The 115,343-nt window shown below is 71.8% G+C and carries 80 protein-coding genes, 1 tRNA gene and 1 pseudogene (1 of these 82 running past the window's edge); 33 read left to right on the top strand and 49 right to left on the bottom strand.

All coding sequences use genetic code 11. The features are described from left to right. Nucleotides 1-316 carry part of the coding region annotated (locus ACIPK3_RS25580) for an ALF repeat-containing protein (RefSeq protein WP_402573193.1) on the bottom strand (this coding region is incomplete at its 3' end). The annotated region extends 232 nt beyond the left edge of the window, so 316 of the 548 annotated nt are shown. Between the two features lie 282 nt (nt 317-598). Between ACIPK3_RS25580 and ACIPK3_RS25575 the strand changes: the two genes are divergently transcribed. Further along, on the top strand, nt 599-853 hold the full coding sequence (locus ACIPK3_RS25575; protein ID WP_402573191.1) for a hexameric tyrosine-coordinated heme protein: 255 nt from the start codon (nt 599-601) through the stop codon (nt 851-853). Between the two features lie 58 nt (nt 854-911). Here ACIPK3_RS25575 and ACIPK3_RS25570 read toward each other — a convergent pair whose 3' ends face one another. Then, nucleotides 912-1,322, bottom strand: a complete 411-nt coding sequence (locus ACIPK3_RS25570) for a hypothetical protein (RefSeq protein ID WP_402573189.1) — start codon at nt 1,320-1,322, stop codon at nt 912-914. A gap of 322 nt (nt 1,323-1,644) precedes the next feature. Between ACIPK3_RS25570 and ACIPK3_RS25565 the strand changes: the two genes are divergently transcribed. After that, a complete protein-coding gene (locus tag ACIPK3_RS25565; RefSeq protein ID WP_402573187.1) occupies nt 1,645-2,031 on the top strand; it encodes a nuclear transport factor 2 family protein in 387 nt (128 codons plus the stop codon). 63 nt (nt 2,032-2,094) lie between these two features. Here the strand turns inward: ACIPK3_RS25565 and mgrA are convergent, their stop codons facing one another. Beyond that, entirely contained in the window at nt 2,095-3,087 is a 993-nt protein-coding gene (mgrA, locus tag ACIPK3_RS25560; protein WP_402573186.1) for an L-glyceraldehyde 3-phosphate reductase, read from the bottom strand. A 110-nt stretch (nt 3,088-3,197) separates the two neighbouring features. Here mgrA and ACIPK3_RS25555 point away from each other — a divergent pair, with 110 nt between their 5' ends. Together ACIPK3_RS25555 and ACIPK3_RS25550 are read left to right on the top strand one after the other, a co-directional pair. After that, nucleotides 3,198-4,079 (top strand): LysR substrate-binding domain-containing protein, encoded by an 882-nt coding sequence (locus ACIPK3_RS25555; RefSeq protein WP_402573184.1) that lies wholly within the window; start codon nt 3,198-3,200, stop codon nt 4,077-4,079. A gap of 14 nt (nt 4,080-4,093) precedes the next feature. Then, entirely contained in the window at nt 4,094-4,609 is a 516-nt protein-coding gene (locus ACIPK3_RS25550) for a DUF664 domain-containing protein (RefSeq protein WP_402573182.1), read from the top strand. Here the strand turns inward: ACIPK3_RS25550 and ACIPK3_RS25545 are convergent. Next, the gene (locus ACIPK3_RS25545) at nt 4,591-5,670 is read right to left on the bottom strand and encodes an adenosine deaminase (protein WP_402573180.1); all 1,080 of its coding nucleotides are present in this window, start codon (nt 5,668-5,670) and stop codon (nt 4,591-4,593) included. The genes ACIPK3_RS25550 and ACIPK3_RS25545 overlap by 19 nt on opposite strands. 96 nt (nt 5,671-5,766) lie before the next feature. Beyond that, nucleotides 5,767-6,159, bottom strand: coding sequence for a VOC family protein (locus tag ACIPK3_RS25540; protein WP_402573178.1), 393 nt, complete (start codon nt 6,157-6,159; stop codon nt 5,767-5,769). A gap of 376 nt (nt 6,160-6,535) precedes the next feature. Between ACIPK3_RS25540 and ACIPK3_RS25535 the strand changes: the two genes are divergently transcribed. The 3 genes from ACIPK3_RS25535 to ACIPK3_RS25525 are packed head-to-tail and all read left to right on the top strand — an operon-like array spanning nt 6,536 to nt 18,671. After that, complete coding sequence (locus tag ACIPK3_RS25535; protein ID WP_402573176.1) at nt 6,536-7,939, top strand: MFS transporter; 1,404 nt, start codon at nt 6,536-6,538, stop codon at nt 7,937-7,939. Further along, nucleotides 7,936-11,268 (top strand): type I polyketide synthase, encoded by a 3,333-nt coding sequence (locus ACIPK3_RS25530; protein WP_402573174.1) that lies wholly within the window; start codon nt 7,936-7,938, stop codon nt 11,266-11,268. Before ACIPK3_RS25535 ends, ACIPK3_RS25530 begins: the two co-directional genes overlap by 4 nt. Beyond that, nucleotides 11,265-18,671, top strand: a complete 7,407-nt coding sequence (locus ACIPK3_RS25525; RefSeq protein ID WP_402573172.1) for a MupA/Atu3671 family FMN-dependent luciferase-like monooxygenase — start codon at nt 11,265-11,267, stop codon at nt 18,669-18,671. Before ACIPK3_RS25530 ends, ACIPK3_RS25525 begins: the two co-directional genes overlap by 4 nt. A gap of 232 nt (nt 18,672-18,903) precedes the next feature. Here the strand turns inward: ACIPK3_RS25525 and ACIPK3_RS25520 are convergent, their stop codons facing one another. Next, nucleotides 18,904-19,263 (bottom strand): DoxX family protein, encoded by a 360-nt coding sequence (locus ACIPK3_RS25520; RefSeq protein WP_402573171.1) that lies wholly within the window; start codon nt 19,261-19,263, stop codon nt 18,904-18,906. A 110-nt stretch (nt 19,264-19,373) separates the two neighbouring features. Further along, nucleotides 19,374-19,868, bottom strand: coding sequence for a cupin domain-containing protein (locus ACIPK3_RS25515; protein ID WP_402573169.1), 495 nt, complete (start codon nt 19,866-19,868; stop codon nt 19,374-19,376). Between the two features lie 81 nt (nt 19,869-19,949). Here ACIPK3_RS25515 and ACIPK3_RS25510 point away from each other — a divergent pair, with 81 nt between their 5' ends. Further along, on the top strand, nt 19,950-20,801 hold the full coding sequence (locus ACIPK3_RS25510) for a LysR family transcriptional regulator (RefSeq protein WP_402573167.1): 852 nt from the start codon (nt 19,950-19,952) through the stop codon (nt 20,799-20,801). A 318-nt stretch (nt 20,802-21,119) separates the two neighbouring features. Continuing rightward, nucleotides 21,120-21,659: an RICIN domain-containing protein gene (locus tag ACIPK3_RS25505; protein ID WP_402573165.1), complete on the top strand. Its 540-nt coding sequence runs from the start codon at nt 21,120-21,122 to the stop codon at nt 21,657-21,659. Between the two features lie 264 nt (nt 21,660-21,923). Here ACIPK3_RS25505 and ACIPK3_RS25500 read toward each other — a convergent pair. From ACIPK3_RS25500 to ACIPK3_RS25490, 3 genes are all read right to left on the bottom strand, one after another. After that, a tRNA-Met gene (locus ACIPK3_RS25500) sits at nt 21,924-21,997 on the bottom strand. Nucleotides 21,998-22,258: 261 nt separating this feature from the next. Beyond that, entirely contained in the window at nt 22,259-22,597 is a 339-nt protein-coding gene (locus ACIPK3_RS25495; RefSeq protein WP_402573164.1) for a thioredoxin family protein, read from the bottom strand. Between the two features lie 322 nt (nt 22,598-22,919). Further along, entirely contained in the window at nt 22,920-24,059 is a 1,140-nt protein-coding gene (locus ACIPK3_RS25490; RefSeq protein WP_402573162.1) for a PucR family transcriptional regulator, read from the bottom strand. A gap of 87 nt (nt 24,060-24,146) precedes the next feature. On the opposite strand from ACIPK3_RS25490, the gene ACIPK3_RS25485 reads away from it, so the two are divergent. Both ACIPK3_RS25485 and ACIPK3_RS25480 read left to right on the top strand, forming a co-directional pair. Beyond that, nucleotides 24,147-25,202, top strand: a complete 1,056-nt coding sequence (locus ACIPK3_RS25485) for a ferredoxin reductase (protein WP_402573160.1) — start codon at nt 24,147-24,149, stop codon at nt 25,200-25,202. 7 nt (nt 25,203-25,209) lie between these two features. After that, on the top strand, nt 25,210-26,328 hold the full coding sequence (locus ACIPK3_RS25480) for a fatty acid desaturase family protein (RefSeq protein WP_402573158.1): 1,119 nt from the start codon (nt 25,210-25,212) through the stop codon (nt 26,326-26,328). Nucleotides 26,329-26,750: 422 nt separating this feature from the next. On the opposite strand, the gene ACIPK3_RS25475 is transcribed toward ACIPK3_RS25480, so the two are convergent. From ACIPK3_RS25475 to ACIPK3_RS25445, 7 genes are all read right to left on the bottom strand, one after another. Then, nucleotides 26,751-26,981, bottom strand: a complete 231-nt coding sequence (locus tag ACIPK3_RS25475) for a hypothetical protein (protein ID WP_402573323.1) — start codon at nt 26,979-26,981, stop codon at nt 26,751-26,753. A gap of 310 nt (nt 26,982-27,291) precedes the next feature. After that, on the bottom strand, nt 27,292-28,218 hold the full coding sequence (locus ACIPK3_RS25470; RefSeq protein WP_402573157.1) for a hypothetical protein: 927 nt from the start codon (nt 28,216-28,218) through the stop codon (nt 27,292-27,294). 123 nt (nt 28,219-28,341) lie between these two features. Then, nucleotides 28,342-28,563, bottom strand: coding sequence for a hypothetical protein (locus ACIPK3_RS25465; RefSeq protein WP_402573155.1), 222 nt, complete (start codon nt 28,561-28,563; stop codon nt 28,342-28,344). 253 nt (nt 28,564-28,816) lie between these two features. After that, nucleotides 28,817-29,719: an aldo/keto reductase gene (locus ACIPK3_RS25460; RefSeq protein ID WP_402573153.1), complete on the bottom strand. Its 903-nt coding sequence runs from the start codon at nt 29,717-29,719 to the stop codon at nt 28,817-28,819. Between the two features lie 42 nt (nt 29,720-29,761). Next, nucleotides 29,762-31,114, bottom strand: coding sequence for a phospholipase (locus ACIPK3_RS25455; RefSeq protein WP_402573152.1), 1,353 nt, complete (start codon nt 31,112-31,114; stop codon nt 29,762-29,764). A 140-nt stretch (nt 31,115-31,254) separates the two neighbouring features. Continuing rightward, a complete protein-coding gene (locus tag ACIPK3_RS25450) occupies nt 31,255-32,448 on the bottom strand; it encodes an RNA polymerase sigma factor (protein ID WP_402573150.1) in 1,194 nt (397 codons plus the stop codon). Further along, nucleotides 32,448-32,798 (bottom strand): YciI family protein, encoded by a 351-nt coding sequence (locus ACIPK3_RS25445; RefSeq protein ID WP_402573148.1) that lies wholly within the window; start codon nt 32,796-32,798, stop codon nt 32,448-32,450. Before ACIPK3_RS25445 ends, ACIPK3_RS25450 begins: the two co-directional genes overlap by 1 nt. A gap of 123 nt (nt 32,799-32,921) precedes the next feature. On the opposite strand from ACIPK3_RS25445, the gene ACIPK3_RS25440 reads away from it, so the two are divergent. Further along, entirely contained in the window at nt 32,922-33,995 is a 1,074-nt protein-coding gene (locus ACIPK3_RS25440; RefSeq protein WP_402573147.1) for an acyl-CoA dehydrogenase family protein, read from the top strand. Nucleotides 33,996-34,047: 52 nt separating this feature from the next. Here the strand turns inward: ACIPK3_RS25440 and ACIPK3_RS25435 are convergent, their stop codons facing one another. Next, on the bottom strand, nt 34,048-34,218 hold the full coding sequence (locus tag ACIPK3_RS25435) for a hypothetical protein (RefSeq protein WP_402573145.1): 171 nt from the start codon (nt 34,216-34,218) through the stop codon (nt 34,048-34,050). Between the two features lie 167 nt (nt 34,219-34,385). Here ACIPK3_RS25435 and ACIPK3_RS25430 point away from each other — a divergent pair, with 167 nt between their 5' ends. After that, complete coding sequence (locus ACIPK3_RS25430) at nt 34,386-35,921, top strand: SDR family oxidoreductase (protein ID WP_402573143.1); 1,536 nt, start codon at nt 34,386-34,388, stop codon at nt 35,919-35,921. Between the two features lie 84 nt (nt 35,922-36,005). Further along, nucleotides 36,006-37,379 (top strand): cryptochrome/photolyase family protein, encoded by a 1,374-nt coding sequence (locus ACIPK3_RS25425; protein WP_402573141.1) that lies wholly within the window; start codon nt 36,006-36,008, stop codon nt 37,377-37,379. A 24-nt stretch (nt 37,380-37,403) separates the two neighbouring features. Here ACIPK3_RS25425 and ACIPK3_RS25420 read toward each other — a convergent pair whose 3' ends face one another. Beyond that, on the bottom strand, nt 37,404-38,399 hold the full coding sequence (locus tag ACIPK3_RS25420; RefSeq protein WP_402573139.1) for a MerR family transcriptional regulator: 996 nt from the start codon (nt 38,397-38,399) through the stop codon (nt 37,404-37,406). A 97-nt stretch (nt 38,400-38,496) separates the two neighbouring features. Here ACIPK3_RS25420 and ACIPK3_RS25415 point away from each other — a divergent pair, with 97 nt between their 5' ends. Continuing rightward, the gene (locus tag ACIPK3_RS25415; RefSeq protein WP_402573138.1) at nt 38,497-39,189 is read left to right on the top strand and encodes a sigma-70 family RNA polymerase sigma factor; all 693 of its coding nucleotides are present in this window, start codon (nt 38,497-38,499) and stop codon (nt 39,187-39,189) included. Between the two features lie 65 nt (nt 39,190-39,254). Beyond that, nucleotides 39,255-39,692: an SPW repeat protein gene (locus ACIPK3_RS25410; RefSeq protein WP_402573136.1), complete on the top strand. Its 438-nt coding sequence runs from the start codon at nt 39,255-39,257 to the stop codon at nt 39,690-39,692. Between the two features lie 61 nt (nt 39,693-39,753). On the opposite strand, the gene ACIPK3_RS25405 is transcribed toward ACIPK3_RS25410, so the two are convergent. Then, a complete protein-coding gene (locus ACIPK3_RS25405; RefSeq protein ID WP_402573135.1) occupies nt 39,754-41,211 on the bottom strand; it encodes an APC family permease in 1,458 nt (485 codons plus the stop codon). 268 nt (nt 41,212-41,479) lie between these two features. Here ACIPK3_RS25405 and ACIPK3_RS25400 point away from each other — a divergent pair, with 268 nt between their 5' ends. Together ACIPK3_RS25400 and ACIPK3_RS25395 are read left to right on the top strand one after the other, a co-directional pair. Beyond that, nucleotides 41,480-44,203: a glycosyl hydrolase 2 galactose-binding domain-containing protein gene (locus ACIPK3_RS25400; protein ID WP_402573133.1), complete on the top strand. Its 2,724-nt coding sequence runs from the start codon at nt 41,480-41,482 to the stop codon at nt 44,201-44,203. A gap of 116 nt (nt 44,204-44,319) precedes the next feature. Next, on the top strand, nt 44,320-44,583 hold the full coding sequence (locus tag ACIPK3_RS25395; protein WP_402573132.1) for a GlsB/YeaQ/YmgE family stress response membrane protein: 264 nt from the start codon (nt 44,320-44,322) through the stop codon (nt 44,581-44,583). 87 nt (nt 44,584-44,670) lie between these two features. Here ACIPK3_RS25395 and ACIPK3_RS25390 read toward each other — a convergent pair whose 3' ends face one another. Continuing rightward, nucleotides 44,671-45,447 carry a GNAT family N-acetyltransferase gene (locus ACIPK3_RS25390; RefSeq protein ID WP_402573130.1) on the bottom strand — a complete coding sequence of 259 codons (777 nt, stop codon included), beginning with the start codon at nt 45,445-45,447 and terminating at the stop codon, nt 44,671-44,673. A gap of 64 nt (nt 45,448-45,511) precedes the next feature. After that, nucleotides 45,512-46,150: a chaplin gene (locus tag ACIPK3_RS25385; protein ID WP_402573317.1), complete on the bottom strand. Its 639-nt coding sequence runs from the start codon at nt 46,148-46,150 to the stop codon at nt 45,512-45,514. A gap of 267 nt (nt 46,151-46,417) precedes the next feature. Here ACIPK3_RS25385 and ACIPK3_RS25380 point away from each other — a divergent pair, with 267 nt between their 5' ends. Next, a complete protein-coding gene (locus ACIPK3_RS25380) occupies nt 46,418-48,001 on the top strand; it encodes an alpha/beta fold hydrolase (protein WP_402573129.1) in 1,584 nt (527 codons plus the stop codon). A 64-nt stretch (nt 48,002-48,065) separates the two neighbouring features. Further along, nucleotides 48,066-48,584, top strand: a complete 519-nt coding sequence (locus tag ACIPK3_RS25375) for a DUF4232 domain-containing protein (RefSeq protein ID WP_402573128.1) — start codon at nt 48,066-48,068, stop codon at nt 48,582-48,584. 18 nt (nt 48,585-48,602) lie between these two features. On the opposite strand, the gene asnB is transcribed toward ACIPK3_RS25375, so the two are convergent. The 6 genes from asnB to ACIPK3_RS25345 form a co-directional block, all read right to left on the bottom strand. Beyond that, nucleotides 48,603-50,444 carry an asparagine synthase (glutamine-hydrolyzing) gene (gene asnB / locus ACIPK3_RS25370; protein ID WP_402573126.1) on the bottom strand — a complete coding sequence of 614 codons (1,842 nt, stop codon included), beginning with the start codon at nt 50,442-50,444 and terminating at the stop codon, nt 48,603-48,605. A 264-nt stretch (nt 50,445-50,708) separates the two neighbouring features. Further along, the gene (locus ACIPK3_RS25365; RefSeq protein ID WP_402573125.1) at nt 50,709-51,488 is read right to left on the bottom strand and encodes an alpha/beta fold hydrolase; all 780 of its coding nucleotides are present in this window, start codon (nt 51,486-51,488) and stop codon (nt 50,709-50,711) included. Nucleotides 51,489-51,552: 64 nt separating this feature from the next. Further along, nucleotides 51,553-52,701: an alpha/beta hydrolase gene (locus ACIPK3_RS25360; RefSeq protein ID WP_402573123.1), complete on the bottom strand. Its 1,149-nt coding sequence runs from the start codon at nt 52,699-52,701 to the stop codon at nt 51,553-51,555. Next, on the bottom strand, nt 52,698-55,028 hold the full coding sequence (locus ACIPK3_RS25355) for a thioester reductase domain-containing protein (protein ID WP_402573121.1): 2,331 nt from the start codon (nt 55,026-55,028) through the stop codon (nt 52,698-52,700). The genes ACIPK3_RS25360 and ACIPK3_RS25355 overlap by 4 nt, the downstream gene beginning before the upstream one ends. Before the next feature lie 46 nt (nt 55,029-55,074). After that, nucleotides 55,075-69,204, bottom strand: coding sequence for an SDR family NAD(P)-dependent oxidoreductase (locus tag ACIPK3_RS25350; protein WP_402573120.1), 14,130 nt, complete (start codon nt 69,202-69,204; stop codon nt 55,075-55,077). Between the two features lie 129 nt (nt 69,205-69,333). Beyond that, nucleotides 69,334-71,058 carry a fatty acyl-AMP ligase gene (locus ACIPK3_RS25345; RefSeq protein ID WP_402573119.1) on the bottom strand — a complete coding sequence of 575 codons (1,725 nt, stop codon included), beginning with the start codon at nt 71,056-71,058 and terminating at the stop codon, nt 69,334-69,336. A 533-nt stretch (nt 71,059-71,591) separates the two neighbouring features. Here ACIPK3_RS25345 and ACIPK3_RS25340 point away from each other — a divergent pair. Together ACIPK3_RS25340 and ACIPK3_RS25335 are read left to right on the top strand one after the other, a co-directional pair. Then, nucleotides 71,592-72,686 (top strand): chemotaxis protein, encoded by a 1,095-nt coding sequence (locus ACIPK3_RS25340; protein ID WP_402573117.1) that lies wholly within the window; start codon nt 71,592-71,594, stop codon nt 72,684-72,686. Between the two features lie 103 nt (nt 72,687-72,789). Continuing rightward, the gene (locus ACIPK3_RS25335; RefSeq protein ID WP_402573115.1) at nt 72,790-73,815 is read left to right on the top strand and encodes a Gfo/Idh/MocA family protein; all 1,026 of its coding nucleotides are present in this window, start codon (nt 72,790-72,792) and stop codon (nt 73,813-73,815) included. Here the strand turns inward: ACIPK3_RS25335 and ACIPK3_RS25330 are convergent. Together ACIPK3_RS25330 and ACIPK3_RS25325 are read right to left on the bottom strand one after the other, a co-directional pair. Further along, on the bottom strand, nt 73,805-75,829 hold the full coding sequence (locus ACIPK3_RS25330; protein WP_402573114.1) for a phosphocholine-specific phospholipase C: 2,025 nt from the start codon (nt 75,827-75,829) through the stop codon (nt 73,805-73,807). The genes ACIPK3_RS25335 and ACIPK3_RS25330 overlap by 11 nt on opposite strands. A gap of 133 nt (nt 75,830-75,962) precedes the next feature. Beyond that, nucleotides 75,963-76,376, bottom strand: coding sequence for an SsgA family sporulation/cell division regulator (locus tag ACIPK3_RS25325; protein ID WP_402573113.1), 414 nt, complete (start codon nt 76,374-76,376; stop codon nt 75,963-75,965). A gap of 292 nt (nt 76,377-76,668) precedes the next feature. On the opposite strand from ACIPK3_RS25325, the gene ACIPK3_RS25320 reads away from it, so the two are divergent. Further along, nucleotides 76,669-77,958: a PP2C family protein-serine/threonine phosphatase gene (locus ACIPK3_RS25320; protein WP_402573112.1), complete on the top strand. Its 1,290-nt coding sequence runs from the start codon at nt 76,669-76,671 to the stop codon at nt 77,956-77,958. Between the two features lie 17 nt (nt 77,959-77,975). Here ACIPK3_RS25320 and ACIPK3_RS25315 read toward each other — a convergent pair whose 3' ends face one another. Further along, a complete protein-coding gene (locus tag ACIPK3_RS25315) occupies nt 77,976-79,466 on the bottom strand; it encodes a hypothetical protein (RefSeq protein WP_402573110.1) in 1,491 nt (496 codons plus the stop codon). 274 nt (nt 79,467-79,740) lie between these two features. Here ACIPK3_RS25315 and ACIPK3_RS25310 point away from each other — a divergent pair, with 274 nt between their 5' ends. Together ACIPK3_RS25310 and ACIPK3_RS25305 are read left to right on the top strand one after the other, a co-directional pair. Then, nucleotides 79,741-80,880 carry an aminoglycoside phosphotransferase family protein gene (locus tag ACIPK3_RS25310; protein ID WP_402573108.1) on the top strand — a complete coding sequence of 380 codons (1,140 nt, stop codon included), beginning with the start codon at nt 79,741-79,743 and terminating at the stop codon, nt 80,878-80,880. 202 nt (nt 80,881-81,082) lie between these two features. Next, entirely contained in the window at nt 81,083-83,107 is a 2,025-nt protein-coding gene (locus ACIPK3_RS25305; protein ID WP_402573106.1) for an N-acetylmuramoyl-L-alanine amidase, read from the top strand. On the opposite strand, the gene ACIPK3_RS25300 is transcribed toward ACIPK3_RS25305, so the two are convergent. The 8 genes from ACIPK3_RS25300 to ACIPK3_RS25265 form a co-directional block, all read right to left on the bottom strand. After that, a complete protein-coding gene (locus ACIPK3_RS25300) occupies nt 83,046-83,543 on the bottom strand; it encodes a hypothetical protein (protein WP_402573104.1) in 498 nt (165 codons plus the stop codon). The two genes, ACIPK3_RS25305 and ACIPK3_RS25300, sit on opposite strands and share 62 nt — an antisense overlap. 49 nt (nt 83,544-83,592) lie before the next feature. Continuing rightward, nucleotides 83,593-86,499 (bottom strand): ATP-binding protein, encoded by a 2,907-nt coding sequence (locus ACIPK3_RS25295; RefSeq protein WP_402573102.1) that lies wholly within the window; start codon nt 86,497-86,499, stop codon nt 83,593-83,595. A 144-nt stretch (nt 86,500-86,643) separates the two neighbouring features. Beyond that, nucleotides 86,644-87,546, bottom strand: a complete 903-nt coding sequence (locus ACIPK3_RS25290; protein WP_402573100.1) for a universal stress protein — start codon at nt 87,544-87,546, stop codon at nt 86,644-86,646. Nucleotides 87,547-87,644: 98 nt separating this feature from the next. Beyond that, nucleotides 87,645-87,887 carry a DUF397 domain-containing protein gene (locus ACIPK3_RS25285; protein WP_402573098.1) on the bottom strand — a complete coding sequence of 81 codons (243 nt, stop codon included), beginning with the start codon at nt 87,885-87,887 and terminating at the stop codon, nt 87,645-87,647. 82 nt (nt 87,888-87,969) lie between these two features. Then, on the bottom strand, nt 87,970-89,136 hold the full coding sequence (locus ACIPK3_RS25280; RefSeq protein WP_402573097.1) for a thiolase domain-containing protein: 1,167 nt from the start codon (nt 89,134-89,136) through the stop codon (nt 87,970-87,972). Continuing rightward, on the bottom strand, nt 89,133-90,182 hold the full coding sequence (locus tag ACIPK3_RS25275) for a thiolase domain-containing protein (protein ID WP_402573095.1): 1,050 nt from the start codon (nt 90,180-90,182) through the stop codon (nt 89,133-89,135). Before ACIPK3_RS25275 ends, ACIPK3_RS25280 begins: the two co-directional genes overlap by 4 nt. Then, nucleotides 90,179-91,120, bottom strand: coding sequence for a Zn-ribbon domain-containing OB-fold protein (locus tag ACIPK3_RS25270; RefSeq protein WP_402573093.1), 942 nt, complete (start codon nt 91,118-91,120; stop codon nt 90,179-90,181). Before ACIPK3_RS25270 ends, ACIPK3_RS25275 begins: the two co-directional genes overlap by 4 nt. Nucleotides 91,121-91,145: 25 nt before the next feature. After that, nucleotides 91,146-91,946 carry a crotonase/enoyl-CoA hydratase family protein gene (locus tag ACIPK3_RS25265; RefSeq protein ID WP_402573091.1) on the bottom strand — a complete coding sequence of 267 codons (801 nt, stop codon included), beginning with the start codon at nt 91,944-91,946 and terminating at the stop codon, nt 91,146-91,148. 189 nt (nt 91,947-92,135) lie between these two features. Between ACIPK3_RS25265 and ACIPK3_RS25260 the strand changes: the two genes are divergently transcribed. Both ACIPK3_RS25260 and paaK read left to right on the top strand, forming a co-directional pair. After that, on the top strand, nt 92,136-93,755 hold the full coding sequence (locus ACIPK3_RS25260; protein WP_402573089.1) for an acyl-CoA synthetase: 1,620 nt from the start codon (nt 92,136-92,138) through the stop codon (nt 93,753-93,755). Between the two features lie 142 nt (nt 93,756-93,897). Continuing rightward, complete coding sequence (gene paaK, locus ACIPK3_RS25255) at nt 93,898-95,199, top strand: phenylacetate--CoA ligase PaaK (RefSeq protein ID WP_402573087.1); 1,302 nt, start codon at nt 93,898-93,900, stop codon at nt 95,197-95,199. Nucleotides 95,200-95,211: 12 nt separating this feature from the next. Here the strand turns inward: paaK and ACIPK3_RS25250 are convergent, their stop codons facing one another. Next, on the bottom strand, nt 95,212-95,922 hold the full coding sequence (locus ACIPK3_RS25250) for a class I SAM-dependent methyltransferase (protein ID WP_402573086.1): 711 nt from the start codon (nt 95,920-95,922) through the stop codon (nt 95,212-95,214). Between the two features lie 62 nt (nt 95,923-95,984). After that, nucleotides 95,985-97,487, bottom strand: coding sequence for an acyl-CoA synthetase (locus ACIPK3_RS25245; RefSeq protein WP_402573085.1), 1,503 nt, complete (start codon nt 97,485-97,487; stop codon nt 95,985-95,987). Between the two features lie 107 nt (nt 97,488-97,594). Here ACIPK3_RS25245 and ACIPK3_RS25240 point away from each other — a divergent pair, with 107 nt between their 5' ends. Then, complete coding sequence (locus ACIPK3_RS25240) at nt 97,595-100,015, top strand: penicillin acylase family protein (RefSeq protein WP_402573084.1); 2,421 nt, start codon at nt 97,595-97,597, stop codon at nt 100,013-100,015. 48 nt (nt 100,016-100,063) lie between these two features. Here the strand turns inward: ACIPK3_RS25240 and ACIPK3_RS25235 are convergent, their stop codons facing one another. The 6 genes from ACIPK3_RS25235 to ACIPK3_RS25210 form a co-directional block, all read right to left on the bottom strand. Next, a complete protein-coding gene (locus ACIPK3_RS25235; RefSeq protein WP_402573082.1) occupies nt 100,064-101,614 on the bottom strand; it encodes an acyl-CoA synthetase in 1,551 nt (516 codons plus the stop codon). Next, on the bottom strand, nt 101,611-102,723 hold the full coding sequence (locus ACIPK3_RS25230) for an NAD(P)H-dependent flavin oxidoreductase (protein WP_402573080.1): 1,113 nt from the start codon (nt 102,721-102,723) through the stop codon (nt 101,611-101,613). The genes ACIPK3_RS25235 and ACIPK3_RS25230 overlap by 4 nt, the downstream gene beginning before the upstream one ends. A gap of 54 nt (nt 102,724-102,777) precedes the next feature. Further along, on the bottom strand, nt 102,778-102,936 hold the full coding sequence (locus tag ACIPK3_RS25225; RefSeq protein ID WP_402573079.1) for a hypothetical protein: 159 nt from the start codon (nt 102,934-102,936) through the stop codon (nt 102,778-102,780). Between the two features lie 18 nt (nt 102,937-102,954). Further along, a complete protein-coding gene (locus ACIPK3_RS25220; RefSeq protein ID WP_402573077.1) occupies nt 102,955-104,517 on the bottom strand; it encodes a phytoene desaturase family protein in 1,563 nt (520 codons plus the stop codon). A gap of 60 nt (nt 104,518-104,577) precedes the next feature. Further along, complete coding sequence (locus ACIPK3_RS25215) at nt 104,578-105,375, bottom strand: oxygenase MpaB family protein (RefSeq protein ID WP_402573315.1); 798 nt, start codon at nt 105,373-105,375, stop codon at nt 104,578-104,580. 722 nt (nt 105,376-106,097) lie between these two features. Next, nucleotides 106,098-108,263 (bottom strand): MMPL family transporter, encoded by a 2,166-nt coding sequence (locus ACIPK3_RS25210; protein ID WP_402573075.1) that lies wholly within the window; start codon nt 108,261-108,263, stop codon nt 106,098-106,100. 89 nt (nt 108,264-108,352) lie between these two features. Here ACIPK3_RS25210 and ACIPK3_RS25205 point away from each other — a divergent pair, with 89 nt between their 5' ends. Then, complete coding sequence (locus ACIPK3_RS25205; protein ID WP_402573073.1) at nt 108,353-108,829, top strand: MarR family winged helix-turn-helix transcriptional regulator; 477 nt, start codon at nt 108,353-108,355, stop codon at nt 108,827-108,829. Between the two features lie 158 nt (nt 108,830-108,987). Further along, nucleotides 108,988-109,344, top strand: a complete 357-nt coding sequence (locus ACIPK3_RS25200; RefSeq protein WP_402573071.1) for a PRC-barrel domain containing protein — start codon at nt 108,988-108,990, stop codon at nt 109,342-109,344. Here ACIPK3_RS25200 and ACIPK3_RS25195 read toward each other — a convergent pair. Next, nucleotides 109,341-109,481, bottom strand: a pseudogene (locus ACIPK3_RS25195) (IS481 family transposase); the annotation flags it as partial. The gene ACIPK3_RS25200 and the pseudogene ACIPK3_RS25195 sit on opposite strands and share 4 nt — an antisense overlap. Before the next feature lie 214 nt (nt 109,482-109,695). Between ACIPK3_RS25195 and ACIPK3_RS25190 the strand changes: the two are divergent. Next, nucleotides 109,696-109,851: a hypothetical protein gene (locus ACIPK3_RS25190; RefSeq protein WP_402573069.1), complete on the top strand. Its 156-nt coding sequence runs from the start codon at nt 109,696-109,698 to the stop codon at nt 109,849-109,851. A gap of 811 nt (nt 109,852-110,662) precedes the next feature. On the opposite strand, the gene ACIPK3_RS25185 is transcribed toward ACIPK3_RS25190, so the two are convergent. After that, nucleotides 110,663-113,014 (bottom strand): ATP-binding protein, encoded by a 2,352-nt coding sequence (locus tag ACIPK3_RS25185; RefSeq protein WP_402573067.1) that lies wholly within the window; start codon nt 113,012-113,014, stop codon nt 110,663-110,665. A gap of 30 nt (nt 113,015-113,044) precedes the next feature. Between ACIPK3_RS25185 and kdpB the strand changes: the two genes are divergently transcribed. Both kdpB and ACIPK3_RS25175 read left to right on the top strand, forming a co-directional pair. Next, a complete protein-coding gene (gene kdpB, locus ACIPK3_RS25180; RefSeq protein WP_402573065.1) occupies nt 113,045-114,850 on the top strand; it encodes a potassium-transporting ATPase subunit KdpB in 1,806 nt (601 codons plus the stop codon). A 220-nt stretch (nt 114,851-115,070) separates the two neighbouring features. Next, nucleotides 115,071-115,343, top strand: a 273-nt coding sequence (locus ACIPK3_RS25175; protein ID WP_402573063.1) for a transposase, incomplete at its 3' end; no start/stop codon positions are given.

Genomic DNA, 115,343 nt, shown 5'->3' with positions numbered 1-115,343 from the left:
TGTCATCGTCTCGCAGCCCATGCTGTGTCACCTCCAGGAAGTGGCGCAGCTCGGCGGGGGTCGCGGAACCGTTCAGGAGTTCCCTGATCGCCTCGCTCAGGATGGGACCGTCCCAGTCTTCGTCGATCCGGGCGAGCTCGGCCCGGTCGTCCTCGGCCTGGGCGAGGTAGCGGCCCTCCTTCAGGAAAGCGGCCCGGTCGGCCGGAGTTCCTGCGGGTGGCGCGCGAGGTCGCGGTGAGAGGGGTGCCCCCGAAACACCAGGACCGGCCGCGGTGGCGCCCGACGGACAGCTGGTGGTCGGTTTCGGCGCGGACATAGCGGTCCTGAGCCATCACCGGTGAGGAGCTGCCGACTTTTCGATCGCCGGCCGACACCGCGCTGCGTCCGACCGGCCCAACCGCATTCTCCGCCTCCCCGCTCCAGGCCACCCACGCCGATCACACCAGCTGCTTCTGCCAGCACCCGGCTCCCGTGCCCGTCCCCACGACAGACCTCTGCCACGACCACGGAACCGCCTTCGCCTCGGCTGCGTGCACGCTCGGCCTACTTCGTGCGAGCCCTCTGCGCAGGGACGGCTTCTACGAGGCAGTTTGACGTCATGAGCAGACTTCCAGACGACCTCCTGGTCCTGGTGCCGGGAAATTCGCTGCTGACGGCCACACCTGAGGAGGGACGAGCGCTGGCGTTGACCCTCGCCAGGCACACCGTGCACAACATCCAGCCCGAGCTGGACATTCTGCAAGGCGGACGCCCCAACTACTCGACCGACCCGCAGGCGCTCATGCATGCCGTGCACGTGATCGCGATCGAGTTCGCCACCATCGCGGCCGCCAACAACTACTGGCGTTCCTGACCGGTTCGCCGTGTGCTGCATGCCGTGAAGTGCCAGACCCCGGGAACACCCGAGGCGGTCAGCCGACCGGCATGACGAGCGCCGGGACGGTGCGCTGCATGCGCAGGGCGTCGACGGACTCGGCGAGCAGCTCGTACTCGGTGGTCTCGTCACTGGCGGCGATCCGCACCAGCCGTCCGTCCGCCAGGTCGTCGGCGGCGCGGTCCTGCCGGGCGCCGTCGGCGCACCAGGCGCGCAGCGCGCCTGGCACGTCGGGCACCGTCGCCGCCACCGGGACGAGCGCGGCGGAGGGGAAGCTGGGGTTCCCGGGGAGCGGGTCCAGCCGCTCCGCCATCCAGCACGCCCGGTCACGCAGCCACCACAGCGCCAGCGCCAGGGTGGGCGCGCGATAGGTGCCGAGCGGTACGCCGATGCGCCGCCCCCCGCACACTCCGTACGCGGTGACATGGCACAGGAATTCGTCGTGCACGATCACTCCCGCGGTCACGTTCCTCTTCTGCCGGCCCGGCCTCGTCTTCCGCGCAACTCCTGTGCGGCTCCTGTGCGTTGAAGTGCCCCTGACTTTGAGTATCTTCACTCCTGACACAGTGTCACCACGACTTTCCGGCCACTCTCCTGGCATATTCACCCCGCTTTCTGGCCGGAATGTGGCGCGTGTGCCCGCCCGACCTCGTTACCCGGGGAGTAATCGACCCGTCCGGCGGACCCGGGCATGGTGGTCACACCGGATCGACGCACCCGGAGATCCGGATCCCGACCAGTGACAACACCTCGACGGAGGCTGATTCGCCATGTCCGCACACACCACCGACCGCTTCGAGACCGCCGCCGCCCGCTACTTCGAGGCCTGGAACGCCACCGGGCCCGAGTCCCTGGCCAAGGCGGTCGCCACCGCCTGGACCGCGGACGGCGGCTACACCGACCCGCTCGCCGAAGTGCGCGGTCACGCGCAGATCGCGGCCGTGATCGCCGCGGCGCACGAGCAGTTCCCCGGTTTCGCCTTCCGCCCCCTGGGCGCCGTGGACGGCCACCACGACACGGCCCGCTTCTCCTGGGAACTGGTCAACGAGACGGACGGCTCGGCGCCGGTGGCCGGTTTCGACGTCCTCACCCTGGACGCCGAGGGACGCATCACGCAGGTGCTCGGCTTCCTGGACCGGGTGCCCACGGGACCGTGAACCGGCCGGGCGGCGGGGGCGGTCACCGGTGTGCCACAGCCCGAGGACGGCGACGGCGACGGCTCACGACCTGAGGACGGCGTCGATCCGCGCCAGTTCCTCCGCGTCGAAGTCCAGGTTCCGCGTCGCCGCCACGCTGTCCGCGAGCTGCCGGGGGCTGCTCGCGCCCACCAGGGCGGACGTGACCCGGCCGCCGCGCAGTACCCAGGCCAGGGCCAGCTGGGCGAGGGTCTGGCCGCGGGAGGCGGCGAGGTCGGCAAGGGCGCGGAGCCGTCCGACGAGTTCCGTGGTGACGGCTTCCGAGGTGAGGAACGGGCTGTCACCGGCCGCCCGGGAGTTCTCGGGAATGCCGTCCAGGTAGCGGGCGGTCAGCAGACCCTGCTCCAACGGGGAGTAGGCGATCGAGCCGACCTCCAGTTCGTCGAGCGTGTCGAGCAGCCCCTCGTCCTCGGGGCGGCGGTCGAGCATCGAGTAGCGCGGCTGGTGAATGAGGAGCGGGGTGCCCAGATCGCGGAGGATGCGGGCGGCTTCGCGGGTCTGCTGCGCCGAGTAGTTCGAGAGGCCGACGTAGAGCGCCTTGCCCTGCTGGACGGCGGAGTGCAGGGCGCCCATCGTCTCCTCCAGCGGAGTCTCCGGGTCGGGGCGGTGCGAGTAGAAGACGTCGACGTACTCCAGGCCCATCCGCTTCAGGCTCTGGTCGAGCGACGACAGCAGGTACTTGCGGGAGCCCCACTCGCCGTAGGGACCGGGCCACATCAGATAGCCGGCCTTGGTGGAGATGACCAGCTCGTCGCGGTACGGCGCGAAGTCGGCCCGCAGCGCCTCGCCGAGGGCGGACTCGGCGGCGCCGGGCGGCGGGCCGTAGTTGTTGGCCAGGTCGAAGTGGGTGACGCCGAGGTCGAAGGCGCGGCGCAGGATGGCGCGCTGGGTCTCGACCGGCCGGTCGGGGCCGAAGTTGTGCCACAGGCCGAGCGACAGCGCGGGGAGCTTCAGTCCGCTGCGGCCGGTGCGCCGGTAGGGCATGTCGGCGTAGCGGTCGGGGTGTGCGGTGTACAACGCGACTCCTGGGGGTTGGCGCACGGGACTACCCCTCCTACCCTTCCCCGACCCGGTACAGCGGTCCAACAGGAGAATCCGATGGAATTCAGAGGCTAGGGTTCTCAGTCATGGAACTGCGCCATCTCCAGCACTTCGTCGCGGTCGCCGAGGACCAGCACTTCACACGGGCGGCGGAGCGGCTGATGGTGTCCCAGTCCGGGCTGTCCGCGTCGATCCGGACCCTTGAGCGGGAGCTGCGGGCTCCGCTGTTCGTGCGCACCACCCGACGCGTGACGCTGACGGAGGCGGGGCGGGCCCTGCTGGCCGAGGCGGAGCGGATCCTGGCGCAGGTCAGGGCGGCGCACGAGGCGGTGGCCGCGGTCCAGGGTGTGCTGCGCGGACGGCTGGCCCTGGGCACCGAGCAGTGCATCGCGGGAGTGCAGGTGGCCGGGCTGCTCGCCGCGTTCCGCCGACGGCATCCCGAGGTGGAGATCCGGCTGCGGCAGACGGGCTCCGCCGCGCTGGCCGAGGAGGTCGGGGCGGGCCGGCTCGACCTGGCCTTCGCCTACCGCACCCAGGACGACACGGACCGGCTGTGCTCACTGCCGCTCACGAGCGAGCCGATGACCGTGCTGTGCCATCCGCGGCACCGCCTCGCTTCGACGGGTGCTGCGGTCGGGCCCGAAGACCTCGTCGACGAGGTCTTCGTGGACTTCCACCCCGGCTGGGGCCCGCGCAGCGGCACCGACGCCGCCTTCGCCGCCGCGGGCGTACGCCGTACGGTCGCGCTGGAGGTGAACGACGTGCACAGCCTCCTGGATCTGGTGGAGGAGGACCTGGGGATCGCCGTCGTACCCCGGCACTTCCGGCTCAAACGGCCCACACTGGCGGCCGTACCGCTGAAGGGCGCGGACGATGCGCGGTACGCGACGGTCGTGCTGCTGCCGCCCGAGACCGCGACCAGCCCCGCGGCCCGTGCGCTGATCACGCTGCTCGGGACGGAGTCCTGACCGATGGTGGTCATATGCACGCACGGGACATCCTCATCGACGGCTTCGGCCGCATCCGCGAAGAGGTCCACGCCGCGCTCGACGGCCTCGGACCGGACGACCTGCACGCCCGCCCGGCTCCGGGAGCCAACTCGATCGCCTGGCTGGTCTGGCATCTGACCCGGGTCCAGGACGACCATGTCGCCGACGCCTTCGGTCTCGACCAGGTGTGGCGGGCGGGGGGCTGGGAGCAGCGCTTCGGGCTCGGCCTGCCGCACCGGGACATCGGATACGGACACCGGCCCGAGCAGGTCGCCAAGGTTCGGGTGGACTCGGCGGACCTGCTCACCGGCTACTACGACGCCGTCCACGAACAGACCCTCGGAGTGCTGCGCGACCTGCCCGCGAAGGAGCTGGAGCGCGTCGTGGACGAGCGCTGGGACCCGCCGGTCGGCCTGGGCGTCCGGCTGGTCAGCGTCCTGTCCGACGATCTCCAGCACGTCGGACAGGCCGCCTATCTGCGGGGGCTGCTTCAGAGCGCGGCCGCGTAACCCGGCAGGATCACGTCACGGATGAGGGCGTTGCGCTCGTCGAAGGGGATGAACGCGCTCTTGAGCGCGTTCACGGTGACCGTGCGCAGGTCCTCCACGGTCCAGCCCGCCTCCTCGACGAGGAGGGACATCTCGCGGGTCATCGTCGTACCGGAGACCAGCCGGTTGTCCGTGTTGAGGGTGACCCGGAAGCCCAGGTCCTTCAGGGCCGTGATGGGGTGCTCGGCGATCGACGTGGCACAGCCGGTCTGGAGGTTGGAGGTCGGGCACATCTCCAGGGCGATACGACGGTCGCGGATCCAGCCGGCGAGGCGGCCGAGCTTGCCGGCCGCGAGGTCGGGGATGTCCTCGGTGATGCGCACACCGTGGCCGATGCGCTGGGCGCCGCACACCTGGAGGGCCTGGTGGATGCTGGGCAGGCCGTGCGCCTCACCGGCGTGGATGGTGAACGGCACGTTCTCGCGGCGCAGGTGCTCGAAGGCGGCGAGGTGGTCGGCGGGCGGGAAGCCGTCCTCGGCGCCCGCGATGTCGAAGCCCACGACACCGGCGTCGCGGTAGGTGACGGCGAGCTCGGCGGCCTCACCGACGCGGTCGAACATCCGCATGCCGCACAGCAGGGTGCCGACCCGGACGGGGGTTCCGGCGGCGGCCGCCTTGGCCATGCCGGCGGCGAGTCCCTCCTGGACGGTCTCCACGACCTCGCTGAGCGTGAGCCCGCCCTGGGTGTTCAGCTCGGGGGCGTAGCGCACCTCGGCGTAGACGACGCCGTCGGCGGCGAGGTCGAGCACGTACTCCTCGGCGACGCGCAGCAGACCCTCGCGGTTCTGCATCACGGCGAGGGTGTGCTCGAAGGTCGCTATGTAACGGACCAGGTCGCCGGAGTTCGCGGCCTCGTAGTACCAGGCGGCCAGCTCGTCGGGGTCGGTGGTGGGCAGGGTGTGGCCGACCGCGGCCGCGAGCTCCACGACGGTGGCGGGGCGCAGGCCGCCGTCGAGGTGGTCGTGCAGGACGGCCTTGGGCAGGCGGCGGATCACTTCGGCGTCTACGCGCGTAGCAGTCATGGTGGATCTTTCCTTGGGCGGGGAGCGGGCGGTTCGAAGCGGCGGTCGGAGTCCGGCGGTCGGAGTCCGCGGCAGTGAGGAAGCCGGCGTGGAGCGTCAGCCGGCGGGCTGGAGCAGGTCCCAGCGGTTGCCGTACAGATCCTGGAAGACGGCGACGCTGCCGTACGGCTCGTGGCGGGGCTCTTCCAGGAAGGTCACACCGGCGGCGGTCATCCGGGCGTGGTCGCGGGCGAAGTCGTCGGTGTGCAGGAAGAAGCCGACGCGGCCGCCGGTCTGGTCGCCGACCCGGGTCCGCTGGCCGTCGTTCTTGGCGCGGGCGAGCAGCAGTCCGGTGCCGTGCGCGTCCGTGCCGGGCGCGACGACGACCCAGCGGGAGCCGTCGGGACGGGGCTCGTCCTCGACGAGGCGGAATCCGAGGGCCTCGGTGTAGAAACGGATCGCCTCGTCGTAGTCGTCCACGACAAGGGTGACCAGGGCAACGCGTCTCATGGAGCCTTCCGGGTCGTGCGGTTAGCGGGAGAGGTTATACGTAAAACCCGCCGCGCGCCAGTCATGTCGAGGGCCCCCGTTCCCGTGCCGGGCCAGGACGAAGACGTAGCCCGAAGACGTAGATCGCGACGCCGGAGACGCTGCCGGAGAGGCCGGACTCCCTCGAAGATTTGAGCCACGGGAGCACCGTTAAACCAACAGTCCAGGCTGCCCAGTTTCAGCTGGACAGTTTCACCTGCAGACTGGTGGAAATTCGTTCGAGAGCAAGATATTTTGATGCCGAAATACCTGCCCTGCCGCACCTCTCCGATTCGGACAGCGGCTTTTTCGCGCCCTTTTTCAGGTGTTCTTCCCGCACGTCAGGAGTGGTTGAACGGTGGGACCTTTCCGCCTGCTCGTCTTAGGCAACGGGATCTCCGCATACGGCAGTTACCTCAACATGGTGGCGCTGAATGTCTTCGTGTACCAGCTTACGCACAGCGCATTTGCGGCCGGTATGTTTTTGGCCGTGCGGCTGCTGACCAGTGTGGGCAGCGGATTTGTCAGCGGTCGGCTGGTAACTCGATTCGACCGCAAACGACTCATGGTCGGTTCCGACCTCACCCAGGCGACTGCCCTGCTGGTCCTGCTGTCGCTGCCCGATACCGCGCGGGCGCCCATGCTGTACGTGCTGGCGGTCACCGCCGGCGCCTGTTCCACCCTCTCCCAGGTCGCGCTTCGCAGCAGCGTCCCGGAGATCGTCGGCCCCGACCTGCGGGCCAAGGCGAACGGCCTGCTGGTGACCGGACGGTCCCTGGCCATGATCGCCGGGTTCGCCTCCTCCGGCCTGGTCGTCGCCAAGCTCGGCTACTCCGCCGCGTTCGCCCTCGACGCCGTCACCTTCGCGGTCTCCGCTGTCGTCCTCTTCCTGCTGCCGATCCGCACCCGCGCGGCCGCCGGCCCGCAGAGCGCCGAAGGGCCGGACAGAGCCGCCGAGGAGACCGGCGGCACCCGCTGGGCCTCCCTCGCGCTGCTGCGTGCCGCACCACTGCTCGCGGTGATGATCGCGATCCGGGCGGCCGACGGGCTGGGCTCCTCCTCGCACAACGTGGCCCTGCCGGTGTACTCCAGCGACCTCGACCCTCATCACCCGGCCACCTTCATCAGCCAGTTCTGGGCGACCTGGGCGATCGGCAGCATCGTCGCGCAGCAGGTGTGCGGGCGGTACCTGGGCAAGGGCGAACGCACCTTCGGGGAGCGGGCGTTCGCGCTCGGTTCCTGTGCCATGTCGGCGGCGTTCATCCTGGTCTTCTGCGGACTGCCCACCCCGCTCGCCGTCGGCGTCGCGCTCGTCGCCGGTATGGCGGACGGGTTCACGGAGATCGCCTACGTCACCCGACTGCAGGCCGTACCGGACGATCAGCGCGGCCGTCTCTTCGGGCTGTCCGCATCCTTCGAGAACGGCGGGTTCGGCCTGGGCATGGTGGTGAGCGCGGTGGTGCTGGAGTTCAGCTCGCCCCTCGTCGTCGTGAGCGCGTTCCACGGCGTCGCCATCGTCCTGTGCACCGCCTTCCTGGTAGCCATGACCCGACGGTCCCGGTCGGCACCCGCCGCGGCGGTGACCGGTGATCGGTCGCCCGGTACGGCGGCGGCCGGTGATCCGGTGCCTCGCTCGGCGACGGCCGGTGATCCGGTGCCTGGTACGGCGACGGCCGGTGATGCAGTGCCTGGTACGGCGGCGGCCGAGAGCCGGCGGTTACCCGGACGCGACGTCCACGCGGCGGAAGGCGGTGGCGCGTGACCTCCTCGGCCCACGCGCGGATCGCCGTGATCGGCATGGCTTTCCGCTTCCCCGGCGCGGACGGACCGGACGACTTCTGGCGCGTCATCCGCGACGGCGAGAACCGCATCACCCGCTTCACCGAGCGGCAACTCGCCGCCGCCGGAGTACCCGAGGACACCTACCGGGCACCCGACTTCGTCGGCGCGGGTGGCGTACTCGACGACATCGCCGGATTCGACGCCGAGTTCTTCGGCATCAGCGGCCGGGAGGCGGAGCACACCGACCCGCAGCACCGGCTCTTCCTGGAGTGCGCCCACCACGCGCTGGAGAACTCCGGCTACGGCGGCCAACCGCCCGGCCTGCACGTGGGCGTGTTCGCCAGCACGGGCTACCAGTTGTACTCACTGCACACCTACCTGCTGAGCAACGCCATGCGCGAGGCGGGCGACGACTGGCTGTCGCGGATGCAGGTGATGGTCGGCAACCACCCCGACTTCACCGCCTCCCGCGTGGCGTTCCGGCTCGGGCTGACCGGACCGGCCCTGGGGGTCCAGGTCGGCTGCTCCAGTTCGCTCGCCGGCGTGCACCTCGCCGCACAGTCGCTCCTCGCCGGTGACTGCGACATCGCGCTCGCCGGAGCCACCGCGCTGCATGTGCCCCAAGTGCTCGGCTACCGCCATGTGAAGGGCTCGATCCTCTCCAGGACCGGGATCGTGCGGGCGTTCGACGCGGACGCGGACGGCACGGTCGGCGGCACCGGCGTCGCCGCCGTCGTACTCAAGCCGCTCGACCGGGCCTTGGCCGACGGGGACACGGTCCACGGGGTCATCAGCGGCTGGGGCATCACCAACGACGGTGACGACAAGACGACTTACAGCGCCCCCAGCGCCTCGGGACAGCAGCGCGCGGTGGAACGGGCCCTGGACCGGGCCGGAGTGAGCGCCGACAGCATCGGCTACCTTGAGACACACGGCACCGGCACGTTCAAGGGCGACCCGATCGAGTTCGCCGGGGCGACGGCCGCGTTCCGCCGGGACACCGAGCGGACCGGATACTGCGCGCTCGGCTCCACCAAGGCCAACATCGGTCACCTGGACGTCTGTTCCGGACTCGCAAGCCTCATCAAGGCCATGCTCGTCCTCAAGCACGGCGTCGTCCCGCCGATGGCGAACTTCTCCCGCCCCAACCCCGCTCTCGACCTGGCGGCCAGTCCCTTCTACATCCCTGGCACGGCACGTCCCTGGCCGGCCGGCGACGGCCCGCGCCGGGCCGGAGTGACCTCGCTGGGCGTCGGCGGCACCAATGTCCACCTGATCCTGGAGGAACCGCCCACCCCCGCGCCTCGCGGCCCTCGCGTCGGGCCGCCCGGCGTACTCGCGCTCTCCGGCCGCACCGAGGCCGCGCTCACCGCCAACGCCCGCGCCTTCCGCGACCATCTGCGCCGGCACCCCGGCACCGACCTGGCCGATCTGCTCGCCTCCACCGCCGGACGCAGGAACGGAAGGCACCGGCTGGCCGTCCGTGGCGACACCATCGCGGCGCTCGCCGACGCCCTGGACGATCGGCTTGCCCACCCGCAGGCTCCCGCCGGGCCTGGAACCGGACGGCCGCGCGTCGGCTTCCTGTTCACCGGACAGGGCAGCGCGTACCCCGGGATGGCCGCCCCGCTGTACGAGCGATTCCCGGCGGTCCGCGAGGTGCTGGACGGCTGCGAGCACCTGTACGTCGGCCTGCATGGCGGCTCACTGCTCGACCCGCTGCTTGCCGCGCCCACGGACGGCACCCCGCCGGTGTGGCCCACGGCCACCGCACAACCCGCGCTCTACGCTCTCCAGTGCGCCCTCGTGACGCTGTGGCGGCGGGCGGGTGTCGAACCGGACATCGTCGCCGGGCACAGCGTGGGGGAATACGCGGCGCTGACCGCCGCCGGGGCTCTCACGATCGAGGACGGCCTGCGCCTCACCGCCGAACGCGGCAGGCTCATGGAGCGGCACTGCTCCCCCGGCGCAATGACCGCGGTCCTCACCGACCGGGCCGGTGCCCGCTCGCTGGCGGACGAGATCCCGGGCCTCGAAGTGGCCGTGGTCAACGGCGAACACGCCCATGTGCTCGCGGGACCGCGCACCGCCGTGGACGAACTGGACGCGCTGCTGCGCGAACGAGGACTGACGGGACGGCGGCTGCCCGTCGACCGGGCCTTCCACACCGCGCTGATGGACCCCGTGCTGGCCGGGCTGCGAACCCTCGCCACCGGGATCGCGGCGGGCCCTGTCACCGTGCCCTTCGTCTCCGGCCTCGACGGGCGGAACCGGGCACCGGGCTGGACCCCGGCCCCGGACTACCTGGTACGCCAGGCCCGTGAGCCGGTGCTGTTCGCGTCCGCGCTGCACACGGTCGCCGAGGCCGGCGCCACGGCGCTGGTGGAGATCGGCCCCGGTGGCGCGCTGGCCGGTATCGCCCGGCGTTCGCTGCCCCGGGTGCCCGCGCTGCCGAGCCTGCGGTCCGGCGCCGGCCTCGAACCGCTCTGGGACGCGGCCGCCGAACTCCACCGGGCAGGAGCGGACATCGACTGGCGCGCGTTCGTCGAAGGCAGCGACGGCAGGCGGATCCCGCTGCCGGGCTACCGCTTCCAGCACAAGACCTACTGGACCGGTCCCGCTCCCGTCGTATTCCGGACCATGCAGCCCGTTCACGGGCTCACCGACGCTGATGAAGCCGTCGAAGTCGATGAAGTTGACGAAGTTAATGAAGTTGATGAAGGAGCGGACATGACATCCGAGGCCGAAGCCCTCGAACCGGTACTGCGCCACGTCACCGAGGTGCTTGCCCGGACGCTGGGGCAAGACCCGGCCGCCGTGGCCGAGGACAGCGCCTTCTTCGACCTCGGCGCGGACTCACTGCTGATGATCGGCGTGCTGCGGGAACTGGAGGAGACGCACCAGGTCAGGATGACCATGCGCGAGCTGTTCGAGGACGCGGCCACACCCCGTCTGCTCGCGGAGCTGATCGTCGCGCGCAGAGCGGGCGAGGCCGGCGGAGCGGTCGAGGGGACCGAGGCGACCAAGGCGGCCGAGCCGACCGAGGCGGAGCCGATGCCGGCTGCCACCGGGCCCATGCCGCCCCTTGCCGAGCCGGCGGCGCCCGCGTTCGCGTCCGCGCCAGTGTCCGAGCCGATGCCCGCGGACTCCGCGGACCACGTGACCCGTGCCGAACTCGATGACATCTCCCGTCAGATCAAGCAACTGTCGGAGATCCAGCTGCGGATGATGTCCCAGCTCTTCGAACTCACCCAGCTGCTGTCTCAGCGGGAGGCGGCGCCCGCGCTCAACGGGAGGGCCGCCAAGTGACCCAGGTCTCCGCCTCCATCGACCAGGACCTCGCCGCCCTGGCCGACCTCTCGGCCCGCATCTCCGAGCGGATCGACCGGCATGCCTCGACGTCTGGTTCGGCTTCGACACAGGCCGTGGCCCCGGCCCCGGCCCCGGTTTCGGCCCCGATTTCGGCTCCGGCTCCGGCTCCGGCTCCGGCCAAGGTCCCGGCCCCCGCTCCGAAGTCGGCGTCGACCCCACCCCCGGCCACCCACGGCCCCCGCGTCACCGTGTCCCGGACTTCGAGCATGGTCCGTGGCACGACTGCGGACCGGACCGCCCAGGAGGCCCATCTGGCGGACCTGGTGAGCCGTTACACCGACCGCACCCGCCGCTCCAAGGAGATCGCGGCGCGCCACCGCGGCGTGCTGGCCGACAGTCGCGCGGTGGTCGGATTCCGCAGCGCCACCAAGGAGATGCTCTACCCGCTCGCCGGCCGACGTGCCTCGGGTGCCCGGCTGGAGGACGTGGACGGCAACCGCTACGTCGACATCACCATGGGGTTCGGCGTCCTCCTCTTCGGTCACGAGCCGGAGTTCGTCACCGAGGCGGTCCGCGCGCACCTGTCCCGGGGTATCCGGCTCGGCCCCCGGGCCACCGAGACCGGCGAGGCCGCCGAACTGCTGGCGGAGCTCACCGGCATGGAGCGGGTGGCCTTCGCCGTCTCCGGCACCGAGGCGAACTCCGGAGCCATCCGGCTCGCCCGCGCGGCCACCGGCCGCGACCTCGTCGTCACCTTCCAGGGCGCCTACCACGGCCACGCCGACAACGTCCTCGGCCGCTCCACGGGCTCCGGCACCGACACGGCGACGGTGCCCGTGTCCACGGGTATCCCGCGCGGCGCCGTCCAGGACCTGGTGGTGCTCGGCTACGGCGACCCGGCTGCCCTGCAGACGATCGAACTGCTCGCGGACCGTATCGCCGCGGTCATCGTGGAGCCCGTGCAGAGCCGCCATCCCGCCCTGCGCCCGGCGGAGTTCGTGCGCTCCCTGCGCGAGGTGACCCGACGTCATGGCATCGTGCTGATGTTCGACGAAATGCTCACCGGCTTCCGTCCCGCGCTGCGCGGCGCCCAGGAGCTGTACGGCGTCACCCCCGACCTCGCCACCTACGGCAAGGTCCTCGGTGGCGGCTACCCGGTCGGCGCGATCGCGGGCCGTGCGGACATCATGGACGGCGTCGACGGTGGCCTCTGGCAGTACGGCGACGACAGCTACCCGGCGACCGAGACCACGTTCTTCGGCGGCACCTACCTCCAGCACCCGGTCTCCATGACCGCCGCCAAGGCGGTCCTCACCCACCTCAAGCAACACGGCCCCGGCCTCCAACAGCGTCTGAACGCCCGTACCGACGCCTTCGCGGACACCCTCAACCGGTTCTTCGTGGACGAGGAATTCCCGCTGAGTGTCAGCCACTTCGGGTCCCAGTTCCGCTTCGAGCACCGCGCCGACATGGAGTTGCTGTACCACCACCTGATCCTGCGCGGGGTGCACGTCTGGGAGTGGCGCAACTTCTTCCTCTCGACCGCCCACACCGACGACGACATCGACCACATCGTCAGCGCCGTCAAAGGTTCCCTGCGCGAGCTGCGCGATTCCGGCTTCTTCCCGCGCGCCCGGCCGACCTCTGCCGCCACGGCCCCCAAGCCAGTACCCCGCATAGCCTGGAACGCGACGGCGAGCCGTTCCCGGCCCACCGGCTCCGCCACGACAACCGCTGCCACACCAGCTCCAGCTATACCGGCCCCTGCCACATCGGCCAGTGCCGCACCGGCGGCTACGCCCGTTCCGGCACCCTCCCCCGCGCGGTCGGCCGAGCCCATGCCCGCCCCCGCCCCCGCCCCCGCCCCCGCCCCCGCCCCCGCCCCCGCCCCGGCACGTACCCCGGAGCGTCGCGCCCTCGACTTCAGCGTCTATTTCTTCGGCGACTACCCGTCCGACGCGTCCGGCCACCACAGCGCCTACGAACTCATCATGGAGACGGCCCGGTTCGCCGACGAGCACGGATTCCACGCTCTGTGGATGCCCGAACGGCACTTCCACTCCTTCGGCGGCCTCTTCCCCAACCCCGCGGTCCTCGCCGCCGCGTTGGCTCGCGAGACCCGGCGGATCCGGTTGAACGCCGGGTCGGTGGTGCTGCCGCTGCACGACTCGGTCCGGGTGGCCGAGGAATGGTCGATGGTCGACAGCATCTCGGGCGGCCGGGTCGGCATCGGCTGTGCCAGCGGCTGGCACGCCAACGACTTCGTGTTCTTCCCCGACCGTTTCGGCCGGCACAAGGAGTTGATGTACGAGCAGGTCGAGGAGATACGGCGGCTCTGGCGCGGCGAGCCGCTGCCCCGCGTGACCGGCGACGGGGTGGCCGACGTAAGGCTGTTCCCGAGACCGGTACAGGACACCCCGCCCATGTACACGGCGGTCGTCGGCAACCCCGCGTCGTACGAACTCGCCGCACGCCACGACCTGGGCATCGTCACCAACCTCATGTCCCAGAGCGTCGAGCAGCTCGCCGAGAACATCGCCCGCTACCGCCGCACCCGTGCCGCACATGGCCTCGACCCCGACGCCGGCCGCGTCGCCGTACTGCTGCACACCTACCTCGCCGACGACCACGCCACGGCACGCTCCGAGGCGTACGCACCGCTCGCCCGCTACATGCGCGCGTCCCTCTCCCTCTTCGGCAACGTCACCAACAGCCTCGGCTACAACATCGACCTGGCCGCCCTGAGCGAGGACGACCTCGACACGCTGTTCCGCCGCGCCTACGACCGCTACTGCGACCAGCGCGCCCTCATCGGCACCGTCGACACCGTCGCTCCGGTGGTCGAGGCGGTCACCGCCGCGGGCGCCGACGAGATCGTCTCGCTCGTCGACTTCGGTGTCCCCGCCGACGACCTGCGCGCGAGCCTCGTACACGTCGACGCGCTGCGCCGCAGGCACCGGGAACAGCGGCCTGCGGCTCCCGACACCGGTGCCCCGCTCTCCCCGGGACAACAGCGATTGTGGTTCCTGCGCCGCATGTTCCCGGACCACACCGGCTACAACGAGGTCAAGGCCATCCGCCTGGACGGCCCGCTGGACCCGGCCGTCCTGCGTGCGGCACTGCGCGCGCTGATCACCCGGCACCCCGCCCTGCGCACCGTGTTCCGTGAAGTCGCGGGCGAGCCGCGCCAGTTCGTGCGGGATGCGGCGGAACCCGACTTCGCGGTGCTGGAACGCCCCGACGGAGAAGCCGCGTTGAGCGAGGTGCTGGCCGCCGAGAGCGCCCGCCGCTTCGACCTGGAGAATGGCCCGCTGCTGGTCACCCGGCTGATCCGGTCGGCCGCCGAGCGCCATGTGCTCGTCCTGTCGATGCACCACATCGTCTCGGACGCCGAGTCCGCCACGATCCTCTCCCGCGACCTGTCCGCGCTCTACCGCGCCGAACGCGACGGCACCGCCGCGGACCTCCCCGAACTCACCCGCACCTACGCCGACCACGTCCGCGACCAACTGGCCGCCCAGGAAGGCCCCGAAGCAGCGGCCGACCTCGCTCACTGGCGCAAGGCGTTGGCGGGCGACCTACCGGTCCTCGCCCTGCCGCACGATCGGCCCCGGCCCGCCACGATGACCTCCCGGGGCCGCACGGCAAGCCATCTCCTCGACCCTGAACTGTCCGACGCGATACGTGAGTTCAGCCGACGCGGCCGGGTCACCACCTTCATGACGCTCCTCGCCGGATACGCGGCCGCACTGCACCGCACCACCGGCCAGGACGACATCGTCATCGGCACGCCCGCCTCCCACCGGCCTCCGGACGCGGCCGACGTGATCGGCTTCTACCTCAACACTCTCGCCCTGCGCGTCGACCTCTCCGGCGACCCGGACTTCACCGCCCTGCTGGCCCGAGTCCGCTCCCTCGCCCTCGACGCCTACGACCACGCCGGGGTGCCCTTCGAGACCGTGGTCCGTGAACTGGCCCCACCACGGACGACCGCGCACACCCCCGTCTTCCAGGCGATCGCCGAGTACGAGAAGGGCGAGGCGTTCCGCTTCGACCTGCCCGGCGTGCAGGCCGCCCCGCTCAACCACGGCCCGGACAAGTCCCTCACCGACCTGTGCGTCTACTTCACCGACCTGCCGGCCGGGATCCGCTGCCAACTGGAGTACAGCACCGACCTCTTCGACCCCGGGACGATCGACCGGTTCTTCACCGTCCTCCGGGACGTCCTGCGGGCGGCCGTACGCGACCCCGGGACCCGGCTGTCCGCACTCCACGAAGACCACCTGTACGGCGCGGCGCGCCCCGTCGAGCCGGTCACCGTGGCCGAGCTGGTGGCCCGGAGCGCGACAACCGGCCCTGACCGGCCCGCCGTCACCGCCGACGGCACCACACTGACGTACCGCGAACTGGAACGGCGCGCCGAACGCCTAGCGGCCGTCCTGCGCGCCCGGGGCGCCGCACCCGACAGCCCCGTCGCCGTCCGGCTGCCCCGCTCCCCGGACCTGATCGTCGCCCTGTACGGCGTCCTCAAGGCCGGTCATTCGTACCTGCCGCTCGACCCCGCCCTCGGACGGCCGCGCGCCGAGGCTGCGATCGCGCACAGCGGTGCCCGGACCCTGGTCACCGCCGGTACCGCCGAACCGCTCGACCTGCCCGACGGCACCGTCGTACTGGACCTCACCGACCTGCCCGACACGAGCGCACCCCTCGCCCCGGCCCCCCACCCGGACCCCGAGTCGCCCTGCTACGTCATCCACACCTCCGGCAGCACCGGCACCCCCAAGGGCGTGGTCGTGTCGCACCGGGCCGTGGTGGACCTCTGCCAATGGCACCACCGGCGCTTCGCGTTCACCCCGGCCGACCGCAGCGCCCTCGTGTGCAGCCCGAGCTTCGATGCCTCCGTCCTGGAGATCTGGCCCGCGCTGACCGCCGGTGCCCGCGTCGTCGTACCGGACGACGCGGTACGGCTGGACGCGCTGACCCTGGCCCGCTGGTACACCGCCGAGCGCGTCACCCACTCCATCCTGCCCACCGCCCTCGGCGAGGCCGTCCTGACTCTCGCCCCGGCCGACCAGCCCCCGCTGCGCCACCTGCTCGTGGGCGGTGACGTACTGCGCGTGAGACCACGCCCCGGCACGCCCTACGAGACGGTCAACGTGTACGGCCCCACGGAGACCACCGTGCTGTGCACCACCGAGACCGTGACCCCCGCCGAGCCGGGCACCGACCCCGGGCCCGTGCCGATCGGCCGCCCCGTCGACAACGTACGGCTGCTCGTCCTCGACCAGCACGGCGCCCCCGTACCCGACGGCACCACCGGCGAGCTGTACGTCGGCGGACCCGGCCTCGCCGACGGTTATCTGGGCCGCCCCGAGCTGACCGGGGAACGCTTCGTCCGTCCGGCGGGCGCGGCCGACCGGATGTACCGCACCGGAGATCTGGTGCGCTGGAACGCGGACGGTGCGCTGGAGTTCGCCGGGCGCACCGACGACCAGGTGAAGATCCGCGGCTTCCGCGTCGAACCGGCGGAGGTCGCCGGTGCTCTGCTCGCCCTGCCCTCGGTCCGCGAGGCGATCGTGCTGGGCCGGCGCGACGGCAGAGGAGAGACACGCCTCGTCGCGCATGTCGTACCCGCCGTGCCGACCGGTGACGGCACGGCCGCCCGGCAGGCCTTCGTGGACCGGCTGACCGGTGAACTCGCCGACCGGCTGCCGGAATACCTCGTCCCGCGCGCCTGGTCGGTCCTGACCGGACTGCCGCTGTCCGCGACAGGGAAGGTGGACCGCACGGCCCTGCCCGACCCCGGGCACATCACCGTCCACCCCGGGGCAAGGCTCGGCAAGCAGCCGGGCGGAGCCCACGACGGCCTCCCGGACACCGTGGCCAGGCTCCGCGACCTGTGGGCCGCCGAGTTCGGGGTCCCGGCCGACACCATCGGCGCCGAAGCCGACTTCTTCAACCTCGGCGGGCACTCGATCACCGCGATCCGGCTGATCAACCGGGTCCGCGAGGCCTTCGGCACCGAGTACCCGATGGCCCGGTTCTACGAGGACGCCACCCTGCGGGCCATGGCCGCCCACCTGGCCGGACCCGGGTCCGCGCGGGACACCGGCGAGCGCCGATGGCCGGTCACCCTCCAGCAGCAGGGGTTCATCACCAACCACGGGAACCACCCGGTCCCGGAGGTCTACAACGTCGCCCTGCGGATCACCCTCACCGGCGAACCCGACCTGCCGGCCCTGCGTACCGCGCTCACCGGGCTCGTCGCCCGCCACGACTCGCTGCGCACACGGTTCACCGAGGCGGACGGCGCGTGGTGGCAGGAGACGTACGAGCCCCGGCCCGTCGGGCTGCCGGTTGAGGACTTCACCGCACGCCCGGACGACGCGGAACACGCCATCGCCGAGGCCGCCCGGACACCCTTCGACCTCACCGGCGGCTCGTCCGACCCCGTCTTCCGGCTGCTGCGCACCGGCGAGTCGACCTGGGTGCTGCTGATCGTCATGCACCACGCGACCTGCGACGGTTGGGCCGTCAGCGTGCTTCTGCACGACTTCGCCGCCCTCTACACGGCCGCCGCCACCGGTACCGCGCCGACCCTCACGGAACCCGCGCCGCAGCCCGGTGAGTACGCCCGCCGGCAGCGGGACGACGCGCCCACTCCCGCCGAGCTGCGCGCGAAAGCCGATTACTGGAGCCGCGAACTGGACGGCGCCCCGTTCGTCCACGGACTGCCGCTCGACCGGCCGCGTCCGGAGAAGCTGAGCGGACGGGGAGACGCCGTGGTGTTCACGGTGCCCGCCGACGTGCGCGACGACGTCGAACGGCTGGCCAAGCAGCGCGGCACGACACCGTTCGCGGTCACGGCGGCGGCCCTCGGCACACTGCTGTGCCGGCTCTCCGGGGAGCCGGACGTCATGCTCAGCGTGCCCTACGCCAACCGCCGGGGCCGAGAGACCGAGACGCTGGTGGCATGCACGGCCTCCGCGTACGCGCTGCGGATACGACCCGCCGACGCCCCGGACTTCACCACGCTCATCGACCGGATCACCCGCACCTCGGCGGCGGCCGTCGACCACATCATGCCGCTGTGGCAGCTCTCCGCGCTGCTGCGCGAGGAGCGTGGGATGGACGTGCCCGCCCGCGTCCCCGTCGGCTTCCACTTCCAGAGCTCCCTGCAGGCCGACATCGAACTGCCCGGCCTGGAAGTCGCCGTCGAGGATCTCGCCGTCCCTGCCGCACGAGGAGAGTTCGGCCTCGGTCTCATCCCGGTGGCCGACGTGTACGCCGGGTACGTCGAGTACTCGACCGACCTGTGGGACGGCCCGACGATCGAACGCTGGGCCGGGGACTACGCCGAACTGCTGGCGAAGGAGGTGCGGATGGCGCTACGGGACTGACTCCTCCCCGTTTCCAGCCGCTTCCGGCGGGGCGGGCCGCCCCGCCGACCGCCCTCAGCGACACACCACTGCCACCCCGGCGCAGCGCGACGACATCGGCGTCCACGGACACCGCGACCTTCTCGGGAGGAGGGGTGCCGAGCTCTGGCAAGTGGGTCCGCCAGGACCGGATCGACAGGGCCGTGGGTGGCCGACCCTGTAGTGGCATCCACCGGTCGAGTGCCGTGCTCGATCACAGTCGGGTGGCCGGCCAGATGGCTGCGGCCGCGGCAACGACGAGCCCTGCGTTGAGTGCGATCCGGCGGTCTTCGCCAATCAGATGGACGGCGGTCGCACCGGTCTGCAGGAGTACGAAGCCGACGGCTGCGGCCACGGCCAGCGAGGGAGCGATGCCAGTAAGCGGCGGCAGGATCAGGCCGGTCGCGCCGAGAATCTCGACCGTCCCCAGTGCCCTGAGGGCAGGCAGGGGTATGCGGTCGACCCAGGTCATCATCGGCCGGAGTTGATCGCGGCTGCGGATCACCTTGAGCGTGCCTGCGTAGAGGTAGAAAACGGCGAGCAGTCCGGCGACGATCCAGTAGGCGATGTTCATGGTTTCCGTTCATGGGCCACCGGTTCACGGGACCCGTCTATCGCGTCGATTTCCACAAGAGCCCTGAAGAGCTCTGGTGAAGGCCCGGCGACCGGGCCGTGCCATCGGCATCAGGTGGGGTCGGGGGCGGGCTCGGTCGCGTAGCGGCTCATCGCGTCGATGTTGGCCTGTGGCGTCAGCGGCCGCCCGTCGGCGAGTACTTCCTGGAGGTCCCGGAAGTACTGCACGTACAGGTCGGGGGTGAATGTGCTGAGCATGACGGCGGGTTGGTCGGTCAGGTTGGCGAAGGTGTGCGGGGTACCGGGTGGCACCATCACGAGCGTGCCCGTGACGGCGTCGTGTTCCTCGTCCCCGACTGTGAACCGCACGGTGCCGGACAGGATGTAGAAGCCCTCGTCGTGTCGGGCGTGCCGGTGTTGCGGCGGTCCCTGGGTGTGCGGGGCGAGGACGGACTCGGCGATCGCGAGGCGGTGCCCGGTGTGGCTGCCGTCCTCCAGAACCCGCATGCGCGTGGTACCCAGAACGATCATCTCGCCGCCGCCGGGACCCGTCACCGATACAGCGGGGCGGGTCTGCGGCTCGCTTGTCTTCTCTTCTTCGGTCATGCCCACGAGTTCACCGCCGGGGCTCCAGGGCTGTCCAAGACCTGTCCGGCAGCGCCGATACCTCGTGGGTATTGTTGCAGCGTGGAGCTACGGACCTTGCGCTATTTCGTGGCGGTCGCCGAGGAACTCCACTTCGGCCGGGCCGCCACCCGGCTGCACATGAGTCAGCCGCCGCTGAGCCGGGCGATCAAGCAGTTGGAGGCCGATGTCGGGGCCCTGCTCTTCGCCCGCTCGCCTGCCGGCGTCACGCCCACTCCGGTGGGCGCGGTGCTCCTCGACGAGGCGCGGGCCCTGCTCGACCATGCCGACCGTGTCCGGGTACGCGTGAGCGCGGCAGCCGGTGCCGCGACCATCGCCATCGGCATCCTGGGCGACGGCACCGACCCGGGAGTGGCCAAGCTGGCTGCCGCCTATCGCCGACACCACCCCGGCGTCGAAATCCGCATCCGCGACACCGATCTGACCGACCCGACCTGCGGGCTGCGCGCCGGACTGGTTGACGTCGCGCTGACTCGGGCGCCGTTCGACGAGACTGCCCTGACAGTGCGTGCGCTGCGGACCGATCCGGTCGGCGTGGTCCTGCGCGCCGACGATCCGCTGGCCTGCCGCGACGGGCTGCGGCTGGCCGACCTGTGCGACCGCCGCTGGTTCCAGTTCCCGCAGGGCACCGACCCTGTCTGGCAGTCGTACTGGAACGGCGGCAGGCCGCGCGAGGGCCCAGTGGTGCGCGCCGTCCAGGAATGCCTGCAGGCCGTGCTGTGGAACGGCACGGTCGGTCTGGCCCCACTCGGCCACGACCTGCCCGCGGAGCTCGCCGTGGTGCCGCTGATCGACATGCCACCGAGCCGAGTGGTGGCGGTGTGGAACGAGGGTGACACCAACCCGTTGATCCGATCCTTCATCGAGATCGCGACAACCGCGTACCGCCGCTGAGCACCGGCAAGCGGTGCGGCTGCGGCTCGATCGTCCGGCCGGAATGCGGCGTGGCCGACAGTACGAGGCGGAACTCGTTCGCTACCTGCGTGCATGAGGTGCATTCCAGCTGAACGGTTCAGGCTTCGATCCTGACCGCTCCCGAGTGCCCGCCGGACAGATGAGCGGAGGAATCGGTTCCGCCAACCGGCCGGTCCGCGCGGCGTCTCACGGCCCAAGTGGGCGGTATATAAGCTCAGTTGCGTCGCGAGCTTATGCGATCATGAGCGGCGCTTTCCGGCAGCTCGCCGGACTCTCCCTTTTCGATTGCAGAGGACCATGAAGCCCACCGCTTTCGTCCGTGCCCAGCACGGCCTGCTTGTTCTTGCCGCCTCCCTCGGTCTCGTCTTCGGCCTCTCGGCCGCTCCGGCTCAGGCCACGTCGTCCGTCTACTACGCATCCACCGTGACTGTCCGTGCGAACCACTCCGGCATGTGTCTTGAGGTGGCGGACTGGAGCACGGCGAACGGCGCGGCCGTCCGCCAGTGGCCCTGCACCGGTGGCGCCAACCAGCAATGGCATCGCTACTACTCGCCGGACGCGCCCGTCGGGTCGTACTACTACGTGAACGCCAACAGCGGTAAATGTCTGGAGATCGGCGGCTGGGCGCGCAACAACGGTGCGGCCGCCAACCAGTGGGACTGCCACTACGGCCTCAACCAGCTCTTCTACGGCAACGACATTCTCGCCACGGACTACACGTACGTCCAGAACAAGTGCCTGGAGATAGCCGACTGGAGCACGCAGGCAGGCGCCCCCGCGCGACTGTGGACGTGCCACTACGGCGCCAACCAGTCCTTCAGCATCACGAGCGTGTGAACCCTTGGGTGGGCGCCGGGCACGTACCCGACGCCCGCCCGTTCACGCTGAGGGACAGTCCGCCGCGGTCAGATCGGCTGTGAGGATGCCGTCGGTCGCCGGTCCGAAGGGGCCCAGCCGCGTTTCCCGTGGCTGCAAAGCGCTGCTGAGCGACAGACGCTCTCGAAGCCCACCTACATGGCCAGCACCGTCGGCTGATCATGGGCACTCAACACGGGCCCACACGCAGTGAAGGCCCGGTGGAACCGGGCCTTCACGTCTGAGTAGCGGGGACAGGATTTGAACCTGCGACCTCTGGGTTATGAGCCCAGCGAGCTACCGAGCTGCTCCACCCCGCGTCGGTACGGTGAACAGTACGGCACCGATCCGGATCGGCCCAATCGACGAAATTTCCCCGCGGGCGCGGGGGTGTTCCGAAGGTCGGCGAACTCGTGCGCGAGTCGGCTGTTCCACGATGCCTGAGCTGCCGACCCGACCGCGCTGGACGGGGTCACGTGACCCGTGGGGGTGTCTCGGCCCCAGGGTGTCTCAGGCGGCGCAGCTTCCATGGACGAGACGTGACGGGCGTCGCGGCCACGTGTCGCAGCGGCGGCGGCCGCTCAGAGGTGGTCGTCCAGGAACTTCCGTACCTCGGTGATGGTCATGGGCCCCGTGCCGTGCGCCACCGCCTCTCCCTCCTTCAGGAGGACGCAGGAGGGGGCTCCGGTGATTCCGTATCGCTCGGTTGCGGCCGGACAACGCGTGATGTCGGCGCGGACGGCCGTCAGGCGGCCCGCGTACTCGTCGGCGATGCCACCCACGACGACGTCCATCACCCGGCAGGGCTCGATCGCCTTGGGCCATGTCCCGGTGAAGTACGCGAGGACCGGAACTCCGCTCATCCCGAGGATGAAATCGAACTCCGCATCCTCACGGGGTCGGTGAACCCGCTTCGCCATGGAAACTCCTGACCTCACGTTCCGTCGTTCCACCCCCATCATCCCTCGCGCGGTGCGCGAGGCCGGCCCGGTCGGTCGCCGGAAGGGGGCACGAGGCCGTCGCCGTCGCAGAATCACGTTGGTCCCCTGCGCGAGCGGTCTGGCCCCCCACCCCTGGTGATCCGGCCCGGCCGCCATGCCGGTCACCCAGCTGCAGCCCGGCGCGCATCGTCCACACCGGATCCAGTCGAAACGTATCCGCCACCGTGCTTCTCGGAGACAGCGCCCCGACCGGACTGCTCGCGGACGTCGGCGTGGACGGTCGGAGTGGTCGAAGTACACGTCAGCTGACCCGAAGACCGACCGCCAGTGTCAGTTCAAGGACCCGCTGTGGCGATGCGAGATCCGGAAACAGCTCCCGCAGCTGCGACATCCGGTACCGGACTGTCTGGGGATGGACGAACAACGCCGCCGCCACCTCGTCCCGCCTGCCCTGGTGCAGCAGCCACGCCCGCAATGTCTCCTCCAGCCGCCGTGCGGTCGCGGCGGACAAGGTCCCCAACGGTGCGAGGGCTCGGGCACGCAGGTCCGCGAAGGCGTCCGCGTCAGCGGTCAGCACCAGCTCGGGCAGGTGGTCCTCGGTGTCGCGAATGTCAGCGGAGAGGGAGCGCGCGCGTACGGCTCGCGCGTACGAGGCGGACGCACGAGTCCATGGCCGGGCCGGGCCGACCACGGCGGTGCGGTCGGTCAGCCGCCGCAAGAGGTGTGGTCGGTCGGCATCAGGGACGAGCAGCACACCGGTGGCGTCCGGCAGATCGTCGAGGACGAGGGTGCTCGGGTCGAGCGCGCGGTAGGCGGGCCGGGCCTGGGCGGCGGGCAGCAGGACCGCAGTCAGCGAAACCGGAGGCTGCCACCCGGCCCGTTGCACGGAGGCCCGCAGCACGTCCGGGCTCGCGCCGGCGAGGAGGTCACGGGCCAGGTGTTCCAGGTGGCGCTCGTGGGCCCTGCCCCGGGCAGCCAGTTCGTCGGCGTGGCCCGCGGCGCTCGCCGCGGAGAGCTCGTCGATGTAGGCGAAGGTCAGCTCGGCGAACTTGGCGACCTCGGCGGCGGGCAGACCCGCGGGTACGGCACCCGCTGCCAGGCATCGCCAGGCCACGCGGGCGCCGACGCGGTAGGCGCCGAGCAGGGCGTCCATCGAACGGCCGTCGCGCACCTCGCCGCGGCCCAGCTCGTAGGCCGCGTCACCGGCGTCGCCGCCTGTGGCGTTCCCACTCGCGAGGTCCAGGTAGTGCCCCAGGGCGGTGCGGACGGCTCGGCGGATGGTGCCGCCCATGCGGCCCGAAAGGGCGTTGGCGTAGGGAGGGACCTCGTCGATGATCGCCTGGACGATCTCGTCGGCGGTGGTCTTCAGCGCGGCCCGAAGTGCGGTGACCGTCGTCTCATCCAAGGCCAGTTCGCTGGCCCTCCGGATTGCATGGCTCACGTTTTTGTTCCCTACGAACAATTCGGCCGACCAGATTTACGTCCTGCGGTCAGGACTTTACGCCTTGAGGCACAGCAAGCTGGAGTCATGACGAGTGCAGCCCTCCGCAGCAGGGCGTGGAAACTGCTGGAGATGGTCACGACGCCGCTGTTGCCGTCGGACTACCTCGACCTGGTCAGCCCGCTGCGTGCGGGCGCTGACCTGCGTGGGCGCATCGAGGCCGTGCACCCCGAGACGGGTGACGCCGCGACCGTCGTGATCAGGCCGGGACGGGGCTGGCGCGGCCACACAGCCGGTCAGTACGTGCGGATCGGGGTCGACGTCGACGGGGTGCGCCTGTGGCGTGCCTACTCCATCACCTCGCCGACGAACCGCCGGGACGGCCGCGTCACGATCACCGTGAAGGCGATCCCGGACGGCAAGGTCAGCAACCACCTGGTCCGCAGGGCCAAGCCGGGCACACTGATCCAGCTCGACCAGCCGACCGGTGACTTCGTGCTGCCGCGGGCCAAGCCCGCCAAGGTGCTCTACCTCACGGCAGGCAGCGGCATCACGCCCGTGATGGGCATGCTGCGCGACACCGAGTTCGACGACGTCGTCATGGTCCACTGCGCGCCACAGCCGCAAGACGTGATCTTCCGCAACGAACTGCACGACCTGGTCGCGGACGAGAAGCTGCGGCTCACCGAGGTGCACACCGACACGGACGGCATGCTCGACATCGCCCGTCTCGACGAACTCGTGCCCGACTGGGCCGAGCGCGAGACCTGGGCCTGCGGGCCCGCGGGCCTGCTCGACGCCGCCGAAGCGCACTGGACCGAGTACGGCGTACAAGAGCGCCTGCACACCGAACGTTTCCGCCCCAGCATCGTCGTGGCCGGCGACGGCGGCGAGGTCACGTTCAGCGCCACCGGCAAGACCGTCGACGCGGACGGAGCCACGCCGTTGCTGGACATCGGCGAGGAGGCGGGCGTGCTCATGCCCTCCGGGTGCCGCATGGGCATCTGCTTCGGCTGCATCACGCCGCTCAAGGCGGGCGCCGTCCGCGACCTGCGTACCGGCGAGATCACCGAGGCCGAGCCGGGCGTCCTCATCCAGACCTGCGTGTCCGCCGCGGCGGGCCCCTGCGACATCGAACGGTAGGAGCACCTTGACCGCCATCGACCCCACCGCCCACCTGACCGCGGAGCAGATCGAGGAGCTCGGCCGCGAGCTGGACGCGATCCGCGACGAGGTGATCGCCGGCCGCGGCGAGAAGGACGCCGCCTACATCCGTAAGGTCATCTCGGCGCAGCGCAAGCTCGAGCTGGCCAGCAGGGGCGTGCTGCTGTTCTCGTTCTTCCCGCCGGCGTGGCTGCTCGGCACCGCCGGTCTGTCCGTGGCGAAGATCATGGACAACATGGAGATCGGCCACAACATCCTGCACGGCCAGTGGGACTGGATGCGGGACCCGAAGATCCACTCCACCACCTGGGACTGGGACCACGTCTCGCCGGCCGAACAGTGGAAGCACTCGCACAACGAGCTGCACCACACGTACACCAACGTGATCGGCAAGGACAACGACCTCGGCTACGGCATCATGCGCGTCGACGAGGACCAGAAGTGGCACCCGATCCACCTCGGCCAGCCGCTGTGGAACTTCATCAACGCCTGCTTCTTCGAGTACGGCATCGCAGCGTACGACCTGGAGCTCGGCAAGAACCTGGACAAGCGCCGCCGCAGGAACCCGGAGTTCCGCGCGCGGGCCAAGGCCGTGGGCCGCAAGATCCGCAAGCAGGTGCTCAAGGACTACGTGATCCACCCGCTGCTGTCGGGCCCGTCGTTCCTCACCACGCTCGGCGCCACGTTCACCGCGAACCTGGTCCGCAACATCTGGTCCCACTCGGTGATCATGTGCGGGCACTTCCCCGAGGGCGTGCAGGTCTTCGAGCGCCGGTCGATCGAGGGCGAGACGCGCGGCCAGTGGTACCTGCGCCAGATGATGGGCTCGGCGAACATCAGCGGCAGCAGGGCCATGCATTTCATGACCGGCAACCTGTCGCACCAGATCGAGCACCACCTGTTCCCGGACCTGCCGAGCAACCGGTACGCCGAGGTCGCGGTGAAGGTGCGCGCGCTGTTCGAAAAGTACGAGCTGGAGTACGTCACCGGGCCACTGCCCAAGCAGGTGTTCTCCGCGTGGCACAAGGTCTTCCGGCTCTCGCTGCCGAACAAGAAGCCCAAGGTCAAGACGCCGGACCGCGAACAGCAGCTCGTCGCGGCCTGATTTCCGGTATTGGTTCAGATCGTCCTGCCGTACCGGTGGCACCGCCGGGTTCGGTGAGATCCGTTACGGACGGTGGGCGGCCGCGCCATCAGAAGTGGGGTGCGCACGCGCACTCGGTTTGCCGACGGGCGGGCGGTGAGCCGAAGCAGGGCAGGTGGATCATTGCCATCTCCCGGGTGCAGGGGCGGACGGTGGAGTCGGAAGTGCTGCTCGAAGTCACGACTCCCAGTCTTCGGAGTGGTGTTGCACAGCACCTGTACATGACTTGCTCAGACTCACCGGCCGTCGCCTACGCCTCGAAGTGGAGCTCCGTGTACACCAGGTGGAGGCCGACGTCCACCTGCGTCAGTACCAGCCGACGATAATGCACGCCAAGATCATCACAGTGGACTCGGTGGCCGCTCGCGCCAGTCCGTTCGCCGTCATCGTGCGCACGTACCATCCGGTGCGGCGCCTGAGAAGACCCGCTGCTTCGCCAGCCGTAGCAGCGGTGCGAAGTCGCTTCCGGTCGTCCGGGTGCCGGACGCGTCCGGCGGCGACGGTGTGCCGCCGAGGGTGATGACGCCGGCTTGAGCCATGTCCTTCTCCAATGTCTCGCCGAGAGACTGCTCCGACCCGGAGAAACGTACGGAGTCGGCGGTACGCGCGGCCATGGGAAGACCATCCGGACGGGACGGGGGTAGTCCCGGTGCCGCAGGGTGGGGCCAGCACCAGTTCCATCGTCAACGCGCTCTGCGACGATCTGCGGTGAATTCGCTGCGGCCTCCGCGCCAAGAGCCGCCTCGACCATGCCGAGCTCCGCAGCCCGGGCGAGCACCGGCCGCAGCCGACCGGTAAGCCAGGTCACGGTGCCCCCAGGAGGGGCGCGCAGCCCGGCGGCCACGGCGATGACTGCCAGTTGCGGCGCCGCCTCGCGACCTCGTGGATCAGCCACGACCGGCTGCTCAGCCCCAAGTCTCCGGGTCAGACCCCTGCGGGTGTCCGGGCGTCCTCCGTGGGGGTCGTGGGCGCCGTCGCGGGGCCGCCGTGCCCTTCCGGGGACCCGAACCAGGCCACCGCCACCGCGCCCGACACGGCGAGCACGAACCCGGTGATCGCCGCCCAGGTGAAGCCGGAACGGGAGGCGTCGCCGAGCCACAGCACGCCGATCATGCCCGGCAGGACGGTCTCACCGACGACCAGCGCGGCTGTGGCGCCGTTGACCGAGCCGATCTGCAGGGCGACCGTGTGCAGATACATGCCGCCGATGCCGGCCACCAGGATCGCGTAGAGCGCGGGATCGGAGAGCAGCGCTCGCACGTCGAACGGATCGATGCCGTTCAGCACCCGGACCCCGATGCCGAGGGCACCGAAGCCCAGTCCGGACAGCAGGCCTGCCAGGATCGCGGCACGCCCGCCCAGGAGGCGTACGGCCACGGTGCCGCCCGCTGTCAGAAGCAGGGCGATCCCCAGCAGCCACCAGTGCGTGGAGACCGGGGTGGCGCCGCTGCCTTCCGGGCCCGCCGCCGTCGCCAGCAGCACCAGAGCCGAGCAGACCACGGCGATCGAGGTCCACTCGGCACGGTTCAGCCGGATACCGAGCAGCTTGGTGCTCAGCACCGCCGTGATCACCAAATTGGCGCTGATCACGGTCTGCGACAGGAAGAGCGGCAGGAGGCGCGCCGCCAGTGCGCCGAGCCCGAAGCCGACGAAATCCAGGATGGACCCGACTATGAACTCGCCGGTCATAGCCGCTTTCGCGGTGGACGACAGGCTCGGGCCGCCGTGCTGGGTCACGCTGCCCGCGGCGGCTTCCCGGCGGGCGGACTTCCGTGATCCGACGGCCTGCAGGACGGAGCCGGTGCCGTAACAGATTGATGCTGCCACGGCGGTCAGCAGTCCTACGAGCACCGAAAAGCTCCGTTCATCCATGGGTCAGTGGGTTTTGGTTCCGTTCCCACTGGCAGACGTGCGTTTCGGCGACGAAGTTGCTTCTCACGAGTCAGCTAGTGGTGCCGCTTCGCGCGGTGCAGGTCAGTGCTTGGTGTGGTAGCTGTCCCCCATGGTGGGCGTCATATTGTGCTGGGCCAGCGCGTTGAAGGACCTCCGGTCGCGGTCGGCCCTCTGGCGCCGCGCCTCCTCGATCAGCAACCCGTCCGCGTTCTCCGTCGGCCGGTTGCCGCGCCGAAGCAGGACCCAGACGAGCGTGCCCACCAGGCCCGCGAGCAGGCCGAGAAAACCAGCGATCGTCACCATGGCAAGCCCCCGCAGCAAGTGTGACCCCAGTCGTTCCAATCGATCTCAACCTATCCGTTGTATCCGTAGGAGTTCCACCGAAAACGTTCTGGAGACCGGCCAGTTGGGGGCGAGGTGGCTGGGCAAGGGTGTCCTTCACCAGGTAGTGCTCGCAGTCCGGACCTTGCAGCACTGGAGGACCTGGGGTTGAGCGACGTCCACACGCCCTCGTACGCCGAGTGAGAAGAACGGGTCCCGGCGGCCGCAACCGGGGTCAGCCGTTGCGGCTGTCGTCCAGGCGTTTCAGTTCGTCCGCGGTGAGGCGCAGTGCTCCCGCGGCCACGTTCTCCACGAGGTGGCCGGGGTTGCCTGTGCCGGGGATGGCGAGAACGTGCGGGCCCTGGTGGAGGGTCCAGGCGATACGTACCTGTGCGGGGCTCACGCCGTGGTCCCCGGCCACGGCGAGCACCGCTTCGTCGTGGTCGGAGGTGGCGCCGCGCGGTCCGCTGCTTCCGGCGACGGCGTAGAACGGTACGAAGGCGATCCCCCGTTCGCCGCAGATGCGCAGCATCTCGTCGCCGACGGGGCCGGGCCGGTCGACGGCGAAGCGGTTCTGCACGCATACGACGGGTGCGATCTCCAGGGCCTCCGCAAGCTGGTGCGGCCCGACGCCGGAGATGCCGAGGTGCCTGACCAGTCCCGCGTCGCGCAGTTCCGCGAGGGCGCCGAAGTGCTCGGCGATGGACTCCTGACGGCCGGTCCGGCGAAGGTTGACCACGTCGAGGTGGTCGCGGCCCAGCTGGCGCAGGTTCTCCTCGACCTGCCCGCGCAGCTGGTCGGGCCGGGCCGGGGTGCCCCACTCGCCGTGCTGGTCGCGGTGCGGTCCGACCTTGGTGACGATCACCAGGTCGTCGGAGTAGGGACCGAGCGCGCTGTTGATGAGTTCGTTGGCGGAGCGCAGGGAGGAGAAGTAGAAGGCGGCGGTGTCGATGTGGTTCACACCGAGCTCGACCGCCTTGCGCAGAACGGCGATCGACTGTTCGCGGTCGCTCGGTGCGCCGAGGTGGAAGGCCGCGCTGCCCGTCAGTCGCATCGCGCCGAACCCGACGCGGTTGACGGGCAGTTCACCGAGGTTCCAGACTCCCGCGGCGTCCGCGGTGATCATTTCGGAGGTCATCGGCGGAGTCTCGCACACGTCCGGGAAGCGGACGCGGGCGGCTCACGGATAGGTGTAGGTGTTCAGGTTGGCGACGGCCGAGCCCGGGTTGCCGAGGTCATAGCGGTCCACGGCGAGGAAGTTGGGCTTCTTGCGGGCGGCGGGCTGGCAGAACCGCTGGGCGCGGTCGGCGAGTTTGGTGTTGTCCGACTGGGCGGTGACGCCCATGGTGACGTCACGGAAGTGGTTCATGACGAACAGCGGCCTGAAGGCCGGCTCGGTGTGGGTGAGCGGGATGTCGCCCCAGCGGCTGGTGCAGGTCCAGTCGGAGGTGCCGATGCCCGAACCCATGGACCAGTAGTTCTCGACGGTCCATTCGCGCTGGTACATCACGCCGAAGCTGTCCCGGGTCAGTCCGGCGGCCTCGTCGGCGGAGCGGCTGTGGTCGGTGAAGATCAGAAGCCGCTGGTTCGCGGCGATCAGGTCGGCCACCCTGGGCCAGCCGTTCTGCCGGACGCCGGTGCGGTCGGGGCGGTAGAGGACGTCCGACAGGCCGTTGACACGGGCGAGTTCGGAGCGCAGGACGCTGGGGTCGACGTAGTCCTCCATGAAGACGGTGACCAGTTGGTCCGGGTGGGACTTGAGGAAGTCGACCATCCTCTGCACGTCCACCCAGAGGGCGACCGGTCGGCTGACCAGGGTGCAGCTGTTGTGGCACAGGATGGCGCCGTCCGGCGTCTGGTGTATGTCCAGCATGAACCCGCGCACTCCGTCGGTGAGTTGCTGGTTGATGCCGCGGGTCTGGTTGGGGAAGAAGTTCACGAAGGGCGGGGCGAAGCCGCCGTCGACTCCGTTGGCGTAGGCATTGTGCGCGGTGAGGAAGGTGACCTGGTCGAGGGTGCGCTTGTCCGGGGCTGGCATCGGGCTGGTGGCGGGGGCGACGGGGGTGAGATACCAGGCGGCCAGGGTGCCGGACGTGCCGACGGCCAGCTGATCGGGGTAACCGGCGCCGGGCGGTTGGGGAGCGACCGTCAAGTAGCGTTCTCCGCCGGGGACTTTGAGCGTGTAACGGTCGTCGCCGACGGGCCCGATCTCCCAGGCGGCGTCGGCGCTCGCGCAGGCCACGGTGCGGGCCTGGTCCCCGGCGCGGCCGAGGCAGCTGCCGGGCGTGTCCGTGCTCTCCAGGACGTACGAGGATCCGGCTGCCCGCAGGTTCCACTGCTGGCGGTCCTCGTTGCCCCTGGGCGGGTGCTGTACGACCGCTCCCCCGCTGTCGGCGGCGTTGAAGCCGGTCACGGCGCTCTGCACGTAGTAGGCCCCGGAGGCCGGAGCCGCGGTGGCCGCGTGGGCGGGAGGTGTCACGACCGCGGCGACGAGCGCGGCCGCCGTGGCGAGCAGTGCGTGTGGGGTACGCATGCGGGTGCCTTCCGTTCGGGCAGTTAGTCAGGTGCATGTCACCATGCCCGGTGAACGGGTCCGGGCAACAGAGGTTGACGCACGCCGAAATCCCGAAGTTCGGAACGGAGTTCGGAACGAAGTTCGAAGGGGAATTGAGCTCAGTCCGCGAGGGTCCTGCGGCACCGTTCGAGGTGCTCGCGTTCCGCGGGGCTCACGGCCAGCTCGGCCGCGATCTCGTACTCCCGTACCGCCTCGGCGGTGCGGCCGAGGCGGCGCAGCAGGTCGGCGCGTACCGCGTGCAGCACGTGGTACGCGCCGAGGTCCAGGGCGTCCACCAGACCGAGAGCCTTCCCCGGTCCCTCCACCTCGGCCACCGCGACGGCCCGGTTCAGCTCCACGACCGAGTTCGGGGCGAGCGCCAGGAGCTGGTCGTACAGGCGCAGGATCTGCCGCCAGTCGGTGGCCCCGACGGTCGGCGCGTCGCTGTGCACGGCGTTGACGGCTGCCTGGATCTGGTACGGCCCCGGCCGGTTCCGGCGCAGGCAGCGCCGTACCAGGTCCTGCCCCTCGGCGATCATGTCACGATCCCAGCGGGCCCGGTCCTGCTCGGGCAGCGGCACCAGCACGTCGTCCTCGCCGAACCGGGCCGGGCGGCGCGCCTCGATCAGCAGCATCAGCGCGAGCAGTCCGGTGACCTCGGGCTCGTCCGGCATGAGGCCGTGCAGCAGCCGTCCGAGGCGTACGGCCTCGGCGCACAGGGCGGGATCCCCGGTGTATCCCTCGTTGAAGATCAGGTAGACCACGGCGAGTACGCCGTTCAGCCGGTCGGGCAGGTCGGCGTCACGGGGCAGGCGGTACGGGACGCCCGCGTCGCGGATCTTGGCCTTGGCCCGCACGAGCCGCTGGGCCAGGGTGGGTTCGGGTACCAGGAAGGCGCGCGCGATCTGGGCCGTGTCGAGCCCACCGAGCAGGCGCAGGGTGAGGGCGACCCGGGACTGGAGGGCGAGCGCGGGATGACAGCAGGTGAAGATCAGGCGCAGCCGGTCGTCGCGCACGGGGCCCTCCTCGGCGGGTGCGTCGCGGGCATACAGCCGGGCGGCGTCGGCGTGCCGGGCGTCCCGGGAGGACTCACGGCGCAGCCGGTCGATAGCGCAGTTGCGCGCGGTGGTGATGATCCAGCCGGCCGGGCTCGGCGGCACCCCGCTCTCGGGCCACTTGAGCAGAGCCGTGGTGAAGGCGTCCTGGACCGCTTCCTCGGCGAGGTCGATGTCGCCGAGGAAGCGGACGAGGACGGAGACCGCGCGTCCGTACTCGGTACGGAAGACGGCCTCGACCTCGGCGGCCCGTGGCATCAGTGCGGATCCGCGAAGGGGCGCACCTCGATGGGGAGGGTGGTGGCCACGGCTGCCTTCCTGCCCCACTCCAGCGCCTCGTCCAGGTCGGCGGCCCTGATCAGGCACAGACCGCCCAGATACTCCTTGCCCTCGGCGTACGGCCCGTCGGTGACCAGGATGTCGCTGCCCGAGGGGCGCAGCACGGTGGCGGTCTCCGGGCCGTGCAGACCGCCCGCGAAGACCCAGGCGCCGGCGTCGCGCAGTTCCTGGTTGAAGGCCTCGACGTCGCTCATGATCGCGGCGAGCTCGTCGGGGGCGGGCGGCTGTCCGCCGGCCGGCTGTACCACGCTGAGCAGGTAGTGCTTCATCTCGTCCTCCGGAAACTGGTGAAGACCGCGGGGTATGGGTCCGCGGGGTGCGTGTCACCTCCTACACGAACGGCGGGCCCCCGGATCGACACCGCCGCACCGACCGATCGGGAGAATCCCCGCATGACCATCGCAGCACACCCACTCGTCAGCGCGGCGCGCGGACTCGCGGACGATCTGCTGGCCCCGCTGGCCGGACAGGTCGACCAGGAGGGCGTACCCGTGAGCCATATCGACGCGATCCGGCGTTCCGGGCTGCTCGGGGTGAGCGCGCCGCCGGAGTACGGCGGGGCGGGCGCACCCGACTCCGTCGCCCGGGAGATCATGGAGATCCTGGCGGGCGCGTGCTGCTCCACCTGGTTCGTGCAGACCCAGCACCACACGCCGGTGAAGCTGCTGGCGAGGTCGGAGGCACCGGTGCGCGAACGGCTGCTGCGTCCGCTGGCGACCGGTGAGCTGCTGGCCGGGATCGCCTACGCGCACGTCCGCGCCTTCCCCCGGGTACCCGTGCGGGCCACCGCCGAGCGGAGCGGCTGGCGCTTCGACGGCACCGTGCCCTGGTACACGGGCTGGGGCCTGAACGACGTGATACTGCTGGCGGGCCTCTCCGAACGGGACGACGTGGTGTTCGCCTTCGTCGACGCCCGTGAGCAGCCGGGGCTGCGTCCCTCGCCGCCGATGCGGCTGGCGGCACTCAGCGCCGCCCGGACGGTCTCCCTGGAGCTGGACGGCCTGTGGCTGCCGGAGGAGTCCGTGGTGCTGCGCGTACCGAGGGAGACGTTCGCACGGACCGACATCCCACGCAGCGCCAACGCCTCCCCGGCGGTCTTCGGGCTGGCGACCGCGGCCCTGGGTCTGCTGGAGGGCACCGAGGACGGGGCCGGTGCGGCGCGCCCGCTGCGGGAGCGCCTGGCCGAGGTCCGGCGCCGGGCCTACGCGCTGGCCGACCACCCGGTTCCGCACGAGCACGTCGAGGAACGTCTGGCGGTCAGGACTCAGGCCTACGACATCATGCGCACGATCACCACCGCGGCCGTCGTGGCGGGCGGCGGACGTGCCATGGATCTGCGCAGCCCCGCCCAGCGGCTGGCCCGCGAGGCCATGTTCCTGCTGGTGCAGGGACAGACCGCCCCGGTTCGGCAGGCCCATCTGGCGGCGCTGTCCGGCTCCGGCGAGGGCGACCCGACCCGGGGGTGACCTGCCGACCTGCCTGACCTGCCAGGGAGCTGCGAGAGGCTGCCAGGGCCTGCTAGGCCGCGTCCTCCTCGGCCGGGACCACCACCAGGAACGCGTCGGTCATCAGGTCCATCACGACAGTGGCCGGCTCGCCCGCGGCACGGCGGGCGGCCGCGTACTCCTCGGCCGGCCACGATCCTCGGGGTGATCCGGCCGGAAACCGCTCCAGCACCTTCGCGCTCATGGTGGTGGTCCACCTCCCCTGTCGACGGCCCCCTCGGACCGTGCGGCGTGTGCTGTACCGACTGCCCCGGATCGGTGCGGACATGTACGACGCATCCGTTTGGGCACTCGGGGTGGAAGTGGGAGAGAAGTGAGGGAGGGGACGTCGACGCGGAGGACCGAGGAGCCATGGACCGTGAGAAGGCCGAAGCGGCGCCGCGCTGTCTGGTGACTGGTGCCACGGGATACATCGGCGGCAGGCTGGTGCCGGAGCTGCTGGCGGCCGGCTACCGGGTGCGCTGTCTGGCCCGGTCTCCGGGCAAGCTGCGCGACCACCCGTGGGCGGGAGAGGTGGAGGTGGTACGCGGAGACGTCACCGACGCCGCGTCGGTCGCCGAGGCGCTGCGGGACGTCGATGTCGCCCACTATCTGGTGCACTCCCTCGGCACGGGCCGCCGGTTCGAGGAGACCGACCGGCGCGCGGCCAGGATCTTCGGGGAGTGCGCGCGGGCCGCGGGCGTACGCCGCATCGTCTACCTCGGCGGACTCGCCCCGGCGGGGGTGCCCGAGCACGAGCTGTCGCCGCATCTGCGGTCCCGTGTGGAGGTGGGCCGTGTACTGCTGGCCTCCGGGGTGCCCACGACGGTGCTGCGGGCCGCGGTGATCATCGGATCGGGCTCCGCGTCCTTCGAGATGCTGCGCTACCTGACCGAGCGGCTGCCCGTGATGGTCACCCCGAGCTGGGTGCGCACCCGTATCCAGCCCGTGGCCGTACGGGACGTGCTGCGTTTCCTGGTCGGCAGCGCCCGAATGCCCGACGACGTCAGCCGGACCTTCGACATCGGGGGCCCGGACGTGCTGACCTACCGGGACATGATGCTGCGGTACGCGGAGGTGGCGGGCCTGCCCCGCCGGGTGATCATCCCGGTGCCGGTGCTCACGCCCCGGCTGTCCAGCCTCTGGGTGGGTCTGGTCACGCCGGTCCCGGCGTCCATCGCCCGGCCGCTGACCGAGTCGCTGCGCCACGAGGTGGTCTGCCGCGAGCACGACATCGCACGGTATGTGGCCGACCCGCCGGGGCACCCGGTCGGCTTCGACGAGGCGGTACGGCTGGCGCTGCGGCGCATCCGCGAGGCCGGCGTGACCACCCGCTGGTCGTCCGCAGCGGTGCCCGGCGCCCCCAGCGACCCGCTGCCCACCGACCCCGACTGGGCGGGCGGCAGTCTCTACAGCGACCGGCGTGAGGCGTGGGTGGACGCCCCGTCCGAGGACCTGTGGCGGGTGATCGAGGGGGTCGGCGGCGACAACGGGTGGTATTCGTTCCCGCTCGCCTGGGCGCTACGCGGGTGGCTGGACCGGCTGGTCGGCGGCGTGGGGCTGCGCCGCGGCCGACGGGACGCGCAGCGGCTGCGGGTGGGCGACTCGCTGGACTTCTGGCGGGTGGAGGAGATCGAGCCGGGCAGGCTGCTGCGGCTGCGGGCCGAGATGCGGCTGCCGGGACCGGCCTGGCTGGAGATGCGCGCCGAGCGTGACGGGCGCGGGCGCTGCCGGTACCGGCAGCGTGCCCTGTTCCATCCGCGCGGGCTGCTTGGTCACGTCTACTGGTGGAGCCTGTCGCCGTTCCACGCGCTGGTGTTCGGCGGGATGGCCCGCAACATCGCCCGCGCGGCGGAGCAGGCACCGCCCGTCCTCGTCCCCAGGGAGGAACACTCACCCGCCCGTTGACGCCTGCATCCGCCGACGCCCCGGGGCCGGAAGCACCGCTCAGGAAGCAGTCACCGTCCGCACGATCTCTCCGGAGCCGTCCCCATGAATGTCTCGGTCGTCCTGTTCACCTCGGACCTGCGGCTGCACGACCAACCGGCGCTGCGGGCCGCCCTGGAGGGCGGGCGCCACGTCGTGCCGCTGTTCGTCCGCGACCGGGCGGTGGAGCGGTCCGGGTTCGCGGTGCCCAACCGGCTGGCGTTCCTCGCCGACTGTCTGCGCGATCTGGACGCGGGGCTGCGCGAGCGCGGCGGGCGGCTGATCGTGCGGTCCGGGGACGTGGTGGAGGAGGTGTGCGGGGTGGCCGCCGAGACGGACGCCGACGAGGTGCATCTGGCGGCCGACGTGAGTGCCTACGCGCACCGGCGGGAGGAGGGGCTGCGGCGTGCCCTGGAGGCGGCGGGACGCCGGCTGTTCGTGCACGACACGGTGACCGCGGCGGTCGCGCCCGGCACGGTGGCTCCGGCCGCCTCCGGCCACTTCGCGGTGTTCACGCCGTACTACCGCCAGTGGTCGCGGCAGCCGCTTCGCGAACCGCTCGACGCGCCCCGCGCGGTGCGGGTGCCGGACGGGGTGGGATCCGAGGAACTGCCCGTACGGTCGGCGGTGACCGGCGTGTCCGAGGGGCTGGCCGAGGGCGGCGAGCGGGCGGCCCGCGAGCGGCTCACCGGCTGGCTGCGCGCGGGCGTCGCCGCGTACGAGGACCGGCACGACGACCTGGCGGGCGACGCGACCTCCCGGCTCTCTCCGCACCTGCACTTCGGGGCGCTCTCCCCCGTCGAGGCCGTGCACCGGGCGCGGCGCGCGGGCGGTCCGGGCGGCGAGGCGTTCGTACGGCAGCTCGCGTGGCGCGACTTCCACCGGCAGGTGCTGGCGGCGCGGCCGGAGGCGGCCTCCGCCGACTACCGCACCAAGCACGACCGGTGGCGGACCGAGCGTACGGCGGGCGACGACATCGAGGCGTGGCGCGAGGGCCGGACCGGCTATCCGATCGTCGACGCGGCCATGCGCCAGCTGAGGCACGAGGGGTGGATGCACAACCGGGGCCGGCTGTTGACGGCGAGCTTCCTGGCGAAGACGCTCTACGTGGACTGGCGCGTGGGCGCCCGGCACTTCCTCGACCTGCTGGTGGACGGGGACGTCGCCAACAACCAGCTCAACTGGCAGTGGATGGCGGGCACGGGCACGGACACCCGGCCCAACCGTGTCCTCAACCCGGTCACCCAGGGCAGGCGGCACGATCCGGACGGCGTCTACGTGCGGCGGTGGGTGCCGGAGCTGTCCGGGGTCAGCGGTCCCGCGGTGCACGAGCCGTGGAAGCTCCGGGGTCTGGACCGGGCGGCGCTCGACTACCCGGATCCGATCGTCGAACTGTCCGAGGGGCTGGCCCGGTTCAAGCGGGCCCGCGGGCAGGAGTGAGCGCCGGTCGGCGGTCCCGCCGGATCAGCCGCGGTGGGCTCCGGACAGGATGTCGAGGGCGTCGCGCAGTGCGGTCGGGCGCACCATGCCGTGCGCCGGGCGGCCGGCCCAGCCCGGTCCGCCGAGCAGTACCAGCGGCTGTCGGCGCGCACCCCTGATGCCCCACTCGGTGGCGGCGACGTGCTGGGCCAGCGGCAGGTTCGCGGTCGAGCGGGCCTGCGCCCACAGGACCACCGCGGCCGGGCCCAGTCGCCGTACCGCGGCGGTGAGTGCTTCGACGGGTACGGCGGCCCCGAACATCCGGGTGGGCAGGCCGAGTTCGCCGAGCCCGGCGTTCAGCGCCTCCAGCGGGAGGGTGTGCTGCTCGCCGGGTGCGCAGGCGAGGACCACCGGGCCGGGGGCGGTGGCGTCGGGTGTTCGGGGACGGCGGGTGTGTCCGCGCAGCACGGTGGAGACGTGCCAGGACAGCAGGTGCTCCACCTCGACGTAACGGTCGCCGGACGAGGCCCACTTGCGTCCCACCGCGTGCAGGGCCGGCACCATCACCTCCTGCCAGGCCACGGCGAGGCCGTGAGCGGCGACCGCGTCGGTCAGCCGGTCCTCGACGGCCGCGGCGTCCAGGCGCACGGCGGCGCGGGCCAGACCCCGGCACTCCCGGCGCAGGTCACCGGGTGGCGGCGGTCCGGCCGCACGCGAACGCCCGGCCGGGGCCTCACGGGCCGCGCTGTCCCGGGCCGGGGCGGGCCGGTCTCCCGCCGCCGTCACGAGCGCGGCGCGGGCGGCCTCGGCGGGCGGTACCCCGGAGGAAGTCAGTCGGCACATCGTCTCCAGCGTCGCCACGTCCCGGGGTGTCCAGCGCCGGTGCCGGCCGTCGGCGCGCCGGGCCGGGCCCAGGCCGTAGCGTCGGTCCCAGGTGCGCAGGGTGGTGGGTGAGACACCGAGTCTGCGGGCCAGGGCACCGGTGGTCAGTCCGGCATCCGTGTCCGTGTCCGGCCCGTCCGTGGCCGGGTACGCGCTCATGGGGCGACTATACGACGCACGATCGACGCAGGTTGAGTGCAGTGGAAGCGGGATCCCACGATGGCGGCGGCACAGTCGCACGTGAGGAGCCGCGGAGATGACCACGTACCCGGCCGAGCGGCGGTCCGGCGAGGAGCGGGCCGTCGGGGCGCGTCGCGCCGACGAGGAACTGGCGCGGGCTCTGGTGGCGGGCGCGGACGACTGTCTGACCGCGGTCCATCGCCGCTGGTCCGCACTGGTGTACGCGTTGGCTCTGCGGTCGCTCGGGGACCCGGGGGAGGCCGAGGACGTCACCCAGCAGGTGTTCCTCGGGGTGTGGCGCGGGCGGCACGGCTACCGGCCGGAGCGTGGGCCGCTGGGGGCCTGGATCGTCGGGATCGCCCGCCGCGGGATCGCCGACGCCCTGGCCGCGCGGACCCGGCGCGGGGAGCTGGTCGCCGCCGCCGGGTCGGCGCTGCCGCCCGGTGGCGCCGTGACCGGCCGGCCCGAGGCCGTGCTCGACCGGGTACTGGTCCGCCACGAGCTGGCCAGGCTCCCGGCCTCCCAGCAACGGGTACTGCGCCTCGCCTTCTACGAGGATCTGACCCAGGCTCAGATCGCGGCGCGCACCGGGTGGCCGCTGGGCACGGTCAAGAGTCACGCGCGACGCGGGCTGCACCGGTTGCGGGACCGGTTCGAGCAGGAGTCGGTCACTTTCGACGCACAAACGGTGCGCGAGGCAGGAGTGACGCGTGGCCTCACCCAGAACCACCCCACCTCTACATATAAGAGTGAAATAAGGGCAGAATAGGTTCTAGCGGCGCTCACCGCACCGCACCAGACGCGGTCAGGCCTGCAAGTCAAAGGAGACGAGTTATGGCCAACGTCTCGCACAGAGGTGACATATCCAGCCACCCCGATGCCCCAGAAATGCGGGAACGCTACGCCCGCATGCTCGGCGGACGCGATGTCGCGCTCGTGGACGGACCGGTGTTCCTTCTCGGCCTGTACTGCGCGGCCTCCCCGTGGATCCTCCACTACACGACGAGCCAGCCCGCGCTCGTCACGCACAACCTGATCGTCGGCATCGCGATAGGCCTGCTGGCGCTCGGTTTCACCACGGCCCCGGACCGCATGTACGGCCTGAGCTGGGCCATGTGTGCGATGGGAGTCTGGATGATCATCGCGCCCTGGATCGTCGGCAGGAACCCCGACACCGGCGTCGTACTGAACAACGTCATCATCGGCGCCCTTGCCGTGATCCTGGGGCTGGTGTGTGCCGGTACGGCGGCGAAGCGCACCCCCATGCCATGAGGTGAGGACAGAGGAAAGGAAAACACCGTGGGCCGGTCCGCCCGAGGCGGACCGGCCTTCGTCAGGTGCCGGCCCGTTCCGTGTCCGGCGCCGGGGCGGCGGTGACGTACTCCTCGGCGATCTCCTTCGCGCCGAACGGCCACGCCCTCTCCAGCCTCGCCCAGACGGCGAACGCCAAGCAGCCGAGCGCCAGCCAGGCCAGCGACCACTCGACGGGGTGGTGGCCCGGGGAGTTCCGGTCGGCGTACCCGTAGATGACGCACCAGCCGGCGAAGGCGACGGCGCTCGGCAGCGGGTACAGCCACATGCGGTAGGGACGACGCAGCGTGGGCTGCCGTCTGCGCAGCACCGACAGGGCCACGATCTGGGCCAGCGCCTGCACGATCACCATCACCGTGGTGAGGAGTTGGATCAGCGTGGCGAGGTCGGTGTGCCGGCCGATGAGAAAGCCGACGGCGGTGATCGCCCCCATGGTCGCCAGCCCCAGCGTCGGGAAGCGGTGCCTCGGGTGCAGCCTCTCGTAGAGCCGGAAGAAGACCCGGTCCCGGGCGGCGTCGTACGGCACCCGCGAACCGCCGAGCAGGCCGGTGAACACCGAGGCGAAAGCGGTGATCAGGATGAGTACGGTGACGGTGTCCGCGGCGCCCCTGCCCCAGGTCCGTTCCAGGACCGCCGAGGCCACGGAGGTGGCGGCGATGTCACCGGGGTCGGTCATGCGGTGCCAGTCGACGACACCGAGCGTGCCGATCTGGAGGAGCAGGTAGATGGCCATGATGCCGAGGATGGAGAAGAGGACGGAGCGCGGCAGGATGCGGCCGGGGTCCTTGATCTCGGCGCCCATGTAGGCGGCCGTGTTGTAGCCGAGGTAGTCGTAGATGCCGATGGTCAGGCCCGCGGCGAAACCGGTCCAGAAGTGGTCGCCGGTCAGGTCGAAGGCGTCCGCCGGGTAGGTGAAGGCCAGGTGCGGGCTGAAGTGGCCTGCCGCGGCGGCGATCACCAGGAGCACCGAGCTGATCATCACGGTCCACATCACGGCGGTGATCCGGGCGATGTGTTCGATGCCGCGCCAGAGCAGGATCACGACCAGGGCGATGACGCCGAGCCCGATCAGGTCGCCCGGGGTCCTGCCCAGGCCCGGCGCGAGATAGCCCAGGTACTGGACGAAGCCGACCACGCCCGTGGACATGATCAGCGGGATGAAGAGCATCGCCGTCCAGACGAAGAGGAAGGGCATCAGCCGGCCCGTACGGTACTGGAAGGCCTGGCGCAGATAGACGTAGCTGCCGCCGGAGCCGGGCATCGCAGCGCCCAGTTCGGCCCAGACCAGGCCGTCGCAGAGCGCGAGGACCGCGCCCGCCACGAACCCGAGGACCGCCTGGGGACCGCCGAACGCGGTGACCATCAGCGGAATGGTGACGAACGGACCGATCCCGCACATCTGGCTCATGTTGATGGCGGTGGCCTGGAAGAGACCGACACGGCGGACGAAGCCGCCCGTGGGTGGCGGGCTACCGGACACGGGAACTCCTGACGCGGCGCTGCGGACCGGCAGGGCCAAGAAGGCCTGCTGCGAGATGATTTGCTGGCGGCGTCAAGCATGCGTCAGGGATGCGTGAGAACGGCGCGATCGCCGCCGCCGACGCCGTGGCGTCGGGCCGACCGGGTGAGGACGTGATGCCGCTCGGCGCGGGTGGCTGCGGCTCCGGGCGGTGATTGACATGATCGTCCCGCCGCCCTAGCTTGAGACAGGTTAGTAAAGTTTCCTAACTTTACAGCCTGGAGTTCCCGTGCCTCCTCGCCTCACCTCCGCCGCCGTCGCCCTCGGCCTGCTCGGCGCACTGTCCACCACCGCCTGGGCCGGGTCCCGGCAACCGGCGTACGAACGCGCCCTGTTCAGTGCCCCGACACGCGCCCGGGTCACCTCCGTACCGTCGGCGGCGGGCACCGCGACACCGCTCGCCGGATACGCGATCCAGTCGACGGCGAAGGTGGACGACTCCGCGTCGGACGTCTCCACCCCCGGCTACCCGACCGCCGGCTGGTATCCGGCGGGCCCGCGCTCCACCGTCCTCGCCGCACTGCTCGCCGAGCACGTCCACCCGGACCCGTTCTACTCGACCAACCAGCAGAAGATCCCCAAGGCCGACTTCCAGGTCCCGTGGTGGTACCGCTCCGACTTCGAGGTGGCGGACACCGACGAGCGCACCTCGCTCGACTTCAGCGGTGTGATCTCGGCGGCGGACGTGTATGTCAACGGCCGTCAGGTGGCCCGGGCCTCGGAGGTGTCCGGCGCCTACACCCGGCACGAGCTGGACATCACCTCGCTGGTGAAGCGCGGCACGAACACGGTGGCCTTCCGGATCCAGCCGAACGTGCCGAACAAGAAGCTGACCATGGGCTGGATCGACTGGCTCCAGCCGCCGCCCGACGAGAACATGGGCATCGTCCGTGACGTGGTCGTCCGCCGGGGCGGCCCGCTCACGCTGCGGGACGCCCACGTGACGACCGAGCTGGACGTCCCCTCGCTCGCGTCCGCCGACCTGACGGTGAAGGCACGGGTCCACAATGGCTCGGACCGGGACGTCACGGCCCAGGTCACCGGCAAGGCCGCCGGGACACCCCTCACCAGGTCGGTGCAACTCGCCGCGCACGAGACGAAGACGGTCGCCTTCACCCCCGCCGACACACCCGGCCTGCGCCTCACCACACCCAAGGTGTGGTGGCCCGCGGGCATGGGCGGGCAACCCCTGTACGACCTCGAGCTGTCCGTGTCCGTGGCCGGCACGGTGTCGGACACCGCTCACGAGACCTTCGGCGTCCGCGACGTCCAGGCACCGCTGAACTCCGACGGCGCCCGCCAGTACCGGATCAACGGCCGCAGGCTGCTCATCAAGGGCGGCGGCTGGTCACCGGACGAGTTCCTGCGCTGGGACCGCGGGTACGCCGAGGACCGCCTCAGATACGCGCTCGATCTCGGCCTCAACGCCATCCGCCTGGAAGGCCACATCGAGCCCGACGAGTTCTTCGACCTCGCCGACCGCCTCGGCGTCCTCACGCTGCCCGGCTGGGAGTGCTGCGACAAGTGGGAGGGCCAGGTCAACGGGACCGGCGAGTCCGGCGATCCGTGGACGGACGCCGACTACCCCGTGGCCAAGGCGTCGATGGCGGCCGAGGCCGCGCGGCTGCGCGACCACCCGAGCGTCATCTCCTTCCTCATCGGCAGTGACTTCGCGCCCGACGCGACGATCGAGAAGAACTACCTGGACGCCCTGAAGGCGGCCGACTGGCCGACCCCCGTGGTCGCCGCCGCCTCCGCCAAGTCCTCACCCCAGCTCGGCAGTTCGGGCATGAAGATGACCGGCCCCTACGACTGGGTGCCGCCGGCCTACTGGTACGACAAGCGGGAGGGCGGGGCGGCCGGCTTCAACTCCGAGACCAGCGCGGGTCCCGACATCCCCACCCTCGACACCCTGCGCCGGATGATGACGCCGGCCGAACTGGACACGCTCTGGAAGAACCCGGACCTCAGGCAGTACCACCGCTCCCCGTCGCCGGTGTTCGGCACCCTGAAGATCTACGACGCCGCGCTCGCCGCGCGGTACGGCTCCCCCACCGGTCTCACCGACTACGTGCGCAAGGCGCAGCTCGCGCAGTACGAGAACGTGCGGGCCCAGTACGAGGCGTACGGACGCAACCAGACGGACCCCTCGAAGCCGTCCACCGGGGTGGTCTACTGGATGTTCAACAGCGGCTGGACGTCACTGCACTGGCAGCTGATGGACCGTTATCTGGACCAGGGCGGCGCGTACTTCGGGGCCAAGAAGGCCAATGAACCGGTGCACGTCCAGTACTCGTACGACGACCGGTCGGTCGTCGTGGTCGGCAACCGGCACGCACCCGCCGACGGGCTCACCGTGCGGGCCACACTGTTCAACCCGGACGGCACACAGAAGTACGACAAGACGGTCGACGGCGTGTCGGTGAAGGGCGACGGCGCTCACACCACCGCGCTCACCCTGCCCTCGTCGGTGAGCGGGCTTTCGACGACGTATCTCGCGCGGCTGGTCCTGACGGACTCAACCGGCCGGGAGGTGAGCCGGAACGTGTACTGGCTCTCCGCCGAGGCGGACCGGCTCGACTGGGCGCACACCGACTGGTACTACACGCCGACCACCGGTTACGCCGATCTGAAGGGGCTGGGCTCGATGGCCGACGCCGCGGTCTCGGCGACCGCGTCGACACAGTCGGCGGACGGCGTATCGACCACGACGGTGACCGTGCGCAACACCGGCGGAGAGAAGACCCCGTCCCTGCTGACGGACCTCCATCTGGTCGACGCGCAGGGCAGGCCGGTGCTCCCCGTGCGCTGGTCGGACAACCTCGTCAGCCTGTGGCCGGGCGAGTCGCTGACCCTGACCGCCCGCTACCGGACGACTGATCTGCACGGCTCCGCGCCGAGCGTGCGGGTGTCCGGCTGGAACACGACGGAGCGGACCGTCCCGGCGGGATGACGCGTCGCATGCCTGAGGGCAATGGCATTCCCGTGAGGCGAACAGCAGCGGACTGACTCCGGCTCCCGGGGGCAGATTCCTTAGCAGCGGGAACCTCGAGGGAATGAGGGTCGGAGATGGAGATCTCGGGCATCATCAGTGCCATCGTCATCGGCATAGTCATCGGCGTGCTGGGACGCCTGGTCGTCCCCGGACGGCAGCACATCGGCGTCCTGTGGACCATCGTCGTGGGCATCGTGGCCGCGCTGCTGGGTTCGGCGATCGCCGCCGGGTTCGGCGTGGCCGACACCAAGGGCCCCGACTGGGTCGAGTGGTTCATCCAGATCGGCCTCGCGGCGGTGGGTGTCGCCGCGCTGGACCGCTCGAGGGTGAACCGCTGAGACAGCTGGAAACCTGGGGGGCTTCTGTCGGAAGCCCCCCAGAGCCCCACCGACTCGGTGAAGATCTACAAGGACCCGAGGAACCGACTAGGGCTCGTACGCGTACGGCGTCGTCGTGCTCAGCGGGTGGAAGCCGAGGCCTTCCAGGATGGGGCGGCTCATGGGGCCCGCGTCGACCTGGAGGTAGGGGTAGCCGAGGGAAGCGGCCGTGTGGGCGCGGTGGGTGACCAGGGCTCGATAGAGGCCCCGCCCGCGCCAGGCCTCCACCGTCCCGCCGCCCCAGAGGCCGGCGAACCCGGTGCCGGGTACGAGTTCCATGCGGGCCGCGCTGACCGGCTCGTCGCCGGCCAGCGCGACCACCGCGACGAGCGTGTCCGGGTCGGCGGCGAGCCTGGCCAGCAGCCGGTGCCGCAGCCGGGTTCCGTCCGTGCCGAAGGCGCGCTCGTGCACGTCCACCACGAGGTCGACCCCGGCCGGATCGGTGGCGGACACGATCCGGATCCCCTCGGGCGGCCGTGCGCCACCGGTCAGGCCGGCGGCCTCGGCGACCATCAGCGTCTCCTCGGGCTCCGGAACGAACCCCGCCGCGACGAGCCGCGCCCCGAGGTCGTGCGGACGGTCATGCCCGTACAGCTTCCACTCGAAGGCCCGGCCGAGGCCGGTGAAGTACGCGATCTGGGCGGCGATCGCGCGGTCCGCGTCGGCCTGGTCCAGATCGGACCAGACGACACCGTTCCAGCCGTGCGCGTCGGCGACCTGCCGCACCACGTTCCCTGAGCGCTCGACCCGGGCGCCGGGGCCGTCGGGCCGTGCACCCTCACGCATCTCGCGGTCGTAGCGGGCGAGCACCGAGGCATGATCCATGGGCGTAGTCCAGCATCCCCGGGTGGCCCGGGTAAACGGGATTACCGGCTCGGCGCGGACCCGGTCAGCGCTCCTGCCGCGGGCGGAACCGCCGGTAGAGGGCGGCGCCGGTGGCGACGAACGCCGCGCCCGCGGCAGCGGGTACGGCGAAGTCCGAGCCCGTGTGGGCGAGGGTCGCGGAGGCCGGGGGGCCCATGAGCGTGTGCGCCGCGGGTGGGGTGCGGTGGGTCCGGGGCGGTGCCGGGGGCTGCGGCACGGGGTGGTCGCCGGGGGTGTTCACGGAGGTGTTGCCCGTCGCCGGGTTGCCCACGCCGACCACGTTGACGCTGTTGCCGCTGACGTTCACCGGGATGTCCACCGGGAGCTGGACGGTGTCGCCGGAGAGCACGCCCGGTGAGTCCTTCCCGCCGCCGTCCGCGGTCGCACCGCCGGGCGACACGGCGGCTCCCGCCCCGGTACCACCGCCCTCGTTGGCGCAGGTGTTGCCCGCGGCGGGGTCCAGGAGTCCCGCCACGCTCACGGTGTTGCCGCACACGTTCACCGGGACGTGCACCGGGAGCTGGACTGTGTTGCCGGAGAGCAGTCCGGGCGAGCCGTCCGCGGAGCCGGCCGCGGCGGAGTCGGCGTGCGCCGGCATCGCCACGGCCATCGCGCCGGAGGCGGCCGCGACGGCGATCACGCCGTTCCGCGTGGCCCTTCTCATCGGGGTCATGGGCGTCATAAGTTCCCTGCCTTCCAGACATGGACACGGGCACTCACCCGCGTCGGAGTAAACGCGGGCGCACCATCCGAGTTATGGCTTATCGGCCTTTCAACCCCATCGAGTGGCTGGGCGCGGGCAGAGTACGGCACTTCGTGCGAGGCCGCCCGCCCGGAGGCGGGCCCCGGCGGGCCCGCATATCGTGAGCGAGGACGCTGCCCCCCGACGACATCGCCCCCGGTCCGCAGCTTGACGTCCCTGGAGGCATCGATGCCGGCCAAACTGCCCAGGCGGCCCGCCCTCGGGCGCTGCGCGGGCGCCGGAGCGGTCGCTCTCGCCCTGCTGGGGGCGGGGCTGCCCGCGGCGGCGTCCGGCACTGTCGCGCGGCCCGACCTGTCCCGCTTCTACGACCAGAAGGTCACCTGGTCGCGGTGCACCGGCGACCGGATGCCCAAGGATCTGGAGTGCGGGAAGGTCACGGTCCCGCTCGACTACGCGAAGCCCGGCGCGGGCACCCTCGACGTGGCACTGGCCCGCTACCGGGCGAGCGGGAAGCCGCGCGGCTCCGTGCTGCTCAACTTCGGCGGGCCCGGCGCCCCGGGCATCAGCGGCCTCGCCCACAGCGGCAAGGACTTCATGGGCCTGACCAACGAATACGACGTGGTCACCTTCGATCCGCGCGGCGTCGGCCGGTCCTCGCCCGTCAGCTGCGGCGCCGACGACACGGACGGGACGGCGGCACAGGGCGAGCTGGACGTGAAGGACCCGCGGGCCGCGCTCACCTGGCTGCGGCAGGAGGCCGCCGAGTGCACCGAGCACTCCGGGCCGGTGCTGGCCCACATGGGCACCGTGGACAGCGCCCGGGACATGGATGTCATACGGCAGGCCCTCGGCGACGGGAAGCTCGACTACCTCGGCTTCTCGTACGGCACCAAGCTGGGCGCGGTCTACGCCGCTGAGTTCCCCGGCCGGGTCGGCCGGATGGCGCTGGACGGCGTGGACACGCTGACCGAGTCGATGGCCGAGCAGGGCGTGGCCGGCGCCCAGGGGCAGCAGACGGCGCTGGAGGACTTCCTCGACTGGTGCGTGACCGACGTCGGCTGTCCGTTCGGGCAGGACCGGCGGCAGGCCGGGGACCGGGTGGTGCGGCTGGTGCGGTCGCTGGACGCGAATCCGGTACCCGGGGACCTCGGCGGCACGTTCACCGGGCAGGACCTGGTCCGCGCCATCGGCCAGGCCCTCTACAGCAGGTCCCAGTGGCCCACTCTGGAACGGGCCGTGGCCTCCCTGGTCGACGACGGCAGCACCCGGGGAGCCGAGCACCTCGCCTACGGAACCATGGCCCGGCCGCGCACGAGTGGCACCGGCTCGCTCACCGACGCCGCGGACATCCCGTCCGACAACCTGATGGCGGCGCTGGTCGCGGTCAACTGCGCCGACGACCCGGACCGGCCGACCGACACGCGGATCACCCGGGATCTGCGGCAGTTGCGCGCCCGGTACCAGCAGGCGTCACCGGTGTTCGGTGAGTCCCGGCTCACCGAGGTACTGATGTGCTACGGGCGTCCGAAGGGCACGGACTACATCCGGGACGAGGTGAAGAACCTGGACACGCCGAAGCTGCTGCTGGTGGGGACGCGCGGCGACCCGGCCACGCCGTACCGCTGGACCGTGGAGACGGCCGCGCGGCTCGGGCCGTCGGCCGTGGTGCTCGACAACCGGGGCGAGGGGCACACCGGGTACTCCTCGTCGAAGTGCGTGCACCGCAAGGTCGACGACTTCCTGCTGTACGGCTCCCTGCCGCCGAGCGGCAGCTCCTGCGGTGCGGACCCGAGCGCCGGGTCCACGCCGTGAATCCGCCCGTACGCGATCGAACAGATCGAACAGATCGAACAGAGGGAAACAGAGGGAACCCGTCATGCGCTTTCCTGTCACCCGCTCCTGCGTCACCGCCCTGACGGCCGTGTCGGCCACGGCGGCGTTGCTGGCCGCCGCGCCGCCGAGTGATGCCGCGGCCGGCAGCTGTCCGGAGAAGTCCCTGACGGTCCGGGCGCGGGCCTCGTCTGCCGATCCGTCCGTGGTGCGGATGAGCGTCACCAACCGGGGCCGCAGTGCGTGCACCGTCGACCTCGTGCCCACCGTGGTCTTCCGCGACCTGGACGGCGCGGCCCTGCCGACACCCGACCGACGCGGCGGGACGTACCGCCTCGGCGCCGGCGCGACCGCGCACGCGGCCGTGCGTACGATCGTCGACCCGAAGGACCCCGAGGCCCGCCGGACGGACATGCTGATCGTGGCCGCGGACCCGTCCCACCGGGGCAGCCCCTTCACCGCGCACGGGCTCGGCACGGGTGACACGATCCGCGTGTGGGAGCCGGTGACCACCTGGTGGCAGCCGACGGCAGCGGCCGCCGACCGGGCCCTCGGCAACGGCTGACCGGTCCCGGCTCCTCGGTCAGGTGAACGTGATCCGGGGCGCGTACATGTCCAGCCAGGTCGCCAGGTCGAGGGTGCGTTCCAGGCCGTGCCGGGCCGCCTGGGTGCTCACGGGGGCGTCGCGGTACGCGACCCCGCTGACCTTCTCGTGGTCGACGAGGCCGAAGACCGCGTGGTCGGGGCGGGCGAGGAGGTCCTTCACCTGTTCCTGGAGGGCGAGGCCGTAGCGCGGGTCCTGGGTGGACGGGTAGGGGCTCTTGACCCGGTCGTACACCGAGCGCGGGATGACGTCCGCCGTGGCCTCCCGCAGCAGGCTCTTCTCCCGGCCGTCGAAGGACTTCAGGGACCAGGGAGCGTTGTAGACGTACTCGACGAGCCGGTGGTCGCAGTACGGGACGCGGACCTCCAGGCCGACCGCCATGCTCATCCGGTCCTTGCGGTCGAGCAGGATGCGCACGAACCGGGTCAGGTGGAGGTGGCAGATGCACCGCATCCGGTACTCGAAGTCGCTCTCGCCGTCGAGGCGGCGGACGCCGGAGACGGCCGTACGGTAGCCGTCGGCTATGTAGGTGCCCAGGTCGAGGGTCTTTGCGAGGTCGGGTCGCATGATGTCGGAGTCGTCCCCGAAGTGGCGCCCGGCCATCGCCAGCCAGGGGAAGGTGTCCGCGTTGCGCGCCTCCTCGTCGAAGAACTGGAGGTAGCCGCCGAAGACCTCGTCGGCGGACTCCCCGGACAGTGCGACCGTGGACTGGTCGCGGACGGCCCGGAACAGCAGCAGCAGCGAGGCGTCCATGTCGCCGAAGCCCATCGGCAGGTCCCTGGCGCGGATCACCCTCTGCCGGGCGCCGGGGTCGGCCAGGGTCCCCGCGTCGAGGACGATGTCCTGGTGGTCGGTGCGGGCGAGGCGGGCCACGTCGTGCACGAACGGGGTGTCCGGGGTGCCGCGCAGTTCGTCGGCGACGAAGTTGTCCGTCTGGCCGACGAAGTCGACGGCGAAGCTGCGGACCTTCTCGCCGTCCTCGGCGAGCCGGCGGGCGGCGAGCGCGGTGAGGGCGGAGGAGTCGAGGCCGCCGGAGAGCAGGGTGCAGCGCGGGACGTCGGCCACCAGCTGGCGGCGCACGATGTCGTCCAGGAGGGAGCGGACGGTGGCGACGGTGGTGTCGCGGTCGTCGGTGTGCGGCCGGGTGTCCAGGCGCCAGTAGGCGCGGATGCGCAGGCCCGCCCGGTCGACGGTGACCACGGTGCCGGGTTCGACCTCGCGCATGCCCGACCACACCGCGTGCCCCGGGGTCTTGATCATGGTGAACAGTTCGCGCAGCCCGTCCAGCCGGACCTCGGCCGGGGCCAGCGGGTTGGCCAGGATCGCCTTGGGTTCGGAGCCGAACAGGACGCCGTCGGACGTGGGGTAGCAGTAGAACGGCTTGATACCCATGCGGTCGCGGATCATCACCAGTTTGTCGTGGCGGCCGTCCCAGACGGCGAAGGCGTACATGCCGTTGAGGCGTTCGGCGAGTGTGTCGCCCCATTCGAGGTAGCCGCGCAGCACCACCTCGGTGTCGGAGTCGGTGGTGAACCGGTGGCCGCGGGCCACGAGTTCACGGCGCAGTTCGGTGAAGTTGTAGGTCTCCCCCGAGTAGACGAGCGCGACGGTGCCGTCCGGCGTTCTCGCGGTCATGGGCTGCCGGCCCCCGGGCAGGTCGATGATCGCGAGCCGGCGGTGGCCCAGGGCGGCGGGCCCCTCGGCCCAGGTGCCGCGGTCGTCGGGGCCACGGCAGGCCATGGTCTCGGTCATCGCGTCCAGTACGGCCGCCTCGTCGCGCAGGTCGCGGTCGAAGGAGACCCAGCCGGTGATGCCGCACATGTCCTGCCTCCAGCCTCCGGCCCGCGGACCGGATGTATCCGGCACCTATATGACGAGCGTGCGCCAGACACGGGGCAGGGTCAACGCGGTGACGGGCCGGGCGGCCGCCCCGGCCGCTCCTTTCGGCCGGGTTTTGCCTGCAGGAGGCATACTGGGCTGTACTCTGCCGGGCCGGTCCCGCCGGGAACCGGCCATGAGCAAACACTTCGCCAAACCAAGCCAAGTCGTCCGTCGGTCCGGCCGGACCGACGGACGGCGAAGGGGTCAGACGCGCGCGGTCAGGAACCGGTCCAGGGCCGCGGTCAGCTCGGCCGGCTTCTCCACGGGCAGCTCGTGGCCCGCGTCGATGATCCGCACCTCGGCGTCCGGGTAGGCCTTGGCCATGCGGAGCATCTGCTTCAGCGGCAGCTGGATGTCGTGGTAGCCGTGCACCAGCAGGGTGGGGGTACGGATCTCGCCGACCCGGTCGAGGACGTCGAACGCCCGCATGGCGCCGTACAGCGTCATCACGACCTCGCGCGGGGTGGCGGCGGAGGCACGCACGTACTCCCGGATCCGCTCGCGCGGATACCCGGGGGCGAAGGCCCGCTGGATGTTGGCGGCGACGAACAGCTTGTACGGCACGAGCGTGGACACACCCATGAGCAGGCCCCGGCCCCGGCTGTACGTCATCCGGCTGATCGAGTTGACCAGGACCATCCGCTCGACCCGCTGGGGGTGGGACAGGGCGATGGTCTGCGAGATCATCCCGCCCATCGAATGACCGACCAGGACGAAGCGCTCGATCTTGAGATGGTCGAGCAGGGCGAGGACGTCCCCGGCCAGTTCCGCGACGGTGCGCACCCCGGCGCCGGTGCTCTCGCCGTGCCCGCGCAGGTCGAGCCGGATCACCCGCCGCAGCTCGCCGAAGTGTGCGACCTGGTGGTCCCAGCGGTGCCGGTCGGCGGTCCAGCCGTGCACGAACACCAGCGGCACCGCGTCGCCGTCGCGGGGGCCCTCGTCGTCGTACGCGAGCGTGGCGCCGTCGACTTCGAGCTTCGGCATGAGGGGCCTCCTGGATGCGGTCCTGGTTACTGTCGGGTACGGTATCCGGCCGCGCCCGTCCCCGTCACCGCCGTTCGCCCAGGAATTCGAGGATGTGACCGAACACGTCCAGGGCCGCGCCCCGGCCGAGGAACGTGTCGAGGTGCCCGTAACCGGGGATCTCGGTGTACGACACGTCGAGCTGCGGCTGCCGGTGGGCGAGCACCTCGTGGCAGAGCCGCTGCGAGTCCTGCCACAGCCCGTTCTCGCTGCCCGCCAGCAGCAGCACGGGGGTGTCGATGCGGTCGGCCGCGTCCAGCGCGTTGGGCGGCAGCGCGCGGTAGCGGTGGTCGGTGTCGTGCCAGCGGACGACGCTGCGGGCCAGTTCCATCCGGCGCAGATGCGGCAGGATCCACAGCGGTGCCGGGCCGAGCAGTTCGGCGAGCCGGTCGTGGGTGGCCTCGGCGAGGTTCTCGTGCACGAACAGCGAGGCGCCCGTGCCCCAGGCCGAGTTGTGCAGGATCTGGCAGGTCGGGTCGGGGCAGTCGGCCTTGCGGGAGGCCAGCGCGAACAGGGGCGTGTACTTGGACCACAGGCCCACCTTGCGGATGTCGACCGGGATGTGGTCGATCCGTCCGCGCAGCAGTTCCCCGGCCACCGACATGCGCAGCGAGGTGCGCCCGGCGAGCTTCGGGGTGAGGAACACGCCCTGGGAGACGACTCCGGCGAGGCCGGGCACCAGTCCCGCCGTCATGCTGAGCGACAGCGCGAGCGAGCCGATGCAGTGCGCGACCACGAACAGCGGCCGCTCACCGATGCGTTCGCGGATGTGGGCGACGGCCTCGGGGATGTCGTACAGGGCCACGTCGTCGTAGGTGTACCGGTGGCCGGTCTCGTTGTACGGCAGGCGGCAGCTGCCCCGCCAGTCGAGCAGCCAGGGTTCGTAGCCGTCGTCGAGGAGAACGTCCACCAGGTTGCGGGTCTCGGGCAGCAGGAACATGTCGGACGACGCCGTGTGCCCGTGCAGGAGCAGTACGGCGGGCCGGTCGGCGCCGCCGGCGGGTCCGGCGTCGACCCGGGTGAGGCCGAGGCGTACGCCGTCGCTCGTGCGCAGCGGGATCTCCTCGACGCGGGCGGGGTCGAGCCGGTGGCGCAGCGGGCGCGGGGTGGCGGTGGTGCGGACCCTGCGGAGCCCGGGCCGGGCCGTCCGGGAGGGGGTGGTCTTGAAAATCATCCGTGGTGCTCCGTGAGGTTCGGGGTGCGGCGCAGGTCGAGGAGGTCCGCGGCGGCGCGGGCGAACGGCGCCGCGAGGCCGCGGCCCATCTCCAGGCCGAACCAGGCGAGCCAGGCCAGCTTGGCGGCCCGCTTCTCCTGGCCGGTCAGCCGCGGGTCGACCCGGATGCCGTCGATCTGGTCGCGGACGTAGGAGTCGCCGGGCACCACGACCTCGCCGTGCAGGCTCGCGGCCTCGCCCTCCCGGCCGATCTCCACGCTCAGGGCACGGGTCTGCCGCCACAGGTCCCGGCGGGCGCGGGCGTACTTGCGGCCCTCCAGCCACCAGCGGCCGCCGTCGGCGTCGGTCAGCCGCAGCCGGTAGCGCAGGAGTTGGTGCCGCAGACCGTGCTGCTGCGGGATCCCCTCCTCGGGGCGGATCCAGACGTCGCCGTGGTCCACGGTGAGTGGTCCGGGGTGGATCGCGGCGCACCGCACTTCGCCGGTCACGTCGACGCGGCGCTCCTTGACCAGCTGGTACATGCTCGCGATGGACAGGGTGAGCGCCATCGAGCAGGGTGTGCCGGAAGTGGCGCCCACCGGGGCGACGGTGCCCTCGGTCGTCTCGCTGAACCACAGATGGGGCTGGTCGTCCTTGTGGGGCAGCCGGGCCAGTCCGTCGTCGGCGAGCTTCTCGAAGGTGCGTTGCTGCGCGCGGGCGTCGAAGCGGGCCGCGGGCGGCAGGCCGAGGGCGTGGACCAGGGCGTCTGTGCGCTCGCCGAGGGCCGCGGGCCCGGTCAGCGTGGCCTCCACCAGTTTGAGCGCGGTGGAGCTCTGCAACACCCGGGTCAGAAAGGCCAGTTCGGGTACCGGGTCGGCTTCGAGACGGGCCAGGGTGTCGGTGCGCCACTCGTTCCAGTCCTGGACGCGCACATGCATCCCGCCGAGCGCCATGTCCGCCACCACGTCGTCGAGGGTGTTGGGGACGCCGGTCAGGTTGTAGTCGAAGCCCCAGGCGTCCGGTTCGCAGATCGCGGCGACCGCGACCCGGCTGACCCAGTCGACGGGGGCGGAGTTCAGGCGGTGGAACGCCGGTACGGTGCGGAAGCGGCCGAAGGCCGAGGTCAGTCCGCTGCTGAGGTCGAACGGGTTGTAGGCGCCGGTCTTCGTGTGGCCGCCGATTCCGCCGGGGCGCAGCGCCGTGACCACCAGGCCGTGGTCGCGGGCCCGGCGGAGCGCGACCTCGGCGGCCCACTTGGACTGGTCGTAGCCGGAGACGAGGCGGTCGATGTGGGCGAGCGGGTCGTCCTCGCCCATCGAGGTGATGCCGACCTCGTTGAAGACGGCGATCGAGGAGATGTGGTGCAGCGGCTTGGGGCGTCCGGTCGCCGCGAGTTCGGCGAGGGTGAGCGCGCCGAGGACGTTGCTGCCGCGCAGCGACTGGTAGCCGCGCAGGAAGTCCACGGCGGCCGCCACGCCGACGACGCTGTCGAGTTCGTGGGCGAGGGTGTGCCACAGCTCGTCGGACAGGCCGAGGCGCGGGCGGCGGATGTCGCCGGGCAGTGCGGTCACCCGGCGCCGCACCTCCGCCGACCAGGGCAGCCGGTAGCCGCGCAGCTGCTCCCCGAGCCGGGCGAGGGCCGACTCCTCGTCGTCCGCGCGCACCAGGCAGTACACATGGGCGTCGCTGTGCCGCAGCAGGTCGAGCAGCATGTGGCTGCCGAGGAATCCGGTCGCCCCGGTGAGCAGGATCCGCCGGGGCGGCACGGGCTCGGGTACGTCGGTGAAGGGGAGCCGGTCGGCGAGGGCGAGGTCGGCGAGGATCTGGTCGAGGTCCTCCTGCCGTGCCCGGGTGTGGCCGGCCTGGACGGACGGCGAGGCGGGCGAGGGAGCAGCCGGCGCTGCCGGAGCGGGGGTGAACGCCGGGGCCGTGCCCGAGGCGGGCCCGGCGGTGCCGCCCAGCAGGGGCAGCCAGCGGTGGGCCAGGGCCAGCGGGCGGGCGTCGGCGAAGACCTCGTCCAGGTCGACCTCGATGCCGAACTCCTCCTCCAGCTCCGCGACAAGCTCCACCGCCTGCACGGAGGTACCGCCCGCGTCGAAGAAGTCCGCCTCGACGCCCAGTCGACCCGAGGGCAGGTGACGGCCGGCCGTCGCGGCGATGGCGGCGGCCAGGCCGTCGGCGTCGAGGGCGGTGCGGTCGAAGGCGGGTTCGGCGGTGGTGCCCGCCGCGGTCACCCGGGCCAGCAGCTCGGCCACGCCGAGACCGACGCCGCCCCGCTCGATCGACTCGGCGGTCGCCCGCTGTCCGGCGTACGCCGGGGCGGCGGTGTCATCGTTCACGTCACGCATGGGAGCCCTTCACGTTGTGCACTGTCCTGTCCGTCACTGATGTCGCTCACTGCTCCCAGGACCGGAAGGCCCGCAGCTGCTCGGGCGTGACCACCACGTCCAGCCGTTCGTCGTCCTGGTCGGCGCCGCCGAGCGCGGCCAGCAGCCGCCGGGCGGGTACGTTGCGCGGGGTTCGCTCAGCGGTGAACCGCACCTTGGCACAGCCCAGTTGGTCGGCGCGGTCGGCCAGCCAGCCGAGCAGCCGTTCCTCGACTCCCCGGCCGAGTGCCCGGCAGCTCATCAGCCAGGCCGTCACGTCGAGGCGGCCGTCCTCGGCGCGGACGGCGAGCAGGGCGATCTGGCCGTAGTCGCCGAACCGGTCGCGGGCCGCGGCGGTCCACACCTCGCCCGCCGCCCGCCACCGGGCGAGGTCGCCGCCGTCGGCGGAGCGAGCGCGCAGCGTGAACTGGTTGGTGCGGCGGACGAGTTGCTCGGCGCGCGGCACGTCGTCCTCGCCCAGCGCGCGGATGTCGACCGCCAGTTCAAGCTGGTCAAGGAACTCCGCGAAGCCGGCCTGTTCGCGTGCCGCGTCCCGTTGCCGCTCCTGTGCGTAGAAGCCCGCCCGGAGCGTGTCCTCGGCAGTTGCGGCCAGGGGTACGAGCGGCCACAACCGGGCCAAGAAGTCACCGAGTTCGGCGGCCGGCGGGCAGGTCACCGACAGCACCTGCGGGAGCGTGGCCCGCATCCTGGCGATCTCGGCCGGGTTGTCGTCCAGGAACAGGAAGCTGTCCAGGCCGAGGTTCAGGGCGCGGGCCGCGTCGGCGAGGCGGGTCGGCTTCGGCCCCCAGGCGGCGGACAGCACGCTGAAGTGCTCGGCCTTCAGCAGGCTGTCGGGCCGGTCGAGGACGGCACGGACCGTGGCCTCGTCGTTGTTGCTGACGAGCGCGAGCAGGGCGCCCGCCGCCCGCCACTGGAGCAGCCTGCGGGCGAGTTCGGCACGCGGTCCAGTGAGGTCCACCGCCTCCGGTCCGGCCTCCCCGGCGACCGAGCCCCACAGGGTCTCGTCCCCGTCGACGGCGATGACCTTGGGCGCGGGGCGCCGTACGGCCCGCACGGTCTCGGCCAGGCACAGGGCGACGGCCGCCTGGAACCGGGGCGTGAACGGGAGGTGGGCCAGCCGTTCGGTCCGTACGTCGAAGGGGTCGCCGTCGGGGTGGTGGCGGGTCCAGTCGTCGGGTCGGATGACCGCGATGCCGGGCAGTTCGGCGAGTTCGGCGGCCAGGCCGCGCTCCCACTCCAGGAACCGCTCCTCCGGCTTCGCGGTCGGCGGGAAGCCGACCACCAGGGGTTTGCGGGTCCGTTCGGACAGGGCCTTCAGCGCGGCCGGGTAGGCAGTGCGCAGTTGGGTGAGGAGCGTGTCGTCGACCGGGCCGAACCGTGCCAGGTCACAGGCGCGCAGCAGCACCGCGCCCACCGCCGTGGCCGGGTCGGCGAACACCCCGGCCGGGTCCTGGAGAGCGGCCAGTACCTGGTGGTACGGCGCCTCCTCGACGGTCACACCGTCTTCTTCCAGCGCGGCCCCGCACATGAGTGGGAGGTTGCCGAGGGCGAAGGTGGCGGCGAGGGCGATGCCGGACGACTGAGCGGGCCGCGTCACGGCGGGCTCCGTCACGGCGGGCTCCGCCGCCTGGGGCTTTGCCGCCTCGGGCTCTGCCGTGGTGGCTGCCGGGACGGCCCCCGCGCCCACGCGCACCGGCCCCGACGCGTCCTGGGCCGTGTCCGTGAGGAGCAGCAGGAACTCCTCCCCCAGGCCGGTGACGGCCGCCGCGTCCAGGATGTCGAGGTTGTGGTCGAGGCGGACCGTGCCCGCGTCCGGGGTCAAGGTGACCATCAGGTCGAGGTCGGTGTGGCCGGTCCCGGCAGGCAGCACTTCCAGCCGTTGCAGACCACCGGAGAAGCGGACGAAGTTGAAGTACACCTCCACCAGTGGCGCGTTGGCCCGGTGCAGTCCCTGGCGGGCCAGGGTGGCGAGGACGTCGGAGAACATGGCGCCCTTCGCCAGGATCTTCTCCAGTCGGCCGTCGGTGCGGCGCAGCACCTCCTCGACCGTGTCGGCCGCCCGTGCCTCGGCGGGGAACGGGACGGGCACCCCGAAGAAGCCGACCGCGCCGAAGGCGTCGGCGTGCATCCGGGTGTCCACGGGCACGGCGAGCGCGAACCGCTCGCGCTCCCGCTTCCTGGCCAGCAGCACGGTGAGTGCGCCGAGGCAGAAGGCGGCGGGAGTGACGGCGAGCCGGCTCGCGGCGGCGGAGATCCGCTCCATGAGCCCGTCGGGGAGGGTGAGGGTCACGCTGCCCGCCCGGTAGGAGCGGGTCTCGGGGCGTGGCCGGGTGAGCGTCAGGTCCAGCCGCTCGACCCCGTGGAAGGCCTCGCGCCACTCGGCGCCGGCACCCTGGCCGCCCTGCTGGGCCGAGATGAGCAGGTCGATGTCCCGGTTGGTGACGGTGCCGTCGAGCGGGGTCCCGGACAGCTCGGCGTCGATCTCCCCGGCCACCAGCAGCAGGGACTGGAGGTCGCTGACCGCGTGGTGGGCGCCGAAGAGCAGGACCTGGCCGCGGGGTCCGCCGTCGAGGAGCTGGAACCGCCACAGTGACGGGGTGGTGAGGTCGAAGGACGGCTCCAGCAGGAGGCGCAGCCCTTCGGCCGGGTCCGGGTCGGTGTCGGCCGTCCAGCGCAGCAGCGGCTCGGCCGTCTCCCGGTCGACGCGCAGCTGCCGTGCGCCGTCGGGTCCGGTGGCGATCGCGGTGCGCAGGGCCGCGTGCCGGGCGGCGAGCCGGTCCAGGACGCCGGTGAGGGTCTCGCGGGTGACCGGTTCGGCGAGGCGTACGGCCAGGCCGACACCGTGCGCCGCGTCGGGCATGCCGGGCCGGGCGCTGCGCAGCAGGCGCACGACGTCCCGGGTGGCGGGCCGGAGTTCGGTCTCGGGCACCTGGGCGGTGCGCACCTCCGCCTGGTCGGCCTGGTCGGCGCGGGCGGTGGAGTCGCGTTCGGGCAGGGCCGCGCCGAGGGCGCGGGCGAGACCGCGGATGTCGGCGGCGGAGAACATGTCGGCGGCCGGGAGTTCGACGCCCAGTTCGCGGGCGAAGGCGTTGCGCAGCCGGACCAGCATGAGGGAATCCAGGCCGAGTTCCTTGAGGGCCGTGGTGGCGAACACGTCCACGGCGCCGCCCGAGACCTCGCCGACCCGGGCGCGTACGTACGCCTCCAGCCATTCGGTGCGGTCCTGTTCGGTGACCGCGGCGAAGACCTTGGCGACGAGGTCGTCCGTGTCGCCGCCGCCGGCCGGGAGGCTGATCAGGTCGGCCAGGATCGGGCGGCTCCGGACGGCGTCGGGGTCGAGGCCCAGGAGTTCCCAGTCGAGCGCGATGGGCGCGAGCTGGCGACGGGAGGTGTTCAGTACCCGTTCGAACAGTTCGCCGCCGTCCTGCGGGGAGAAGGCGATCAGGCCGGAGCGGCTGGTCTCGGCGGCGCGGGTGCCGGACTCGGCGACCATGCCGACCCCGGCCCAGGCGCCCCAGTCCAGGCTCAGCGCGCGTCGGCCGGTGTGCGACAGGTGGTGTGCCCAGGCGTCGAGGAAGGCGTTGGCCGCGGAGTACGGGCTCTGTCCGGCCGAGCCGAGCAGTCCGGCCGCGGAGGCGAACAGCACCAGGTTCCGGGCCTCGGGAACGAGTTCGGTGAGCAGGGCGGTGCCGAGCACCTTGGGTGCGAGGACGCGCAGGACGCGCTCGTCGGTCAGGTTGGCCACGGTGGCGTCGTCGAGTACACCGGCGGCGTGCACGACGCTGGTGATGGGTCCGGCCTCGTGCCGTACGGCGTCCAGCGCCGCGGTGAGTCCGGCCCGGTCGGCGACGTCGGCGCGGGGCAGGTGCACGGTGACGCCGCGCTCCTCGATGCCCCGGATCCAGGCGGCGGTGTCCGGGTCGGGTGTGCCGCGGCTCATCAGGGCGAGATGGCGGGCGCCGCGGCGGACCAGTCGTTCGGCGACGACCCGGCCGAGGCCGCCGAGGCCGCCGGTGATCAGGTGGACACCGTCGGTGCCGGCCGGTTCGCCGTCGTCGGGGCGGGTGCGCGCGAGGCGCGGTACGAGACGGCCCGACTCGCGCAGTGCGACGAGCCGTTCGTCGTCGGCGTGCCACAGCTGGGTCCACAGTTCGTCGGCGCCGCCGACCGGCGGCAGGTCGACGAGGGTGGTCGCGAGCTCCGGGTACTCCTGTGCCGCGGCGAGGGCGAAGCCCCAGGCCAGCGCCTGCTCGGGGTGGGTCACCCGGGTGCTGTCGCCGGCGGCCTGGCTGCCGCGCACGACGACGAAGAGGCGCGGGGTGCGGCTCTTGGGGCGCTCGGCGAGGGCCCGTACGAGGTGCAGGGTGCTCAGGCAGGCCAGCCGGGCCGCCGCCTCGGCGGTGTGCCGGTCGCCGATGGCGGGGGCGTCGAGCGCGGAGAGCTGGACCACCCGCTCGGGTGGCCCGTCCGGGTAGGCGTCGTCGAGGAGTTGGGCGAGCTGGGCGGGGTCGGCCGGGTCGAGGACGTATCGTCCGGGTGCCTCGACGGCGAACGTCTCGCCGCGGCGGGCGATCACATGGGGTGCCAGACCGTCGAGCCGGGCGGCCAGTGCGGCGGCCGTGCCGGACTCGTCGGCGAGGATCAGCCAGCCGCCGTCGGCGGGCGGCTCCTCGGCCCGGGGGCGCGGCTGCCAGCGTGTCTCGAACAGGGCGCCGTCCAGTGGTGAGAGCGCGGCGAGCCGGAAGCCCTTTGCCTCCAGGATGAGTTGCTCGTCCTCGTCCCAGAGGGCGAGGTCGAGGGTCGCGGTGTCGCCGTCCACGCCGCGCAGGGCGCAGGTGACCCAGACCGGGGTGGTGCGCAGTCCGGTGAACCGCAGTTGTCCGACCCCGGCCGGGACGAAGGCGCGTCCTTCGGGTGCGTCGGTCGGCAGCGCGGCCGTGTGGAAGGCGGCGTCCAGGACCGCGGGGTGCAGCAGATGGCCGGCGGCGGGCCTGGCGGCGAGCCTGCCGAGCGCGACGGTGTCGCCGCGGTGGGCCTCCTCCAGGCCTCGGAAGGAGGGGCCGTACTCGATGCCGAGGGCGGCGAGCCCGGCGTACACGGAGGGCAGGTCGACCCGTTGGGCGCACCGCTCGCGCAGCGCGGCCGGGCTCTCGGCCGCGTCGGGTTCGGTCCCGGTGGTGACGGCGAGCCGTCCCGTGGCGTGGTGCTCCCAGCGCGCGCCCGCGGCGGCGGAGGCAACGGTGAAGTGCCGGAAGCCGTCCTCGGCGGGCCGCAGCACGATCTGCAGCCGCACGGGCCGGTCGTGGTCCAGGCGCAGCGGCTGGACGAAGGCGATTTCGGCCAGCCGTACCTCGCCGCCGGTCATCTCGGACCCTGCCTCGACGGCGAGATCCAGGAAGGCGGCGCCCGGCAGCCACACCTCGCCGGTGACCTGATGGTCGGTGAGATAGGTGAAGCGGGTGTCGCGCAGGTCGATCTCGCTCTGGAAGATGTCCTTGTCCGGTTCGTCGCTGGCCGCGACGTGGGTGCCGAGCAGCGGGGAGCCGCCGTCCTGGCTGCCGCCGCGGACGGGGGCGAGCCAGTGCCGCTCGCGGGCGAAGGCGTACGTGGGCAGGTCGAGCCTGCGGCCGCCCGGGAACAGCGTCGCCCAGTCGGGCGTGTGCCCGGCACTGTACAACTCGCCTAGCCTGCCCGGCAGTACGTCCTCGCCGTCGCGCTGTCGGCGCAGCGAGCCGACGCCGACGGCGTCGGTTCCGGTCTCGGCTGCCACCGCCTCGATCGATGCGGTCAGGGACGGGTGCGGGCTGAGTTCCACGAAGTAGCGGTAGCCGTCGTCCAGCATCCGGCGGACGGTGTCGGCGAAGCGCACCGGACGGCTGAGGTTCGCGAACCAGTACCCGCCGTCCAGCTGGTCGCCGGGCACGGGTTCGGCGAGCACCGAGGAGTAGAACGGCGTCGGTGTGCGGGTGCCGTGGATCCCGGAGAAGCGGTCGAGGAGTTCGGCGCGCAGCGGTTCCATCAGCGGGGTGTGGGAGGCGAACGGCGTGGACAGGACGCGGGTGGGAACGCCCTGTTCGTCCAGGGCCTGCCGCAGTTCCGTCAGCGCCGCCAGCTCGCCCGAGACGGCCGTGGCGCGGGCGCTGTTGACGGCGCCGACGAACAGGCGCCCCGCGTACGGTTCGAGGAGCCGTGCGACGTCCGGGTGGGGCAGTTCCACGGCGAGCATTCCGCCGTGCCCGACGACGGGGACGACCGCCTGGGCGCGCCCGGTGACCGCGACGACCGCCTCGTCCAGGGTGAGGGCGCCCGCGATGTGGGCGGCGGCGATCTCGCCGAGGCTGTGTCCGACGACGGCGTCCGGGGTGACGCCGAGTTCCCGCCAGGCGGCGGCCAGGGCGGTGTTGACGGCGAAGAGCACCGGCTGGAGGTACTCGGTGCGGTCGAGCGGGGAGAACTCCTCCGGGGCTCGGAGCACGTTGAGCACCGACCAGCCCGCATGCCGCTGAACGGCCTCGTCGATACGCGTGAGTTCGGCGCGGAACGCCTCGGAGTGGTTCATCAGCTCGACGCCCATGCCGGTCCACTGGCCGCCGTGTCCGGCGAACACGAAGGCGACCTTGCCGGTCTGTTCCTCGCGCGGTGCGGTGAGGGGCCGACGGCCGCTCGCCAACGCCTTCAGAGAGGAGCGCAGTTCGTCGCGGTCGCCCGCCACGAACGCGGCACGCCACTCGAAGTGGCTGCGGTGCCGGGCCAGGGTGTGGGCGAGGTCGGGCAGGGGGGTGCCGTCGGTGACGTACCGGGCGAGTCGGGCGGCCTGCCCGCGCAGCGCGGTCTCGCTGCGCGCGGACAGCGTGAACAGGGTTTTGCCCTCGGGGAGTTCGACGGGGGTGCGGGGTGCGGCGGGCGGCGCCTCCTCCACGATCACATGGGCGTTGGTGCCGCTGATGCCGAAGGCGCTGATCCCGGCGCGCCGCACCCGCTGCGCCGTCGCCGGCCAGTCGGTCGCCTCCTGGAGCAGGTGAAGTCCGCTGCCGTCCCACTCGACGTGCCGGCTGGGTGCCTGGGCGTGCAGGGTGCGCGGCAGGGTGCCGTGGCGCAGCGACTGCACCACCTTGATGAGCCCGGCCACGCCCGAAGCCGCCTGTACGTGACCGATGTTGGACTTGAGGGAGCCCAGGTACAGCGGGCGGTCCGCGGGGCGTGAGTCGGCGAAGACCGCGGCGAGCGCGTTCGCCTCGATCGGGTCGCCGAGCGTGGTGCCGGTGCCGTGCGCCTCGACGTGGTCGATGTCGGCCGGTTCGAGGCCGGACAGGTGCAGTGCGCGCCGGATCACCTTTTCCTGCGCGGGTCCGTTGGGGGCGGACAGGCCCTGGCTGCGGCCGTCCTGGTTGACGGCGGTGCCGCGCAGCACGGCCAGCACCTCGTCGCCGTCGCGGCGGGCGTCGTCGAGCCGCTTCAGCACGAGCATGCCGGCGCCCTCGGCCCAGATCGCGCCGTCGGCGTCGTCGGAGAAGGAGCGGCAGCGGCCGGTCGGGGACAGTCCGCGCAGTCGGCTGAACTCCACGAAGGTCTGCGGTGTGACCATCAGGGTCACACCGCCGGCCAGCGCGAGGTCGCACTCACCGGTGCGCAGTGCCTGGGCGGCGAGGTGGGTGGCGACCAGGGAGGAGGAGCAGGCGGTGTCGACGGTCATGGCCGGGCCGTGCAGTCCGAGTGCGTAGGCGAGGCGGCCGGAGGCGACACTCAGCGCGGAGCCGGTGCCCACGTAGCCGTCGAGCTGGTCGAGCCGGGAGCCGGAGAGGTAGTCGCTGCCGAACATGCCGACGTAGACGCCGGTGGTGCTGCCCGCGAGCCGGGCGGGCACGATCCCGGCGCGTTCGAGTGCCTCCCAGGAGGTTTCCAGGAGCAGCCGCTGCTGGGGGTCCATGGCGGCGGCCTCCTTCGGGGTGATTCCGAAGAAGCCGGGGTCGAAGGACTCGATGTCGTCGAGGAAGCCGCCCTCGCGGGCGTAGGTGCGGCCGAGGGCGTCCGGGTCGGGGTCGTAGAGCGACTCCACGTCCCAGCGCCCGGCCGGGAACGGGCCGACGGCGTCGCGGCCTTCCGCGACCAGGCGCCACAGGTCGTCGGGGTCGTTGACGCCGCCGGGCAGCCGGCAGGCCATGGAGATCACGGCGATCGGCTCGTCGGCCGCGGGGGCCGCGGCGCGGGCCGGGGCGGGCGCGGTCCGTGTGCCGGTGCGGCCGGGGTGCGGGGTGACGACGTGGCTCAGCAGGTGGGCGGCCAGGCGGTCGGCGGTGGGGTGGTCGAACAGCAGGGTGGCGGGGAGCCGGGTGCCGAGGCGGCCGCTGATGCGGTTGCGCAGTTCCACGGCGGTCACCGAGTCCATGCCGAGGTCGCGCAGTGGCTGGTCGGGGCGGACGGACTCGGCCGAGCGCAGGCCGAGGGCGCGGGCGGTCTCGTCGCGGACCAGGGCGAGGACGCGTTCGGCGCGCTCCGGCTCGGGCAGCCGGGCCAGTCGGCCGGCGAGGCCGTCACCGGTGTCCGCGGTGCGGGGCGCGGGCAGCAGGGAGCGCCACAGGGCGCCGCCGTCGGTGTGCTCGCGCAGCCGGGGCAGGTCCAGGGACCAGGCGACCAGGTGCGGGGCGCCGCGCCGCAGAGACAGTTCCACGAGGTCGCGGCCCTGGTCGGGGGTGAGGGCGCGGTGGCCGAGGCGGGCCATGCGGTCCAGGTCGGCGTGCGCGACGGCGAGTCCTTCGCCGGCCCATGCGCCGAAGGAGACCGAGACCGCGGGCAGGCCCAGGGCGCGACGGTGGTGGGCCAGTTGGTCGAGGAAGACGTTGGCGGCCGCGTAGTTGCCCTGGCCGGCGTTGCCGACGACTCCGGCGGCCGAGGAGACCAGCAGGAACAGGTCGAGGGGCAGACCGGCGGTGAGCCGGTGCAGATGGGCCGCACCGTGGGCTTTGGGCGCGAGCACCCGGGCCAGTCGCTCGTGCGTCAGCTCGGCGAGTACGCCGTCGTCCAGTACACCGGCGCAGTGCACGACGCCCCGCAGCGGGAGTTCCTCGTCGACGCGGGAGAGCAGCCCGGCCACGGCCGTGGCGTCCGCGATGTCGCACGCCGCGATCTCGGTCTCGGCGCCGAGCGCGGCCAGTTCCGCGGTGATCTCGTCGGCGCGGGGATCGTCGGGACCCTGACGGGAGGTCAGCAGCAGCCGTGGTACGCCGTGTTCGGCGAGGAGGCGGGCGATGTGCCGTCCAACGGCGCCGAGGCCGCCGGTGATCAGGACGGTGCCGTCGGTGGGGACCGGGGCGGGGGTGCCGGCCAGGTCGAGGACCACGGGAGCGACGGTCCCGGCCCGGCGGCGCACCGCCTCGCGCAGCGCGGTGACGTGCAGGACGTGCGGGCGGCCGGGTCCTGCGACGGCGGCGGTGTGGGTCATGTCGTCCGCGAGCACGGTGACCTGAGCGGCGTCGGCGACCGCCTCGGAGCCGGGGGCGGCTCCGGCCGGGGCGGTCACCCGCAGGCCGGGGGCGAGGTGGTGGGCGTCGGCCGCGACCTCGGTGATGACTCCGGCGCAGGCGGCGGGTGCCGCGCCGGGGGCGGGCAGGGCGAGGGCGTGGACCTGGATCCGCACCTGGCCCGCGCCCAGCGGCCGCCGGTCGGCCACGCGCAGGGCGGCCGGGCCGGTGAGGTCGAGCTCGTAGCGGTCGCCCGCCGGGACGCGCACGGTGTCGGCGGGGCGGGCGCGCACCAGCCTCGGGGCGAGCAACGTATCGTCACGGAAGGCGAGTTCGGGTTCGTCGGGCCGGGTCAGGGCGGCGCGCAGGGCGTCCGCCGGGTCGGAGTCGTCCAGGTCGAGCAGGGTGAGACCGAGGTCCGGGTGTTCGGCGCGGGCGCTGCGCACGAGGCCCCACAGCACCGACCGCGCGAAGCCGCTCACCGGGTCGCCGTCGGCTGCCGCGATGGCGCCGCGGGTCACCCAGACGGTTCGGGTGGGCGCCTCGCCGTCGGGCAGGGCGAGCAGCGCGTGCAGTTCGTCCAGCGCCGTGGCCGCCGACTCCTGTGCCACGAGGGCGGGGTCGGCGTTGTGGTCGGGGTGCGGCCAGAGTCGTACGGCGATGTCGGCACCGGTGTCGCGCACTTCGGCATCCGGCACACCCAACGCGGCTGCGAGGGCGCCGACCTGGGGGTCGGCCGGGTCGCCGGTGACGGACCGGACGGTGCCGGGTGCGGTCGCCGGTTCGCCGGGTACGGCGGTCCAGGCGACCTCGTAGAGATGGCGTCCGTTCGCGGAGCCGCCGTCGAGGTCGGCCGGGTCGGCGGCGCGCAGCCGGACGTTCTCCAGCCGTCCGGCCGGGAGGCCGTCGGTGTCCCACAGCGTGATGTCGAGGGTGAGGTCGGTGGCGGACTGCCCGGTGCGCCGCACGGACGCGGTCAGGTCGGTGGCGCCGCCGGGCGGCAGGACACAGCGGCCCACGGCGACCGGGAGAAGGGCCCGGCCGTCGTCCGCGCCGAAGGCGGCGGCCGCTTGCAGGGCCGCGTCCAGCAGAGCGGGGTGGACCGGGTACGGGTCGGCCGTGTCACGGGCGGCGGGCGGCAGTGAGAGGCGGACGAGGAGCGTGTCGTCGCCGGTGCGGACCGCGGACCGGACGCCCTGGAAGGCGGGGCCGTAGCCGAGGCCGAGGGCGCCGAGCCGCTCGTACATGCCCTCGGTCCAGGCCTCTTCGGCCTCTTCGGGCCACACCGGAGGCGGCCCGGCGGGTGCGGGTTCGGGTGCGGCGGCCGTGGCGGTGGCGTGCAGGGTCCAGCCGCCGGTGTCCCGGCCGTGCGGGCGGCTGTGCACGGTGATCTCGGCTGCCGGGCCGACGGTGGTGACGTCCACGGACACTTCGACCGTGGACCTGTCGGGCAGCACGAGGGGGCTGAGCAGCAGCAGACCGGTGAGGTCGGCCTGGGTGTCCGGGAGGGCCGCGGCGAGGGCGGCGCGGCACAGTTCCACGAGGGTGGTGCCGCAGACCACGGTCCGGCCGAACACGGCGTGGTCGGGCAGCCAGTCGGTGGTGGCCGGGGACCACTCGTCGCGGAAGGTCCAGCGGGTCTCGTCGGCGGACTGGAGCTGTATGCCGAGCAACGGGTGTGCGGCGCGGTCGAACAGGCCGGGGCCGCCGCTGCCGGACTCGGGGTCGGTCCAGTGACGCTGTGCGTCCCAGGCGTAGGTGGGCAGGTCGGCGGGGGGCGTGCCGGGGACCAGGCGGCGCCAGTCCAGGTGCCGTCCGTGGACGTGGAGTTCGGCGGCGGCCCGGTCCAGCCGGCCGGGGCCGTCCTCGTCGCGGTGCAGTGAGCCGACGGCGACCAGGTCGTGGCCGGTGTCCTCGCCGATGGTGCGGATGGCGGTGAGCAGGGAGGGGTGGGGGCTGAGTTCGACGAAGTGGCGATAGCCGTCGGCGGCCATGCGGCGCACGGTGGCCGAAAACCGTACGGGCTCGCGGAGGTTGGTGTACCAGTAGTCGGCCTCCAGCTCCTCCGTGACCGGTTCGCCGGTGACCGTCGAGTACCAGGCGACCTGCGCCGGGCAGGCGGTCACGCCGTCGAGTTCGTCGAGGACGGTCACGCGGACCGGTTCGACCAGGGCGCTGTGGGAGGCGTAGTCGACGTCGAGGCGGCGGACGAAGACCTGCCGTGCCGCGAGTTCGGTGAGCAGGGCCTCCAGTGGGGCCACCGCGCCGGAGAGCACCGTGGAGCGGGCGCTGTTCTCCGCGGCGACGAAGACCCCGTCGGGCAGCAGCGGCTCGGCCTCGGCCCGGGGCAGGGCGACGACGGCCATGGCGCCGGTGCCGCGGAGCCCGGTCAGGGCCTGGCTGCGCAGGGCGACCACGGCTGCGGCGTCGTTCAGACTGAGGGCTCCGGCGACACAGGCCGCGGCGGCCTCGCCCTGACTGTGTCCGATCACGGCGTCGGGCCGTACGCCGCGGGCCCGCCACACGGCGGCGAGGGAGACCATCACCGCGAACAGCACGGGCTGGACGACGTCCACCCGGTCCAGGGACGGGGCGTCGGTGTCGCCGCGCAGCACGGAGGCGACGGACCATTCGGTGAAGGGGCGCAGGGCGGCGTCGCAGCGGTCGAGTTCGTCCGCGAACACCGGGTCCCGGTCGAGCAGGTCGCGGGCCATGCCGGTCCACTGGGCGCCCTGGCCGGGGAAGACGAAGGCCACCTTGCCGGTGGGGAGCACCTGTCCGGGGCCGATGGTCCGGTCGGGGTCCTCGTGCCCGTCGGCGAGGGCGCGCAGGGAAGTGAGCAGGTCCTCGCGGCCCGAGGCGTGGATCACGGCCCGCCGGTCGAAGTGGGTGCGGTGGCGGGCGAGGGCGACGGCCACGCCGGGCAGCGGCAGTTCGGGCCGTGCTTCGAGGGCGGCGAGGAGGCGGGCGGCCTGTCCGCGCAGGGCGGGCAGGCCGCGGGCGGAGAGCGGGAACAGGGCTGCGCCGGGCACGTCGGCGGTGCCTTCCGGCTCCTCGGGCTCGTGGGGCGCCTCTTCCAGGACGACGTGGGCGTTGGTGCCGCTGATACCGAAGGCGCTCACCCCGGCCCGCCGCACCCGGCCGGGCTCGTGCGGCCAGGCCTCGGCGGTGCCGCGCACGCGCAGGCCGCTGCCGGTCCAGTCGATGTGCTCGGTGAGGGTGTCGGCGTGCAGGGAGGCCGGGATCCGCTCGTGGCCGAGGGCGAGCACGGTCTTGATGACGCCGCCGATGCCCGCGGCGGCCTGGGTGTGGCCGATGTTGGACTTCAGGGAGCCGATGCCGAGCGGCCGGTCACCGGTCCGGCCCGGCCCGAACACGTTGGCCAGGGCCCGGGCCTCGATCGGGTCGCCGAGCCGGGTGCCGGTGCCGTGTGCCTCGACGTAGTCCAGGTCGTGGGGTTGCAGTCCGGCGGCGTCGAGGGCGGCGCGCAGCACCCGTTCCTGGGCGGGGCCGTTGGGCGCGCTCAGTCCCTGGCTGCGGCCGTCCTGGTTGACGGCGGAGCCCTTGATGACGGCGAGCACCCGGTCGCCGTCGCGGCGGGCGTCGGTGAGCCGCTTGAGCAGGACGAGACCGCAGCCCTCGGCCCACACCACGCCGTCCGCGTCGGTCGAGAACGGGCTGCACCGCCCGGTCGGCGACAGCCCGCGCAGCCTGCTGAACTCGACGTGCCCGCGCGGTGTGACGAGGAGCGTGGCGCCGCCGGCCAGCGCCAGGTCGCACTCGCCGCCCGCCAGGGCCTGTACCGCGAGATGCAGCGCGACCAGTGAGGAGGAGCAGGCGGTGTCCACGGTCACCGCGGGCCCGTGGAGTCCGAGTGTGTAGGCGATGCGCCCGGAGGCGACGCTGGCCGCCGATCCGGTGCCCACGTGGCCGTCGAGCTGGCTCAGCGAGGCCGCGGCGAGGTATCCGCTGTCGTACAGGCCGAGATAGACGCCGGTGGGGCTGCCACTCAGCGTGTCGGGGACGATGCCCGCGCGTTCCAGCGTCTCCCAGGCGGTCTGGAGCAGCAGTCGCTGCTGCGGGTCCATGGCGGCGGCCTCGCGCGGGGAGATGCCGAAGAAGGCCGCGTCGAAACGGTCGACGGAGTCCAGGAAGCCGCCGCGGAGGGTGTAGGCGGTGCCGGTGGCCTCCGGATCGGGGTCGTGGAGCCCGCGGGTGTCCCAGCGTCCCGCCGGTACCTCGCGGACGGCGTCCTCACCCGCGGCGAGCAGTCGCCACAGTCCCTCGGGATCGTCGGCGCCGCCGGGGAAGTGGCAGGCCATGGAGATGATGGCCACGTCGTCGGCCGGGCGCCCCGGGGTCCGTTCCGCCGCGGGGTGCGACAGGGCGGGGGCCGGGGCGGCCGGTCGCAGGATCGCGTCGGCGATGGCCGTGATCGTGGGGTGGTTGAAGACGAGGGAGGGTTCCAGGGTCCGGCCGGTCAGCTCGGACAGCTCGGCGGCCAGCGTCACCAACCGGCGTGACCCGATGCCGTATTCGGCGATCGGCCGGTCCGGGTCGACGGCCGCCCGGTCGGTTCCGGCCGCCTCGGCGACGGCCGAGGCCAGCCAGGCCCGGATGCCCTCGGAGGTCACCGGGGACGGCTCGGGGGACTGGTTCACGGACTCGTTCGCAGGCATCTGGGCGGCTGTCCTCGCGGCAATCGGGGTCAGGGGTTTCGGTTCGGCCGGGGGCACGCGCGGCGGCGTCCGGGCAGGGCCGTCCGCCGCGCGGCGGACCGGCCGGCGGGGGCGTGGTGACGGGCTCGGTCAGCTCTCGGCGGCCTCGGTGACCCTGGCGAGCGTGCCGCCGAGATACGCCGTCCGGGTGGCGTGGCGCTGGATCTTCCCGCTGGACGTCTTGGGGATGGTGCCGGGCATGACCAGTACGACGTCGCGTACCGGCAGGCTGTGCACCTCGCCGATCGTGCTGCGGATCAGGTCGGTGACCTTCTCCGACTCGCCGGCCATGTCGGGGGCCAACTCGGCCACCACGACGGTCTGTTCGCCCTCCGTGCCGAGATCCACGGAGAAGGCGGCGGTGCAGCCGGGGCGCAGCGCCGGGTGGGACAGCTCGGCGGACAGTTCCAGGTCCTGCGGGTAGTGGTTGCGGCCGTCGATGACGATGAGGTCCTTCAGGCGGCCGGTGACGAACAGTTCGCCGTCGTGCAGGAACCCGAGGTCGCCGGTGCGCAGGAAGCGACCCTCGTGACGGGGCAGCGTGGCGCGGAACGTCTCGCGGGTGGCGAGGGCGTTGCGCCAGTAGCCCTTGGCGACACTCGCGCCGGCGACCCATATCTCGCCGGTCTCACCTTCGGGCATCTCCTCCTGCCGTCCGGGGTCGACGACGGCGACGGTCACTCCGGGGCCGGGGCGTCCGCAGCCGACGGCCGCCGCGTCCGCCTCACCGGCGTGCGGTCCCGTCTCGGCGGGTGACAGCAAGGTGGGCGGGGCGTCCACCGCGCCGCCGGTGACCATCAGGGTGGCCTCGGCCAGTCCGTAGCAGGGGTAGAAGGCCTCGCGGCGGAAGCCCGCCTCGCCGAAGGTCTCGGCGAACCGGCGCAACGTGGCCGCGCGTACCGGTTCCGCGCCGTTGAAGGCGACCTTCCACGAGCCGAGGTCGAGGCGGTCGACCAGGTCCTCGGTGGCGTGCTTCAGACAGAGTTCGTAGGCGAAGTTGGGGCCGCCGCTGGTGTGCGGGCGGAACCGGCTGACGGCTTCCAGCCAGCGTGCGGGCCGCTGGAGGAAGTGCAGCGGCGAGAAGAGGGTGCTGGTGGCGCCGAGGTACAGGGTGTTCAGGACCGGGCCCATCAGGCCCATGTCGTGGTAGACCGGCAGCCAGCTGACGATGAGTTCGTTGCCGTACTCGGCGAGGACCTCCGGGGTGTGGCCCATCCGCTCGGTGATGACCCGCTCGTTGTCCAGCAGGTTGCCGTGGGTGACGGCCACTCCGCGCGGGGCGGACGTGGAGCCGGAGGTGTACTGGAGGAACGCGACGGTGTCGGCGGCCAGTTCGGGCTCGCGCCAGCCGGCGGCTGTCTCGTCGGGGATGTCCTCGGTGGCGATCCGGGCGATGCCGTCGAGTTCGGGCAGGTGCTCGGCCATGCTGTCCAGGGCGGCGACGACCTCGCGACCACCGAGGATGACCTTGGCGTCGGCGTCGGCCACGAGCCGCTTCATGCGGGTCAGGGCGCGGTGGTTCTGGGACCGTCCCTGCGGGGGGACACCCGGCACGGCGGCCACTCCGGCCGAGAGGCAGCCCAGGTAGGCGCTGATGAAGTCGAGGCCGGGCGGATGCAGCAGCATGGCGCGGCTGCCGGCGAGTCCGCGTTCCTGGAGCCAGGCGGCGACGGCCCGGGAGCGGACGGCGAGGCGGCCGTAGGTGAGGTGCTGGATCTCTCCGTCGCTGTCGCCGGTGACGAGGTAGCGGTAGGCGGTCCGGTCAGGGTGGATCGAGGCGTGCGTGGTCAGCAGATCGACCAGGGAACGAGCCATAGTGACGAGTCTCACCTGTCTGAATCGATGTGCGGGGAGGCGGTGTTCGAGGGCCACGTCGCATGGGTCCGCACAAGTCGAAGCCGTCCCGGCCCCCTTGCCGGGTTCTTCGACTTGGCACCCTCGCCGTCGGCGCCGCGGGACAGGCGGCGACCAGGAAATCCCCACTTCGGCTTGCTACCGATAAGTAACACTCTAGCAAGGGCTCATTGCCGCAAGTGGACCGCGTGTAAATCCTGGGTGACCAGAACACCGCGCGAGACAGGGCTAGTTGGCGTGAAACCGACCGTGACGCACCGCCCGGCGGACGGCCCGCACCAGGCCCTCCGGACCGGCCACGGATCGCGCGAGCCCGGACCACGAGCCCGGACAGGGCGCACGCACGGCACAGACCGACGACCACGACCCGGGTACGGCACTGCGCGCAGCCCTCACCCTCGGTCGCCCATTTCCGGCCGACCGCGGGCGTCGCGGGAAACCACCGGCCATATACCCCAAATGCCCGATCGCTGAATCGGCCCTATCGTTCTGTTATGGAGCACGCACTCAGTCCCGTGAACCTTGCCGAGCTGCGCCGCCCGCGCCCCTATCCCGCGGTGTCCGTGCTGACGCCGACGCACCGCCGTGAACCAGAGAACGCCCAGGATCCGGTGCGGCTGCGCAATGTCGTGGCGGAGGCGAAGAAGCAGCTGGAGGCGGACCCCGCGGTCACCCGGGAGCGGCGTGCCGACGTCGTCGGACACCTCGACCGGGCGATGGCCGAGGTGGACCTGTCGCACGCCGAGGACGGCCTGGTGATCTTCGCGGCTCCGGGTGAGCACCAGGTGTGGTCACTCGGCCGCGCCGTGCCCGAGCGGGTCCTGCTCGCCGACACCTTCCTCACCCGCAACCTCGTCTCCGCACAGGCCGCCGAGCGGCCTTTCTGGGTGCTGTCGGTCTCGGCCGACCGCGCCACCCTGTGGAACGGCGGCATCGACCGGGTCACCGAGTACCGGGCCGACGCCTTCCCGCTGGTCCGCAGCCACGAGAACTTCGACCCCGAGCGCCGGATGCGGATCGGTGACGTACCGAGCACCTTCCGCGACGAGGACATCCGGCACTTCCTGCGCGAGGCGGACACCGCGCTCGCCGCGATCGTGCGCACGGACCCGAGGCCGCTGTACGTCACCGGCGAGCAGGCCGCGCTGTCGGCGCTGGCCGAGGTCGGTACCGTCACCCGGGGGGCCGTGCACGTCCCGCACGGCGGTCTGGCCGGCGGCACCCCGGACGCCGTGTGGCAGGCGGTGCGGGAGGCGGTCGCCGCGGTGAAGCGCGCGAACACCGACAGGGTGACCCGGGAGCTGGACACCGCCCGGGGGCGCAAGGACTTCGCCGCCGGTGTCGACGAGATCTGGCAGAACGCCCGCGAGGGGCGGGTACGGCTGCTCGCCGTCGAGGAGAACTACCGCACCACCGTCCGTGACGAGGGCGACCATCTGATCCCGGCGATCAGTGGCGACCTCGACGCCCGCGACGACATCGTGGACGAGATCGTCGAGCAGTGCCTGGAGACCGGCGCCGACGTGCGTTTCGTGCCCGACGGCACACTGGGTGACGAGCACGGCATCGCGGGCGTGCTGCGCTACTGAGACTCCCCTGCCCCGCGCCGCCGAGGCCTCCCGAAGCCCGCCGCGCCCGGCGGCGTACGCTACGGCGGTGAGCGCCGGGTGGGCCGGGTGAGAGGAAGTGCGCGTGGGTGACCTGCTGGGGGTGGCCGTACTGGGCGCCGGACACATGGGAGCCGATCACATACGGAGGCTGGACCGCGTGGTGGGCGGCGCCAGGGTGGCCGCCGTGGCCGATCCCGACACCGCGCGCGCCGAGGCGGCGCTGGCCGGTGTGTCAGGAGCCTCGGTGCACACCGATCCGGAGTCCGCGCTGGACGCCCCCGGTGTCGAGGCCGTGCTGATCGCCTCCCCCGGCCCCGCACACGAGGAGGCGCTGCTCGCGGCCTTCGCCCGCGGCCTGCCGGTGCTGTGCGAGAAGCCCATGGTGCCGGACTCCGCCGGAGCGTTGCGCGTCGTGGAGGTGGAGGCCCGGCTCGGGCGACGGCTCGCCCAGATCGGGTTCATGCGCCGCTACGACGCCGAGTACCTGCGGCTCAAGGAGCTGCTGGACGGCGGCACCCTGGGGCGGCCGCTGATGCTGCACTGCGTCCACCGCAATGTCTCCTCACCGCCCGGTTTCACCAGCGCCATGCTGGTCAACAGCTCGGTGTCGCACGAGATCGACGCGGCCCGCTGGCTGCTCGGCCAGGAGCTGACCGCGGTGACCGTGCTGCGCCCGGCGTCCTCGGCGGTCGCCCCCGAGGGCCTGGTGGACCCGCAGTTCGTGCTCTTCGAGACGGACCGGGGCGTTCTGGTGGACGTCGAGGTCTTCGTCAACTGCGGCTTCGGCTACCAGGTCCGCTGCGAGGCCGTGTGCGAGGGGGGCAGCGCCCGGGTCGGCGACGGACACACGATGGTGGTGACCTCGGCGGGCGGCGCGCGTGAGGAGGTCGCCCAGGACTACCTCGTACGGTTCGCCGACGCCTATGACCGCGAGGTGCGGGCCTGGGTCGACGCCACCCGGCGCGGGCGGGTCACGGGGCCGAGCGCCTGGGACGGCTACGCGGCCTCCGTGGTCGCCGAGGCTGGGGTCCGGGCGCTGGAGAGCGGCCGCCGCACCGACGTACGGCTCGCTCCTCGCCCGGATCTGTACGCGCCGCTCAGCCGCTGACGCTCGCCGCGCCGGTCTCCAGGTGCCCGGTGAACCGGCGCGACCAGGTCGCGTCGGAGTCGACGGTCACCGTGAAGTCGTACCAGCCGTCCGTGTAGGCGACCGCGTTGAAGTAGTCCTCGGTCGAGGCGCCCGCGGCGACGGTGTGGGGCCAGGGGCCGTCGCCCCGGTAGTGGTTGGAGGTGATCGTGAACTTCACCGCCGCGGTACCGGAGTTGGTCAGCTTGAAATAGACGGCCAGCTTGCCGGTGCCGGGCTCCACGGCGTAACGCGTGCTCACCTCGGCGGTCTTGCCCGCCTTCGTCGCGTCGCCCTGGAAGCGGCGCAGGAAGCGGTTGGGGCCGGTCATGGTGAAGTCGTACTTCCCGCCGCCGTACCCGGTACCGATGTTGAAGAAGTCGGTGGCGGTGCCGGCCGGGTCGACCGTGTACTGCCAGGGGGTGGTGTCCCGGTAGGCGTTCGGATGGATGGAGAAGTGGGCCGCGCGGGTCGCCGGGCCGCCCTGGTTGGTCATGGTGAACCAGGCGACGATCTTCCCGGCCGACCCGAACTCCAGACGGTCGAGCTGGCCGCCGGGCTGGTAGGGCAGCGCGCGGGCCGGACGGGTGCCGGGTTCCTGTGCGGGCAGCGCGTTGCTGGTCGGCACCGGGTTGGTCAGCGGCCCGCAGGTGCCGATGCCGATGACACTGGTCGCGGGCAGGGAGACCGGGCCGTACGCCGGGCGGGTGAAGTCGAAGACGCCGGTCAGGTCTCCGCTGACCCTGCGCCGCCAGTCGCTGATGTTGGGGCACTTGGCGGGCTTGCCGAGGGCTGTTGTCCAGGTTTCCAGGAAGCGCAGCACCGAAGTGTGCTCGAAGACCTCCGAGGAGACCCAACCGCCGCGGGTCCAGGGCGAGATGACGAGCATCGGGACCCGGAATCCGAAGCCGTACGGCAGACCGTTCAGGAACTCGCCGGCCGTGCCCGCAGGCGGACAGGGCGGCGGGACGTGGTCGAAGAAGCCGTCGTTCTCGTCGTAGTTCAGGAACAGTACCGTCGAGTCGAAGACGTCCTGGTTCGCGGCGAGGGCCTGGTAGACGAGGTTCACGAAGTGGGCGCCGTCGCCGGGCGGGGCGTACGGATGCTCGGAGAAGGCCTGGTTGGCGACCACCCAGGAGACCTGCGGGAGGGTGCCCGCGACGACGTCGGCCCTGATGGCGGCCGCGATGTCGTCCGGGGTCGAGCCGGTGACGGGCGGCACGGAGGACATGCCCCGGTCATGGAGCGGGTCGCCCGCCTTGGCGTCCGTGAACTTCTTGAAGTAGGCGCAGGCGTTGTCGCCGTAGTTGTCGGTCGCGTTCTGGTAGACCTTCCAGGTCACCCCGGCCGCTTGCAGCGCCTCGGCGTAGTTCTGCCAGGTCAGGCCCGACTCGTCGCCGCCGTCGTAGCTGGCGGCGTCGACCTTGCCGCTCCACAGGAAGGTGCGGTTGGGGCCGGTGGCGCTGAGGGCGGAGCAGAAGTAGGCGTCGCAGATCGTGTAGTTGTCGGCGAGCGCGTAGTGGAAGGGGATGTCCGAGCGGTCCAGATAGCCGAGCGTGCGGACGTTGCCGACGCCTTTGACCCAGCTGTCGAGGCGGCCCTTGTTCCACGCGGAGTGCTGCGAGGCCCAGGAGTGCGGGAGGTCTCCGCTGCATTGGGCGAGGGTCTCCCCGTCCTTGCCGCCGGCGGCCGGGGTGTCGCTGAGCTTCCAGGGGTACTGGCGGGTCGTCCCCTTCGGCTGGTTGAAGACCGGGTAGCCGCCGCTGAGCGTGATTCCGCTGCGGTCGTCGAAGCCGCGGACGCCCCGCAGGCGCCCGAAGTAGTGGTCGAAGCTGCGGTTCTCCTGCATGAGGATGACCACGTGCTTCACGTCCGAGATCGTGCCGGTCGCCGCGTTCTGGGCCGCGGCGGCGGTGTGGCTGCCGACCCCCACTGCCATGCCCGCCGCCACTCCGGCGCCGAGCCCTACGAAACCTCTTCGGCTGATCGGTGTCATTCGTCCCGTCCTCGTCGCGGACAGTGCCCTTGCGGCACGCCGCGCGCCAGGGTGCACGCAGTGATGGTCGGGTGCCATACCCGTGCGGTGAGACGAAGGTGAACAGAAGTCAAAACCACCGGCGGGAAAGGCGTCAGACCCCGCCGAACAGGGCACTCAGCCCGCGTTCGACGACCTCCGTCACGTCCTCCTGCCCGGCCGGCACCACGGCGTAGGTGCTCAGCAGGAACTCGTGCAGCGCCGAGGTGTCGAACCGGAGCACGGCGAGCCCGTACGGCGAGTGGAACTCCAGGACCGTACGCGTGCCGTCCCACGGCCAGATGTGCACGTCGCCGTGTCCGGCCGGAGCGTGCAGGCCCTCGTCGAGGAGGCTGCGCGCGAAGGTCCAGGTGACGCAGACGCCGTCCAGGGTCGACCCGGGCGGGAAGTCGAAGTAGACGGCCAGCGGGTCTTCGCAGCTGTAGCGGAGCGTGGCGGGCACCGGGAGCCCGGTGTCCTCGGGAGTGACCAGGTGGGCCCGGGCCGGCTGTTCGATGGTGTTGTCCATACCCATAGGACGCCCGGACGGCTGCTCGCATGCCGCGAAATCCGGACAGAGTTGGTGCGGTTCACCCCCGGTTCGGCCAAGTCGTCCGCGACGGACACGACTTGGCGTTCCGGCTGCTCGCGCCCGGTCTGCCGGGCGGCCGCCCCGGAGGACTCTGACATATTCCACGGGCACCACCGGATCGGGTGTCGCCAAATCCCTTACAGGGCGTCGCGGGCTGTGCGACAGTCGTAACGGTCCTTCCGTGCTTCCGTCCCCCCGGTCGAACCGTCCCCCCGCATCGGAGTGCGTCATGCCGTCCCATCTGTCCGCGGACCGCCCCTTTGCCCAGCCGCCAGGGCGCGGCTCGGTGGAGGCGCTGATCTCGCAGACGCGACGGCTCCGGGGCGAAGTGGACGCCGCGCGCCGCGCCGCACACCGTGACGGCACGCACCCCGAGAACCGGTGGCAACGCGCGCTGTACGACCTGACACTGCACCAGCTCGACGATGTGAAGGGGTACTTGGCACAACTGCGGGACGGCCCTCGGCCCCCGACCGCGGTGCCCCCGCCGACACGCGGTCCGCTGCTGAGCCGGGTCGGCAGTGCCGAGTGGAACCTGCTGACCGGCGAGGCCAGTTGCTCCGGGGAGCTGTACGAGATCCTCGGCCGCGATCCGGCCGCGCCCGCCCCCACCCTGGACGAACTGCCCTCCCTCGCACTGGCCGAGGACCGGCCGGGACTGACTGCCATGGTGACGTCCTGCCTGGTGGACGCCAAGCCGATCGACGGGGAGTTCCGGGTGGCGCGGCCGGACGGGGCCGTACGGACCGTGCACATGATGGGCGAGCCCGTGCTCGACGCCGACGGCGGCACCGCCTCCATGTGGGCCGTGCTCCGGGACGTCAGCGAACTGCGCCTGAGCCGGTGGACGGTGAGCGAGACCCACGACGCTCTACAGGATCACCGACGTCCGCACCCGGGGCCGAGCTCTCTCGATCTGGCGGCCCGCTTCCTGCCGCCCACGACGAGCGCACCACCCGGCGGCGACTGGTACGACGCGCTGGAACTGCCGGATGGTGAAATCCTGTTCGGCGTCGGCGACCTCACCGGGCCCGGCGTGAGCACGGCTTCGGGCACGGCGACCCTGCTGGGCGCCCTGCGCGGCATGGCGATGGCCGGCACCGAACCCGGCCAACTGCTGTGCTGGCTTTACCAGTTACTGGACATCACGGGACCACCGCCCCGGGGCGGCACGGTCTGCTGCCGCTACCGGCCCGCGACCCGAACCCTGCTCTGGGCGCAGGCGGGCCACCCCGCCCCGCTGCTGTTCCGCGACGGGACGGGACGCCTGCTCGACGCACCGGAGCGCGGCACAAGCACCCTGGCGGCCTACGGGCAACACGAAGTCACCCTCGTACCGAATGACGTACTCGTGCTGCACACCGGGACAGCGGAGGCGAGCCGTCTCATCGGCATGGCCGAACGCTTCACCTCCAGCGGCACCGCACACGACGTCGTGCGGGCGGTCGTGGAGGAGTTCGGCACGGCCGAACCTCAGGACGGCGCCTGTGTCCTGGTCGCCAAGGTACCGCCGGGGTGATCCCGCGGTCCGTGCCCCTACGCCGGTGCGCTGTCCGTCCCCCTGCCCTTCTGCTTCGGCATGGCGAGCTCGATCTCCTCCCGCAGTTGGCTGATCTGTGGAGAGGCCGCGTACCCGGCGGTCAGCCGGTACATCTGACGCAGCCGGTCCCAGGTGCGGTGGGAGGAGTTCGAGCCCATCGACACCAGGGCCAGCCGGGCGTACCGGTCCGCCTGTTCGGGGTCGTCCGCGATGAAGCAGGCGGAGGCCATGGAGAGATAGTCGAAGATCTTGGAGCGCTGCCGGCCGTCGATGCGCAGAGCCAGCGCCTTGTCCGCGAAGTGCCGTGCGTGCACGGCCGCCTGCGGGTCGTGCTCCGCCAGGGTGCGATAGGCGAGGGCCTGCATACCGTACAGATCCGCCTCCTTGAACAACTGCATCCAGCTCGGCGGCGGCACGTCGCCCTTGTCGGAGACGAAGAGGTCCTCCGCCTGTCCGAGCGTCCGGCGCATCGCCTGGCCCTTGCCCATGGCCGCCTGTGCCCAGGCCTCGATGGTGTGGAGCATCGCCCGGGTGCGTGGCAGCACCTCCTCGCCCGAACCTGCCCTGGCGAGCTTCATCAGGTCCAGCGCCTCGTCCGGCCGGCCGAGGTGCACCATCTGGCGGGCCGCCCGGGAGAGCGCCTCCCCGGCGCGCGGCCGGTCGCCGCCCTCACGGGCCGCGTGGGCGGCGATGACGAAGTACTTCTGAGCCGTGGGTTCCAGGCCGACGTCGTGCGACATCCAGCCCGCGAGCACGGCGAGGTTGGCCGCGACCCCCCACAGGCGTCGTTGCAGATGCTCGGGGTGGCGATAGGCGAGCATGCCGCCCACCTCGTTGAGCTGACCCACCACCGCCTTGCGTTGCAGTCCGCCACCGCGGGCCGCGTCCCACGCCCGGAACACCTCGACCGAGTGTTCCAGCTCCTCGATCTCCTGCGATCCGATGGGGGCGGCCTCGTAGCGGTCGAACCCGACGGGGTCGGCGTGCAGGGGGTCGTCGAGAGCGGGGGCGTCGGCCTTGAGTGTCGGGTCGTTGTGCAGCCAGTCGTACATGGCGCTGCTGAATGCGGAGCCCGCGGCGAGCACGGCACCCGCGCCCACCAAGCCGCGTCGGTTGAGCATGAGGTCCATTCCCGTGAATTCGGTGAGGGCCGCGGCGGTCCGACCGGGCGTCCACAGGAGGACACCGGGAGATTCCGCACTCCCGCCGTCCGAACGCTTCCCGGTACGCCGTCGCACCAGACCGAGGTCCTCGATGGTCACGACACGGCCGAGACGCTCGGTGAACAGAGCCGCCAGCACCCGCGGCACCGGATCACGCGGGATTTCTCCCAGGTCGATCCACCGCCTTACCCGCGAGGTGTCGGTCGCCAGCTGCGGATGGCCCATGGCCGCCGCCTGCTTGTTGACCATCCTCGCGAGTTCGCCCTTGGACCAGCCGGCCAGGCCGAACAGGTCCGCGAGCCGGGTGTTGGGTTGTCCGCTCACGTCAAGCCCCCAGGTTCTCGGCTGAGTTGACAGTAGCCCGGGGAGACATGCCGGGCGACTATTCGCCACGGTTCGCCAGGGTGCGCCAGATGGTGTGCCACGGGGCGTCGGGTGTCGAGTAGGAACGCGCCACCCCGACCCGGTCGCCACTCGACACGAGGGGCACATTCCCCAGGATGCGTCCGGGCCACCGGGCCGGGATGGCGCGAGACAGCGAGAACTCACAGCAGGCAACAGCAGGCACAGCAGGCACACGAAGGGATGGGTATCTCCCATGTACGCAGCATCGTCCTCCGTGTCCGCCCCGCCCCGGTCGCCGCGCACCCGTCCGGCGGGTGGCGTCCCCTACCTCGACCCCGCCCGTCCGGGGTCCCCCGTGCCGGTCGTGGGCCGGCCGCGACGCGCCGCGGGGCCGGGCACCCAACCGCTCAGCGGGAGAATCGACTTGTCCGGCCCCCAGGGCGCCCAGCTGCGCACCGCGATCGCCTCGGTGAACCGCATCTGTCCGGAGTTCACGCCGGTGCAGGTGCTGCGCCGCAGCGGCCGCTCCGTACTCGTCGTCGGAACGACGGGACGGAGCACCGCCGTGGCGAAATGCCTGCTGGACCACTCCCCCGCCTGGGCCGAGCGGTACAGGCACGAGATAGCCGCATACCGCTCGTTCGTCCGGCACCGGCCACCGGTCCGGGCGCCGAGGCTGATCGCGGCGGACCCGGACAACTGCACCCTGGTGATCGAGCGCATGCCGGGACGCGTGGCGGCCCTCCAGCGGCACCCGGCGGAGGCCCCGCCGCGCGCCGACATCCGGGCGGCGCTCGGCGCGATCTGCCGGCTGAACGCCTGGCGGCCCCCGGCGGGCACCTTCGACGCACCCCTGGACTACGCGGCCCGCATCTCCCGCGACCACGACCTGGGCCTGCTCACCGACCGCGACCTGGGCGACCTCCAGAAGCTGCTGCGCGGAATCGCGCAGGCGGCGGGCCGACAGGGGATGGGCCAGTTCTGCCACGGCGACGCCCTGCTCTCGAACATCCTGCTCTCACCGGCCGGTCCAGTGCTGGTGGACTGGGAGCACGCGGGCTGGTACCTACCGGGGTACGACCTGGCGACCCTGTGGACGGTCCTCGGGGACGACCTGGCGGCCCGGCGGCAGATCAGCCAGATCGCACAGGCGGCGGGACCCGCCGCGCGGGATGCCTTCCTGGTGAACCTGATGCTTGTCCTGACCCGGGAGATCCGGACCTACGAGACAGCCGTGCAGCGCTCGATGCAGGACACGGCCCCGATCCCGCCCGCCGGGGTCCAGCCCGGCACCATGTCGGCGGGCGAGGAGCAGCGGTTACTGCTGAGGCGGCTGCACGACGACTGCCAGATGGCCCGCAAGGCGGTCCGCGCGGCGGTCGGCACACGCTGACGACGGACACGTCGGTCCGCGGTGCGCCCGAGGCATCAGCGCCGGGCGCACCGCGGATCTACGTGTGTACGGCGCCACACCCCTCCGTGACATGGGAATCCTTCTTCCTCCGGGCATGATTGACGGATCATCAGCCTGCCGGTTCCCCTGCCTCGGCCCGGCGGGCACGCTGCGCCACGCCCGCCCGTCGCAGGAGGCCGCCATGCGAGGATCCGTCACCGACCCCACCCCGCCGGCCGGTGGCGGACGCGTCCGCGGCACCGCGGTGGCCGCCTCCGCGGCACTGCTGCTGCCCCTGCTCGGAGCCGCCCCCGCCCCGGATCCCGTGGACACCGGCACACTGCAGCGTGCCTTCGCGGCCGCGGCCGACGCCCACCACGTACCGCCGGACGTCCTGCTCGCCGTGTCCTACCTCCAGTCCCGCTGGAACACACACGGCGGGACACCCAGCGTCCTGGGCGGCTACGGCCCGCTGCACCTGACCGACGCGCGGGCCGCGCTCGGCGCCGCCCGCGAGCATCTGGCGGCGGGCACCGAGGACCCACGCGGCGACAGCGCCCGCCCCGGACCACGTCCCCGCGCCCGGGTTCGGGCCCGTTCCGCGCTCCCGGCCCGCCTGCGGACGCTGCCCCGGGCCGCCCGGCTGACCGGGATCGCCTCCGTCGAGCTGCGCACCGACCCGGCGGCCAACATCGCGGGCGGTGCCGCACTGCTGGCCGAGGCCCAGCACGACCTGGGCGAGCCGCTCAGCCGGAACCCGGCCGACTGGTACGGCGCGGTGGCCCGCTTCTCCGGCGCCGACGACACGGCGACCGCGGCGGCATACGCGAACGACGTGTTCGACGTGCTCCGCACCGGCGAGGAACGGGTCACCGACGAGGGGCAGCGGGTCATCCTCGCCGCCCGGCCGCACCTCACCCCGCGCACCGCGCAGCTGCGGCTCATGGGACTGCGCACGCTGCCCGCCGACGGCACGGAGTGCCCCGGGACGGTGTCCTGTGTATGGGTCCCGGCGCCGTACACCCGGCTGGCGGACGGGGACCACGGCAACCACGACCTCGGCGACCGGCCCGGGACGCAGAGCATCAGGTACATCGTCGTCCATGACACCGAGGGCGCCTGGGACGGTGTCCTCGACCTGGTGCGGGACCCCGCCTATGTGTCGTGGAACTACACGGTCCGCTCCACGGACGGTCTGATCGCCCAGCACGTCAGGGCGAAGGACGTGGCGTGGCACTCGGGCAACTGGTACGTCAACGCCAAGTCCGTCGGCATCGAGCACGAGGGCTTCCTGGCGTCGCCGGACGCCTGGTACACGGAGGCGATGTACCGGTCGTCGGCGCGTCTGGTGCGGTACCTCGCACGGACGTACGGCATCCCGCTGGACCGGCAGCACATCCTCGGCCACGACAACGTGCCCGGCACCACCGCGGCGACGATCCCCGGTATGCACACCGACCCGGGGCCCTACTGGGACTGGCGGCACTACTTCGAGCTCCTCGACCACCCCTTCCGGCGTACCGCGGACGGCGGGGGCGGTCTGGTGACCATCCGGCCGAAGTACGCGTCGAACCGGCCCGGGTACACCGGCTGCGCCGCCCCCGGTGAGCCCTGCCCGGGGCACGGCTCGGGCGAGGTGCGGCTGTACACCGACCACGACGAGCGCTCCGCCCCGGTCCGGGACATCGGGCTGGGCAGGGCCCCGACCACGGGGGTGAACGATCTGTCCTCGCGGGTCTCCACCGGCCAGCAGTACGCGGTCGCGGGCCGCTGGGGCGACTGGACCGCCATCTGGTACCTGGGCCGCGAGGCCTGGTTCCGCGACCCCGGGGACGCGCCGGTGGCGGTGAGCGCGTCCGGCCGGGTGGTCACCCCGAGGGACGGTCTGGCCGGTGTCCCGGTGTACGGCCGGGCGTACCCGGAGAAGGAGGCCTATCCGGCCGGGATGCCGGCCCAGCCGGTGGAGCCGCTGCCGTACACCGTCCCGGCGGGCCAGCGGTATGTCGTGGGTGACGAGGTGCCGGGCGAGTACTACTCCGCGGTCGCCTTCAGCGACGACTCACACAGGGTCGTGAGCGGTACGGACCTGTACTACGAGATCCAGTACGGGCACCGGGTGGCGTTCGTCCGCGCGGCGGATGTCCGCTCGGAGCCGTCGTCCCGGCTCAGCCCTGCTGGAAGAGTTCCGCCGGGAGCGGCTTCAGCAGGGCGTACAGGTCGTCGGTGATGGGGCGGTCCCAGGCGGCGATGGTGACCAGGACGCCGTCGCTGCGGTCGAACTGGACGCAGGAGATACGGCTCTCGGAGAGCTTCAGCCGCCGCACGATGAGCAGGTTGTCGCCCTGGAGCACCGGCATGTCCTCGGTGTCGGCGACGGTCACCTCCTCGTCGTTCTCCAGCGCCAGCAGCAGCTGCGCCACCTCGAAGGGGACCTCTCCCTCGGCGACCTCGCGCGCCGGGGAGCCCTGCGGCAGATTGCCGATGATCATGGCAGGGCCGCGGCCGCCGAACAGGTCGTAGCGCAGGAAGACGCCCTGGCAGCTGCCGTCGGGTGCGGGCAGCAGGCCGGCACCGAGATTGCCGGGCCAGTCGTCCGGGTCCATGGCCAGGACGTCGAAGTCGGGCCCGGCGGGGGTGGCGCTGCGGCGGCGGAGGAACGACATGCGGCCATGGTACGTGCACGGACGCGCCCGGTGAGGTGCGGGAGCCGTCTCAACGGGTGCCCGCGGTCTGACCGAGCGTCGCCGTCAGACCCGAGCTGTCGGTGCCCAGCTTGCGGTAGACCGCCGACAGCAGGCGTACGGCTCCCTGCTCGTCGGTGTGGAGTTCGGCGGCGATCTCCGCGTGGGTTCGGCCGCCGACGGCGAGGTCGGCGGCGGCGCGCTCGCGGGTGGTGAGGGTGTCGGTCTCGGTGCTGTGCAGGCGGCGGGGGCGCAGTCCGGCGGCGGCGAGTTCCTCGCGGGCCGTTTCGGCGAGGCCGTCGGCGCCGCACTGGACGGCGGTGTCGAGGCCGCGGTAGAGCTGTTCGGCGGCTTCTCTGAGCCGGCCGGTGCGGCGCAGTTCGGTGCCCAGGGCGACCAGTGCGCAGGCGAGCTCATAGGCGGCCGGTGAGCGGTCGAGGTGGCGGACGGACTCCTCCAGATACGTGACACGGGAAGGGCCTGAGGCGACCTCCGCGGCCGTGCGCAGCGCCTGTCCGATGGCGGAGGGGGCGCCGAACTGACGTGCGCGGGCGACCGCTTCGAGAGCGGTGTCGAGCGCCCGTCCGGGAGCGACCTGGCTCTCGGCGCGGGCCAGGTGGAGCTGCCAGGGGCACCATGTGGGGTTGCGGATGCCCCGGGGGTCGAGGCGGTGTCCGACGGCGGTGAGTTCGGCGGCCGCCTCCTTGTGGCGACCGCGGGCGAGGAGCAGTTCGCCGTACACGGTCTGGGCGTCCGGGAAGACGACGGCCGACGGGAAGGGCGCGCCGAAGCAGAGGGTGTCGGCGGTCCGCGCGGCCTCCTCGACCCGGCCCCGGGCCAGCAGCACCTCGATGAGGGTGCCCATGGCGTACCAGTGCGCGGGGGTGCCGGGGCCGACGCGTTCGGCGAGCCTGAGTCCCGCGCGGACGAAGTCCTCGGCCTCGGTGAGCCGGCCGCGCCGGTAGCGGACGTAGGCGAGGAGGGTGTAGGCGAAGGAGAGGTGGGCGCCGCGCCAGCCCTGTTTCTCGTAGTCGGCGATTCCGGCGGCGAAGAGTTCTTCCGTGCGGCCCGGCCGGTCGGCGTACATGAAGGCGAGCGACACCAGGACGGGGACCTCGAAGCCCCGGTCGGGCTCCGCCCAGCGCAGGCCGCCGGCCAGGGCGCGCTCGGCGTGCTGGAGGGCGACGGGGGCGGGTTCGCCGCGCAGGACCGCGTCCCAGGTGCGCAGGCCGATGATGTAGCGCTCGGTGAGGTCGCGGCCCGTCAGTCGGTCGGCGAGCCGGGCCAGACGGCGGGAGCGGGAGGGGTGGTCGGGTTCGTCGGCGCGGAAGGCGTCCCACATGAACTGTTCGGCCACCATGCGCATTCTGACCCGGGCGTCGGAGGTCACCCGGATCTCGCGGGCGAGGGTGTCCGACGCCTCGGCGAGACGGTCGCTGTGCGCGAGGACCTGGGAGAGGCGGTAGACGATGTTGTGCCGCATGCCGGGGTCCGCGATGGGCTCCTCGAGGGCGGCGCGCAGATGGTTGACGGTGGTCGCCGGTTCGGTGAGCAGGGAGGCGCTGCCGAGTTCATAGAGGACGGCGGCCCGGTCCTCGAAGGGCGGGGGTTCGCGCAGGGCGCGGGCGAGATAGGTGCGGGCGGCGTCCGGGGCGCCGGCGCGCAGGGTCTCCCCGGCGGCGGCGCGCAGTTGCTGTACGACCCAGTTGTCTCCCTCGGGGTGGGTCTCCAGCAGATGGCGGGCGGCGGCGGAGGCTCCCTGCCCGTCGTCGATCAGACACCAGGCGGCCTGTCCGTGCAGGGCGACCCGGACGGCGGTCGGGATGGCCCGGTAGACGGCGGTGGCGATCAGCGGATGCACGAACTCCAGGGTGCCCGCCGCGTTCACGGTTCCGGCGAGGATGCGCGCTCCGCGCAGCGCGTCGGCGGCGTCGGCGGCCTCCTCGGGGCCGAGTCCGGCGACGGCGGCGGCGAGCCCGGGGTGGGTCTCGGTGCCGAGGACGGCGCAGGCCCAGGCGAAGCGGACGGTGGAGGTGCCGAGGCGTTCGAGCCGGGCGGCCAGCCCGCTGCCCTTGACGGCGGCGCCGAGGTCGCGCAGCAGATGTGCGGCAGGCTCGGTGGGGGTGAGGCCGCGGTCGCGCACCTTGGCGATCAGCTCGGTGCTCTCGAAGGGGTTGCCCGAGGTGACGGCCCAGCACTCGTGGCAGAACGCGTCGTCGGCGTGCCTGCCGAGCGCCTCACGCACCAGCTCGGCGACGGCGGCCGCGCTGAGCGGTTCGAGGCCGAGCGGCCGTCCACCCGCGCGGCCGGGCAGTCCGCGCAAGGACGCGGCGTGGTCGGGGAGTTCGTCGGGCCGGTAGGCGACGACGATCAGCAGCGGGAGGTCCTCGGCGCGGGGTGCGAACGCGGCCAGCCACTGGAGGGACTCGGGGTCGGCCCAGTGGGCGTCGTCGAGGACGAGCACCATGGGGGCACGCCGTACGGCGAGGTGGGTGAGGACCCAGTCCAGGCCGTCGCGCAGGCCCTGCTGGTCGGGCGGGGCGCCGTCGGTGGGGGCACACAGGCCGAGGGCGGGGCCGACGATGTCGTACCAACTGCCCAGCGAGGAGCGCAGACCGGCCTCCGGCACACCCGCGAGCTGGGGTTGCAGCAGCTGGCGGGCGACGTGGAAGGCGACACGCTGTTCCTGGTCGCCGCCCCGGGCCGAGAGCACCGTGCAGCCCCGCGCGGTGGCGCGGCGGCGGACCTCGGCGAGCAGGGTGGTCTTGCCGATGCCGGCCCGGCCCGCGAAGGCGAGCAGCGCCCCGCGCGCGGTGGCGGCCGGTTCGGCGCCGTCCGCGCGCGGCTCGGTCAACTCACTCAACGCCTCGTCCACGGCGGCGAGTTCGCCTTCACGTTCGAACAGCGTCCGCCTGTTCCGAACGGTGCGATGTTCCATCACTACCCCCCGCCACGGCGCCGCGTCCGCGGCGGGAGGCGGACGCACAGCGTGGCTGTCAGGCAGCTCAGAGTACGCCGTACGTGGCCTGGGTGAACCTCCTAGTCGGTTACTGGTCGAACCGGTTCGCAGGAGGTGCGGTTTTCACTTCTCCTCGGCCGACGGGGGCACCACCGCGACCGGACTCGCCGCGTGCAGCAGGACCGCCTGGGTGACCGATCCCGTCATACGGGCCGGTGCGAGGAGACGTCGGCGGTGCCGGCCCACGACGACCAGTTCGGCGTCCCGGGAGGCGGCGACGATGCGGCCGGCCGCGTCGCCGGGGAGGGCGTGGACCTCGGAGAGGACGTCCGGGTTGGCCTTGCGGTGCGGGGCCAGGAGCCCTTCGGCGAGGGCGCGTGTCTCCTCTTCGATGGCGTCCTGGTCGACACCTGGCGGAACGAGTGCGCCGGGTCCGCCGAGGCCCGTCACCGGCCAGGGGTAGGCGGCGATCACCTGGACCCGCGCGCCGAGCAGGGCGGCCTCGTCGAACGCGAAGGCGAGGGCGGCCTCGTCGGGGCCGTCCACGCTCAGTCCTACCACCACCCGGGGCCCGGGCCCGTCCGGCACCTCGCCGTGGACCTCACGGCCGGGCTGCGGCACCACCACGACGGGGCAGTCCGCGTCGCGGGCGGCGGCCATGCCGTTGGAACCGAGGAGCAGGCTGGCGAAGCCGCCGCGCCCGCGCGAGCCCATCACCAACAGCTGCGCCTCGGAACTGAGTTCGGGCAGCAGTACGGCGGGCGGCCCGGCCGGGGCGACGCAGTCGACGGCGAGGTCCCCGGTGTGCCCGGCCAGCCGGTGGCGTACCAGGTCGAGGACCGGATCGTCGTCCGGCTCGCGCGGGCCCGCGATCAGGACTTCGGGCTGCGCCCAGGGAACGTACTGCCGTGCGTGCACCACCCGCAGGGGTGCCGCGTGCCTGCGGGCGGCGTCCACGGCCCAGTCGAGGGCGCGCAGGCTGTCGTCCGAACCGTCGACCGCTGCGATGACGGGCGCAGTGATCATGTTCCCCACCTCCGGTGAATGCGACCTCCCCCCGGCCGGGGGGACTACAGGTCACGTGTCCGGAAAATGCGGCGGAACACCCCTGGCCCCAAGAAGACTCAGGTGAGGTCGAACTCACCTTCTCTGGCTCCACAGACGAAGGCGCCCCATTCCGCGGGGGTGAAGATGAGGGACGGGCTCTCCGGGTGGCCGCTGTTGCGCATCGCGATGAATCCCTCGACAAAGGCGATCTGGACATCCCCCAGCCCACGGCTGCTGGACTGCCACTCTGCCCCGCTCAGGTCCAGCTCGGGCTTGTCCCAGCCCACGAGCGGCTGCTGCTGGATGGTGCTCTCGGCCACGACCGTGCTCCTCCCGACTCGTCGTCCGCGGCCAGCCTAGCGAGCGGCCCCGACCGCCGACAGGGCACGTGATGATGACCTTTCAGGAGTCGGGCGGTTCGGAGCCCACGAGCCACATGGCGAAGAACTGCGAGCCACCGCCGTAGGCGTGCCCGAGCACCCTGCGGGCCCGTGCCACCTGGTGCTCTCCGGCCAGCCCGCGCACCTGGAGCGCGGCCTCGGCGAAGCGGATCATGCCGGAGGCGCCGATCGGGTTGGTGGAGAGCACCCCGCCCGACATGTCGACGGGCAGGTCGCCGTCGAGTTCGGTCACCCCGGACTCGGTGAGCTTCCAGCCCTCGCCCTCCTCGGCGAAGCCGAGGTTCTCCAGCCACATCGGCTCGTACCAGGAGAAGGGCACGTACATCTCGACGGCGTCGATGTCGCGGCGCGGGTCGGCGATGCCGGCCTGCCGGTAGACGTCGGCGGCGCAGTCCTTGCCGGCCTGCGGCGAGACGAAGTCCTTTCCGGCGAACAGCGTGGGTTCGCTGCGCATGGCGCCGCCGAGCATCCAGGCGGGCGGACGCGGCGCGCGGGCGGCTCCGGCTCGGTCGGTGAGGACCATGGCGCAGGCGCCGTCGGAGGACGGGCAGGTCTCGGAGTAGCGGACCGGATCCCACAGCATCGGAGAGGCCTGCACCTTCTCCAGGGTGACGTCGTGTTCGTGCAGATGGGCGTAGGGGTTCTTCAGGGCGTTGCGCCGGTCCTTGTAGGCGACGAGGGAGCCGATCGTGTCGGGGGCTCCGCTGCGCCGCATGTAGGCACGCACGTGCGGGGCGAAGAACCCGCCCGCGCCCGCGAGCAGCGGCTGCTGGAAGGGGATGGGCAGGGACAGGCCCCACATGGCGTTGGACTCGGACTGCTTTTCGAAGGCGAGGGTGAGCACGGTGCGGTGGACGCGGGAGGCGACGAGATTCGCGGCGACGAGCGCGGTGGAACCGCCGACCGAGCCCGCGGTGTGCACGCGCAGCATGGGTTTGCCGACCGCGCCGAGCGCGTCTGCCAGGTACAGCTCGGGCATCATGACGCCCTCGAAGAAGTCGGGCGCCTTGCCGATGACGACGGCGTCGATGTCGGCCCAGGTGAGCTCGGCGTCGTCCAGGGCACGCCGGGCGGCCTCGCGGACCAGCCCGGCGATGGACACGTCCCGGCGGGCCGCCACGTGCTTGGTCTGGCCGATCCCTGTGACGGCCACGGGCTCCTTGCTCATCGTGGATCCCCTTCGAGTACGGCGACGAGGTTCTGCTGGAGGCAGGGGCCGGAGGTGGCGTGGGCGAGCGCCCGGTCGGACGTGCCGCGGTGGATGCGGGCGGCCGCCTCGCCGATGCGGATGAGTCCGGCTGCCATGACCGGGTTGGCGGCGAGGGCCCCGCCGGACGGGTTCACGCGCACGGTGTCGTCCAGCCGCAGTGCCTTGCGCAGCACGATCTCCTGGGAGCTGAAGGGCGCGTGCAGTTCGGCGGTGTCGACGGGCCGCTCGAAGGCGCCGGCCCGTTCGGCGGCCAGCCGCGCGGACGGGGAGTCGGTCAGGTCGCGGACGCCCAGCGAGTGTGCCTCGATACGGTGGTCGATGCCCCGGATCCAGGCGGGCCGTGCGCACAGTTGGCGGGCCCGGTCACCGGCGGCGAGGATCACGGCGGCGGCACCGTCACCGATGGGCGGGCAGTCCCCGGTGCGCAACGGACGTACCAGATAGTTCCCTTGCGGCACCGAACCCCTCAGCTGTGCTTGCGGGTTGGCCTCGGCGTCCGCGCGGCTGCGGGCGCCGACGGCAGCCAGCGCGGGTTCGTCGGTGTCGCCCGCGTCGATGAGGGCCTGTGCCTGAAGAGCGGCCAGGGCCACGGAGTCGGGCCACAGCGGGGCGACGTAGTAGGGGTCGAGCTGCCGGGTGAGGACGTCACGGACCTGCCCCGGCGAGGACTTGCCGTAGGAGTAGACGAGCGCGGTGTCCGCGTCCCCGGTGAGCAGTTTGGTCCATGCCTCGTAGAGCGCCCACGCGCCGTCCATCTCCACGTGCGACTCGGAGATGGGCGGCCAGGCGCCCACGCCGTCGAGGGCGAGGGTGAAGGAGAACGCCCGGCCGGCGAGGTAGTCGCTGGAGCCGGAGCAGGTGAAGCCGATGTCGGAGGTCTTCAACCCGGTCTGTTCCAGAACCTGGTGCAGGACCGGCATGAGCATCTCGACCTCGGAGGACTCCTCGGTGGAGCGCCGGTGTCCGGTCTGCGCGAACGCGACGACCGCGATCTCCCGTGTCACAGCAGCTCCTTGTAGATTTCGTAGTCGGCGTCGGGCTCTCCGGTGGGGCGGTAGTGGTCGGGGTAGCGCGCGCCGTCGCTCCACACCGGTTCGACGCGCAGTCCCATCCGCACCTGGTCGTAGGGGATGCCGCCGATCCGGGCGTGCAGGGCGAGGTCGGCTCCGTCCAGTGCGATGTGCGCGTAGACGTAGGGCACTTCGATGTCGAGGTTCTTCGCCGCGATGTTGACGATGCAGTAGGTGGTGACGGTGCCACGGGGACCCACCTCGACCCGCTCGGCTGTGGCGACGCCGCAGGTGGGACAGGCGCCCCTCGGCGGGACGTACACCTTGCGGCAGGACGGGCAGCGCTCGCCGACGGTCCGCCGCTCCGACAGCGAGTTGATGTAGGCGGTCTGCGCGCGGCCGGGCGAGTAGGTGTAGTCCAGCCGGGCGTGGGCGACGATGCCGGTGACGGCATCCGCGAACTCACCGCTGTGGCCGCCGACTTCGATTGGCTCACCGTCGTACGGCTCGAAGCAGGCGATGTCCGTGATGGCGCCGGTGCGCTCCCCGGCCCAGCGGATCCGCACCCGCATGCCGGTGTGCACGGCGTCGGGTCCGGGGGCGTCGAGGGCGTGCAGCAGGGCGGTGTCGGCGCCGTCGAGGCGGACCAGGGCCCAGGCGAAGGGGGTGTCCAGGGGCTGGCCGCGGCGGGGTTCGTGGTTCCAGGCCCAGGTGGTGACGGTGCCGGTCGGGGCGACCTGGACGAGGTCGCGTATCTCCTCGGCGGTGACCGGGTCGTATTCGACGGGCGGGACCAGGGTACGGCCGTCGCCGGTGCGCACGCCGAGGACGACGCGCTCGCGCAGTCCGGTGAGGAATGCGCTCTGGACCGGTCCGAGCGACCGGGTGAAGGGGAACTCCACGACCAGCGGGGCTTTGAGGACTTCGGGCATGGGCGGCTCGCTCCTTCGGTGCGGGTCAGGCGCGCTTGTAGACGGGGGGTCGTTTCTCCGCGAAGGCGCGCGCGCCTTCCTTGGCGTCCGCGGTGTCGAAGACCGGCCAACCTCGGACGAGTTCGGCGGCGAGGCCGTCGGTCTCGGTCATCTCGGCGGTCTCGTAGACGGAGGCTTTGACGGCTTCGACCGCCAACGGCCCGCAGGCATTGATCTGTTCAGCGATCTCAAGGGCCTTGGCGAGCGCGGCACCGTCGGGAACGACATGACCGACGAGCCCGATGTCCGCGGCCTCGCGGGCGCTGTAGGGGCGGCCGGTGAGCAGCATCTCCAGGGCGTGGGTGCGTGGGATCTGGCGTTGCAGGCGGACGGTGGAGCCGCCGATCGGGAAGAGCCCGCGCCGGACCTCGAAGAGGCCGAAGGTCGCGGACGCGCCGGCCACCCGGATGTCGGTGCCCTGGAGGATCTCCGTCCCGCCCGCGACGCAGTGCCCCTCGACGGCGGCGATCACCGGTTTTCGCGGCCGGTGGTGGCGCAGCATCGCCTTCCAGTGCAGGTCCGGGTCGGCCTTGAGCCGGTCGCGGTAGTGCTCGCCCGCCATGCCCCGGCCGGCCAGGGCCTTGAGGTCCATTCCGGCGCAGAAGGCGTCCCCGGCACCGGTGAGCACGACCGAGCGGACCGTGTCGTCGGCGTCGGCCTCCAGCCAGCCGTCGTACAGGCCCACCAGCATGGACAACGACAGCGCGTTCTTCGCCTCGGGCCTGTTGAGCGTGAGCACCAGTGTGGCGCCCTCGCGTTGCACGGTGAGGTGTTCCGTCCCGCCCATCGACCGTCTCCCCTCCGACTTCCCTACGACAGAACGAGAACAGGTTGCAGTAGGCGGGTGGGCACTTCAAGGGTTTTCTGACAGACAGTCAGATTTCTTGTCGCGGACCCTTCCCAGTTGCCGCGCCCTTTGCTCTGATGACCGGCGAACCGTCACGGATGCCGGGCACGCCGGGGGTCAGGAGGAGCGGTGGAGTACAACCTTGCCGATCTGTTCGAGTCGGTGGTCGACGCGGTCCCGGACCGCGAGGCGTTGGTGTACATCGACCACCCCGGCACGGGCGCGGAGCGCCGGCTGACCTACGCGCAGCTGGACGCCGCCGCGAACCGCATCGCGCACCACCTGGCCGACCAGGGGATACGCCCCGGCGAACATCTCGGTCTGCACCTCTACAACGGCGTCGAGTACCTCCAGACGGCGCTCGGCTGCCTCAAGGCGCGGATCGTCCCGGTCAATGTGAACTACCGCTATGTGGAAGAGGAGTTGGTGTACCTCTACCAGGACGCGGACCTGGTGGCCGTGGTCTTCGACGCCGAGTTCACCGACCGGGTCGCCGCCGCGCTGCCGCGCTGCCCGGAGCTGCGCCATCTGCTGCGCGTCGGGGACCCGGCGCCGGGAGCGGCCGAGGTGCCGGCCGTGGACTTCACCGCGGCCGAGGCGAGCGGTTCGCCCGAGCGCTGCTTCCCGGAGCGCTCCGGAGACGACCAGTTCATCATCTACACCGGCGGGACCACCGGGATGCCCAAGGGAGTGATGTGGCGTCAGGAGGACCTGTTCTTCGCCGGACTGGGCGGCGGGGCGCCGACCGGGGAGCCGGTCGGCCGGCCGGAGGAACTGGCCGAGCGGGTCGCGGCGGGCGGTTCCGGGATCACCTTCTTCCCCACCCCCCCGCTGATGCACGGCACCTCGACCCTCACCGCGTTCATCGGCTTCAACTTCGGGCAACGGGTCGTACTGCACCGCAAGTTCTCTCCGGAGGAGGTGCTGCGGACCATAGAGCGGGAGCGGGTCACCAGCGTGTCGCTGGTGGGTGACGCGATGCTGCGGCCGCTGATCGACGCGCTCGGAGGGCCGATGAAGGGCACGGACTGCTCCGCGCTGTTCAGTGTCTCGTCGTCGGGCGCGATCATGTCGGAGACGGTGCGCAGACAGTTCCGGGAACTGGTCCCGAACGCCATGCTGCTGAACAACTTCGGTTCCTCCGAGTCCGGCTTCAACGGCACGGCCACCGACGACTCCGGCCCCGAGCGCGGCTTCCGCATCCGCGTCAACTCCCGTACCCGTGTGGTCGACCCGGCCACGCACAAGCCGGTCGCCCCGGGCGAGACCGGCCGTGTCGCCCAGTGCGGCCACGTCCCGCTCGGCTACTACAACGACCCGGGGAAGACCGCGGAGACCTTCTTCGAGGAGGACGGCCTGCGCTGGGTGCTGCTGGGCGACATGGCGACCGTCGACACCGATGGCGTCGTCACCGTCCTGGGCCGGGGCTCGCAGTGCATCAACACCGGGGGCGAGAAGGTGTACCCGGAGGAGGTCGAGCAGGCCCTCAAGTCCCACCCCGACGTGTACGACGCGCTGGTGGCCGGGGTGCCGGACGCCCGGTGGGGCAACCATGTCGCGGCGGTGGTGCAGTTGCGCGAGGGCGCGGACCGGTTGTCCCTGACCGACCTCCAGACCCACTGCCGCGCCCACCTGGCCGGCTACAAGATCCCCCGCCAGCTCGTACTCACGAACGCCATCCAGCGCTCACCGAGCGGCAAGGCGGACTACCGCTGGGCCCGCGAGGTGGCGGTGGCGGCGGACCGGTAGAGAGGCTCAGAGTCTCTCCCCAAAGGGAATCCGCATGGACCCTTGCCCCGGGCGGTCCTCGCCTGAATTACTGATCCCGAACGGATCTACCGAATGATCGGTCGATTCGGCAGGACGGGTTCGGCGAGGAAGAGGTGCCCCCATGACGGACGACGCGACACGGCTGCTCGACGCGGGGGAACGGCTCGACGCCGAAGCGCTCAGGGCGCTTCAGCTGGAGCGGCTGCGCACCACCCTGCGGCACGCGTACGACAACGTGCCGTTCTACCGGGAGGCCTTCGCGAAGGCGGGGGTGCGGCCGGAGGACTGCCGTTCCCTGGACGACCTGGCGCGCTTCCCCTTCACCACCAAGGCCGACCTGCGCGAGAACTATCCGTACGGCATGTTCGCCGTGCCCCGCGACCGCGTCCGCCGTATCCACGCCTCCAGCGGCACCACCGGACGCCCCACCGTGGTCGGCTACACGGACAACGACCTGTCCATGTGGGCGGACATGGTGGCGCGCTCCATCCGGGCGGCCGGCGGCCGCCCCGGTGACACGGTCCATGTGGCTTACGGATACGGGCTGTTCACCGGCGGGCTGGGCGCCCACTACGGCGCGGAGCGGCTGGGCTGCACGGTCGTCCCCGCGTCCGGCGGCATGACGGCCCGCCAGGTCCAGCTGATCCAGGACCTCGAACCCGGGATCATCATGGTCACCCCGTCCTACATGCTCACTCTGCTCGACGAATTCGAACGGCAGGGCGTGGACCCCCGCTGCACCTCACTGCGCGTCGGCGTGTTCGGGGCGGAGCCGTGGACGGAGGAGATGCGGCGGGAGATCGAGGAGCGGTTCGCGATCGACGCCGTGGACATCTACGGACTGTCCGAGGTGATCGGTCCGGGGGTGGCCCAGGAGTGCGTGGAGTCGAAGGACGGGCTGCACATCTGGGAGGACCACTTCTACCCGGAGATCGTGGACCCGATCACGGGCGAGGTGCTCCCGGAGGGCGCGGAGGGCGAACTGGTCTTCACCTCGCTCACCAAGGAGGCCATGCCGGTCGTCCGCTACCGCACCCGGGACCTGACCGCGCTGCTGCCGGGCACCGCGCGGGTGTTCCGGCGCATGCGGAAGATCACCGGGCGCAGCGACGACATGGTGATCCTGCGCGGGGTCAACCTGTTCCCGACGCAGATCGAGGAGATCGTGCTGCGCACTCCGGGCGTCGCCCCGCACTTCCAGCTGCGCCTGACCCGCGAGGGCCGTCTGGACGCGCTCACCGTGCGGGCGGAGGCGCGGGCCGACGCGACCCCGGCGGACCGGGAGAGGGCCGCGCGGGACATCGCCGCGGCCGTGAAGGACGGCATCGGCGTGTCCGCCACGGTCGAGATCGTGGATCCGGAGACGCTGGAGCGGTCCGTGGGCAAGATCCGGCGCATCGTGGATCTGCGGCCGCGCGGGTGACGGCGGCGGCGCTCAGGCGCGTTTGCGCACCCGGAAGGCGAACTGCCCGCAGAAGGTGAGCTTGCGCAGGTTCACCAGCGCGGTACGCCGCCGGTTGGTGCGCGCCCAGGTGTCGATCTCGGTGTTGAGCGGCGACTCCTCGCTCCAGTACCTGCCGTAGCGCTGCTTCCCCGACGGATGGTAGGCGCGCATGATCAGGGTCACGCCGTCGAGCGAGGGCCGGATCTCCTCCAGGGCGAGCCCGGCCTCCTCGACCAGCATCCGGAATCCGTACGGCGTGTAGTTCCACAGGCTGTAGGAGTGGTACGGCTCGAACTGGGACGTGCTGCCGATGAACAGCCCGCCCGGCCGCAGCACCCGGCCGACCTCGCGCAGCAGGTCACGCGGCCGGGCGACGTGCTCGAAGACCTGGTGCGAGTAGATCAGCGGTACGCCGTCCGAGCGGAACGGCAGGTTGACGCCGTCGAAGTGCACCACGGGGTCGGCGCCGGGCCGGTGCTGCGAGGCCTCCGGGGAGTACGGGATGTCGACGCCCGTCCAGTGCACGGAGGGGTCGTGTGCGCGGAAGAGCCCGGCCGACGTGCCACGCCCGCAGCCGAGGTCGACCACCCGTTCCGGTGCCCCCGGCGAGCGCATGGCCTCGTCCAGGTAGTAGCGGGAGGTGACCTGGCGCGCGTGGTCGTCGGGGATGCAGTCGCGCATGAGTTCCCACAGGGTCGACATGCCCCGAAGCTACGGAAATGCCCCGCCCCGGGCCAGATGGCACGCCGCGCACGGCGCCACCGTCACCGCGCCTGGCCGAATCGGTCCCGCAGCTCCCGCTTGAGGATCTTGCCGCTGGCGTTGCGCGGCAGCTCCGTCACGAACAGCACCCGCTTCGGTGCCTTGAAGGCGGGCAGGCTCTCCCGCGCGTGGGCGATCAGCTCCGCCTCGGTGACCTCGCCTCGTGGGACGACGACGGCCGTGACGGCCTCGATCCACCGTTCGTCCGGGAGGCCGATCACGGCGGCCTCGGCCACCCGCTCGTGCGTGTACAAAGCGTCCTCGACCTGCCGCGAGGCGATCAGCACACCACCGGAGTTGATGACGTCCTTCACCCGGTCCACGATCGTGAAGTAGCCGTGCGCGTCGCGCACCGCGAGGTCCCCGGAGTGGAACCAGCCGTCCCGGAAGGCGGCGGCGGTCTCCTCCGGCTTGTCCCAGTACCCCTCGCACAACTGCGGTGAGCGGTAGGCGATTTCGCCGGGCGTGCCGTCGGGCACGTCCGCGCCGTCCTCGTCCACCACGCGCGCGTCCACGAAGAGCACGGTGCGCCCGCAGGAGTCCATCCTGCCCTTGTGCTCGTCGGGCCCGAGCACCGTGGCGAGAGGCCCGATCTCGCTCTGCCCGAAGCAGTTGTAGAGGGCGAGCTTCGGCAGCCGCTCCCGCAGCCGCTCCAGGACGGGCACCGGCATGACCGACGCCCCGTAGTACGCCTTGCGCAGCCCGCTGAGATCCCGGCTCGCGAAGTCGGCCCGGTTCGTCAGCCCGATCCACACGGTGGGCGGCGCGAACACGCTGTCCGCCCGCCCGGCCTCGATCAGCTCGAACAGGCTGTCCCCGTCCGGCGCGTCGAGGATGACGTTGGTGGCGCCGACGGCGAGATACGGCAGCAGGAACACGTGCATCTGGGCCGAGTGGTACAGCGGCAGCGCGTGCACGGGCCGGTCACCGGCGCTCAGGTCGAGGGCGGTGATGGCGCTCAGGTACTCGTGCACCAGCGACCGGTGCGTCATCATGGCGCCCTTGGGCAGCGCGGTGGTGCCGGAGGTGTACAGCAGCTGCACCAGGTCCTCGGTGCGCGGTTCGGGACCGTCGTACGCCGGCTGCGCCGGGAGCCGGGCGAGCAGCGAGCCCTCGGCGTCGCGCAGCGGCAACACCCGCACGCCGTCCGGGAGTCGGCCGGCGATGTCCGGATCGGCCAATACGAGCGCGCTGCCCGACTGGCCGACGATGTAGGCGAGGTCGGCGCCGGTCAGGTTCTGGTTCACCGGCACGTGCACCAGGCCCGCGCGGGCGCAGGCGAGGAACGCGATCAGATAGGCGTCGGAGTTGTGGCCGTAGCAGCCCACCCGGTCCCCGGGGACGAGTCCCTGGGCGCGGAGAACGCCCGCGGCCCGGGAGACGGCGTCGTCGAGCTCCCCGTACGTCCACGCACGCTCGCGGTATTCGACCGCGACGCGTGCGGGCGTGCGCCGGCTGCTGCGCCGCAGCACCCCGTCAACCGTGCTGCCGTGTCCCTGCCTCATGGCACATGATCCTCGTTCCGCTTGAGGCACAGGTCAAGAACCGGGGTCGGTGACACACTCCGATGTACGCTCAACCGCCCCTTCCCTCAATGACGTTGGGAGGAACCATGCGCACACGGATGAAACGGCTCGTGGTCACGGCCGTCACGCTGCTCACCGCGGCGGCCTCACTGCCGGCCGCGGCCGCGCAGAGCCGCGAACGACCGGAACACGCGTCCCAGGGCGGATTGTCCGCCGTCATCCGCTACACCGAGTACGGCATTCCGCACATTCTCGCCAAGGACTACGCGAACCTCGGTTTCGGCACCGGCTGGGCCCAGGCCGCCGACCAGATCTGCACCCTGGCCGACGGGTTCGTCACCGTCCGCGGTGAACGTTCACGCTGGTTCGGACCCGACGCGGCCACCGACCAGTCGCTGTCCTCGGCCGGCACGAACCTCTCCAGCGACCTGTACTTCCGTGGGGTGCGGGACGCGGGCACCGTGGAGAGGCTGCTCGCCGGGGCCGCGCCGCTCGGCCCGAGCGACGAGGTGAAGGACCTCATGCGCGGCTTCGCGGCCGGTTACAACGCCTGGCTGAAGCAGCGCCGCATCGAGGATCCGGCCTGCCGGGGCGCCGCGTGGGTGCGGCCGATCACCCCGGTGGACGTGGCCGCGCGCAGCTACGCGCTCGCCGTGCTCGGCGGTGAGGGGCGTGCCGTGGACGGCATCACGGCCGCGCGGCCGCCCGCCGCGACGACGGCCGAGGCCGCCGGCCCCAGCGCCCCCGACCCCGCGCGCACGGCACGCGCCGTTCACGCCCTGCTGTCCCCCGACACCGCCGACATGGGCTCCAACGCGGTCGCCTTCGGCGGCTCCACCACGGCGAACGGCCGCGGGCTGCTGCTCGGGAACCCGCACTATCCGTGGCAGGGCGGCCGCCGGTTCTGGCAGTCGCAGCAGACGATCCCCGGCAGGCTGAACGTCATGGGCGGCTCGCTGCTCGGCTCCGTCACGATCTCCATCGGCCACAACTCCCGTGTGGCGTGGAGCCACACCGTCTCCACCGGCGTGCCGCTCGCTCTGGCGCAGCTCACCCTCGATCCGGCCGACCCGACCGTCTATCTGGTCGACGGCCGCCCGGAGCACATGACCCGGCGGACGGTCACCGTCCCGGTCAGCGGCGCTGCGCCGGTGACCCGCACCCAGTGGTGGACGCGCTACGGGCCGGTGGTCACCTCGCTCGGCACCGGGGTGCCGCTGCCCTGGACGTCCACCACGGCGTACGCGCTGGGCGACCCCAACGCGTCGAATCTGCGCTTCCCCGACACCGGACTCGGCTTCAGCAAGGCCCGCAGCACCGAGGACGTCCTCGGTACGATCCGGCACACACAGGGCCTGCCGTGGGTGAACACGGTCGCCGCCGACTCCGCCGGGCACACGCTGTTCACGCAGGCCCAGGTGCTGCCCCGGGTCACCGACGACCTGACAGGGCGCTGCTCCACCGCCCTCGGCCGGGCCACCTACGCCTCGTCGGGACTCGCGGTCCTGGACGGCTCACGGGGCGACTGCGCGCTGGGCCGTGACCCGGACGCCGTACAGCCGGGCATCTTCGGCCCCTCCAGGATGCCGCTGCTCAGGGACGCCCCGTATGTGGAGAACTCCAACAACAGCGCCTGGCTGGCCAACGCGGACCGTCCGCTGACCGGCTATGAGCGGGTCTTCGGGGACATCGGCACGGCCCGTTCGCTGCGCACCCGGGGCGCGTTGGACGACGTATCGGCGCTGGCCCGGCGGGGCGGCCTGGGCGTGGCCGACCTGGAGCGGCAGGAGTTCGCCAACCGGGTGACCGCGGGACGGCTGATCGCGGGCGACGCGGCGACGGCGTGCGCGGCACTGCCCGGTGGCACGGCGAAGGACAGCTCCGGCCGGGTGGTCGATGTGGGCGAGGCGTGCGGGGTGCTCGAGAAGTGGGACCGTACGGCGGACACCGGCAGCCGGGGCGCGCTGTTCTTCGACCGGTTCTGGCGCAACCTGACCGCGGGGGTGCCGTCGGCGCAGCTGTGGAAGGTGCCGTTCTCCGCGGCCGACCCGGTGCACACCCCGAACACGCTCAACACGTCCGCGCCGGGCTTCGCCACGGCTCTCGCCGACACGGTGGCCGCGCTGCGCGCGGACGGGGTGGCGTTGGACGCGCCGCTGGGTGAGCGCCAGTACGTCGTGCGGAACGGCAGCCGCATTCCGGTTCCGGGCGGCACCGAGTCCCTCGGTGTGTGGAACAAGGTGGAACCGGTGTGGGACCCGGCCCGGGGCGCCTACACGGACGTGGCGTTCGGCTCCAGCTACATCCAGGCCGTGGGCTGGAACGGCGGGGGCTGCCCGGTGGCCCGCACGCTGCTGACGTACTCCCAGTCCTCGGACCCCGGCTCGCCGCACTACAGCGACCAGACGCGTCTGTACTCGAGGGAGCGGTGGGTGACCTCACGCTTCTGCGAGAAGGACATCCTCTCCTCGCCCGCGCTGCGGGTGGTCCGGGTCGCCGGACGCTGACGACCGGGTGTCCCGCCCCCGCACAGCGGGCGGGACACCCGGTCCGCCTCACACGGCCCTGGCCCGTCCTTCCCAGTACGGGTCCCGCAGCCGTCGCTTGTACAGCTTGCCGTTGGGGTCGCGGGGCATCTCGGCGGTGAAGTCGATGCTCCGGGGCCGCTTGTAGCCGGCGAGGCGCTCGGCGCAGTGGGCGAGGAGGGCGGCAGCCAGCTCCGGTCCGGGTCGGTGCCCGGGGGCGGGCTCGACGACGGCCTTGACCTCCTCGCCCCAGTCGTCGTGCGGGATCCCGAACGCGGCGGCGTCGGCGACCGCGGGATGGGAGAGCAGTACGGACTCGATCTCGGCGGGGTAGATGTTGACGCCGCCCGAGATGATCATGTCGATCTTGCGGTCGCGCAGGAAGAGGTAGCCCTCCTCGTCCAGGTAGCCGAGGTCGCCGACGGTGAAGAAGTCGCCGATGCGGCTCTTGCGCGTCTTGGCCTCGTCCTTGTGATAGGAGAACCCGCCGGTGTTCATCTTCAGGTAGACGGTGCCGAGTTCGCCGGGCGGGAGGCGGTTTCCGTCGTCGTCGAAAACGGCGAGTTCGCTGATGGGCCAGGCCTTGCCGACCGTGCCGGGCTTCTTCAGCCAGTCCTCGGCGGTCGCGAAGGCACCGCCGCCCTCGCTGGCCGCGTAGTACTCCTCCACACAGTGGCCCCACCAGTCGATCATGGCGCGTTTCACATGGTCGGGGCAGGGGGCGGCGCCGTGGATGGCGTGCCGCATGGACGAGACGTCGTACGACCGCCTGGTGCTGTCGGGCAGGGCGAGCAGCCGGTGGAACTGGGTGGGGACCATGTGGGTGTGGGTGCACCTGTGGGTGTCGATGAGCCGGAGCATGTCCTCCGGTGTCCACTTGTCCATCAGTACCAGTCGGTGCCCGATGTGCAGGGAGGCGCCCGCGAACTGGAGGACGGCGGTGTGGTAGAGCGGTGAGCAGACCAGGTGCACGTTGTCGTCGAACGGCTTGATGCCGAAGATGCCGAGGAAGCCGCCGAGGTAGGCCTCCTCGGGGAGTTTGCCGGACAGCGGGCGGCGGATGCCGCGCGGGCGGCCGGTGGTGCCCGAGGTGTAGTTCATGACCCAGCCGAGGGTGCGGTCGGCGGGCGCCGACTCGGGCTGCCCGTCGAGGAGTTCGGCGTACGGCCGGAAGCCCGGGACCGCGCCGACGGCGTACCGGTGGTCGGCCGGGAGGTGCGCCTCGTCGGCGGCGTACCGGGCGGCCGCGGCGAAGCGTTCGTGGGCGATGAGCACCTTCGCACCGGAGTCGGACACGATCCAGGCGATCTCCGGGCCGACCAGGTGGTGGTTGACGGGCACGAGGTAGAACCCGGCCTGGCTGGCGGCCAGATACGCGGTGAGGAACTCGACGCCGTTGGGCAGTACGGCCGCGAAGGCGTCGCCGCGTTCCAGGCCCGCGGCGCGCAGACCGTGCACCAGCCGGTTGGTGGCGGCGTGCAGCCGACCGGCGGTCCACTGCTCGCCGTCCGGGGCGACCAGGATCATGCGCTCGGGGTCCCGGGTGGCCTGGGCCCAGAAGCCGACGGGGGGTGTGTTCACGACTGGCCGCTCCTTCCGGCGATGCGGTTGATGCGGTCGACGGCCCGCTCGAAGCCGCGGGTGAGGTCGTCGAAGACGGCCTGCACGCCGCGTTCGGCGTTCATCCGGCCGACGATCTGGCCCACGGGCGTACCGAGCAGCGGTTCGACCTCGTACTTCTGGATGCGGGAGACCGCCTCGGCGACCAGGAGGCCCTGTAGCGGCATGGGCAGGGTGCCGGGGCCGTCCTGGTCGTCCCAGGCGTCGGTCCATTCGGTGCGGAGCTGGCGGGCCGGCTTTCCGGTGAGGGCGCGCGAGCGCACGGTGTCGCCGGATCCGGCGGCGAGCAGCTTGCGGGTCAGCGCGGCTGAGTGGAGGTCGGCCTCCGTGGTGGTCAGCCATACGGAGCCCAGCCACACGCCCTGGGCGCCGAGTGCCAGCGCGGCCGCCACCTGCTGTCCGCTGCCGATGCCGCCTGCCGCCAGCACCGGCAGCGGGGCGACGGCGTCGACGACTTCGGGGGTCAGCACCATCGTGGCGATCTCACCGGTGTGGCCGCCCGCCTCGTAGCCCTGCGCCACCACGATGTCGATGCCCGCCTCCTGGTGCTTGCGGGCGTGCCGGGCGCTGCCCGCGAGCGCGGCGACCAGTACGCCCCGGTCGTGCGCGCGGGCGACGACGTCGGCGGGCGGCGAGCCGAGGGCGTTCGCGAGGAGCCGTATCGGATAACCGAAGGCGACGTCGAGCTGGGTGCGGGCCACCTGCTCCATCCAGCCGGTGATACGCCACCCGGAGGCCTCGCCCTCGGCCAGCCCGGGGACCCCGTACTTGGCGAGGGTGTCCCGCACGAACCTCCGGTGCCCCTCGGGGATCATCGCCTCGACGTCGGCTTCGGTCACACCGTCGACCTTCTTCGCGGGCATGACGACGTCCAGGCCGTAGGGCCGTCCTCCGACGTGTGCCTCGATCCAGTCCAGGTCGCGTTTCAGTTCGTCCGGATCCGTGTAGCGGACCGCGCCGAGCACGCCGAATCCGCCGGCCCGGCTGATGGCCGCGGCGACGGCCGGGAACGGGGTGAAGCCGAAGACGGCGTGCTCTGCTCCCAGTTGCTTGCTCAGCTCCGTCTGCATGGGCGCAGGATGCCGCAGTCGCCCGGCCGACGGAAGAGCTTTTCTGATGCTCCGTCAGATTTCTGTTCCGGCCGACGCGGTGAGCACCGGCCGGCAGAATCCGGAGTCGGGCGGCCCGTGCCAGGTGACCCCGGTGAAGCCATCCGCGCCGTCCGGCCAGTGCCACAGCTGGAAGCTGACCCGCAAGGCGCGAACCGAGGACGTGTCGGACATCTTCCCGCCGATCTTCCCTCAGTCCTGCTCCAGCGCCGCCATCGCCGCGTTGTGCCCGGGCACCCCACTCACCCCGCCCCCGCGCACCGCGCCCGCCCCGCACAGCAGCACGTTGGCGTGGGCGGTCTCCACACCCCAGCGGCCGGTGCCCTCCTGGGCGTGCGGCCAGGCGAGGTCGCGGTGGAAGATGTTGCCGCCGGGCAGCCGCAGATCCCGCTCCAGGTCGAGCGGTGTCTTCGCCTCGATGCAGGGGCGGCCCTCGGCGTCGAGCGCGAGGCAGTCGGCGATCGACTCGGCGAGGTGCGCGTCGAGCTGGGCCAGCGTGGACTTGAGGAGTTCGTCGCGCGCGCCGTCGTTGTCCTTGGCGAAGAGCCGGGCGGGCGTGTGCAGTCCGAACAGGGTGAGTGTCTGGTAGCCGCGTTCGACCAGGCCCCGGCCGAGGATCGTGGGGTCGGTGAGGGAGTGGCAGTAGATCTCGGACGGCGGCGCCGCGGGCAGTTCGCCGGACGCGGCCTGGGCGTGAGCGGCGGCCAGTTGTTGGTAGCCCTCGGCGATGTGGAAGGTGCCGGCGAAGGCCTCGCGCGGGTCGACGGAGCTGTCCCGCAGCCTCGGCAGCCGCTTGAGCAGCATGTTCACCTTGAGCTGAGCACCCTCGGCGGGTGCCGGCGGCGCGTCGCCGGTGAGCGCGGCCAGCTCCTGCGGCGAGGCGTTCACGAGGACGTGCCGGGCGGCGGCGATGCCCTCGCTGTCGGCGGAGCGGTGGGTGACCTCGGCCATCCGTCCGTCGGTCTCGATCCGTACCGCCTCGTGCCCGGTCGCGATCACCGCGCCCGCGGCGCGCGCGGCGGCCGCCAGCGCGTCGGTCAGGGCACCCATGCCACCGACGGGCACGTCCCAGGCTCCGGTGCCGCCGCCGATGATGTGGTAGAGGAAGCAGCGGTTCTGCCGCAGGGACGCGTCATGGGCGTCGGCGAAGGTGCCGATCAGCCCGTCGGTGAGGACGACACCCCGCACCAGGTCGTCGGCGAAGTCCCGCTCGATGGTGACGCCGATGGGCTCCTCGAACAGCGCGCGCCAGGCCTCGTCGTCGCCGACGCGGTGGCGCAGCTCCTCACGGGTGGGCAGCGGCTCGGTCAGGGTCGGGAAGACCCGCTGGGCGACCTGGCCCGTCATGCCGTAGAAGCGCTGCCAGGCGCGGTACTCCTGGTCGCCGCCGGTCAGCCGGGCGAACGCCTCCCGGGTGCGCCGCTCCCCGCCGCCGACGAGCAGGCCGGTCGGCCGCCCGTCCCGTTCGACCGGGGTGTACGACGAGATGGTGCGCCCGCGTACCCGGAACCCGAGGCCCAGGTCCCGCACGATCTTCTTCGGCAGCAGGCTGACCAGGTAGGAGTAGCGCGACAGACGGGCGTCGACACCGGCGAAGGGGCGGGTCGACACGGCCGCGCCACCGGTGTGGTCCAGGCGCTCCAGCACCAGCACGGACTTGCCGGCCCGGGCCAGATAGGCGGCCGCGACCAGGCCGTTGTGGCCGCCGCCGACGATGACGGCGTCGTACGTCCGGGTTCCCTCGTGTGCAGACATGGTTCTTCGTAACACGTGATGATCTACCGCGGCCAGAGGCGTGCCGTGCCCCGTCCCCGCTCAGTGTCCGGCTTTGTACGGCGCCGGGCGCGCGCCGGGGCCGAGCCTGGCCATGGCGCGCAGGATGTGCTTCGGCGGCAGCTGCCAGCGCAGCCGTGCGGGCACGCGGCGCAGCAGGGTGCCCGTGGCCCTCAGCCGCCGGGTGACGACGGCGGCCTCGGGGGCCGGTCTGCCGTACAGGTCGTGGGCATAGGACGGCAGGGAGGCGTACGCGAGTTCCGCTACGCGACGCCAGAGCAGTTCGCGTGCCGGTATCAGCAGGATGTGCGTCGGAGGGCGCAGCAGGAAGTCGTCCACCGCACGCGCCTCGTCCCCGGCGGCGAGCTGCGGTCGCACCTTCTCGAAGTACGCCGCCATCTCCGCCCGGTCGGCGGGTACGGTGCCCGGGTCGAGGCCCACCAGCCGGGCACTGACGCGGTGTTCGGCGATGTACCGGTCGGCCTGCGCGTCGGTGAGGGGGAAGCCGGAGCGGCGTCCGACGTGCAGATAGGAGTCGATCTCCGCGCAGTGCACCCACAGCAGCAGCCCGGGCTCGTCGACGCGGTACCGCTCCCCCGTGTCCGGGTCCGTCGCCCCCAGCATGCCGTGGATCTTCCGCACCCGGGCACCCGCCCGCTCCGCGGCCTCCGTCGTGCCGTACGTCGTCGTGCCGACGAAGCTCGCGGTGCGGAGCAGCCGTCCCCAGGCGTCCCGCCGGAAGTCGGAGTTCTGCATGACGGCCCGCACCGCGCGCGGGTGCAGTGCCTGGAGGTAGAGCGCGCGTATTCCGGCGACCCACATCATCGGGTCGCCGTGCATCTGCCAGGTCACCGATCGCGGGGTGAACAGGCCGGGGTCGCCAGGTCGCTGGTCCGCCGTGGGCGCAGGCACACTCGCAGGTGGGACCACAGCCATTGGTTGTCACCCCTTGTCGCCACTGACCTGCCATTTTGTCCACCAGCGGCGGCTGCGCCGGCGACCGAGTTCTCTTGGCACATCGGTACGCCGACGGCCCCAGCTCACGACGACCTCAGTGCCCACGGGGCCACCCCGAGCACGAGGCACCGCTGCGATCAGTACCTGCCCAGATTGCCAGTGCATCATTCGAAAGGGTAGTCATCCGTCGTGCACGCGTGCATGCAGACCACGCTGCGTTCATGAGCTGCTACGGCGTCCGACAGATCCCTTGGGCATGGGCGCGGGACGCCCCCTCCGCGAGTTTCGCGGTGCTGCTTCCCCGCAGTTGTTGTCCAACCCCGTCGACCGCCGGTCACGCGTTGCCGGATCCCGGCCGGCGAGGATGGCGGCTCTGGCTGCGGCGAGTTGCTGTCGTACATCGTCGGTCAGGTCCACGCCACTGTCAGGCACAGGCGCCCCCTCGCATCCGTACCGCCGGGACAGGTGCTCCCGGAACGGCCATCCTGTGGCAATCGAGTGGGAAGCAAGGACACTGAGGGAGCTGCGCCGCGTCCCGTACCCCGGCGAAGGCTGGGGCGTCCGCTTTGACCGCGGCAAGCGGCAGCTGGTGGCATGAAGAGGTGTCACTGGCCCCGGCTTCGACGGACCGCTGATGAGGAGAGTGAGGACGTCCCTGCCTCGGTCGTCCGCGGCTGCGGAGGTGTGACGTCGTCGGCGGCAACCCGGCGGAGACGGCTCGGCCACCACAGGCTGGCCCCCATGTCTCTGACCAGGGCGGGGACCAGTAGCGAGCGGACCACGACGGTGTCGACCAGGACGCCGAAGGCGACGATGAAGGCGATCTGCGCGAGGAACGCGAGCGGAATGACGATCAACGCGGCGAAGGTGGCAGCCAGCACTACGCCGGCAGAGGTGATGACGCCGCCGGTGGCGATGAGTCCCCGAAGCACGCCCTGTCGCGTGCCATGGCGCAATGTCTCTTCACGCACGCGTGACATCAGGAAGATGTTGTAGTCCACCCCCAGTGCAACCAGGAAGACGAATCCATACAGCGGCACCGAGGCATCGGTGCCGGAGAACCCGAAGCCGTGCTGGAAGACCAGACCGGCGATGCCGAGCGTGGACAGGTAGCTCAACGCGACCGTTGCGACCAGCAGGATTGGCAGCAGCAGGGAACGCAGCAGTACGGTCAGGATCACGAAGATGATCGCGAGCACGACGGGAATGATCACGGTGCGGTCATGCTCGGCGGTCCGCTGGGTGTCGTACTGCTGAGCGGTGTAGCCACCCACCAGTGAGTGCGTGTCGACCGCATGCAGACGGTCGCGCAGCCGCTGGACGGTCTCTTTGGCCGCGTCGCCATCAGGCGCATCCGCCAGGATGGCGTCGATACGTACGCGGCCGTCCACGACCAGAGGCGCGCCGCCCGGCCGACCCGATGCCGATACCGCCTCTGCTCCCGCGACGCCGCGCGTGGCTGCCGCGGTTGCCGTGGCCTGGGCACGCCGGGCTTCGTCGACGATGATGACGACAGGTTGGCCGGAGCCGCGCGGGAAGTGTTCCCCGAGTACTTTCTGCGCGGCGACGGACGGGGCGTCATTGATGAACAGCTCGTCCAGAGGCACGCCTTTGGAGGTCAGGGCGGGGAAGAGTGCCGCCCCTGCCACCAGTACGGCGGACGTGCTCAGCCACAGCCTGCGGGGGTGAGTGTCGACAACATGTGCCACTCGTCGCCAGACGCCGTGGCCGCCGCTCTCCGCGTCGGATGACCGGGGTGTGGCGGGCCAGAAGGCGACTTTCCCTGTGAGGGCGAGCACCGCCGGTAGAAAGGTGAGGGTCGTCAGGACCGCGCACACGATGCCGATTGCTCCGACTGGACCAAGGGCCTGATTGTTCGCCAGGTCGCTGATCAGCAAGGCGAGCAGCCCCAGGGCCACCGTCGCGGCACTGGCGGTGATCGCGCCGAGTGAGCCGCGCAGCGCAGCCCAAGCTGCGGCTGTCCGGCTGCCGGTGTGGGCCAGCTCCTCGCGGAACCGGGCGGTGAGCAGCAGGGCGTAGTCGGTCGCCGCTCCGATGACCAGAATGGACAGGATGCCCTGGACCTGGCCATCCACGCGCACGAGGCCATGCTCCGCAAGGACGTAGACGATGGCGCAGGCGACGCCCAGAGCGAACATGGAACTGATGAGGATCACGAGTGGCAGCAGCACGCTGCGGTAGACCAGCAGCAAAATGATCAGTACCGCGGCAAGGGCCACCGCCAGCAGAATTCCGTCGATGCCGGCGAAGGCATCGGTGAGGTCGGCCTGGGTGGCTGCAGGGCCCGCGATCCGGACTCGCGTGCCGTCGACGCTTGCTGCGGCCCGTTCAACCTGATTCAGGACGCCGGTGAGCTTGTCTCCGAGGTCAGGGCTGAGCGGCACGATCCCTTCCAGCGCCTTTCCGTCGCCCGAACGAAGCACGGGAGACGGCTCGCCCTGAAGGCTCTCCGACGTGGCCAGGGAGCGAAGCGCACGCGTGGCGTCGTCACGTTGCGCAGTGGTGATCCTCCCGCCGCTGTCGGCGGTCCACACCACGATGGCCGGCAGGGTCTCCTGTTGCTTGAACGCCTTTTGTTCGGTGACGACCATGGTGGCCTCGGCGTTCTGTGGCAGGAAAGCGGCCTGATCGTTGGTTGATACCTCTCCGAGCTTGCCTGTGTAGGAGCCGGAGGCTGCGCCCAGGGCGAGCCAGACGAGCACGAGAACGAGGGGTACCAGCCACCGGACCGGTCGACGCAGGGTGTTCATTCGCTCCCCAACTGAGGTGAACGGGTACAGCAACCAAGTTAACTCAAAGGTCAAGTATCTCAATCATTGAGAGATAATACCCTTGAGGTATGCAGTCAGATCGTCAAGGCCCTGACCGACCGGCCAGCGACCTCCAGGGGTACGCAGTGCTCCTGCGCACCCTGAACATGGAGTTCAATCGAATCGCTCACGCATTCGCCCAAGCACACGGCCTGCACGCCACAGACGTACACGCCCTGGCCGCGATCATGGATGCCTCCGTCACGGACGGCGCGCCCATGACGCCTTCCCGCCTGCGGGAACGCCTGAACCTCACGTCGGGCGCCGTGACAGCATGCTTGGACCGGCTGGAGCACGCCGGTCACATCAGCCGCACCCGAGACAGTGCAGACCGGAGGGTCGTGCATCTGCACTACAACCCGAGAGCCCGGATGCTCGCCCGCCAGTACTTCAGTCCCCTGTCCCGCAGTACCGAGGCTGCACGCAGCCGATTCACGCCGGCAGAACTCGAGACGATCGCCGCCTTCCTCAACGCCCTCAACCTCGAACTGGCCTCAGAGCGCTGATCGGGCCGTCTCCTGCACCACGTCCACGGCACCTTCGGCGATGCCCCGCGCAGACCAGCGAGTCTCGCGTTTGCCAGTCCGCTTCACGGAGAGACGGATCCCGCCGAGAAAACCAGGATGCGCGGGCATCCCTCGACGAGCATCAGACGAGGACGAACATGACTGAAAACGTATGGAACTACGCGCCGACGGCGGGCCACACAGCCGACAGCGATCTGGCCGGCTACACGGTAGAAGCGACGGACGGACACATCGGCAAGGTCGACAAGCACTCCAGTGACGTCGGATCGCAGTACATCGTCGTCGACACGGGCGCGTGGATCTTCGGCAAGCAAGTCCTGCTCCCGGCCGTGACGATCACCCTCATCGACCACGAGACGAGGACGATCAGCGTCGCCCGGTCCAAGGACCAGATCAAGAGCGCACCGGAGTTCGACAAGGACAAGCACCTGGGCGACCCCGCCTACCGAGACCAGATCAGTGGCCACTACGGCACCGGCGGCCCTGGGCACTAGGTGTATTGAGCCGCAGCGTTGTTCACACGGGTGATTGGTGGGTGGCCGCCGAGTGCGGTGTGGCAGCGGTGGTGGTTGTAGGGGTGCGGGAATTCTGCCAGGGCGGCGGTGCGTTCGGTGTTGGTGCTGTAGGGCCGCCGCCAGCAGGGCCTTGCGGGCCGGACCCTCGATGATCATTCGGCTCACCTGCGCGTCGCGGTAACGCTCCGCCGGGCCGCCCAGGGCGTCGTCGAGCACCTGCGCCGGCGCGCGCCGAAGGGCCCCCAGGGGCCACGATGGCGCTTGAGGCGTACCGAGAGCACCGAACGGTGTTGCCCAGGCGGGCACTGCCGCCGGTCGGCAGTGCCGCGTATGAGCCTCGCGGAACGCGAACGGCACGGCCGTGTCGCTTCCCTCTCCTTCCTCGACACCGACGACGATGCTCCCGAACCGGGTGCTCCGGTGATCTGCCACACCGCGCACCACGACGCCCCGGGCAGTCCGCTCGTGCCGCCACGGCCAGGCTGACCGAGCTTGTGCATCGGAGCCGACATCGCCCACCGGGTCGGGGAGTGAGCCGTGGACAGCCGTCGCAGGGGCGCGCCGAAGACGGCCGGGTCGGCGAAGTCCATGACCCGGTCCCGGCAGATCTGGGCGAAATGGGGCCGACCATCGCGGAGTCGAAGACCGGACGCAAGTGCCGCCAGACCCCGTCGGTGTCCTGCTGCTCCAGCGCAGGACGGTAGGACCGGACGGCCGTGCTCTGCCCCGCCCGGGTGTCCGTCGACGGGCACTGGCTGAGCTCGCGCCGACTGGTGCGCGAGCGGCGGGTGCGGACGGACTGCTGGTGTCGGTGCGCTGCCTGGACGGCATCTCCCAGCGTCTCCTGTTGAGCGACACCCTGGGGCCGCGTCGAGATCGATCCCGAAGTCCTGGTACGCGATCCGCAGCTGTGGTTCCGCCTGAACGAAGGCGCGCAGAAGGCGGCAGCCGACGGTCTGCTGCTGTGCGGGCAGACCGCGCCGCGCAGCCTCTCCGCCCGCGGGGACCGCGAGACCGCGCGGGCCGTGTTCAAGGTGTCCGGGCTGGACCAGGTTCTGTCGGACGGACCGTGGCTCGTAGGCTGCAGGCACCTCACAGCACGAACGTGAACACCGGAGCGCTCCTTTTGCGGAGCTGGCTTTCGCCACCACGGAGCTGGCTTTCGCCACCACGGATCCGATCCTGGCCGTGCCGCACGAGTGCGGAACGGGACGCGCGCCAGCGCGACCGGTGCGCACCAACCAGATGTGGACATAGGGCGGCGCATTCGCCCACGGGTGGGGCTTCTACGTGCCGGTCAGAGCGGCTCATCGCCCATCCCTTGCCGTTCGCTCGGTTCGGTCGGTCCCGCGCCCACCGCCTGTGCAGCGGAAGGCAGAGACACCACCATGGTGAGGCCGCCGCCGGGAGTGTCCTCCGGGGTGAGAGTGCCGTTCATCGCCTCGGTCAGCCCTCGTGCGAGGGCGAGCCCGAGGCCGAGTCCTGTCGTGTTGTCGGTGTCGCCAACTCGCTGGAAGGGCTCGAAGAGCCGATCCCGGCCGTCGGCCGGCAACCCGGGGCCCCGGTCCACCACCCGCAGTTCCACCCTTCCGGCCAGAGCACTGGCAGTGACCAGCACCTTCTTTCCCACCGGGGTGTGGCGGACGGCATTGCCTACCAGATTGGCCATCACCCGCTCCAGCAGGGGCGGGTCGGCCAGCACCACGGGAATGTCCTCCACGTCCGTCACTTCGGCCTCCGGCACGTCGGCCAGTGCCGTCGGCAGCACCTCCTCCAGGGAGGTGGGACGCAGGCTCAGGGGGAGGACGCCGGCCTCCAGGCGGCTGAGGTCGAGGAGATTCTCGACCAGGCGGTTGAGCTTGGCCATGGACTCGTCGGCGGTGGCGAGGAGTTCGTCGCGGTCCTTCCGCGAGAAGGCGACGTCCCGGCTGCGCAGGGAGGCGACCGCGGCCCATCCCGCGGCGAGCGGTGTCCGCAGGTCATGGCCAACGGCCCGCAGCAGGGCCGTCCGCAGCCGGTCGGCTGCCTTCACGGGTTCCACTTCGGCCGCCGCCTCGGCCAGCCGGGCCCGCTCGACCGCGGAACCCACATGAGCGGCGAACGCGGCCAGCACGCGCCTCTCGGACGACGACAGCGTGCGGCCTCTCAGCACGAGCCAGGAGCCGGGCCCGGCGGGAACGGCCGTTGCCTCGGTGTCGCCGGACGGCTCGTCCAGTAGCTCGGCCGCCTCCATGCCGAAGGTCTCCCGGGTTCGCTCCAGCAGGGCCGGGATGGTCGCCTCGCCGCGCACGATGCTGCCGGCCAGGGATGACATGGTCTCCGCCTCGGCCGTCGCCCGCGCGGAGCGGCGCGACAGGCGCAGGGAGCGGTCGACGACCGCGGCGACTACGGCTGCGACGACCACGAACACCCCCAGGGCGACCAGCGCGTTCGGATCGTTGAGTGTGAACGCGCCGATGGGCGGGATGAACCAGTAGTTGAGCAGCAAGGACGCCGTGACCGACGCGATCACCGCGGAGGCGACCCCGCCTATGCAGGCCACACCCACCACGGTCAGCAGGAAGAGCAGGGCCTCGCTGGTCAGGTTCAGTGTCCCGCGCAGCTGGGCCAGCACGGCGGTGAGGAGGACCGGCAGCACCAGTCCGGCCACCGGACCGGCGATCAGCCGGGCCTTCGACAGCGTGCGCCGCCTTGACTGCAGCAGGGTGCCGCGGCCGGCTCGTTCGTGGGTGACCCGGTGGACGTCGATGTCGCCGGACAGCTCGGTCACAGTCTCCCCGGTGCCGGGTCCGGTGAGGAACCGCGCCAGCCGGCCTCTCCGGCTGGTGCCGAGCACCAGTTGGGTGGCGTTCTCGGCACGGGCGAACTCCACCAGGGCGGTGGCCACGTCGTCGCCGACGACCGAGTGGTAGCTGCCGCCGAGATCCTCCACGAGTCGGCGCTGTCGGGCCAGTGAGGCGTGCGAGACACCAGCGGCCAGGCCGTCGCTGCGTGTCACGTGCACGGCCAGCAGGTCGCCGCCGACGGACCGGTCGGCGATGCGTGCGGCCCGTCGTACCAGCGTGTCGCCCTCCGGGCCGCCGGTCAGCGCGACGACGACGCGCTCACGGGTCTCCCACACCCGTCCGATCCCGTGCTGTGTGCGGTACTCCTGCAGTGCCTCGTCCACCCGGTCGGCCACCCACAGCAGGGCCAGCTGCCGCAGCGCCGTGAGATTGCCCGGCCGGAAGTAGTTCGCAAGGGCTGCGTCGATCTTCTCCGGGGTGTAGATGTTGCCGTGCGCCATCCGCCGTCGCAGCCCTTCGGGTGGCATGTCCACAAGCTCGATCTGCCAGGCCCGCCGTACCACCTCGTCGGGAACGGTCTCGTGCTGCGGCACGCTCGTGATCTTCTCGACCACGTCGTTGAGGGACTCAAGGTGCTGGATGTTCAGCGCGGTGACGACATCGACGCCGGCGTCGAGCAGCGACTCGATGTCCTGCCAGCGTTTGGCGTTGCGCCCGTCTCCTGGAACATTGCTGTGGGCGAACTCGTCGACGATGACGACCTGCGGTCGGCGGGCCAGCACCGCGGCCAGGTCCATCTCCTCGAAGCCGCCGCCGCGATAGGTGCAGCAGGTACGCGGGACGACCTCGAGTCCGTCCAGCATGGCCTCTGTGCGCGGGCGCCCGTGGTGTCCATGCTGCCGGCTGCTCCCGAACAGGCCCCACCGTCACGCTCCCGAAGCGCATCCTGGACAGGCCCGGAGGGAGGTACTCGCCGCCGGGCCCCGAGCGGGCTGTTCGAGCCGGACCAGCTCGTCCGTTCCTTCCCGGAGGCGCTGCGCAAGCTGCATCCGCGCGTCCTGGTGAAGAACCCGGTGCTGTTCGTCGTGTCCGTCGGCGCGGTCCTCACCACACTCTCGGCGTTACTCCACCCTGCCGTCTTCACCTGGGTCATCAGCGCCTGGCTGTGGCTGACGGTCGTCTTCGCCAACCTCGCCGAGGCCGTGGCCGAGGGCCGGGGCAAGGCACAGGCCGAGTCGCTGCGCAGGGCTCGCACGGACACGGTGGCGCTGCGTCTGCTGCACTGGACCTACGGCACCGACCTCTCCTCCGCCCGCACGGAGGCCGTCGCCGCCACCGACCTGAAACCGCTCGACGTCGTGCTCGTCGAGGCAGGCGAGATGATTCCGGCCGACGGCGACGTCGTCGACGGTGTTGCCGCGGTGGACGAGTCGGCGGTCACCGGCGAGTCGGCACCCGTGATCCGGGAAGCGGGCGGCGACCGCAGCGGTGTCACGGGCGGAACGACGGTCCTGTCCGATCAGATCGTCGTACGGGTCAGTGCCCGGCCCGGCCACAGCTTCCTGGACCGCATGATCGACCTGGTGGAAGGCGCCTCAAGGCAGAAGACGCCGAACGAGACAGCTCTGAACATCCTGCTGGCCTCGTTGACCGTCATCTTCCTTCTGGTCGTCGTCACACTGCAGCCGATGGCCGAGTACGCGGATGCCGCGCAGTCGACGACCGTGCTGGTCGCCCTCCTCGTCACACTCATCCCCACCACGATCGGCGCCCTGCTGTCCGCCATCGGCATCGCCGGCATGGACCGGCTGGTGCAGCGCAACGTGCTCGCCATGTCCGGCCGGGCGGTCGAGGCCGCCGGCGACGTCAACACTCTGCTGCTCGACAAGACCGGCACCATCACATTGGGCAACCGCGAGGCAGGCGCTTTCATCCCGCTCCCCGGTATCGACGAGCGGCAGCTGGCCGAGGCGGCCCAGCTCTCCTCGCTGGCCGACGAGACCCCCGAAGGCCGCTCCGTCGTCGTCCTCGCCAAGAACGAGTACGCGCTACGGGCGCCGGCCGAGGGCGAACTGGCCAACGCACGCTGGGTCGCCTTCAGCGCGCGGACCCGGATGAGCGGTGTCGACCTGCGCTGGGAGAACGGCGCCGTGTGCACCATCCGCAAGGGCGCCGCCCAGCAGGTGATCGACTGGTCCCAGATGTACGGCGGCCGGGTGCCACCCGAGGCACGGCTCTATGCCGACGCCGTGGCTGCCTCGGGCGGGACACCGCTGCTCGTGGCGGTGCACGACTGGGACGGGCCACGCGTACTCGGTCTGATCCACCTCAAGGACGTGGTGAAAGAAGGCATCCGTGAGCGCTTCGCCGAACTGCGCCGCATGGGCATCCGTACCGTGATGATCACTGGTGACAACCCGCTCACTGCCCGCGCCATCGCCGAAGAGGCCGGCGTGGACGACTACTTGGCCGAGGCGACCCCGGAGGACAAGCTCGCGCTGATCAAACGGGAACAGGAGGGCGGCAAGCTGGTCGCCATGACCGGCCGGGACCGCCTGCTGTACGCCCTTGGCCTGGTCCTGCGCCAGACGTACATTCCCCTGACGCATCCACCCCGGCCCCCGCTGCCCGTCGTGGCACTCCCGCAGCCACGCGCCCTCATAGTCCTGCTGCACAGGGCGCAGCCCAGCGCACCCTAGTCACACGCACTCCACCATCCCCACATGTCATAGCGCACGCCCTTGCCTTCGGCGTGCCGCCATCGACCGGAGTGTCATACATGCTCACTTTTGGCAGTGGAGTGCACTTGGCTGCCCAGGAGATCCGCCGACCGTACGTGCCGAGCGAGCCCGCCACCGACAATGGCTTTGTGGGACTGTAAGAAGAACGGTGTAACTCCGATCTTGAAAGAGTGCACCTGTGACCAGTGAGAACATAGCCAGGGAGCCCGCGTCGGGGTCTGTCCCCGAGGCGGTGGATGACCGGCTCATCGAGGAGTTCGTGACCCGGGCTCAGTCCGAGGGTCTGCAGCTGACGGGTGAGGGCGGGCTTCTGCAGCAGTTGACGAAGCGGCTGCTGGAGTCGGCTCTCGAGGGCAAGATGACCGATCACCTGGGCTATGACCGGCACGATCCGGCGGGGAAGAACGGCGGCAACTCCCGCAACGGCAAGCGGTCCAAGACCGTCGTCACG

This window comes from Streptomyces sp. NPDC086787, assembly GCF_044745865.1.
Taxonomy (GTDB): domain Bacteria; phylum Actinomycetota; class Actinomycetes; order Streptomycetales; family Streptomycetaceae; genus Streptomyces.
Note: the sequence above shows the minus strand (reverse complement) of the source record. Positions and strands in the feature narration are given on the sequence as shown.

Bases quoted from the DNA above. Each gene is read 5' to 3' on its own strand.
- ACIPK3_RS25575 (WP_402573191.1), top strand. From the start codon at position 599: ATGAGCAGACTTCCAGACGACCTCCTGGTCCTGGTGCCGGGAAATTCG.
- ACIPK3_RS25565 (WP_402573187.1), top strand. From the start codon at position 1,645: ATGTCCGCACACACCACCGACCGCTTCGAGACCGCCGCCGCCCGCTAC.
- ACIPK3_RS25555 (WP_402573184.1), top strand. From the start codon at position 3,198: ATGGAACTGCGCCATCTCCAGCACTTCGTCGCGGTCGCCGAGGACCAG.
- ACIPK3_RS25550 (WP_402573182.1), top strand. From the start codon at position 4,094: ATGCACGCACGGGACATCCTCATCGACGGCTTCGGCCGCATCCGCGAA.
- ACIPK3_RS25545 (WP_402573180.1), bottom strand. From the start codon at position 5,670: ATGACTGCTACGCGCGTAGACGCCGAAGTGATCCGCCGCCTGCCCAAG.
- ACIPK3_RS25540 (WP_402573178.1), bottom strand. From the start codon at position 6,159: ATGAGACGCGTTGCCCTGGTCACCCTTGTCGTGGACGACTACGACGAG.
- ACIPK3_RS25520 (WP_402573171.1), bottom strand. From the start codon at position 19,263: ATGAACATCGCCTACTGGATCGTCGCCGGACTGCTCGCCGTTTTCTAC.
- ACIPK3_RS25515 (WP_402573169.1), bottom strand. From the start codon at position 19,868: ATGACCGAAGAAGAGAAGACAAGCGAGCCGCAGACCCGCCCCGCTGTA.
- ACIPK3_RS25505 (WP_402573165.1), top strand. From the start codon at position 21,120: ATGAAGCCCACCGCTTTCGTCCGTGCCCAGCACGGCCTGCTTGTTCTT.
- ACIPK3_RS25495 (WP_402573164.1), bottom strand. From the start codon at position 22,597: ATGGCGAAGCGGGTTCACCGACCCCGTGAGGATGCGGAGTTCGATTTC.
- ACIPK3_RS25485 (WP_402573160.1), top strand. From the start codon at position 24,147: ATGACGAGTGCAGCCCTCCGCAGCAGGGCGTGGAAACTGCTGGAGATG.
- ACIPK3_RS25475 (WP_402573323.1), bottom strand. From the start codon at position 26,981: ATGGCCGCGCGTACCGCCGACTCCGTACGTTTCTCCGGGTCGGAGCAG.
- ACIPK3_RS25465 (WP_402573155.1), bottom strand. From the start codon at position 28,563: ATGGTGACGATCGCTGGTTTTCTCGGCCTGCTCGCGGGCCTGGTGGGC.
- ACIPK3_RS25460 (WP_402573153.1), bottom strand. From the start codon at position 29,719: ATGACCTCCGAAATGATCACCGCGGACGCCGCGGGAGTCTGGAACCTC.
- ACIPK3_RS25455 (WP_402573152.1), bottom strand. From the start codon at position 31,114: ATGCGTACCCCACACGCACTGCTCGCCACGGCGGCCGCGCTCGTCGCC.
- ACIPK3_RS25450 (WP_402573150.1), bottom strand. From the start codon at position 32,448: ATGCCACGGGCCGCCGAGGTCGAGGCCGTCTTCCGTACCGAGTACGGA.
- ACIPK3_RS25445 (WP_402573148.1), bottom strand. From the start codon at position 32,798: ATGAAGCACTACCTGCTCAGCGTGGTACAGCCGGCCGGCGGACAGCCG.
- ACIPK3_RS25440 (WP_402573147.1), top strand. From the start codon at position 32,922: ATGACCATCGCAGCACACCCACTCGTCAGCGCGGCGCGCGGACTCGCG.
- ACIPK3_RS25435 (WP_402573145.1), bottom strand. From the start codon at position 34,218: ATGAGCGCGAAGGTGCTGGAGCGGTTTCCGGCCGGATCACCCCGAGGA.
- ACIPK3_RS25430 (WP_402573143.1), top strand. From the start codon at position 34,386: ATGGACCGTGAGAAGGCCGAAGCGGCGCCGCGCTGTCTGGTGACTGGT.
- ACIPK3_RS25425 (WP_402573141.1), top strand. From the start codon at position 36,006: ATGAATGTCTCGGTCGTCCTGTTCACCTCGGACCTGCGGCTGCACGAC.
- ACIPK3_RS25420 (WP_402573139.1), bottom strand. From the start codon at position 38,399: ATGAGCGCGTACCCGGCCACGGACGGGCCGGACACGGACACGGATGCC.
- ACIPK3_RS25415 (WP_402573138.1), top strand. From the start codon at position 38,497: ATGACCACGTACCCGGCCGAGCGGCGGTCCGGCGAGGAGCGGGCCGTC.
- ACIPK3_RS25410 (WP_402573136.1), top strand. From the start codon at position 39,255: ATGGCCAACGTCTCGCACAGAGGTGACATATCCAGCCACCCCGATGCC.
- ACIPK3_RS25395 (WP_402573132.1), top strand. From the start codon at position 44,320: ATGGAGATCTCGGGCATCATCAGTGCCATCGTCATCGGCATAGTCATC.
- ACIPK3_RS25390 (WP_402573130.1), bottom strand. From the start codon at position 45,447: ATGGATCATGCCTCGGTGCTCGCCCGCTACGACCGCGAGATGCGTGAG.
- ACIPK3_RS25385 (WP_402573317.1), bottom strand. From the start codon at position 46,150: ATGAGAAGGGCCACGCGGAACGGCGTGATCGCCGTCGCGGCCGCCTCC.
- ACIPK3_RS25380 (WP_402573129.1), top strand. From the start codon at position 46,418: ATGCCGGCCAAACTGCCCAGGCGGCCCGCCCTCGGGCGCTGCGCGGGC.
- ACIPK3_RS25375 (WP_402573128.1), top strand. From the start codon at position 48,066: ATGCGCTTTCCTGTCACCCGCTCCTGCGTCACCGCCCTGACGGCCGTG.
- asnB (WP_402573126.1), bottom strand. From the start codon at position 50,444: ATGTGCGGCATCACCGGCTGGGTCTCCTTCGACCGCGACCTGCGCGAC.
- ACIPK3_RS25365 (WP_402573125.1), bottom strand. From the start codon at position 51,488: ATGCCGAAGCTCGAAGTCGACGGCGCCACGCTCGCGTACGACGACGAG.
- ACIPK3_RS25360 (WP_402573123.1), bottom strand. From the start codon at position 52,701: ATGATTTTCAAGACCACCCCCTCCCGGACGGCCCGGCCCGGGCTCCGC.
- ACIPK3_RS25355 (WP_402573121.1), bottom strand. From the start codon at position 55,028: ATGCGTGACGTGAACGATGACACCGCCGCCCCGGCGTACGCCGGACAG.
- ACIPK3_RS25350 (WP_402573120.1), bottom strand. From the start codon at position 69,204: ATGCCTGCGAACGAGTCCGTGAACCAGTCCCCCGAGCCGTCCCCGGTG.
- ACIPK3_RS25345 (WP_402573119.1), bottom strand. From the start codon at position 71,058: ATGGCTCGTTCCCTGGTCGATCTGCTGACCACGCACGCCTCGATCCAC.
- ACIPK3_RS25340 (WP_402573117.1), top strand. From the start codon at position 71,592: ATGGAGCACGCACTCAGTCCCGTGAACCTTGCCGAGCTGCGCCGCCCG.
- ACIPK3_RS25330 (WP_402573114.1), bottom strand. From the start codon at position 75,829: ATGACACCGATCAGCCGAAGAGGTTTCGTAGGGCTCGGCGCCGGAGTG.
- ACIPK3_RS25325 (WP_402573113.1), bottom strand. From the start codon at position 76,376: ATGGACAACACCATCGAACAGCCGGCCCGGGCCCACCTGGTCACTCCC.
- ACIPK3_RS25320 (WP_402573112.1), top strand. From the start codon at position 76,669: ATGCCGTCCCATCTGTCCGCGGACCGCCCCTTTGCCCAGCCGCCAGGG.
- ACIPK3_RS25310 (WP_402573108.1), top strand. From the start codon at position 79,741: ATGTACGCAGCATCGTCCTCCGTGTCCGCCCCGCCCCGGTCGCCGCGC.
- ACIPK3_RS25305 (WP_402573106.1), top strand. From the start codon at position 81,083: ATGCGAGGATCCGTCACCGACCCCACCCCGCCGGCCGGTGGCGGACGC.
- ACIPK3_RS25300 (WP_402573104.1), bottom strand. From the start codon at position 83,543: ATGTCGTTCCTCCGCCGCCGCAGCGCCACCCCCGCCGGGCCCGACTTC.
- ACIPK3_RS25295 (WP_402573102.1), bottom strand. From the start codon at position 86,499: ATGGAACATCGCACCGTTCGGAACAGGCGGACGCTGTTCGAACGTGAA.
- ACIPK3_RS25290 (WP_402573100.1), bottom strand. From the start codon at position 87,546: ATGATCACTGCGCCCGTCATCGCAGCGGTCGACGGTTCGGACGACAGC.
- ACIPK3_RS25280 (WP_402573097.1), bottom strand. From the start codon at position 89,136: ATGAGCAAGGAGCCCGTGGCCGTCACAGGGATCGGCCAGACCAAGCAC.
- ACIPK3_RS25270 (WP_402573093.1), bottom strand. From the start codon at position 91,120: ATGCCCGAAGTCCTCAAAGCCCCGCTGGTCGTGGAGTTCCCCTTCACC.
- ACIPK3_RS25265 (WP_402573091.1), bottom strand. From the start codon at position 91,946: ATGGGCGGGACGGAACACCTCACCGTGCAACGCGAGGGCGCCACACTG.
- paaK (WP_402573087.1), top strand. From the start codon at position 93,898: ATGACGGACGACGCGACACGGCTGCTCGACGCGGGGGAACGGCTCGAC.
- ACIPK3_RS25250 (WP_402573086.1), bottom strand. From the start codon at position 95,922: ATGTCGACCCTGTGGGAACTCATGCGCGACTGCATCCCCGACGACCAC.
- ACIPK3_RS25245 (WP_402573085.1), bottom strand. From the start codon at position 97,487: ATGAGGCAGGGACACGGCAGCACGGTTGACGGGGTGCTGCGGCGCAGC.
- ACIPK3_RS25240 (WP_402573084.1), top strand. From the start codon at position 97,595: ATGCGCACACGGATGAAACGGCTCGTGGTCACGGCCGTCACGCTGCTC.
- ACIPK3_RS25230 (WP_402573080.1), bottom strand. From the start codon at position 102,723: ATGCAGACGGAGCTGAGCAAGCAACTGGGAGCAGAGCACGCCGTCTTC.
- ACIPK3_RS25225 (WP_402573079.1), bottom strand. From the start codon at position 102,936: ATGTCCGACACGTCCTCGGTTCGCGCCTTGCGGGTCAGCTTCCAGCTG.
- ACIPK3_RS25220 (WP_402573077.1), bottom strand. From the start codon at position 104,517: ATGTCTGCACACGAGGGAACCCGGACGTACGACGCCGTCATCGTCGGC.
- ACIPK3_RS25215 (WP_402573315.1), bottom strand. From the start codon at position 105,375: ATGCACGGCGACCCGATGATGTGGGTCGCCGGAATACGCGCGCTCTAC.
- ACIPK3_RS25210 (WP_402573075.1), bottom strand. From the start codon at position 108,263: ATGAACACCCTGCGTCGACCGGTCCGGTGGCTGGTACCCCTCGTTCTC.
- ACIPK3_RS25205 (WP_402573073.1), top strand. From the start codon at position 108,353: ATGCAGTCAGATCGTCAAGGCCCTGACCGACCGGCCAGCGACCTCCAG.
- ACIPK3_RS25200 (WP_402573071.1), top strand. From the start codon at position 108,988: ATGACTGAAAACGTATGGAACTACGCGCCGACGGCGGGCCACACAGCC.
- ACIPK3_RS25190 (WP_402573069.1), top strand. From the start codon at position 109,696: ATGAGCCTCGCGGAACGCGAACGGCACGGCCGTGTCGCTTCCCTCTCC.
- ACIPK3_RS25185 (WP_402573067.1), bottom strand. From the start codon at position 113,014: ATGCTGGACGGACTCGAGGTCGTCCCGCGTACCTGCTGCACCTATCGC.
- kdpB (WP_402573065.1), top strand. From the start codon at position 113,045: ATGCTGCCGGCTGCTCCCGAACAGGCCCCACCGTCACGCTCCCGAAGC.